97 protein-coding genes and 2 tRNA genes (1 of these 99 running past the window's edge) are annotated in these 114,647 nt (G+C 66.5%); 64 read left to right on the forward strand and 35 right to left on the reverse strand.

Annotated features, from left to right (window positions below):
* Positions 1–77, forward strand: a tRNA-Asp gene (locus KTJ87_RS04680).
* A 144-nt stretch (positions 78–221) separates the two neighbouring features.
* On the opposite strand, the gene KTJ87_RS04685 is transcribed toward KTJ87_RS04680, so the two are convergent.
* A complete protein-coding gene (locus tag KTJ87_RS04685) occupies positions 222–1,613 on the reverse strand; it encodes a M20/M25/M40 family metallo-hydrolase (RefSeq protein WP_267137940.1) in 1,392 nt (463 codons plus the stop codon).
* Between the two features lie 135 nt (positions 1,614–1,748).
* Between KTJ87_RS04685 and KTJ87_RS04690 the strand changes: the two genes are divergently transcribed.
* The 4 genes from KTJ87_RS04690 (at position 1,749) to ispG (ending at position 6,360) form a co-directional block, all read left to right on the forward strand.
* Positions 1,749–2,378: a hypothetical protein gene (locus KTJ87_RS04690; protein WP_267137941.1), complete on the forward strand. Its 630-nt coding sequence runs from the start codon at positions 1,749–1,751 to the stop codon at positions 2,376–2,378.
* A gap of 137 nt (positions 2,379–2,515) precedes the next feature.
* Positions 2,516–3,739: a 5-aminolevulinate synthase gene (hemA, locus tag KTJ87_RS04695; RefSeq protein WP_267137942.1), complete on the forward strand. Its 1,224-nt coding sequence runs from the start codon at positions 2,516–2,518 to the stop codon at positions 3,737–3,739.
* Positions 3,740–3,939: 200 nt separating this feature from the next.
* Positions 3,940–5,124 (forward strand): helix-turn-helix domain-containing protein, encoded by a 1,185-nt coding sequence (locus tag KTJ87_RS04700; protein ID WP_267137943.1) that lies wholly within the window; start codon positions 3,940–3,942, stop codon positions 5,122–5,124.
* A gap of 99 nt (positions 5,125–5,223) precedes the next feature.
* On the forward strand, positions 5,224–6,360 hold the full coding sequence (gene ispG, locus KTJ87_RS04705) for a flavodoxin-dependent (E)-4-hydroxy-3-methylbut-2-enyl-diphosphate synthase (RefSeq protein WP_267137944.1): 1,137 nt from the start codon (positions 5,224–5,226) through the stop codon (positions 6,358–6,360).
* A 64-nt stretch (positions 6,361–6,424) separates the two neighbouring features.
* On the opposite strand, the gene prfB is transcribed toward ispG, so the two are convergent.
* Together prfB and KTJ87_RS04715 are read right to left on the reverse strand one after the other, a co-directional pair.
* The gene (gene prfB / locus KTJ87_RS04710) at positions 6,425–7,549 is read right to left on the reverse strand and encodes a peptide chain release factor 2 (RefSeq protein ID WP_267137945.1); all 1,125 of its coding nucleotides are present in this window, start codon (positions 7,547–7,549) and stop codon (positions 6,425–6,427) included.
* Positions 7,550–7,648: 99 nt separating this feature from the next.
* Positions 7,649–10,207 (reverse strand): penicillin-binding protein 1A, encoded by a 2,559-nt coding sequence (locus KTJ87_RS04715; protein WP_267137946.1) that lies wholly within the window; start codon positions 10,205–10,207, stop codon positions 7,649–7,651.
* Between the two features lie 155 nt (positions 10,208–10,362).
* On the opposite strand from KTJ87_RS04715, the gene KTJ87_RS04720 reads away from it, so the two are divergent.
* Positions 10,363–10,965, forward strand: coding sequence for a class I SAM-dependent methyltransferase (locus tag KTJ87_RS04720; RefSeq protein ID WP_267137947.1), 603 nt, complete (start codon positions 10,363–10,365; stop codon positions 10,963–10,965).
* Here KTJ87_RS04720 and KTJ87_RS04725 read toward each other — a convergent pair.
* Entirely contained in the window at positions 10,955–12,172 is a 1,218-nt protein-coding gene (locus tag KTJ87_RS04725; RefSeq protein WP_267137948.1) for an N-acetylmuramoyl-L-alanine amidase, read from the reverse strand. The two genes, KTJ87_RS04720 and KTJ87_RS04725, sit on opposite strands and share 11 nt — an antisense overlap.
* An 82-nt stretch (positions 12,173–12,254) precedes the next feature.
* Entirely contained in the window at positions 12,255–13,397 is a 1,143-nt protein-coding gene (locus KTJ87_RS04730; RefSeq protein WP_267137949.1) for a pyridoxal phosphate-dependent aminotransferase, read from the reverse strand.
* Between the two features lie 57 nt (positions 13,398–13,454).
* On the opposite strand from KTJ87_RS04730, the gene KTJ87_RS04735 reads away from it, so the two are divergent.
* The 5 genes from KTJ87_RS04735 to KTJ87_RS04755 all read left to right on the forward strand — a co-directional run bounded on the left by KTJ87_RS04735 (position 13,455) and on the right by KTJ87_RS04755 (position 18,648).
* Positions 13,455–14,801, forward strand: coding sequence for a M48 family metalloprotease (locus KTJ87_RS04735; RefSeq protein WP_267137950.1), 1,347 nt, complete (start codon positions 13,455–13,457; stop codon positions 14,799–14,801).
* A 4-nt stretch (positions 14,802–14,805) separates the two neighbouring features.
* The gene (locus KTJ87_RS04740; RefSeq protein WP_267137951.1) at positions 14,806–15,555 is read left to right on the forward strand and encodes a DsbA family protein; all 750 of its coding nucleotides are present in this window, start codon (positions 14,806–14,808) and stop codon (positions 15,553–15,555) included.
* Between the two features lie 207 nt (positions 15,556–15,762).
* A complete protein-coding gene (locus KTJ87_RS04745) occupies positions 15,763–16,794 on the forward strand; it encodes a TRAP transporter substrate-binding protein (protein WP_267137952.1) in 1,032 nt (343 codons plus the stop codon).
* A gap of 62 nt (positions 16,795–16,856) precedes the next feature.
* On the forward strand, positions 16,857–17,333 hold the full coding sequence (locus KTJ87_RS04750) for a TRAP transporter small permease (protein WP_267137953.1): 477 nt from the start codon (positions 16,857–16,859) through the stop codon (positions 17,331–17,333).
* A 4-nt stretch (positions 17,334–17,337) separates the two neighbouring features.
* Positions 17,338–18,648, forward strand: coding sequence for a TRAP transporter large permease (locus tag KTJ87_RS04755; RefSeq protein ID WP_267137954.1), 1,311 nt, complete (start codon positions 17,338–17,340; stop codon positions 18,646–18,648).
* Here KTJ87_RS04755 and KTJ87_RS04760 read toward each other — a convergent pair.
* Complete coding sequence (locus tag KTJ87_RS04760) at positions 18,645–19,436, reverse strand: lytic murein transglycosylase (protein ID WP_267137955.1); 792 nt, start codon at positions 19,434–19,436, stop codon at positions 18,645–18,647. The genes KTJ87_RS04755 and KTJ87_RS04760 overlap by 4 nt on opposite strands.
* Positions 19,437–19,519: 83 nt before the next feature.
* On the opposite strand from KTJ87_RS04760, the gene KTJ87_RS04765 reads away from it, so the two are divergent.
* Positions 19,520–20,932, forward strand: a complete 1,413-nt coding sequence (locus tag KTJ87_RS04765; protein WP_267137956.1) for an amidase — start codon at positions 19,520–19,522, stop codon at positions 20,930–20,932.
* Positions 20,933–20,945: 13 nt separating this feature from the next.
* On the opposite strand, the gene KTJ87_RS04770 is transcribed toward KTJ87_RS04765, so the two are convergent.
* The 5 genes from KTJ87_RS04770 to bcp all read right to left on the reverse strand — a co-directional run bounded on the left by KTJ87_RS04770 (position 20,946) and on the right by bcp (position 25,878).
* Positions 20,946–22,424: an MFS transporter gene (locus KTJ87_RS04770; RefSeq protein ID WP_267137957.1), complete on the reverse strand. Its 1,479-nt coding sequence runs from the start codon at positions 22,422–22,424 to the stop codon at positions 20,946–20,948.
* Positions 22,425–22,469: 45 nt separating this feature from the next.
* Positions 22,470–23,078 (reverse strand): bactofilin family protein, encoded by a 609-nt coding sequence (locus KTJ87_RS04775; protein ID WP_267137958.1) that lies wholly within the window; start codon positions 23,076–23,078, stop codon positions 22,470–22,472.
* Entirely contained in the window at positions 23,068–24,387 is a 1,320-nt protein-coding gene (locus KTJ87_RS04780) for a M23 family metallopeptidase (protein WP_267137959.1), read from the reverse strand. Before KTJ87_RS04780 ends, KTJ87_RS04775 begins: the two co-directional genes overlap by 11 nt.
* Before the next feature lie 211 nt (positions 24,388–24,598).
* The gene (locus KTJ87_RS04785) at positions 24,599–25,417 is read right to left on the reverse strand and encodes a ferritin-like domain-containing protein (RefSeq protein WP_267137960.1); all 819 of its coding nucleotides are present in this window, start codon (positions 25,415–25,417) and stop codon (positions 24,599–24,601) included.
* Positions 25,417–25,878 carry a thioredoxin-dependent thiol peroxidase gene (gene bcp, locus KTJ87_RS04790; RefSeq protein WP_267137961.1) on the reverse strand — a complete coding sequence of 154 codons (462 nt, stop codon included), beginning with the start codon at positions 25,876–25,878 and terminating at the stop codon, positions 25,417–25,419. Before bcp ends, KTJ87_RS04785 begins: the two co-directional genes overlap by 1 nt.
* Positions 25,879–25,945: 67 nt before the next feature.
* On the opposite strand from bcp, the gene KTJ87_RS04795 reads away from it, so the two are divergent.
* The 8 genes from KTJ87_RS04795 to KTJ87_RS04830 all read left to right on the forward strand — a co-directional run bounded on the left by KTJ87_RS04795 (position 25,946) and on the right by KTJ87_RS04830 (position 36,695).
* Positions 25,946–29,263 carry a YhdP family protein gene (locus KTJ87_RS04795; RefSeq protein ID WP_267137962.1) on the forward strand — a complete coding sequence of 1,106 codons (3,318 nt, stop codon included), beginning with the start codon at positions 25,946–25,948 and terminating at the stop codon, positions 29,261–29,263.
* 28 nt (positions 29,264–29,291) lie between these two features.
* Complete coding sequence (gene queA, locus KTJ87_RS04800; protein WP_267137963.1) at positions 29,292–30,362, forward strand: tRNA preQ1(34) S-adenosylmethionine ribosyltransferase-isomerase QueA; 1,071 nt, start codon at positions 29,292–29,294, stop codon at positions 30,360–30,362.
* Positions 30,363–30,437: 75 nt separating this feature from the next.
* Positions 30,438–31,730, forward strand: coding sequence for an MFS transporter (locus KTJ87_RS04805; RefSeq protein ID WP_267137964.1), 1,293 nt, complete (start codon positions 30,438–30,440; stop codon positions 31,728–31,730).
* An 82-nt stretch (positions 31,731–31,812) separates the two neighbouring features.
* The gene (locus KTJ87_RS04810) at positions 31,813–32,382 is read left to right on the forward strand and encodes a DUF924 family protein (protein WP_267137965.1); all 570 of its coding nucleotides are present in this window, start codon (positions 31,813–31,815) and stop codon (positions 32,380–32,382) included.
* Positions 32,383–32,496: 114 nt separating this feature from the next.
* Entirely contained in the window at positions 32,497–33,891 is a 1,395-nt protein-coding gene (gene lpdA / locus KTJ87_RS04815) for a dihydrolipoyl dehydrogenase (protein WP_267137966.1), read from the forward strand.
* A gap of 139 nt (positions 33,892–34,030) precedes the next feature.
* The gene (locus KTJ87_RS04820; RefSeq protein ID WP_267137967.1) at positions 34,031–34,378 is read left to right on the forward strand and encodes a hypothetical protein; all 348 of its coding nucleotides are present in this window, start codon (positions 34,031–34,033) and stop codon (positions 34,376–34,378) included.
* Entirely contained in the window at positions 34,375–35,478 is a 1,104-nt protein-coding gene (locus KTJ87_RS04825) for a hypothetical protein (protein ID WP_267137968.1), read from the forward strand. Before KTJ87_RS04820 ends, KTJ87_RS04825 begins: the two co-directional genes overlap by 4 nt.
* A gap of 74 nt (positions 35,479–35,552) precedes the next feature.
* Complete coding sequence (locus tag KTJ87_RS04830; protein ID WP_267137969.1) at positions 35,553–36,695, forward strand: MFS transporter; 1,143 nt, start codon at positions 35,553–35,555, stop codon at positions 36,693–36,695.
* Positions 36,696–36,761: 66 nt separating this feature from the next.
* Here KTJ87_RS04830 and KTJ87_RS04835 read toward each other — a convergent pair whose 3' ends face one another.
* The gene (locus KTJ87_RS04835; protein ID WP_267137970.1) at positions 36,762–37,616 is read right to left on the reverse strand and encodes a DUF4394 domain-containing protein; all 855 of its coding nucleotides are present in this window, start codon (positions 37,614–37,616) and stop codon (positions 36,762–36,764) included.
* A 329-nt stretch (positions 37,617–37,945) separates the two neighbouring features.
* On the opposite strand from KTJ87_RS04835, the gene uvrA reads away from it, so the two are divergent.
* The gene (uvrA, locus tag KTJ87_RS04840; RefSeq protein ID WP_267137971.1) at positions 37,946–40,840 is read left to right on the forward strand and encodes an excinuclease ABC subunit UvrA; all 2,895 of its coding nucleotides are present in this window, start codon (positions 37,946–37,948) and stop codon (positions 40,838–40,840) included.
* Between the two features lie 7 nt (positions 40,841–40,847).
* Here uvrA and hisH read toward each other — a convergent pair whose 3' ends face one another.
* Positions 40,848–41,486, reverse strand: coding sequence for an imidazole glycerol phosphate synthase subunit HisH (hisH, locus tag KTJ87_RS04845; RefSeq protein ID WP_267138738.1), 639 nt, complete (start codon positions 41,484–41,486; stop codon positions 40,848–40,850).
* Positions 41,487–41,561: 75 nt separating this feature from the next.
* Positions 41,562–42,149, reverse strand: coding sequence for an imidazoleglycerol-phosphate dehydratase HisB (gene hisB / locus KTJ87_RS04850; protein ID WP_267137972.1), 588 nt, complete (start codon positions 42,147–42,149; stop codon positions 41,562–41,564).
* 141 nt (positions 42,150–42,290) lie between these two features.
* Between hisB and KTJ87_RS04855 the strand changes: the two genes are divergently transcribed.
* The 7 genes from KTJ87_RS04855 (at position 42,291) to KTJ87_RS04885 (ending at position 49,117) form a co-directional block, all read left to right on the forward strand.
* Positions 42,291–42,530 (forward strand): Lrp/AsnC ligand binding domain-containing protein, encoded by a 240-nt coding sequence (locus KTJ87_RS04855; protein WP_267137973.1) that lies wholly within the window; start codon positions 42,291–42,293, stop codon positions 42,528–42,530.
* A gap of 1 nt (position 42,531) precedes the next feature.
* Positions 42,532–43,905, forward strand: coding sequence for a phosphohexomutase domain-containing protein (locus KTJ87_RS04860; RefSeq protein WP_267137974.1), 1,374 nt, complete (start codon positions 42,532–42,534; stop codon positions 43,903–43,905).
* A gap of 96 nt (positions 43,906–44,001) precedes the next feature.
* On the forward strand, positions 44,002–45,630 hold the full coding sequence (locus tag KTJ87_RS04865; protein WP_267137975.1) for a long-chain fatty acid--CoA ligase: 1,629 nt from the start codon (positions 44,002–44,004) through the stop codon (positions 45,628–45,630).
* Positions 45,631–45,636: 6 nt separating this feature from the next.
* Positions 45,637–46,128: a MaoC family dehydratase gene (locus KTJ87_RS04870; RefSeq protein ID WP_267137976.1), complete on the forward strand. Its 492-nt coding sequence runs from the start codon at positions 45,637–45,639 to the stop codon at positions 46,126–46,128.
* A complete protein-coding gene (locus tag KTJ87_RS04875) occupies positions 46,125–47,096 on the forward strand; it encodes an NAD(P)H-dependent flavin oxidoreductase (RefSeq protein ID WP_267137977.1) in 972 nt (323 codons plus the stop codon). Before KTJ87_RS04870 ends, KTJ87_RS04875 begins: the two co-directional genes overlap by 4 nt.
* 30 nt (positions 47,097–47,126) lie before the next feature.
* Entirely contained in the window at positions 47,127–48,362 is a 1,236-nt protein-coding gene (locus KTJ87_RS04880; protein ID WP_267137978.1) for an acyl-CoA dehydrogenase family protein, read from the forward strand.
* Entirely contained in the window at positions 48,362–49,117 is a 756-nt protein-coding gene (locus tag KTJ87_RS04885; protein WP_267137979.1) for an SDR family NAD(P)-dependent oxidoreductase, read from the forward strand. Before KTJ87_RS04880 ends, KTJ87_RS04885 begins: the two co-directional genes overlap by 1 nt.
* An 89-nt stretch (positions 49,118–49,206) precedes the next feature.
* On the opposite strand, the gene kynU is transcribed toward KTJ87_RS04885, so the two are convergent.
* The 4 genes from kynU to KTJ87_RS04905 all read right to left on the reverse strand — a co-directional run bounded on the left by kynU (position 49,207) and on the right by KTJ87_RS04905 (position 54,079).
* Positions 49,207–50,400 carry a kynureninase gene (gene kynU, locus KTJ87_RS04890; protein ID WP_267137980.1) on the reverse strand — a complete coding sequence of 398 codons (1,194 nt, stop codon included), beginning with the start codon at positions 50,398–50,400 and terminating at the stop codon, positions 49,207–49,209.
* Positions 50,401–50,494: 94 nt separating this feature from the next.
* On the reverse strand, positions 50,495–51,928 hold the full coding sequence (locus KTJ87_RS04895; protein ID WP_267137981.1) for an NAD(P)(+) transhydrogenase (Re/Si-specific) subunit beta: 1,434 nt from the start codon (positions 51,926–51,928) through the stop codon (positions 50,495–50,497).
* Between the two features lie 16 nt (positions 51,929–51,944).
* On the reverse strand, positions 51,945–53,519 hold the full coding sequence (locus tag KTJ87_RS04900) for a Re/Si-specific NAD(P)(+) transhydrogenase subunit alpha (protein WP_267137982.1): 1,575 nt from the start codon (positions 53,517–53,519) through the stop codon (positions 51,945–51,947).
* Between the two features lie 122 nt (positions 53,520–53,641).
* Complete coding sequence (locus tag KTJ87_RS04905; protein ID WP_267137983.1) at positions 53,642–54,079, reverse strand: methyltransferase family protein; 438 nt, start codon at positions 54,077–54,079, stop codon at positions 53,642–53,644.
* Positions 54,080–54,191: 112 nt separating this feature from the next.
* On the opposite strand from KTJ87_RS04905, the gene KTJ87_RS04910 reads away from it, so the two are divergent.
* Complete coding sequence (locus KTJ87_RS04910) at positions 54,192–54,947, forward strand: SDR family NAD(P)-dependent oxidoreductase (protein WP_267137984.1); 756 nt, start codon at positions 54,192–54,194, stop codon at positions 54,945–54,947.
* An 80-nt stretch (positions 54,948–55,027) separates the two neighbouring features.
* Here the strand turns inward: KTJ87_RS04910 and KTJ87_RS04915 are convergent, their stop codons facing one another.
* Both KTJ87_RS04915 and KTJ87_RS04920 read right to left on the reverse strand, forming a co-directional pair.
* On the reverse strand, positions 55,028–58,219 hold the full coding sequence (locus KTJ87_RS04915; RefSeq protein WP_267137985.1) for a 2Fe-2S iron-sulfur cluster-binding protein: 3,192 nt from the start codon (positions 58,217–58,219) through the stop codon (positions 55,028–55,030).
* 21 nt (positions 58,220–58,240) lie between these two features.
* Positions 58,241–58,693, reverse strand: a complete 453-nt coding sequence (locus tag KTJ87_RS04920; protein WP_267137986.1) for a MarR family winged helix-turn-helix transcriptional regulator — start codon at positions 58,691–58,693, stop codon at positions 58,241–58,243.
* Between the two features lie 58 nt (positions 58,694–58,751).
* Here KTJ87_RS04920 and KTJ87_RS04925 point away from each other — a divergent pair, with 58 nt between their 5' ends.
* Positions 58,752–59,447, forward strand: coding sequence for an HAD family hydrolase (locus tag KTJ87_RS04925; protein WP_267137987.1), 696 nt, complete (start codon positions 58,752–58,754; stop codon positions 59,445–59,447).
* Between the two features lie 52 nt (positions 59,448–59,499).
* Here KTJ87_RS04925 and KTJ87_RS04930 read toward each other — a convergent pair whose 3' ends face one another.
* The 3 genes from KTJ87_RS04930 to gatB all read right to left on the reverse strand — a co-directional run bounded on the left by KTJ87_RS04930 (position 59,500) and on the right by gatB (position 63,333).
* Positions 59,500–61,368 (reverse strand): AAA family ATPase, encoded by a 1,869-nt coding sequence (locus tag KTJ87_RS04930; RefSeq protein WP_267137988.1) that lies wholly within the window; start codon positions 61,366–61,368, stop codon positions 59,500–59,502.
* Between the two features lie 94 nt (positions 61,369–61,462).
* Positions 61,463–61,594, reverse strand: a complete 132-nt coding sequence (locus tag KTJ87_RS04935; RefSeq protein WP_267137989.1) for a hypothetical protein — start codon at positions 61,592–61,594, stop codon at positions 61,463–61,465.
* A 227-nt stretch (positions 61,595–61,821) separates the two neighbouring features.
* On the reverse strand, positions 61,822–63,333 hold the full coding sequence (gatB, locus tag KTJ87_RS04940; RefSeq protein WP_267137990.1) for an Asp-tRNA(Asn)/Glu-tRNA(Gln) amidotransferase subunit GatB: 1,512 nt from the start codon (positions 63,331–63,333) through the stop codon (positions 61,822–61,824).
* Positions 63,334–63,572: 239 nt separating this feature from the next.
* Here gatB and KTJ87_RS04945 point away from each other — a divergent pair, with 239 nt between their 5' ends.
* Genes KTJ87_RS04945 through pdeM form a run of 3 tightly spaced genes read left to right on the forward strand, consistent with a single transcriptional unit; the run spans position 63,573 to position 67,405 of the window.
* A complete protein-coding gene (locus KTJ87_RS04945; RefSeq protein ID WP_267137991.1) occupies positions 63,573–64,151 on the forward strand; it encodes a transglycosylase SLT domain-containing protein in 579 nt (192 codons plus the stop codon).
* 43 nt (positions 64,152–64,194) lie between these two features.
* Positions 64,195–66,657, forward strand: coding sequence for a ligase-associated DNA damage response DEXH box helicase (locus KTJ87_RS04950; RefSeq protein ID WP_267137992.1), 2,463 nt, complete (start codon positions 64,195–64,197; stop codon positions 66,655–66,657).
* 40 nt (positions 66,658–66,697) lie between these two features.
* Positions 66,698–67,405 (forward strand): ligase-associated DNA damage response endonuclease PdeM, encoded by a 708-nt coding sequence (gene pdeM / locus KTJ87_RS04955; RefSeq protein WP_267137993.1) that lies wholly within the window; start codon positions 66,698–66,700, stop codon positions 67,403–67,405.
* Here pdeM and KTJ87_RS04960 read toward each other — a convergent pair.
* Positions 67,360–68,142 (reverse strand): LytTR family DNA-binding domain-containing protein, encoded by a 783-nt coding sequence (locus KTJ87_RS04960; protein ID WP_267137994.1) that lies wholly within the window; start codon positions 68,140–68,142, stop codon positions 67,360–67,362. The genes pdeM and KTJ87_RS04960 overlap by 46 nt on opposite strands.
* A 106-nt stretch (positions 68,143–68,248) precedes the next feature.
* On the opposite strand from KTJ87_RS04960, the gene KTJ87_RS04965 reads away from it, so the two are divergent.
* Positions 68,249–68,677 carry a PaaI family thioesterase gene (locus KTJ87_RS04965; protein ID WP_267137995.1) on the forward strand — a complete coding sequence of 143 codons (429 nt, stop codon included), beginning with the start codon at positions 68,249–68,251 and terminating at the stop codon, positions 68,675–68,677.
* A gap of 15 nt (positions 68,678–68,692) precedes the next feature.
* Here KTJ87_RS04965 and KTJ87_RS04970 read toward each other — a convergent pair whose 3' ends face one another.
* Entirely contained in the window at positions 68,693–70,066 is a 1,374-nt protein-coding gene (locus KTJ87_RS04970) for an L-serine ammonia-lyase (RefSeq protein ID WP_267137996.1), read from the reverse strand.
* A gap of 221 nt (positions 70,067–70,287) precedes the next feature.
* On the opposite strand from KTJ87_RS04970, the gene rpiA reads away from it, so the two are divergent.
* From rpiA to KTJ87_RS05000, 6 genes are all read left to right on the forward strand, one after another.
* Positions 70,288–71,076, forward strand: a complete 789-nt coding sequence (gene rpiA, locus KTJ87_RS04975) for a ribose-5-phosphate isomerase RpiA (RefSeq protein WP_267137997.1) — start codon at positions 70,288–70,290, stop codon at positions 71,074–71,076.
* A 17-nt stretch (positions 71,077–71,093) separates the two neighbouring features.
* Positions 71,094–72,458, forward strand: coding sequence for a glutathione-disulfide reductase (gene gor, locus KTJ87_RS04980; protein ID WP_267137998.1), 1,365 nt, complete (start codon positions 71,094–71,096; stop codon positions 72,456–72,458).
* A 73-nt stretch (positions 72,459–72,531) separates the two neighbouring features.
* A complete protein-coding gene (gene hflK / locus KTJ87_RS04985) occupies positions 72,532–73,701 on the forward strand; it encodes an FtsH protease activity modulator HflK (RefSeq protein ID WP_267137999.1) in 1,170 nt (389 codons plus the stop codon).
* 3 nt (positions 73,702–73,704) lie between these two features.
* On the forward strand, positions 73,705–74,685 hold the full coding sequence (gene hflC, locus KTJ87_RS04990) for a protease modulator HflC (protein WP_267138000.1): 981 nt from the start codon (positions 73,705–73,707) through the stop codon (positions 74,683–74,685).
* A gap of 10 nt (positions 74,686–74,695) precedes the next feature.
* Entirely contained in the window at positions 74,696–74,890 is a 195-nt protein-coding gene (locus KTJ87_RS04995) for a DUF2065 domain-containing protein (protein ID WP_267138001.1), read from the forward strand.
* A gap of 235 nt (positions 74,891–75,125) precedes the next feature.
* On the forward strand, positions 75,126–76,514 hold the full coding sequence (locus tag KTJ87_RS05000) for a Do family serine endopeptidase (protein WP_267138739.1): 1,389 nt from the start codon (positions 75,126–75,128) through the stop codon (positions 76,512–76,514).
* Between the two features lie 60 nt (positions 76,515–76,574).
* On the opposite strand, the gene KTJ87_RS18140 is transcribed toward KTJ87_RS05000, so the two are convergent.
* The 3 genes from KTJ87_RS18140 to KTJ87_RS05015 all read right to left on the reverse strand — a co-directional run bounded on the left by KTJ87_RS18140 (position 76,575) and on the right by KTJ87_RS05015 (position 77,965).
* Positions 76,575–77,285: a peptidoglycan-binding domain-containing protein gene (locus KTJ87_RS18140; protein ID WP_323371641.1), complete on the reverse strand. Its 711-nt coding sequence runs from the start codon at positions 77,283–77,285 to the stop codon at positions 76,575–76,577.
* A gap of 317 nt (positions 77,286–77,602) precedes the next feature.
* Positions 77,603–77,678: transfer RNA gene (locus KTJ87_RS05010), tRNA-Ile, on the reverse strand.
* Between the two features lie 44 nt (positions 77,679–77,722).
* Complete coding sequence (locus tag KTJ87_RS05015) at positions 77,723–77,965, reverse strand: hypothetical protein (protein ID WP_267138002.1); 243 nt, start codon at positions 77,963–77,965, stop codon at positions 77,723–77,725.
* A 122-nt stretch (positions 77,966–78,087) separates the two neighbouring features.
* Here KTJ87_RS05015 and purM point away from each other — a divergent pair, with 122 nt between their 5' ends.
* The 3 genes from purM (at position 78,088) to rnd (ending at position 80,959) form a co-directional block, all read left to right on the forward strand.
* Entirely contained in the window at positions 78,088–79,134 is a 1,047-nt protein-coding gene (gene purM / locus KTJ87_RS05020) for a phosphoribosylformylglycinamidine cyclo-ligase (protein WP_267138003.1), read from the forward strand.
* Positions 79,131–79,721 (forward strand): phosphoribosylglycinamide formyltransferase, encoded by a 591-nt coding sequence (gene purN / locus KTJ87_RS05025; protein ID WP_267138004.1) that lies wholly within the window; start codon positions 79,131–79,133, stop codon positions 79,719–79,721. Before purM ends, purN begins: the two co-directional genes overlap by 4 nt.
* A gap of 80 nt (positions 79,722–79,801) precedes the next feature.
* Entirely contained in the window at positions 79,802–80,959 is a 1,158-nt protein-coding gene (gene rnd, locus KTJ87_RS05030; RefSeq protein ID WP_267138005.1) for a ribonuclease D, read from the forward strand.
* Positions 80,960–80,965: 6 nt separating this feature from the next.
* Here rnd and KTJ87_RS05035 read toward each other — a convergent pair whose 3' ends face one another.
* A complete protein-coding gene (locus KTJ87_RS05035) occupies positions 80,966–81,430 on the reverse strand; it encodes a hypothetical protein (protein WP_267138006.1) in 465 nt (154 codons plus the stop codon).
* A gap of 125 nt (positions 81,431–81,555) precedes the next feature.
* Between KTJ87_RS05035 and KTJ87_RS05040 the strand changes: the two genes are divergently transcribed.
* Complete coding sequence (locus tag KTJ87_RS05040; RefSeq protein ID WP_267138007.1) at positions 81,556–81,984, forward strand: SufE family protein; 429 nt, start codon at positions 81,556–81,558, stop codon at positions 81,982–81,984.
* On the opposite strand, the gene KTJ87_RS05045 is transcribed toward KTJ87_RS05040, so the two are convergent.
* The 3 genes from KTJ87_RS05045 to KTJ87_RS05055 form a co-directional block, all read right to left on the reverse strand.
* The gene (locus KTJ87_RS05045; RefSeq protein WP_267138740.1) at positions 81,981–82,619 is read right to left on the reverse strand and encodes a DUF1638 domain-containing protein; all 639 of its coding nucleotides are present in this window, start codon (positions 82,617–82,619) and stop codon (positions 81,981–81,983) included. The genes KTJ87_RS05040 and KTJ87_RS05045 overlap by 4 nt on opposite strands.
* A gap of 5 nt (positions 82,620–82,624) precedes the next feature.
* On the reverse strand, positions 82,625–82,804 hold the full coding sequence (locus tag KTJ87_RS05050; RefSeq protein WP_267138008.1) for a hypothetical protein: 180 nt from the start codon (positions 82,802–82,804) through the stop codon (positions 82,625–82,627).
* A gap of 96 nt (positions 82,805–82,900) precedes the next feature.
* A complete protein-coding gene (locus tag KTJ87_RS05055; RefSeq protein WP_267138009.1) occupies positions 82,901–83,602 on the reverse strand; it encodes a corrinoid protein in 702 nt (233 codons plus the stop codon).
* Positions 83,603–83,783: 181 nt separating this feature from the next.
* Here KTJ87_RS05055 and KTJ87_RS05060 point away from each other — a divergent pair, with 181 nt between their 5' ends.
* A complete protein-coding gene (locus KTJ87_RS05060) occupies positions 83,784–84,872 on the forward strand; it encodes a PA0069 family radical SAM protein (protein ID WP_267138010.1) in 1,089 nt (362 codons plus the stop codon).
* A gap of 35 nt (positions 84,873–84,907) precedes the next feature.
* Here the strand turns inward: KTJ87_RS05060 and bmt are convergent, their stop codons facing one another.
* A complete protein-coding gene (gene bmt / locus KTJ87_RS05065) occupies positions 84,908–85,927 on the reverse strand; it encodes a betaine--homocysteine S-methyltransferase (protein ID WP_267138011.1) in 1,020 nt (339 codons plus the stop codon).
* 174 nt (positions 85,928–86,101) lie between these two features.
* The gene (locus tag KTJ87_RS05070; RefSeq protein ID WP_267138012.1) at positions 86,102–86,416 is read right to left on the reverse strand and encodes a DUF1476 domain-containing protein; all 315 of its coding nucleotides are present in this window, start codon (positions 86,414–86,416) and stop codon (positions 86,102–86,104) included.
* 180 nt (positions 86,417–86,596) lie between these two features.
* Between KTJ87_RS05070 and purC the strand changes: the two genes are divergently transcribed.
* From purC to KTJ87_RS05160, 18 genes are all read left to right on the forward strand, one after another.
* The gene (purC, locus tag KTJ87_RS05075) at positions 86,597–87,358 is read left to right on the forward strand and encodes a phosphoribosylaminoimidazolesuccinocarboxamide synthase (RefSeq protein WP_267138013.1); all 762 of its coding nucleotides are present in this window, start codon (positions 86,597–86,599) and stop codon (positions 87,356–87,358) included.
* A gap of 230 nt (positions 87,359–87,588) precedes the next feature.
* On the forward strand, positions 87,589–88,191 hold the full coding sequence (locus KTJ87_RS05080) for a hypothetical protein (RefSeq protein ID WP_267138014.1): 603 nt from the start codon (positions 87,589–87,591) through the stop codon (positions 88,189–88,191).
* Positions 88,188–88,418: a phosphoribosylformylglycinamidine synthase subunit PurS gene (purS, locus tag KTJ87_RS05085; RefSeq protein WP_267138015.1), complete on the forward strand. Its 231-nt coding sequence runs from the start codon at positions 88,188–88,190 to the stop codon at positions 88,416–88,418. Before KTJ87_RS05080 ends, purS begins: the two co-directional genes overlap by 4 nt.
* A 3-nt stretch (positions 88,419–88,421) precedes the next feature.
* Positions 88,422–89,459 (forward strand): zinc-dependent alcohol dehydrogenase family protein, encoded by a 1,038-nt coding sequence (locus KTJ87_RS05090; protein ID WP_267138016.1) that lies wholly within the window; start codon positions 88,422–88,424, stop codon positions 89,457–89,459.
* A 12-nt stretch (positions 89,460–89,471) separates the two neighbouring features.
* Complete coding sequence (purQ, locus tag KTJ87_RS05095; RefSeq protein WP_267138017.1) at positions 89,472–90,140, forward strand: phosphoribosylformylglycinamidine synthase subunit PurQ; 669 nt, start codon at positions 89,472–89,474, stop codon at positions 90,138–90,140.
* A 37-nt stretch (positions 90,141–90,177) separates the two neighbouring features.
* Positions 90,178–91,938, forward strand: coding sequence for a sensor histidine kinase (locus KTJ87_RS05100; protein ID WP_267138018.1), 1,761 nt, complete (start codon positions 90,178–90,180; stop codon positions 91,936–91,938).
* A 30-nt stretch (positions 91,939–91,968) separates the two neighbouring features.
* On the forward strand, positions 91,969–93,294 hold the full coding sequence (locus KTJ87_RS05105) for a sigma-54-dependent transcriptional regulator (RefSeq protein WP_267138019.1): 1,326 nt from the start codon (positions 91,969–91,971) through the stop codon (positions 93,292–93,294).
* Between the two features lie 545 nt (positions 93,295–93,839).
* On the forward strand, positions 93,840–96,533 hold the full coding sequence (locus tag KTJ87_RS05110) for an Rne/Rng family ribonuclease (protein WP_267138020.1): 2,694 nt from the start codon (positions 93,840–93,842) through the stop codon (positions 96,531–96,533).
* A 163-nt stretch (positions 96,534–96,696) separates the two neighbouring features.
* On the forward strand, positions 96,697–97,449 hold the full coding sequence (locus KTJ87_RS05115) for a cytochrome c biogenesis CcdA family protein (protein WP_267138021.1): 753 nt from the start codon (positions 96,697–96,699) through the stop codon (positions 97,447–97,449).
* A gap of 145 nt (positions 97,450–97,594) precedes the next feature.
* Positions 97,595–98,866, forward strand: coding sequence for a hypothetical protein (locus KTJ87_RS05120; RefSeq protein ID WP_267138022.1), 1,272 nt, complete (start codon positions 97,595–97,597; stop codon positions 98,864–98,866).
* The gene (locus KTJ87_RS05125; protein ID WP_267138023.1) at positions 98,863–100,218 is read left to right on the forward strand and encodes a cytochrome P450; all 1,356 of its coding nucleotides are present in this window, start codon (positions 98,863–98,865) and stop codon (positions 100,216–100,218) included. Before KTJ87_RS05120 ends, KTJ87_RS05125 begins: the two co-directional genes overlap by 4 nt.
* A gap of 139 nt (positions 100,219–100,357) precedes the next feature.
* On the forward strand, positions 100,358–102,751 hold the full coding sequence (locus tag KTJ87_RS05130; RefSeq protein WP_267138024.1) for a glycogen/starch/alpha-glucan phosphorylase: 2,394 nt from the start codon (positions 100,358–100,360) through the stop codon (positions 102,749–102,751).
* Between the two features lie 25 nt (positions 102,752–102,776).
* The gene (gene glgB / locus KTJ87_RS05135) at positions 102,777–104,987 is read left to right on the forward strand and encodes a 1,4-alpha-glucan branching protein GlgB (protein ID WP_267138025.1); all 2,211 of its coding nucleotides are present in this window, start codon (positions 102,777–102,779) and stop codon (positions 104,985–104,987) included.
* A 27-nt stretch (positions 104,988–105,014) separates the two neighbouring features.
* On the forward strand, positions 105,015–106,286 hold the full coding sequence (gene glgC / locus KTJ87_RS05140) for a glucose-1-phosphate adenylyltransferase (protein ID WP_267138026.1): 1,272 nt from the start codon (positions 105,015–105,017) through the stop codon (positions 106,284–106,286).
* Between the two features lie 9 nt (positions 106,287–106,295).
* The gene (glgA, locus tag KTJ87_RS05145) at positions 106,296–107,744 is read left to right on the forward strand and encodes a glycogen synthase GlgA (protein WP_267138027.1); all 1,449 of its coding nucleotides are present in this window, start codon (positions 106,296–106,298) and stop codon (positions 107,742–107,744) included.
* A gap of 5 nt (positions 107,745–107,749) precedes the next feature.
* The gene (gene glgX / locus KTJ87_RS05150) at positions 107,750–109,861 is read left to right on the forward strand and encodes a glycogen debranching protein GlgX (protein WP_267138741.1); all 2,112 of its coding nucleotides are present in this window, start codon (positions 107,750–107,752) and stop codon (positions 109,859–109,861) included.
* A 13-nt stretch (positions 109,862–109,874) separates the two neighbouring features.
* Positions 109,875–111,506 carry an alpha-D-glucose phosphate-specific phosphoglucomutase gene (locus KTJ87_RS05155; protein ID WP_267138028.1) on the forward strand — a complete coding sequence of 544 codons (1,632 nt, stop codon included), beginning with the start codon at positions 109,875–109,877 and terminating at the stop codon, positions 111,504–111,506.
* A gap of 61 nt (positions 111,507–111,567) precedes the next feature.
* Positions 111,568–113,472: an amylosucrase gene (locus tag KTJ87_RS05160; RefSeq protein ID WP_267138029.1), complete on the forward strand. Its 1,905-nt coding sequence runs from the start codon at positions 111,568–111,570 to the stop codon at positions 113,470–113,472.
* Positions 113,473–113,554: 82 nt separating this feature from the next.
* Here the strand turns inward: KTJ87_RS05160 and KTJ87_RS05165 are convergent, their stop codons facing one another.
* Positions 113,555–114,265: a type 1 glutamine amidotransferase gene (locus KTJ87_RS05165; protein ID WP_267138030.1), complete on the reverse strand. Its 711-nt coding sequence runs from the start codon at positions 114,263–114,265 to the stop codon at positions 113,555–113,557.
* An 82-nt stretch (positions 114,266–114,347) separates the two neighbouring features.
* Here KTJ87_RS05165 and KTJ87_RS05170 point away from each other — a divergent pair, with 82 nt between their 5' ends.
* On the forward strand, positions 114,348–114,647 hold the start of the coding sequence (locus KTJ87_RS05170; protein ID WP_267138031.1) for a cytochrome P450. It continues 957 nt past the right edge of the window; only the first 300 of its 1,257 coding nucleotides appear in the window; its start codon is at positions 114,348–114,350; its stop codon lies off the right edge, out of view.

Below are 114,647 nucleotides of genomic sequence, written 5' to 3' on the forward strand. Positions count from 1 at the left end.
GCGGTTGTAGCTCAGTTGGTTAGAGTACCGGCCTGTCACGCCGGGGGTCGCGGGTTCGAGCCCCGTCAACCGCGCCACTTTCACTTGGGATGCTTTCGGATAGTGCGGGCCTGTAGGGCGGGACTTGTCCCGCCGCGCGGTGTTCGGGCAGGAAAGGCGGGATAAATCCCGCCCTACGGGTGCTTGGATCGGCATGGCGGGACGTGTCCCGCCCCCGCCCATCAGCCCTTGGACACGGCGTCCAGCACCCGCGCCCAGGACCGAATGCCCCGGTGGAAGCTGTCCATCGCATACTTCTCGTTCGGGCTGTGGATCTGGTCATCGTCGCGGCCAAAGCCGATCAGCATGGAATCCATCCCCAGGATCGACTTGAAGTATCCCGCGATCGGGATCGACCCGCCCGACCCGATGAAGGCCGCCGGGTTCGGCCATTCCGCCGACAGCGCCTGACGTGCCTGTTCGAACGCCGGGTGGCCTGTCGCCATGACGCTGGCCGCTGATGCACCGTGGCCGTGGAACTCGACCGTGCAATCCTCGGGGATCATGGATTGCACCATCGCGCGGAAACTTTCGCGGATCGCGTGGGGGTCTTGTGTGCCGACCAGCCGGAAGCTGATCTTGGCCGAGGCTTTCGACGGCAGCACCGTCTTGAACCCGTCGCCCGCGTAGCCGCCCTTGATGCCGTTGATCTCGCAGGTGGGCCGCGACCAGATCATCTCGAGCCCTGTGCGGTCCTGTTCGCCCGCCGGTTTCGACAGGCCGACCTCGCCGAGGAACCCCGCCTCGTCGAAGCCAAGCGCGTCCCACTGCGCGCGCAGCTCCTCCGTTAGCTCGGGCACGCCGTCATAGAAGCCGGGCACGGTGACGCGGCCGGTGGCGTCGTGCAGGCTGGCGATGATCCTGGCCAGCACCCGGATCGGGTTCATCGCGATGCCGCCGTACATGCCCGAATGCAGATCCTTGGACGGGCCGGTGATGACGATTTCCTCGCCCAGAAGACCGCGCAGCATGGTGGTCACGGCGGGGGTGCTTTCATCGAACAGGCCGGTGTCACAGATCAGCGCGATGTCGGGGGCCGACAACTCGTCTGCGTTTTCCTTGAGGAACGGCACCAGCGACGGCGAGCCTGATTCCTCTTCTCCCTCGAAGAAGAAGGTGATCTTGCAGGGCAGCGACCCGTGTTCCGCTTTCCAGGCACGGCAAGCCTCGACGAAGGTCATCAGCTGGCCCTTGTCGTCTGACGCGCCGCGCGCGCGGATCACCTGGCCCTTTGGGGTATCCTGCACCTCGGGGTCGAACGGGTCGCGGTCCCACAATTCCAGCGGATCGACCGGCTGCACGTCGTAGTGACCGTAGAACAGCAGGTGCGGGCCAGTCGCGCCTTCGGGGCCGTCGATCTGGCCGACGACCATCGGATGCCCCTGCGTCGGCCGCTTGGACACCGCCGCGCCCAGCGATTCGAGGTCCGCGACCAGCCAGTCGGCGGCGCGGTCACAGTCGCCCTTGAAAGCTGGATCGGTCGAGATCGAGGGGATGCGCAACAGCGCCATCAGCCTGTCGACGGCGCCGCCGAGGTCCGTGTCGATGCGGGTCAGTACGAGGTCGAGCGCCATGGATTTTCCTGCCTGTCTGGATGCATGTTCCGGGCAAGCGTATCAGCCGCATCATCACTGTCCAGTGAACGGGTGGAACAGACCGTTTCCAGGCGCTAGGGTCCGCCTTACCAGAGTCAGGGAGGACCCCCTCAGATGCGTTTCGCTGCCCTTGCGCTTGCCGCCCTTTTGCCTGCCGCCGCCGCCGCCCAGCCGGTCGATGGCAACACCGCCCGGCAGTTGACGTTCAATCCCGACCGGACCTTCGTGGCGACGAATGCGCAATCGGGCCTGACTGCGAACCAGAATGCCTATATCGACGCGGTCGTGACCAATCCGCAGGTCCGCGCGTCGCTGCGCTATTACGGGTCGGTCGCCGTCTCGCCGACCTTGTTCGACCTGCGCGCGTCGTCCACCGGCGGCAGCGAGATGCTGAGCGGGCTGTTCCAGCTTGTCGGCGAATTCCACTCGGTCGAGGCCGCCGACCGCTTTGCCCTGACGCTGTGTGAAAGCGCGCGGAAATCCGGGCAGGCACCCTGCGTCATAGCGGCACGAATCCTGCCCAAGGGGTGGGAGCCGCGCGCGTTGTCCCTATCTTCCTCGGCATCGGATGCGTTGTCGGTGTATCGGCGCGGATCTGGACCGAAAGCGATGGCGGCCTCGCGCGCGACGGCCGAATTCGCGATCCAGACGGGCGAGGGCGCGGCAGAGCGTGCAATTGCCCTGTGCAACCGGTCGGCAGCGGCCAAGGGTGCGGCGGATTGCGAAGTTGTGGTCGCCGATTGATCCAGATCAGGTCGGGCGGGCAGCGCGACGTCTAGCGTCTGCCTGATACCTTAAAAGGTATCGAAAATTGAATATGTCGGTAGCATGCCCGGGTTTATCTGCTACAACACCCGGACCGACGGAATGAGGAGCCTGCGGTGAGCTATACCGAGAAACTCGACGCCGCGTTGCAGCGTCTGCACGACGAGGGCCGCTACAGGACCTTCATCGACATCGAACGCAGCCGCGGCAATTTCCCCCATGCCACATGGCGCCGTCCCGACGGGTCCGAGCGCCCGGTGACGGTGTGGTGCGGCAACGATTATCTCGGCATGGGGCAACACCCCGTCGTCATCAACGCGATGCACGAGGCCATCGACGCCACCGGGGCCGGTTCCGGCGGGACGCGCAACATCTCGGGCACGACCGTGTATCACAAGGCGCTCGAGGCAGAGCTTGCCGACCTGCACGGCAAAGAGGCTGCTCTGCTGTTCACCTCGGCCTACATCGCCAACGACGCGACGCTGTCCACGCTGCCCAAGCTTTTTCCCGGCCTCATCATTTATTCCGACGCGCTGAACCATGCCTCGATGATCGAAGGCGTGCGCCGCAACGGCGGGGCCAAGCGCATCTTCCGCCACAACGATGTCGCGCACCTGCGCGAGCTGCTGGCCGCCGACGATCCCGCCGCGCCCAAGCTGATCGCCTTCGAATCGGTCTATTCGATGGATGGCGATTTCGGGCCGATCGAGGCGATCTGCGATCTGGCCGACGAATTCGGCGCGCTGACCTACATCGACGAGGTGCACGCGGTCGGCATGTATGGCCCGCGCGGGGCAGGGGTCGCCGAACGCGACCGCCTGATGCACCGCATCGACATCATCAACGGCACGCTCGCCAAGGCCTACGGCGTGATGGGCGGCTACATCGCCGCGTCGTGGAAGATGTGCGATGCGATCCGATCCTATGCGCCAGGCTTCATCTTCACCACCTCGCTGCCGCCCGCGGTAGCCGCTGGCGCTGCCGCCAGCGTGCGGCACCTCAAGACGGACGGCGCGCTGCGCGCGCGGCACCAGACCCAGGCGAAGATCCTCAAGACCCGGCTCAAGGGCATGGGCCTGCCGATCATCGACCACGGCAGCCACATCGTCCCGGTCATCGTCGGTGACCCCGTCCATACGAAAAAACTGTCGGACATGCTGCTGGAAGACCACGGCATCTACGTCCAGCCAATCAACTTTCCCACAGTGCCACGCGGCACCGAACGGCTGCGCTTCACCCCGTCGCCGGTTCACGGACCGCTTGAAATGGATGCACTTGTGAAGGCTCTCGACACCCTCTGGGCCCATTGTGCGCTGAATCGCGCCGAACTGAGCGCCTGATTTATCCACAGGTGCATTGCCTATGGACGTATGCTAACGTCCTGTTAATACGGCACGGCGACGTCGAATCGCCGGTCTATTGAGGACTCGGGCGTGATGGGGCAGGTGGGATGCTAGGACGGTGGAGAGAACCACCCGTATCGGTCGAAAGTAACGAACCCAAAGGGTTCGACGACTTCGACATGCGTATCGGGGATGTCATGCGTGGCGAACGGGCCACGATGGGCAAGTCGTTGCTGGACGTCCAGCGCGAGTTGCGCATCAAGGCGTCCTATATCGCCGCCATCGAGAATGCCGACCCTTCCGCCTTTGAAACCCCTGGATTCATTGCAGGTTTCGTCCGCTCTTACGCGCGATACCTGAACCTTGATCCCGATTGGTGTTTCCAGCAATTCTGCAACGAGTCCGGCTTTCAGCCCGTGCACGGCATGTCGTCCGAAGCGTCGGGCACCGCGCGCAACAGCAAGGCGCAGGTCAGCCAGAAACTCAAGACCGCACGCGATCCGTTCGCCGACCCAGAGACGCCCTTCGCGCCGCGCAGCGAGGCGATCCTGTCGCGCATCGAGCCCGGCGCGCTTGGCTCGTCGCTGGTGCTGGTCGCGCTGATCAGCTTCATCGGCTGGGGCGGCTACACGGTGTTCAACCAGATTCAGCGCGTCGAGTTCGCGCCCGTCGATCAGGCGCCCGGCGTCGTGGCGGAGGTCGACACGCTGCAGCCCGAAGGTGACGCGCTGGCGTTCCTCGGTGAGGACCGGCAATCGTCGGGCGGCCCGACCCCGTCCATCGAAGTCGTCGAGCGGCTGTATCGCCCCGAGGCGCTGGACGTGCCGGTGATGACCGCGCGCGACGCGCCGATTGCCTCGCTCGACCCTTCGACGCTTGGCACGATGGCGGATCAGCCGGTGGATCGCCCGCTGGCCGTCGCCCGCGCCGACACCCCAGTGGTCGTGGACGACGAGGCGCGCGGTATCGAGACCGCGCTTGCGGCGGCCCTTGGCGGCGCCGACGCCTCCAGCCCGCAGGTCCTGGCCGAGACGAAGCCCGGCGTGACAATGGTTGCCGTGCGCCCCGCCTGGGTTCGGGTCAGCGGCGCCGATGGCACGATCCTGTTCGAATCGATCATGAACGCGGGCGACACCTATGCCGTGCCGCAGACCGCCGAGCCTGCGACCCTGCGGATTGGCGAATCCGGCGCTGTGTACTTCGCCATCAACGGCCAGACCTATGGCCCGGTGGGCGAGCGCGGCGCGGTGACGTCTGATCTGGCTCTTGTCGCGGACAAGCTGGCGCAAAGCTACGATGTCGCCACGCTGTCGTCGGACGAGGATCTGCAAAAGGTCGTCGCCGAGTTGAACCTTGCCGTCGAGACCCCGGCGCGCGACTGAACGTCCCCTCGCAATCGCAGCACTCGGCGCCTAGCTAAGGCGCAGGCGCGCCGTTATGCTGTCGGCAAGCCGCGACCCCGCGACGCGAAAGGGTAGTCCATGAGCCTCAATTCGATCCGCCCCTGGCGCAACATCTATCGCCGCAAGAGCCGTCAGATCATGGTCGGCTCGGTGCCGGTCGGGGGCGATGCCCCGATCAGCGTGCAGACGATGACCAACACCGACACCTCGGACGTCGCGGCGACCGTGGCGCAGATCCAGGCGGCGGCGGATGCCGGTGCGGATATCGTGCGCGTCTCGACGCCTGACGAATCCTCGACCCGCGCGCTGAAGCAGATCGTGGCCGAAAGCCCAGTGCCGATCGTCGCGGACATCCATTTCCACTACAAGCGCGCCATCGAGGCGGCCGAGGCGGGCGCGGCCTGCCTGCGGATCAACCCCGGCAACATCGGCTCCAAGGACCGCGTGCGCGAGGTGATCCGCGCTGCCAAGGATCACGGCTGCTCGATCCGCATCGGCGTGAACGCCGGATCGCTCGAAAAGCACCTCTTGGAAAAATACGGCGAGCCATGCCCCGAGGCGATGGTGGAATCCGGGCTCGAACACATCCGCATCCTGCAGGACAACGATTTCCACGAGTTCAAGATCAGCGTGAAGGCGTCGGACGTGTTCCTGGCCGCTGCCGCCTACCAGGGCATCGCGGATGCGACGGATGCCCCGATCCACCTTGGCATCACCGAAGCCGGGGGGCTGACATCGGGCACGATCAAGTCGGCCATCGGCCTTGGCAACCTTCTGTGGATGGGCATCGGCGACACGGTGCGCGTGTCGCTGTCGGCGGACCCAGTGGAAGAGGTCAAGGTCGGCTACGAGATCCTCAAATCGCTCGGCCTGCGGCACCGGGGCGTCAACATCATCTCCTGCCCGTCCTGCGCGCGGCAGGGCTTTGACGTCATCAAGACCGTCGAGGCGCTGGAACAGCGGCTGGAACACATCAAGACGCCGATGTCGCTGTCGATCATCGGTTGCGTGGTGAATGGACCGGGCGAGGCGCTGATGACCGATGTCGGCTTTACCGGCGGCGGCGCGGGCACCGGGATGGTCTATCTGGCGGGCAAGCAATCGCACCGGATGTCGAACGACCAGATGATCGACCACATCGTCGAGCAGGTCGAGAAAAAGGCCGCCGAGATCGATGCGGCAGAAGCCGCGCGCGAGGCGGAACCGGCGGAGTAGACAGGCTTTCAGGGAAAGCCTGTCCGCAAATCCTCGGTGAGGATTTGCCGCCGAACGGTCTGTCCTAGTCCTCGGCGTGGGCGTCGGCGCGGCTTTTGCCAGACACCTGCTGCGCCAGCGTCGCGGCCATGAACGCATCCAGATCGCCGTCAAGCACGCCTTGGGTGTCCGACGTCTCGTGCCCGGTGCGCAGGTCCTTCACCATCTGGTAGGGCTGCAGGACGTAAGACCGGATCTGGTTGCCCCAGCCCGCCGACCCCTTGGATTCGTGCGCCTCGTTGATCGCGGCGTTCCGCTTGTCGAGCTCCATCTGGTAAAGCCGCGATTTCAGCGCCTTCATCGCGATGTCGCGGTTCTGGTGCTGCGACTTTTCCGAGGACGTGACCACGATCCCGGTCGGCAGGTGGGTGATCCGCACCGCCGAGTCGGTCGTGTTGACGTGCTGCCCGCCCGCGCCGGACGAGCGGTAGGTATCAAGCCGGATGTCGGCGGGATTCACCGTGATCTCGATGTTGTCGTCGACCACCGGATAGACCCAGATGCTGGCGAACGATGTCTCCCGCGTGCCCTTGCCGAAGGGCGAGATGCGCACCAGCCGGTGCACGCCCGATTCCGACTTCAGCCAGCCATAGGCGTTGGGGCCGGAAATCTTGTAGGCGACCGACTTGATCCCGGCCTCGGCGCCCGCTTCTTCGGATTGCAGTTCCACCTCGTAGCCGCGCTTTTCGGCCCAGCGGACATACATGCGCTGCAGCATGTTCGCCCAGTCGCAAGCCTCGGTGCCGCCCGCGCCCGCGTTGATCTCGAGGAAGGTGTCGTTGCCGTCCGCCTCGCCGTCCAGCAGCGCCTCCAGCTCCTTGGCGGCGGCCTTGGTCTGCAGCGCCTTCAGCGCCGCCTCGGCCTCGGCCACGACATCGGCGTCGCCCTCGGCTTCGCCCATCTCGATCAGCTCGATGTTGTCGTTCAGATCGCGCTTGATGCCGGTGTAGGTTTCCATCGCGTCGACAAGCGACTGGCGGTCGCGCATCAGCTTTTGCGCGCGGGCCGGGTCGTCCCACAGCTTGGGATCCTCGGCCATCGCGTTGAATTCCTCAAGCCGGTGCGGGGCCGTCTGCCAGTCAAGCCGCTGACCCAGAAGGTCCACGGATTTGCGGATGGCATCGACAGTGTTCTGCGTCTCGGCGCGCATGGGTCATCCGTAACGGTTGCGAAGGTCAGGGGGTGATAGCAACAGGGCGCGCGGGCGGCAAGCGGGGCAGGGCGCCGTTGGACCCCGCCCGCGCCGCCGTCAGTAAAGCCCGCCCGAGGACAGGGTGCCGAAGTCGGCCTTGCGCGGCACCGTGACCGTGGTCGAGCCGTCCGAGTTGGTGACCGTCTCGCCGGTCTCGCTCGCGTCCTCGCCGCTGCCGAACAAGGGCAGGTTCGATCCCATTGCCCAGCCGCCGTCGAATGCGATACCGAACAGCGGGTCTTCACCGTCGCGAAAGTATTCGGCGACGACGCCGGGGCCGCTGGCCTCGGCCGGAAGGCGCGCGCCGGTGGTGCGGTCGATCTTGATGAAATGCCCGCCGGGCGGAACCTCGAACGGGCCGCCGCCGTATTCCTCGGTCGCCGCCTTCATGAATTCGTTGAACACCGGCGCACACATGCCGCCGCCCGACGCGCCACCACCGAGGCTGCGCGGCTGGTCAAAGCCCATGTAGCACCCCGCCACGATGTTCGAGGTAAAGCCGACGAACCACACGTCCTTGGCGTCGTTGGTGGTGCCTGTCTTGCCCGCGACCGGAACGCCAAGGTTCACCCGTCCCGCAGCCGTGCCGCGCTCGACCACGCCGCGCATCATCGAGGTCAGCTGGTAGGCGGTGATCGCGTCCATGACCCGCTCGCGGTTGGAGGCAATCTGCGGCAGAACGCCCGGCTCCAGCGAGGCATACTGGCAATCGAGGCATTCGCGCTGGTCGTGGCGGTAGATCGTGTTGCCATAGCGGTCCTGCACCCGGTCGACGAGCGTGGGTTCCACCCGCTCGCCGCCATTGGCGAACATCGCGTAGGCGGCGACCATCTTGAACAGCGTCGTCTCCTGCGAGCCGAGCGCGTTGGCAAGGAACGGCTTGAGGTCCTCGTAGACGCCGAAGCGTTCGGCGTAACGCGCGACCTGGTCCATGCCGATCTCGTTGGCCAGACGCACGGTCATCAGGTTCCGCGACCGCTCGATCCCGGTGCGCAGCGGTGTCGGGCCATAGAACTGGTTCGAGGCGTTCTGCGGCCGCCAGACGCCTTCCGCCGTCTCGATCTCGATCGGGGCGTCGATCACGATGGTCGCGGGCGAGAAGCCGGAATCGAGCGCCGTGGCATAGACGAACGGCTTGAACGACGAACCCGGCTGCCGCGTCGCCTGTGTCGCGCGGTTGAACACCGAATCCTGGTAGGAAAAGCCGCCCTGCATCGCCAGCACGCGGCCGGTGTGCACGTCCATCGCCATGAACCCGCCCTGGATCGTCGGAACCTGCCGGAGCGACCAGCGCACGAAGCTGCCGTCGCTGTCGTCGGTGATCTGGCGCACCAGCACCACGTCGCCGACCTCGACCAGATCGCCTGCGGTGCGGGCCTGGCGGTTGCGCTCGCCCTCGGGGGCCAGCTTGCGCGCCCAGGTCACGTCCTCGGGCGGGATCCAGTGGCCGTCGTCGTCGTCCTCGACCCCCTCGATGCCGATGCGGGCGTGGGTGTCGCCGACTTCCAGCACGACGGCCGGGTGCCACTTGTGTTCGACATGGATGTCGCGCGGCACCTCGGCTTCGGCCAGCGCGGTGCGCCAGTCGTCTTCGGAGCCAAGACGATCCTGCGGGATCGTCACCCCGGTACCGCGCCAGACACCAAGATTGCGGTCGTAGCTTTCCAGCCCGCGCCCCAGCGCCTCGGCTGCCTTGTCCTGCAGGTCGGCGTCCACCGTGGCGCGGACCTTGAGGCCGCCGGTGAAGAACTGTTCCTCGCCGAAGTCGAGGCTCAGTTGACGGCGGATTTCATCGGTGAAGTAATCGCGCGGCGGAAGGCTGTCGCGGAACGGCGCGTAATCGCCATTCTGCACCGTCATCAGCGGCGTTTCCTGCGCCTGCTGCATGTCGGTGCGGCTGATAAAGCCGTTCTCGGCCATTTCCTTGAGCACGAAGTCGCGGCGCTGGGTCACGCGCTCCTTGGCGCGCACCGGGTGATACGACGACGGCGCTTGCGGCAGCGCGGCAAGGAAGGCGGCCTCTGCGGGGGTCAATTCGCTGAGGATCTTGTTGAAATAGGTCTGTGCAGCGGCGGCCACGCCATAGCTGTTCTGGCCGAGGTAGATCTCGTTCAGGTACAGTTCCAGAATGCGGTCCTTGGACAGCGTCTGCTCCAGCCGCGAGGCAAGGATCAGTTCCTTGATCTTGCGCTCGGCCGAGCGGTCCGAGGACAGAAGAAAGTTCTTCATCACCTGCTGGGTGATCGTCGAGGCGCCGCGCAGCCGTCCGCCCTGCAGGGCATCGACGGCGGCGGCGACCATGCCGCGCGGGTCATAGCCTTTGTGTTGATAGAAATTCTTGTCCTCGGCCGAGATGAAGGCGTTCTTCACCAGGTCCGGAATCTCGTCGGACGGGGCGAACAGCCGCCGCTCCTTGGCGAATTCGTCGACAAGGCGGCCCTCGCCGGAATAGATCCGGCTGATCGTCGGCGGGGCGTATTGCGCAAGCTGCTGATAGTTGGGCAGATCGCGGCCATACATCCAGAAGATCGCGGAAATGGTGATCGCCGCAGCGACAAGGCCGATGGTCGCCATGCTGAACAGCGCGCCAAGGACGGAAAGAACGAAACGGATCATGCGGCTGGCCCCGGTCTGGATAGACCCCAGCTTATAGGCCAAGCGGGGCGCACGGTCAAAAGCGCGCACGCCCGATTGGGCCGGTTCGCGCCGATCGCGCCGTCACGTTGTCGTGCGGGTTGCGGAGGCGCGCGTGCAGCCGTAGCGCGGGGGGCATGACACCTGACGCCATCCTGCCCACCTACGACCGCCACGCCGACGACTACCGGCGCCTGCGCAACCGCTCCCTGTTCGAGCGGCGCTGGCTCGACCGCTGGCTGGCGCACATGCCGGGACGCCGCGCGCTCGATCTCGGCTGCGGGCCGGGCGTGCCGATCGCGGCCTATCTGGCCGACCGCCGCGTCGCGGTGACCGGGGTGGACGGGTCAGAGGCGATGATCGCGCTGTTTCGTGCGGCGCTGCCCCGGGCCGAGGCGATCCACGCCGACATGCGCGGGCTCGATCTTGGGCGCCAGTTCGACGGCATCCTGGCCTGGAACAGCTTTTTCCACCTGTCCGCCGACGATCAGCGCGGCATGTTCGACGTGTTCGCGCGCCACGCGGCGCCGGGTGCGGCGCTGATGTTCACCAGTGGCCCGTCCGAGGGCGAGGCGATCGGCGATGTCGCGGGCGCGCCGGTCTATCATGCCAGCCTCTCGCCGGCGGCCTACCGCGACGCGCTGGCTGGCGCCGGGTTCGACGTGGTCGATTTCGTGCCCGAAGATCCGGCCTGCAACGGCCACACCATCTGGCTGGCCCGCCGCGCCGCTATTGCCTGAGAAGCGCGGCCTCTGCCGCATCCGCCGCAGCCCAGGCGCGCAGGGCATTGCGGATGCCTTCGGCGGCCAGCCTGCGCCATTGCGGCGTCAGCAGGTTCTCCAGATCGCGCGGGTTCGACATGAAGCCCAGCTCGATCAGAGCGGCGGGCAGGTCGGGGGCCTTGAGCACGGAAAACGACGCCTCCAGGTGCGGGCGCTTGTGCAGCCGCCCGACGCTCTGGCGCAGACCGGCCACCAGCGCCTCGGCGAGCCGTTCCGAACGCGGGTGCGTCTCGGTGCGGGCAAGGTCCATCAGCACGCCCGCGATCACGTCGTCCTGATCCGTCAGGTCGATCCCGGCCAGCAGGTCGGCGCGGTCGTGGCGCTCGGCGAGGATTTCGGACGCAGCGTCGCTTGCGGTGTCTGACAGGGTATAGACCGTCGCGCCCGACGCGCGCCCCTCGGCCAGCGCATCGGCGTGCAGCGACAGGAACACGTCCGCCCCCGCCGCGCGGGCCAGCGACTGGCGCGCTTCCAGCGGCACGAAACTGTCGTCGCTGCGGGTCAGCACCACCTCCATCCCCGCGCGGACCAGGATTTCCTCAAGCTCGCGGGCGAATTGCAGCATCAGCACCGCCTCGGTCACGCCGTCCACCTCTGCGCCGGGGTCGATGCCGCCGTGCCCGGGGTCTAGCGCGATGACGAGCGGGCGGTCTCCGGTCTGCCGCTGCTTGGCGGGGGGCAGCCCGGCCACCGGCTCGGGCAGATCGAACACCGCGCTGTCCGGCACGCCCGAGCGGGCGGCGAAAGCCTCGGGCGTGGCTGCGGTCAGGCGCAGCCGCAGGTCGGCGCCGCCGGGCCCTGTGCGCATCTCGGCGGTGTCCACAATCATCGGGCCGTCCAGTGTCAGAACCATGCGCGACCAGCCGGGGCGGAAGCGACCCAGCACAACGTCGCGCACGCCGGGCACGCGGAAGGCTTCGGGCGCCACGCCGTCCCACGCGACCTCGCTGAAATCGACAACGGCGCGAAAGGGGGCATCCAGCGTGAACACGCGCCACGGCACCGGCTGACTAAGCGCAAGGTCGATGCCGAGGCCATCCGCAACCGCTTCGGCGCCGGACCGCGAGGGATCGACGCGCGCAAGGCCGGTCAGCCCCTGCGCCGCCGCAAGCGCGGGCATCAGCGACAGCATCAGCGCCGCGAGGATCGTCAGAATTCTGCTCATCGTGCCTCAAGGGGAGGGAGGTCTTTTGATTGCGCGCATCCTACCCCAGCGGGCGCCCGCCCGCCAACAGCGATGTCCGGTGTCAGCCCCGCGCGGCCATGAAATCGGCCAGCCGCCGCAGACCTTCGCGAATATCCTCGGTCGAGCGCGCATAGGAAAACCGCAGCGTGCCCGCGCCCCGGTCCGGGTCGAAATCCAGTCCCGGCGTCACCGCAACGCCTGCGCCGTCCAGGATCGCGGCGGCGAAGGCGCGGCTGTCGTCCGTCATGTGTGACACGTCCGCGTAGACGTAGAAGGCGCCGTCGGGCGGCGCGATGCGGTCGAAGCCCGCTTTGGGCAGACCGTCCAGCATCAGGCGGCGGTTCTCGGCATAGACGGCAAGGTTGGCCTTCAATTCGTCGTCGCAGTCCATCGCGGCCAGCGCGGCGACCTGGCTGGCATGGGGCGGGCAGATGAACATGTTCTGCGCGATCCGCTCGATCCGCCGCACATGATCCTCGGGCACGACCATCCAGCCGATCCGCCAGCCGGTCATCGAGAAATACTTGGAGAACGAGTTGATGACATAGACGTCGTCGCTGATCTGCAGCGCGGTCACGGCCTTATGCTCGTATTCGATGCCGTGATAAATCTCGTCCGAGATAAAGGCGGTGCCCTGCGCATGTGCGGCATGGATCAGCGCCGCAAGCGCGTCCCGGCCCAGCATCGTGCCGGACGGGTTGGCGGGCGAGGCGACCATGAGCCCCGCCAAACCCTCCGGCAGGTCGGACGGCACCGGCTGATAGCGGTTGTCCGGCGAGGTCTCGATCATCACCGGGGCAAGGTCCAGCGCCTTGAGGATCTGCCGGTAGGACGGATAGCCCGGCGCGCCGATGCCCACCCGGTCGCCGGTGTCAAAGAGCGCGGTGAAGGCCAGAAGGAACCCCGCAGACGATCCGCTCGTGACGATCACCCGCGCCGGATCGAGATCGACGCCGTACCAGTCGCCGTAAAGCCGCGCGATGCGGGCACGCAGTTCGGGCAGGCCGAGCGCGACCGTGTAGCCCAGGCTGCCGGTCTCCATCGCCGTCGCCAGAGCGGCACGGGCGCCCGCCGGGGCAGGGGTGCCGGGCTGGCCGACCTCCATGTGGATGATGTGGCGGCCCGCGTCTTCGGCGCGGCGCGCGGCCTCCATCACGTCCATCACGATGAAGGGATCGACCTCGCTCCGCCTTGAAACCCGCATGGAACCCTCTCTAAGCTTTCCGCGTCGTTCCCGTGCCTGCCAAGGAGGGCCAAGTCAATGTTGCGCGCCGCTCTCCGGGTTGCCCGCGTTGCTGTCGCCGCCTTGCTGGCGATCACCGTTCTGGCGCTTCCGGCGCGGGCGCAAACGCTGATCCGCGATGCCGACATCGAATACGCGCTGCGCCAGATCGCATCGCCCGTCCTGACGGCGGCGGGGTTGAACCCGGCGCAGGTCCGGGTGCTGGTGGTGGCGGATTCCACGCTGAACGCCTTTGTCGTCGACAGCCGCCACATCCTGATCCACTCCGGCCTGATCCTGCGGATGAACCGCGCCGAAGAGTTGCAGGCGGTGCTGGCGCATGAGGCCGCGCATATCGCCAACGGCCATATCGCGCGACGGGCCACCAACATGCGCAACGCGCGCAACACCGCGCTGTTCGGGCTGATCCTGTCTGGCGTCGCCGCAGCCGCTGGGAACACCAGCGCGGCGGGCGGCATCGCGCTTGGCAGCGCGTCGAGCGCATCGCGCGTGTTCCTGTCGCACACCCGCGCCGAAGAAGCCTCGGCCGATCAGGCGGCGATGCGCTACATGGCCAATCGCGGCATTGACGTCACCGCGATGAGCGATGTTCTGGACATCTTTCGCGGGCAAGAGGCGCTGTCGGTCGGACGGCAGGACCCCTATGTGCGCAGTCACCCTCTGACCCGCGACCGGATGCGCGCCGTCGATGGCTTTGCGGCGGCCTATGGCGGCACGGCGCGGGACGATCCCAACGCGCAATACTGGTTCGGGCGCACCAAGGCCAAGCTGGGCGCATTCCTGCAAAGCCCCGGCTACACGCTGCGCCGGATCGACCGAGGCGATGACAGCGATCTTGCGATCCTTGCGCGTGCGGTGGCCTATCACCGCACCCCCGACCCGCAGCGCGCCATCGCCGAGATCGGCAAGCTGATCGCGCGCCGTCCGAACGATCCGTTCCTGCGCGACCTGCAGGGGCAGATCCTGCTCGAATCGCGCCAGACCGGGGCGGCGGTGAATGCCTACCGTCAGGCCGTGGCGCTGGGCGGCAACGACCCGCAGATCCTTGCCGGGCTGGGGCGCGCCTATCTGGCCATCGGCAGCCGAGACGCAGATCGCGCCGCGCTTCAGGCGCTGGAATCCTCGTTCGCCCGCGATCCCTATGATCCGCGCATGTTGCGCGATCTGGCAGTCGCTTATGCCAAGGCAGGCAACAACGGCATGGCGTCGGTCGCCACGGCAGAGCGCTATGCCCTGACCGGGCGGCTGGATACTGCGGCGACCCATGCGCAGCGCGCCGAGGGTCTTTTGCCGCAGGGGTCTTCGGGATGGAACCGCGCGCTCGATGTGCTAAACGCTGCGAAACAGGCCGGTATCGGGAGATAGCATCATGATCCGCACACTGATCCTTTCGGGCGCGCTTGCCGCCCTTGTCGCGGCCCCGGTCGCCGCTTTCGACATCGACGCGATGACGGACACCGAGCGGGACGCCTTTGGCGCGGCCGTGCGCGATTACCTCATGGACAACCCCGAGGTGCTGATGGAGGCCATCGGCGTGCTGGAAGCCCGCCAGGCCGAGGCGCAGGCAGAGGGCGACGTGGCGCTGGTGCGCACCAACGCGGACGATCTGTTCGACGACGGTTTCAGCTGGGTCGGCGGCAACCCCGACGGCGACATCACCATCGTCGAGTTCATGGATTACCGCTGCGGCTACTGCAAACGCGCGCATCCCGAGGTCGCCGAGCTGATCGAAAGCGACGGCAACATCCGCTATATCGTCAAGGAATTCCCGATCCTTGGCGAACAGTCGGTGCTGGCGTCGCGCTTTGCGCTGTCGGTGCAGCAGATCGCGGGCGACGAGGCATATGGCCGTATCCACGACCGTCTGATGACCCTGCGCGCCGACATCTCCGAGGCGTCGCTGGTGGCGCTGGCCACCGACGAGGGCCTCGACGCGGACGCGATCATGGCCGGGATGGCCGCGCCGGAAGTCGAGCGCATCATTGCCGAGAACCGGGCTCTGGGGCAGCGGCTCCAGATCAACGGCACGCCCAGCTTCATCTTCGGCGACCAGATGCTGCGCGGCTACGTTCCACTCGACGCGATGCGCGACGTGGTCGAGGAACAGCGGCAGGGCTAGACACCCGCTGCGAGGAAAACGGCAGGCTTGCTTTGCAGGTCTGCCCACACCTTCGCCCCGTGAAGCCATCGGCGACAGCCTGCGCACGAACCCTTGCGAAAACTGTCGCCTCGGAAACTAATTTTCGCTCCTATCCCTGATTTCTCTGGATTCGAGACGTCATTCGCGCAAACTGGCGTGCACAATGTTCTTTGGGAGGAGACGGGAATGAAACGCAGGGATTTCCTGAAAACCGGCGCTGCGGGCGCTGCAACGGTCGGCATTGTCGGCATCTCGCCGGCCTTTGGCCAGAACGCGAGCCTTCGCATCTCGACCTGGGTGCCGCCGACCCATCACATGACCGCGAACACGCTGCCGACATGGATCGCGGCGGTGGACGAGGCTTCGGGCGGCGCGATCAAGCTCAGCATCGACCCAGCGCCGATCGCAGGCCCGCCCGCGCAGTATGATCTGGTGCGCGACGGCGCGGCGGACATTGCCTATCACGTCGCCGCCTACACGCCCGGCCCGTTCGAGGTCGCGCGCGGCGTCGAAAACCCGTTCCTGTCACCCAATGCCGAGATCGGCAGCCAGGCGGTCTATGACTGGTATGACCGCAACATCGGTCTGGACGCCGAGTTCAGCGACGTGAAGGTCCTGACCATGTTCGTGCATGGCCCCGGCAACATCCATTCGACCATGCCGATCAACACCGTCGAAGACATGGCGGGCGTCAAGCTGCGCGTCGGCGGCGGCGGCGTGCGGATGTGCGAAGCGCTGGGAGGCGCGCCCGTGGCGATGCCCGCGAACCAGGCCTACGAAGCGATCCAGAAGGGTGTCGCCGACGGTGCGATGTTCCCTTGGGAAGCGATCAAGGGTTTCCGTCTGGGCGAGTTGGTGAACCACCACCTTGAAGTGCCGGGCGGGCTGTATACCACCGTCTTCGCCGTCATCATGAACCGCGCCAAGTACGACGCGCTGTCCGATGAGAACAAGCAGGTCCTCGAAGACCTCGGCGGTGTCGCCGGGGCCAAGATCTTCGGCAAGGGCTGGGACGACGCCGACGCGGCGGGCAAGCAGGTCGCCATCGACAACGGCGCGACGATCTCGACCCTGTCGGACGAACAGCTTGCCATCTGGCGCGAGCGCGTGGCGTTCATGAACGACGACTGGATCGCGCTTGCGAACGAGCAGGGGCAGGACGGCGCCGCCTTGCTGGACGACCTGCGCGCGACCATCGCGAAATACGCAAGCGCCTGATCGCCTGCGCCTTGCCGGGCGGCCCCCGTGCCGCCCGGCGCATTTCCTGAACGAGGACCAAGATGGACCGTCTGATCCGCCGCCTGAGTTACTGGCTGGCGCTGGCCGCTGGTGCCGCGCTGATCGCCACGACCGCGCTGATGTTCTTCGATGCAATGGGGCGCTATTTCCTGTCCGCGCCGCTGCCTTTTGCCGTGGAACTGGTCGAGCTGTTCATCGGCCTCTCGATCACCTTCGGCATGGCCTACACCACGTATGAGCGGGGCCATATCAGCGTTGACCTGCTGCCTGCGGCCTTGCCGCCCGTGGGGCGCCGCGTGCTGTCGACGCTGGCGGACATTACGGCGGTGATTTTCATGGGCACGATCTGCTGGCAACTGTTCAAGAAGGCGGGAAGCATGATGCGCGACGGGATGCTGACCCAGATCCTTGGGCTGCCGGTGCATCCCTTCGTCTATGTCATGGCCGTTGCCGCGGCGCTTGCTGCCGCTGTCGCTGTCCTGTTGCTGCTGCATCCCGCCGACCGGACAGAGGGCTAGGATCATGGACCCGTTGTCGATCGGCATCGCCGCCTTCCTTGCGCTGTTCGCGCTTCTGATCCTGTCGGTCCCCATCGGCTTTGCCATGGCGATCTGCGGCGTGCTGGGCATCGGCGCGATCATCGGGCTGTCGCCCGCACTGGCGCTGTTCGGCACCACGGTGTTCGAGACGACCGTCACCTACAACCTGTCCATCGTGCCGCTGTTCGTGCTGATGGGCGCGATCGCCGCGCGGTCCGGCCTGTCGCGCGAACTGTATGACGCCTTCAACGCGTGGCTTGGCGCGTTCCGGGGCGGGCTGGCGCTGGCCACCGTGGGCGCCTGCGGCGCCTTTGCCGCGATCTGCGGATCGTCCGTCGCCACCGCCGCCACGATGAGCCGCGTCGCGCTGCCGGAGATGGAGCGTCTGGGCTATGCCCCGTCGCTGGCCACCGGATCGGTCGCGGCGGGGGGCATCATCGGCATCCTGATCCCGCCGTCGGTGATCCTGGTGCTGTATGGCATCCTGACCGAGACCTCGATCGGCGATCTGTTCATCGCTGGGATGCTGCCGGGCGTGCTCACCGTCGTGGGCTTCATGCTGGTGATCGCCCTGATGACGTGGCTGCGCCCGGGCATCGGCCCGGCGGGCGAGCGGTTCACCCTGCACCAGAAATTCGCCGCGCTTGGCCGCACCTGGGCGATCCTCATGCTGTTCGCGCTGGTGATCGGCGGCATCTATTTCGGCGTGTTCACCCCGACCGAGGCGGCGGGCATCGGCGCGGTCGGCGCCTTTGGCATCGCCGCGATGCGTGGCCGCCTGACCCGCGAGACGGTGCGAGAGGCGCTTCTGGAAACCGTCAAGACCAGCGCGATGATCTTCACCGTGCTGATCGGCGCGCTGACGCTGAACAACCTTGCCGTCTTTTCCGGCATGGCGTTCGCGCTGTCGAACTTCGTCGGCGGCATCGATGCGGCGCCTTGGGTCATCATGGCGGTGATCCTGCTGATCTACCTCGTGCTTGGGTGCTTTCTGGACACGCTGGCGATGATCCTGCTGACGGTGCCGATCTTCACCCCAATCGTGACCGGGCTTGGCTATGATCCGGTGTGGTTCGGGATCATCGTGGTGATGGTCGCGGAACTGGGCCTGATTACCCCGCCCATCGGGATGAATGTCTTTGTCATCAAGGGCATGGCCCCGCATGTGAAGCTGACGGCGATCTACGCCGGGGTGATCCCTTTCGTCATCGCGCAGATGCTGCTCATCGTCATGGTCTTCGCGCTGCCGGACATCGCGCTGTGGCTGCCGGAAACCGCGCGGGCGTTCCGCTAGCCATCGATCTGGCGTGCCGTCAGCGCTATGGCCTGCTGATAGACGGTGGCGGCGTTCCATTCGTTCAGCACGCGGAAATTATGCGTGCCCTCGTCATAGGGCTGGCCGCTGCGCCAGCCCTTCTGCCGCAGGAAATGCGCGGTCGAGGCCAGCGAGTCGGTGAGGTTGTAAAGATCGACCGTGCCATCGCCGTTGCCGTCGCGCCCGAATTCGATCACGTTGCCCGGCAGGAACTGGGTGTGCCCGATCTCGCCGTGCGCGGCGCCGATCGAGCCCGGCTCCAGCCAGCCGCGGTCGATCATCTTCAGCGCGGCGACCAGATGTGGGCGGAAGAACGCGGCGCGGCGGCAGTCATAGGCCACGGTTGCGATGGACGACACCACGTTGTAGCCGCCGAAGGTGTTGCCGAACCCCGTCTCCATCCCGTGGATCGCCAGAAGGACGCCCGAGGGCACGCCATAGATCCGCTCCAGCGCGGCGTAGAAATCGGGGCTTTGCGCCTTTCGCTGGCGACCGATGCGGGCGATGGCATCCGTTCCGCGGATGCGCTTGAACTCGGACAGGGAATAGCGCACGCCGGTCTGGTTGCGGTCTGCGGAGATGGTGCCTTGGGAGTAGCTGGCGCTTTTCAGCGCCGCGAGGCCCGACGCCCCGACCCCCGCGCGCTGCGCCTCTGGCGCGAATTCGGACTTCCACGCCTCGAACCCGGAAGCGGTGTTCCCGCAGCTTGCCGCAATTCCGGCGGCAGGCAACAGGCTGAGAAGGGCAGCGAAAAGCGTGATGCGCATCGGGGGACCTCGACGGTTGCGGGTTTATGGGCGAAGTCTAGGGCAGGGCGCCGGATGCGCCAACAGCCGAGGGGAGCGGGCAGATGGATCTGAGGGCAGAGACGGCGACGGGGCTGGTGGCGAAGCTGGCGACCGGCGCCCTGACGGCAGAGGCGCTGATGCAGGCGACGCTCGAGCGCATTGCGGCCGAGAACCCCAAGGTCAACGCCATCGTCGGCCTGCGTCCGGCGGATGCCCTGATGGACGAGGCGCGCCGCGCCGATGCCGTTGCACCCGCCGCGCGCGGGCCGCTGCACGGCCTGCCCATCGCGGTGAAGGACCTTGTGATGGTCAAGGGCATCCTGTCCACGATGGGCTCGCCCGCCTTTGCGGATCATGTGCCGGACCGCGACGACCTGCTTGCCGCGCGCCTGCGCGCAGCGGGCGCGATCCTGATCGGCAAGACCAACACGCCCGAATTCGGCCTTGGCAGCCACAGCTTCAACCCGGTGTATGGCGCCACGGTGAACCCCTATGATCCGGCGCGCGCGGCGGGCGGATCGTCGGGCGGGGCGGCGGCGGCGCTTGCGACCGGTATGCTGGCGCTGGCCGACGGGTCGGACATGATGGGCAGCCTGCGCAACCCGGCGGCCTGGTGCAATGTCTACGGGTTCCGCCCGACATGGGGGGTGGTCCCGTCCGAACCCGTGGGCGATCTGTTCCTGCATCCCCTGTCGACCGACGGCCCGATGGCCCGCTCGCCCGAGGATATCGCGCTGCTCCTCGGCGTGCTGGCGCGCCCGCATCCGCTGCAGCCTGCGCCGCGCGTCTTGCCTCCGTTTGACCTGCGCGCTTCGGTCGAAGGGCGCCGCATCGGCTGGCTGGGCGACTGGGGCGGCGCCTATGGGGTCGAGGACGGCATCCTTTCGCTGTGCGAGGACGCGCTTGCGACGTTCACCAGCCTCGGCGTCACTGTCGAGCCGGTCGCGCCCCCCTTCGAGGCCGCGAAGATCTGGCAAAGCTGGCTGACCTTGCGCCATTTCGCGGTCGCCGCACGGTTGGGCGTTCTCTACGACACCAACCCGGACGCCCTGAAGCCCGAGGCGATCTGGGAAGTCGAGGCGGGTCGCGCGCTGTCCGGCACCGATATTCAGGCGGCCAGTGCCATCCGGTCCGACTGGCACCGCGCGGCGGCGGCCCTGTTCGACCGCTACGACGCGCTTGTCCTGCCTTCGGCGCAGGTCTGGCCGTTCCCCGCAGTCTGGCGCTACCCCGAGATCGTCGCGGGGCGCGCGATGGACACCTATCACCGCTGGATGGAAGTCGTTGTGCCGGTCAGCCTGCTGGGCCTGCCCGCGCTTGCCATGCCTGCGGGGTTCGGGGCCGAAGGCGTAGGCAAGGGCCTTCCCATGGGGATGCAGATCTTCGGGCCGCGTGGCGCGGATACGGGAATCTTGCAACTGGGTCAGACGTATCACGGGGCCACAGATTGGCCCGGGCGCGTTCCTCCGGGGTGAGGACAGCGTACCTTTACCGGATGGTGCTGCTGGACGTGCCCTGATCCTTAGGAAGCACCGCGCCGCGCATGCCGACCAGGGCGATCAGCGCCGACAGCAACGACAGCCCCGCCACGAAATATGCCACGGCGGCAAAGCCGGTGTTCGTCGCGGCGACGTGGCCCGCCGCGTTCGCTGTCTCGCCAAAGTCGCGCGTGCCGCCCGCCAGCCGGTAGGCATAGGCGGCAAGCGACCCCATCGCCGCCACCGACACCAGCCCCGCCATTCGCGAGACCGCGTTGTTCACGCCCGAGGCAGACCCCGTCTCGTGCGGCTCGACCGATCCCATGACGGCAGACGACAGCGGCGCGACGACCAGCGACATGCCGAACCCCATGACCGCCATGGCGGGCAGAACCTGCGTCCAGAACGCCTCGGCGTGGATGACGTAGCCAAGGATGGCAAAGCCCGCCGCGACGATGGCCGCGCCCAAGGCGACAAGGCGCCCCGCGCCGATCCTGTCGCCAAGTCGCCCCATGCGCCGGGACAGCAGCGCGATGAACAGGGACAGCGGGGCAAAGGCCATGCTCGCCTCGATCTCGGAGACGCCCCAGCCCGCGATGACGGTCATCGGCAGGAAGAACAGCACGGCGGACAGCGCGAAGTAGAGGCAGAAGGTGGCGGCGTTGGCCGCGCTGAAAATGCGGCTGCGGAACAGGCGCAGGTCCAGCATGGGGCTGATGCTGCGCCGCTCGACGATCAGGAACAGCACCAGGAACACGACGCCCGCCGCCGCGAAGAGCCAGGGCGCTGGCGGCCAGCCTGACCGCACGGCGCCGGTCAGCGCCCAGCTGACGCAGCCAAGGCCAAGGATCGCCAGCAGGATGCCGGGAACGTCGATGCCCTTTTCGGGCTGCGAGCGATCCTCGTGGATGTAGAGATACAGAAGGATCAGCGAGACCGCGCCGAGCGGCAGGTTGATCGCAAAGATCCAGCGCCACATCTCTGGCCCGCCCGCGCTGAGCAGTCCCGCGCCGATAAGCGGACCCGCCGCCGTGGTGATGGCCGAGGAGGCCGCCCAGCTTCCGATGGCGGCGCTGCGCAGTTCGCGCGGATAGGCGCGGCTGACCACGGCCAGCGATCCGGGCACCATGAACCCCGCGCCCACGCCCTGCACCAGGCGCGCGGCGATCAGCACGCTGGCGGTCGGGGCCAGTGCGCAGACCAGCGACGCGGCCATGAACAGCGCGATCCCCAACCCGAACACCCGGGCAAGGCCGAACCGGTCGCCGAAGGCGCCGCCGACCAGAACCAGTGACGACAGCGTCAGCATGTAGGCGTTGTTGATCCACTGCACCTGCGTCAGCCCCGCCTCGAGCGAGACGCGCATGGCAGGGACGGCGATGGCCACGACGGTGCCGTCGATGAAGCCCATCGCTGCGGCAAGGATCGCCGCCCAAAGGATCAGGCGGCGATGTTCCGGCCGTACGAAACCTTCATGAAAAATGGGCACCGCAGAGGTCTGCGATGCCCCTTCTGGGCGTTGGGCCGTCAAGACTTAGCTTTGGGCCGAGGCTGGCTTGGACGGGGTGCTGCCGCCAGTCGAGCCGCCGGTCGATCCGCTGCCTTGGCTGCTGCCCGACGACTGCGGCGCAGCCGAAGAGGCGGGGGCGGCGGGCTTTGCGCCGCTGCCGGGAACACCGCGGTTCGATCCAGCGTTAAGCGGGTCTTCCTGGCGTTGCACGGAGCCTTCGAAGTGGGCGCCGGATTCGATGGCGATCGTCTTGTGGATGATGTCACCCTCGACCCGCGCGGTCGACGTCAGGCGCACCTTGAGACCGCGCACGCGGCCCACGATACGGCCGTTCACGACCACGTCGTCGGCCATCACTTCGCCGCGGATGGTCGCGCTTTCGCCGACGGTCAGCAGGTGGGCGCGAATGTCGCCTTCCACGGTGCCTTCGACCTGGATGTCGCCCGAGGTCTTGAGGTTGCCGACGACGGTCAGGTCCGAGGACAGGATCGACGCAGGCGGCTTTGCCTTGGGCGCGCTCGACGCATAATCCGGTGCCGACGCGCGGGGCGCCGACGCTTCGGGCATGCGGGGGGACTGGTCGTCGCCTTGGGTCTTGGGACCAGGCTCGTTGATCCTGCTTTTAGAAAACATTGCTTCCTGCCTTGATGTAGGTCATCGGATTGACGGGCTTTCCGTTGACGCGCACTTCGTAGTGCAAATGGGTGCCCGTCGATCTTCCGGTATTGCCCATATCACCGATCCGGTCGCCTTTCGATACTCTTTGACCTTCGGACACGCGGATTCGTGACATGTGAGCATAGCGCGTTTCTGTGCCGAACTCATGCTGAATCTCGACGAGGTTGCCGTAGCCTGATTGGCGCCCGGCAAAACTCACGACGCCATCTGCGGTTGCATAGATCGCGGTGCCGTGGGAACCGGCGAAATCGGTGCCGTTGTGCATCCGGCCCCAGCGCGGGCCGAAACCCGAAGTATAGCGGAACGAGTCGCGGATCGGGATGTCGAAGGGCAGAAGTTCGGCGGCCATCCGGTACATGTTCATCCGGTCGAGCCGTTCGAGAATCTGGTTGGCGCGGACCGAGTCGGCGTCCGGTGTCTCGCCCTTTGTCGAAAACGTGATCGGGGTCAGCGGGCCGCCCTGGCCGGAATAGCCCTGGCGCACGGTCTTGATGATGTCGTCGGTGTTCATCCCGGCGGCGCGGAACATCTTGTCGAGAGGTTCGACCGACACGGTCACCGCGTCCTCGAGTTGCTCGAAGATGCGGTCGTTGCGCTCTTCGATCAACTCGCGCTCAAAGCGCATGTCGTCGACGGTGCTGCGCGCTTCTTGCGCCATCATGGCCAGCTGGTCACGCTCGACCGCCGTGCCCGACAGGGCGGCGGTCAGGAAATCCACCGTGACCGTGGCATCGGCAAGCTGCGCCTCGGCGTGGCCCAGCGTGTCGCCCGAATTCTCGATCCGTGCCTCAAGCGTTTCGGCACGTCCGCGCGCATCGTCCCGCTCGCGCATCGCGCGACGCAGGGTGGTCTGGATCACCTCGATGCCTGTTTCCAGCTCGCGCAGCCGTTCCTCGGACGCCAGCAGCATCGACTGCATGTCGCTGACCTGCGCCAGCGCCTTGCTGAACCGGTCCTGCGCGGCGCGCGCTTCTTCGGCGCGGGCGTCACGCTCGGTCGAGAGGGAATTGAGGCGCTGTTCGTAAAGATCGCGTTCGCGTTCGGCCTGATCGCGCAGGCTGCCCGAGCCGATGGAATCCATCAGAAGGATTGCGGTGGCGACGATCGCCCAGCCGACGAAAAGCGTGGTGCCGATCCAGCCGATGGCCTGGGTGGCGGGGGAAAGGCGGATGAAGCGGGTTTCGGTGTCTGATCTGAGAAAGACGCGCTGTTCCGGAAAGCGGCGTTCCAACGCTGTCGAAAATCGTCTGATCGGTCCGAACATGCCGTTCTGTCCCCGTCTGCCCCAATTCCCCACACGGCTGGACCGGTCCCATCGGCCAGCCGTGCGTTGCAAGGTGCTTAGCGAGCGATCGTCGCTGTCGCAACGATTTTGCTCGAATGCATTACCTGTCGGCGCCAATTTCCCGATATTTGGGCATTTTCTTGCCGATACCGTGACGGCATTGCGGCCGGATTCTACACGTTCGGGTAGGTTACGCCCCTGTTGTTTCCTCGGTGAGCGGCCAGTAGAAATCCGGCGGAAGCCCTGCTTCTGCGCGTTTTTCCTCGTTGAAGGGCGGTTTCAGCTGGCCGTGGAAGTACCTGCGCACCAGTTCGTGGAACGCCTCCTTGGGGTCTTTCTCATGGCGCCCGCACAGGAAATGAAACCACTTCGAGCCATAGGCGACATGGGCGACTTCCTCGGCATAGATCGTCGTCAGGGCGGCAACGGCGCTGTCCGCGCCCGCCTTGCGAAAGATCTCGATCATGCCGGGTGTGACATCGAGGCCGCGCGCCTCGAGCACCATGGGAACGACGGCCAGCCGCCCCATCAGGTCCTCGGCCGTATCCTCGGCCGCGCGCCACATGCCCGCATGCGCGGGCATCGCGCCATAGAAACTGCCCATCTCTTCAAGGCAGTCGCAGACAAGGTTGAAGTGCTTGGCCTCTTCATCGCCGGACTTCACCCAGTCGTCGTAGAACCCCATCGGCATCGGCACGTCGGTGAACCGCGCAAGGATGTCCCAATGCAGGTCGACCGCGTTCAACTCGATATGCGCCACGGCGTGCAGCAGCGCCTCGCGCCCCTTCTCGCTGCCGGGGCGGCGGCGCGGCACGTCGCGGGGACTGAGCAGTTCAGGCCGGTCCGGGCGCGCGGGACGCAGCGGCGGCGCCGCGCGCCCCAGCGGCAAGGGCGCTCCAGCCTCGCGCGCGGCGAACCATTCAGCGGCATTCGCGCGCGCGATGCGGGTCTTTTCCCTGCCGTCCGAGGTCGTCAGCACCTCGACCGCCATCTGTGCCAGCGTGCGCATCACAGCGACTTCACCGCCTCCAGAACCTCATCGACATGGCCGGGCACCTTCACCTTGCGCCAGGTGTGGGCGATGTTGCCTTGACGATCGATCACGAAGGTCGACCGCTCGATGCCCATGAATTTCTTGCCGTACATGCTTTTCTCGGCCCAGACGCCATAGCTTTCGCACACGTCGCTGTCCTCGTCCGACGCGAGGATGACCCCCAGCCCGTACTTGTCGCGGAACTTGTCGTGCTTGGCCACGCTGTCCTTGGAGACGCCGATCACGACCGCGCCCGCCGCTTCGAAGGCGGCCAGATGCTCGGTAAAGCCCTGCGCCTGTTTCGTGCAGCCAGAGGTGTCATCTTTGGGGTAGAAATACAGCACCACGATCTGGCCCTTGTGGTCCGACAATGTGACCTCGCCGCCGCCGTCGCGGGGCAGGGTGAAATCCGGTGCGGTCTGTCCGATCTGTGTCATGCGAAGGTGATCCCGTTGGCGTTTCGATGCGCTTTCGTTCTAGGGCCAAACGCGCGAAGATAAACCCATGAGCAGGGATGATGCCGCACGCGACAACACGAAAGGCGGCGCCGAGCGCACGGCACCGCGCCGACGGCGCGCGCGCTGGCTGCTGATCCCCCTTGCCGCGCTGGTGCTGTGCGCCGCGCTTTTGTGGACGGGATACCTGGCGGTTTCCGGTCGTCCCCTGACCATGCCCGACTGGGTGACCGAGACCGCCGAGACACGGATCAACGCCGCCCTTGGCGGGCCGCGCATCACGCTGGCGGACATCGAGTTGACGATCCGCCGCAGCGGGCTGCCCCGGCTTCGGTTGCGAGATGTGGGCGTGTTCGATGCAGGCGGGCAGGAAATCGCGCGCCTGAACGAGCTTGGCGCGCGGCTGGACCGCTCGGCCCTGCTGGGCCGGGATCTTCGGCCCCGCTCGCTCACCCTGTCGGGGGCGCAGATCACCTTGCGCCGCCGGTCGGACGGCACCTTCGATCTGTCGCTGGGCGACGGGTTGCAGGCGTCGGGCACGCTGGCCGGTCTGCTTGACAGCATCGACACCGCGCTGTCCGCGCCGCCGCTCGACCTGATCCAGCGGATCGAGGCGGACGAGGTGACGATCCTGCTGGAGGACGCGCGCTCGCGCCGGGTGTGGCAGGTGACAGGCGGCCGCCTGACGCTGGACCAGAGCCCCGGCGCGCTGGACCTCAGCGTTGCCGCCGAGGTGTTCAACGGAACCGAGGATCTGGCGGAGGTGACGCTTGGCCTGCGCAGCGACAAGGCGACCTCTGCCGCCACCCTGAACGCCAGCTTCACCAATGCCGCTGCCGCCGACATCGCTGCGCAGGCACCGGTTCTGGCCTTCATGCAGGTGCTGGACGCGCCGATCTCGGGGGCGCTGCGCACGTCGCTGGACGACAGCGGAACGCTCGAGACGCTGGCGGGCACGCTGGAAATCGGGGCGGGCGCGCTGGATGCGGCCCCGGGGGCAAAGCCGGTGGGATTTGCGGGCGGGCAGGTGTATTTCGACTATGATCCCACGCGCCAGCGGCTCGATTTCCGCGATCTGGCGGTCGAGACGGATGTGCTGCGCGCCGCCGCGACCGGCCATGCCTACCTGAGCGAGTTCAACCAGGGCGTGCCCGGCGCGCTGGTCGGGCAGGTGGCGCTGTCGCGGATGGATGTGGAACCGGCGGGCCTGTTCGCCACGCCGCTGTTCTTCAACGACGGCGCGACGGATTTCCGCCTTCGCCTCGATCCGTTCACGCTGGACGTGGGGCAGGCGGTGCTGATCGACGAGGAGTTGCGCATCCGCGGCAAGGGCCGGGTCGCCGCCACGCGCGAAGGGTGGTCCGCCGACATCGACCTGCATGTGGACGAGGCGATGCCGCGCCGCGTGCTGGCATTCTGGCCCCTCGATTTCGCGCCGCGCACCCGCGACTGGCTGCTGGCCAACATTCGCGGCGGCACCATCGGTGCGCTCGATGCCGCGCTGCGTCTGCGCCCCGAGGACCCCTTGCGGATTTCCACGACCTTCGATTTCAGCGGCGCGGATGTGCGGTTCCTGGACGAGATGCCGATGATTACCGGCGCGTCGGGCTATTCCCACGTCGATCAAAAGACATTCTCGCTGTTTCTGGATGACGGGCAGATCACCCCGCCCGAAGGCGGCGCGGTCAACGTGACCGGCAGCACCCTTGTGGTCGACGACACCGATGCCTCGCCCTCGATCATGCAGGTGACGCTGAACACCGAAAGCCCGATCCCCGCCGCGCTGTCGCTGCTGGACCAGCCGCCGCTGCGGGTCATCACCCGCGCGGGACGGACGACCGACATGGCCGAGGGGCGGGCGGCGCTGCGCACGGCGCTGTCCTTTCCGCTGATCAACGAGTTGACCCTTGCCGATGTCGCGTTCGACACCCGCGGAACGCTGGAGGCCGTGCGTTCGGAAAGGCTGGTCCCCGGCCGCCGCGTCGAGGCCGACACGCTGGACATCGCCGCGGACAAGGACAGCGTGCGGATCTCTGGCGCGGCGCGGCTGGACGGCGTTCCGCTGTCGATCACATGGCGCCAGCCGGTGGATGACGTCGACGCGCCGGGGTCGGTGGACGGGACAATCGCGCTGTCGCAGGCCACGCTGGATGCCTTCGGGATCGCCTTGCCGGACGGTACCGTGTCGGGCGACGGCGCGGCGCAATTCTCACTCGATCTGCCAAAGGATGCCGCGCCGCGCTTTTCGCTGGTGTCCGACCTTGGCCGGGTCGGGGTGTCGATCCCGGCCTTGCGCTGGGCGCTGACCCCCGCCCAGACCGGCCGGCTGGAACTGTCGGGGACGCTCGGCGACACTCCGGTGGTCGAGGCGCTGAGCCTGACCGCGCCCGGCCTGTCCGCGACCGGAAATGTCACGCTTGGCGCGGACGGCGGCCTTGGCACCGCGCGCTTCGAGCGGTTGCGCGTCGGCGGCTGGCTGGACGCCGGGGCCGAGATCGTCGGGCGCGGCGCGGGGCTGCCGCCGCAGATCCGCGTCACCGGCGGCACTGTCGATCTGCGGGCGCTCGATACGGCCCCCACCAGCGCAGTCAGCGCATCGGCGCAGGCCCAAGGGGCCAGCGCCGCTGCCGCACCGGACGCTCCGGTTCAGGTCACGCTTGAACGTCTTATCGTGTCGGACGGCATCACGTTGACCGCGCTCAATGGCAATTTCACCACGTCGGGCGGGATCGACGGCACCTTCGGCGCGCTCGTCAACGGACAGGCGCCCATCGCGGGGCGCGTCGTGCCAGAGGCGGGGCGCAGCGCGATCCGTCTGACCAGCGAGGACGGCGGCGCGGTGATGGCGGCGGCGGGCGTGATCCCGAACTTTCGCGGCGGGCGCATGGCGCTCACGCTGCGGCCGGGTGCGGCGGAGGGTGTCTATAACGGCACCCTCGACGTGCGCGGCACGCGGATCGTCGAAGCGCCCGCGATGACGGAACTGCTATCGGCAGTGTCGGTGATCGGGCTGATCGACCAGCTGGGCGGCGCGGGCATCGGGATGGAGGTCGTCGACGCGGAGTTCGTGCTGACCCCCGACGAGGTGCGGCTGCTGCGCTCTTCGGCCACCGGCCCGTCGCTGGGGATCACGCTGGACGGTGTCTACCGGCTGGGCACCGGCGCGATGCAGATGCAGGGCGTGGTGTCGCCGGTGTATTTCCTCAACGGGCTCGGCCAGATCTTTACCCGGCAGGGCGAAGGGCTGTTCGGCTTCAGCTATACCCTGACGTCGAACGGGACCGACACCCAGGTGGGGGTCAATCCGCTCTCGATCCTGACGCCCGGAATGTTTAGGGACATCTTTCGCAGGCCGCCCCCGTCTTGAGGCGCGGCGCCATTTGCCGGGGCCCTTGATGAAGCTGTCCGATTTCGATTTCGAACTGCCTGACGATCTGATCGCCGTGCGCCCGGCGCGGCCCCGGTCATCGGCGCGGCTGCTGGTCGCACAGGGGGATGCGATCACGGATGCGCAGGTATTCGACCTGCCGCGCTGGCTGCGCCCCGGCGACCGGCTGATCCTGAATGACACCCGCGTGATCCCGGCGCGCCTGACCGGAACGCGCGCGCGTGCCAGCGGGCAGGGGCCGGTAAGCGCCCGGATCGAGGCGACCCTGCTGGAGCCGCAGGCGGATGGCACCTGGTCCGCGCTCATCAAGCCGCTGCGCAAGCTGAAGGTCGGCGAGACGGTGCGCTTTTCGGACGATCTGTCGGCCGAATGCACCGGGATCGCCGACGGGGCCGCGACGCTGCGCTTCAACCTTGCGGGCGAAGATTTCGACGCGGCCCTGAACGCGGCGGGCGCGATGCCGCTGCCGCCCTACATCGCCGCCAAGCGGGCCGCCGATGCGCAGGACCGCGAGGATTACCAGACCATATGGGCCGCCCGCAGCGGCGCGGTGGCCGCGCCCACCGCGTCCCTGCATTTCGACGCCGCGCTGATGGCGGCGCTGGCAGAGGCGGGCGTGGGGGCGACGCGCGTGACGCTGCACGTCGGCGCGGGGACCTTCCTGCCGGTCAAGGTCGACGATGTCAGCCAGCACCGGATGCACGCGGAATGGGGCGAGGTGACCGAAGCGGCGGCGGAAGAGATGAACGCCGCGCGGCGCGCGGGCGGGCGGATCATCCCCGTCGGCACCACGGCCCTGCGCCTGATCGAGACGGCAGCGGCCGAGGACGGCACCATGCGCCCCTGGCAGGGAGAGACCGACATCTTCATCCGCCCCGGCTACCGGTTCCGGATCGCAGATGCGCTTGTCACCAATTTCCACCTGCCGAAATCGACGCTGCTGATGCTGGTCTCGGCGCTGATGGGGCAGGATACAGTGCGCGGGATCTACGGTCATGCCGTGCAAAACCGTTACAGATTCTTCTCTTACGGCGATGCGTCGCTTCTGATACCGCCCAAGCCGAATACGACGGTTTGAGTCGCTTCCGGGCATGGTTTTCCCGGTCCTTCGGCCAAGACTGACCAGACTGACCCCCGACCGGTCGAGGTGAAGATGCTCAAAGTGGTTGCCAGTTCCTGGGCGCTCTTGCTCGGCATCGGGTTGTTGATGGTGGGCAACGGCCTGCAATCGACGCTGATGGGCGTGCGCGGCAACATCGAGGGCTTCACCACCTTCGAGCTGTCGCTGGTCGCATCGGCCTATTTCCTGGGCTTCCTCGGCGGCTCGCGGCTGGCGCCCGAGATGATCCGCAGGGTCGGCCACGTCCGCGTCTTCGCCGCGCTCGGCTCGTTCATCTCGGCGGTGCTGATCCTCTATCCGGCGGTGACGGACCCCTGGGCCTGGGTCCTGTTGCGGGTCATCATCGGGTTCTGCTTTTCCGGCGTCTACGTCACGGCGGAAAGCTGGCTGAACAACGCCACCCCGAACGAGACGCGGGGCCAGACGCTGTCGGCCTACATGATCGTGCAGATGATCGGCATCGTCACCGCGCAGGGCATTCTGGCGGTGGGAGAGCCCGGCGGCTTCGTGATCTTCATCATTCCTTCGGTGCTCGTCTCGATCTCCTTCGCGCCGATCCTGTTGTCGATTTCGCCGACGCCGCCCTTCGAGGCGACGAAATCGCTGTCGCTGCGCGATCTGTTCAACGCCTCGCCGCTGGCCTTTGTCGGCATGTTGCTGATGGGCGGGGTGTTTGCCGCGCAGTTCGGTATGGCAGCGGTCTATGCGACCGAAGCCGGGTTCACCGTGCAGCAGGTCTCGGCCTTCGTGTCGGCGATCTTCATCGGAGCGATGATCCTTCAGGTGCCCATCGGCTGGCTGTCGGACCGCATGGACCGCCGCCTTCTGATCGCCATCGTCGGTGTCATCGGCGGCGTGGCGGGCATCGCGGGCTGGATGTTCGGCACCACCTACCTGGTGGTGCTTGGCATCGGCTTTGTCGTCGGCGGTATGGCCAACCCGCTGTATTCGCTGCTGATCGCCTACATGAACGACTATCTGGAACCGGACCAGATGGCGGGCGCGTCGGGCGGGCTGATGTTCGTGAACGGGATCGGATCGGTGGCGGGGCCGGTCGTCACTGGCTGGCTGATGGCGCAGATCGGGGCGGGGGGCTACTGGCTGTTCATCGCCATCCTGATGTTCGCGGTCGCCGCCTATGCCGCTTACCGGATGACACAGCGCCCGGCGATCCCGGTGGATGCGACCGGCGCCTACGTCAATGTCCTGCCCACGGTGTCGCCCGTCGCCTTCGAGACGGCGCAGGAATGGGCGGTCGAACAGGCCGAGGATCAGGCCGAGGAACAAGGCAGCGAAACCGGGTCCGCGAATGCACCGCCGGGGTGACGCAAGTGATTGCCGCAACGTGAAGTTTCTGTAACAATCCACAGGCAGGGCAGTGCAGATCACAAGGCGAGGAGCAGGAGCCATGATCACACCGGATGACGTGCTGGGATACTGGCTGGACGAGGTCGGCGAAGAAGGCTGGTACAAGGGCGGCGCAGAGCTGGACCAGCAGGTCAGGGACAGGTTCCTGGCCGCGTGGGAAGCGGCGCAATCGGGCGCCTACGGACTGTGGCTGACGTATCCCACCGGCACGCTCGCCTACATCGTCCTCAACGACCAGTTTCCGCGCAACATGTTCCGCGACCAGGGGCGCGCCTTTGCGTCTGACGCCATCGCGCTTGCCGCCGCCAAGATGGCCATCGCGCGCGGCTGGGACATGCGGATCGACCCGCCCGCACGGCAGTTCTTCTATCTGCCGCTGATGCATTCCGAGAACCTGTGCGACCAGGACCGATGCGTTCGGCTGATGGCGACGCGCCTGCCGGAGAGCGAGAACAACCTTGTCCACGCCCGCGCGCACCGCGAGGTGATTCGGCGCTTTGGCCGCTTTCCCTATCGCAACGCCGCGCTGTCGCGCACCACGACGGCACCCGAGGCCGCCTTTGTCGAGCAAGGCGGCTACCGCGCCGCTCTCGAGGCGGTCAGCGGCTGATCCGGCGGCGCGCAGCCATGGGCCTGCCGCATGTCTGGCCTGAGCCTTGCGCGGATTGAAGGCGTGCCGGGGTTAGTTTAACGTTAAACCAGTTTCGGCATCCGGAGAGAACGCATGGCATCCCCCTACGACATGATCGTGATCGGCGCAGGCCCCGGCGGCTATGTCGCCGCGATCCGCGGCGCGCAGCTGGGCCTCAAGGTCGCCATCGTGGAACGTGAGCATCTGGGCGGCATCTGCCTCAACTGGGGCTGCATCCCGACCAAGGCGATGCTGCGCTCGTCCGAGGTGTTCCACCTGATGCACCGGGCCAAGGAATTCGGCCTCAAGGCCGAAGGCATAAGCTACGATCTGGACGCGGTGGTGAAACGCTCGCGCGGGGTGGCGAAACAGCTGTCCTCGGGCGTCGCGCACCTGATGAAGAAGAACAAGATCACCGTGGTGATGGGCGCGGCGTCGATCCCCGCCAAGGGCAAGGTCAGCGTCAAGACCGACAAGGGCACCGAGGAATTGACAGCCAAGGCGATCATCGTCGCCACCGGCGCACGGGCGCGCGAATTGCCGGGGCTGGAGGCGGACGGCGATCTCGTGTGGACCTACAAGCACGCGCTGGAACCCAAACGCATGCCGAAGAAGCTGCTGGTCATCGGATCGGGCGCCATCGGCATCGAATTCGCCAGCTTCTACAACACGCTGGGCGCCGACACGACGGTGGTCGAGGTGATGGACCGCATCCTGCCGGTGGAAGACGCCGACATCTCGGCCTTCGCGAGGAAGAGCTTCGAGAAGCAGGGCATGAAGATCATGCAGAAGGCCATCGTCAAGAAACTGGATCGCGGCAAGGGCACCGTGACGGCGCATATCGAGACCGGCGGCAAGACCGAGACCCATGACTTCGACACGGTGATTTCCGCCGTCGGCATCGTCGGCAACGTCGAGGGGCTGGGGCTGGAAGAGATCGGCGTCAAGATCGACCGCACCCATGTCGTGACCGACGAATATTGCCGCGCCGGGGTCGAGGGGCTCTATGCCATCGGCGATATCGCGGGCGCGCCCTGGCTTGCGCACAAGGCCAGCCATGAGGGCGTGATGGTCGCCGAGCTGATCGCGGGCAAGAACCACGTTCACCCCGTCGACCCCGACAGCATCGCGGGCTGCACCTATTGCCAGCCGCAGGTCGCCAGCGTCGGGCTGACCGAGGCACAGGCCAAGGACAAGGGGTATGAAGTGAAGGTCGGCAACTTCCCCTTCATCGGCAACGGCAAGGCCATCGCGCTGGGCGAGGCCGAGGGGTTCGTGAAGACCGTGTTCGACGCCAAGACGGGCGAGTTGCTGGGCGCGCACATGATCGGCGCGGAAGTGACGGAACTGATCCAGGGCTATGTCGTCGGGCGCCAGCTTGAGACCACGGAAGAAGACCTGATGAACACCGTCTTCCCGCACCCGACGCTGTCCGAGATGATGCACGAGAGCGTGCTCGACGCCTACGACCGCGCGATCCACTACTAGGCTTCGACATTTTGCGTGCAGGGCGACCCCGGTCATCTGGCCGGGGTTTCGCTTGCCTATGAAGCCTTGTTCCGAATCTCGTTCTGCCGCAAGCTGAGTTATTAATTTCAGCTACACGCGGGGCGCGATAGTTATGAAAATGACCATTACCAACATCACCTGCAACAACCCTTGCTCGGGTATTCAGGACGATGATGTGTTCCTTTTGATCCAGGCCGATGGCGGGCCACCGGCCCGCTATCCTGCCGTGGGCACCTATTCGATGGGTGCGGGAACCCAGTGGACACTCGAGGGCGGATACGAAGTCGACTACGACTACGGCGTGATCGTCACGGCGTGGGACCGGGACTCCTACATGCTCAAGAACCTCGATTCCCCCGATTACCTGTTCAATATCAACGTGAAGGGTAACACCACGTCGTCCACCAACACCAAGACCAACCACAACGGGGCCGACTATACCTTCACAAGGAACATCTCGTCATGAGCGCCGCACAGTCCGACCAGCGCATCGCTGCCGATATCGCCTATGTGGGCGAACAACGCGGCGTCGATCCCATGGCGACCCGCCCCGGCGGTCGTGCCCCTGCTGCGCCATCGCACAAGACCTTGCCGCCCGCGCTGCGCAAGGCAGCGGCAGAGGCGCTTGCGGCCTACAAGGCAAGCGCCGAGTACGCGGCGCTTCAGGCGAAACTGCCGACGATGAACCTGCTCGAGCTGCAATCGCACCTCGCGCATGCCCTGAACGGCCCGCACTTCGCGCCGCTTCTGGAAACCAGCCGGACGATGTCTCTGGATGTCGATCTTGAAGGCCTCATTCCCAAGGCCGTATCCTTGGGTGTCTCGGGGCAGGTGGTGTTCGGCATCGGCGTCAGCGGGTCCGTCGGATATATCGTGGACCTGAACGTGTCCGACTTCGCCTCGGCGATCTATGTCGGCGGCGCCGTCGATGTCGGCGCGGACGGCGGCATCCAGGGCGACGCCTGCGTCGGGTTCTGGACCAACACCATCGAGGACATGAGCGGCTGGTATGTCGGCGAGGAAATCGACATTGACGACGCGCTTGGCGTGATGGAGGCGACCTACCTCAAGGACGAGGAGCTTGCGCTGGCCTTTGTCGGCGTCACGCTGGGGTTCGACGACGGGTTCGAGAACAGCAATTACTATTTCAACAACATCGCGCTCGGCCATGCGCCGATCTACCAGAGCGGCGAGTTTTCCCACATGGTGCAGCTGAACTCTCTGAGCTGCGAGAACTCCAAGGACAACTGGGACACCTGCTATATCGAATTCTATTCCGACGGAGACAGCAGCACGCTCTACCGCTATCCGGCATGGGACGGCTACCAGTTGTCGGAATCGCAACGGGACGATGCCATTACCTCGTGGGGCGTGGGCGAGATCATCAAGTTCAACTCGAATTTCTCGATCAAGCTGCATGTCGGTGACCACACCATGCCCACGAAGACCGTGTCGCTCAGCAGTTTCAACGGGCAGTATTCGACGACTTCCGTGACCTTCGACGACAAGATCGATGTGGTGAACGAGATCAAGTATTCGCTGGGTATCGAACTGCTCAAGGCCTGAAGGGGCAGAACTGGACACGACCCCGGGCCCAATCCGGGATTGACCGCCGCAGCGCGGCGGTCAACACCCGCTCCATGACATCGCGCGCAAGCACCGACTGGATCCTCGTGATCCTGCTGTTCGTCGCCGGGCTGTTCGCGGCCGGACAGTTCGCCAAGATATCGCTGTCGCTGGGGGCCTTGGCCGAGGTGTACCCGGGGCGCGACGGCGTTCTGCCTTTGGCGGTGTCGATGGTCAGCCTGACGGGCATCATATTCGGCGCGACCGCCGGGGCCATCGTGGCGCGGGTCGGTGTGCGCAAGGTTCTGTTGGCGGCGCTGATCGCGGGGGCGTTGCTATCGCTGGCGCAGGCGACCCTGCCGCCGTTCCTGCCGTTCATGGCGTTGCGTTTGCTGGAAGGGGCGGCGCATCTGGCCATCGTCGTCTCGGCGCCGACGCTCATGGCGGCTGTCGCGGTGCCGCGCGACAAGCCGGTGGTGATGGGGCTGTGGGGCACGTTCTTTGGCATCGGCTTTGCGCTGACCGCCATTCTCGCCCCGGCCGTGATCGCGCGTTTCGGGGCCGGGGGCGTGTTCGCAGCGCACGGCGCGGGGCTCTTGGTTCTGGCGCTGGCGCTGGCACCGCGCCTGCCGCGCGGGGTGGCCAAGGCCGAGGCGGCAGGCGGCTGGATCGAGCGTCACCTCGCGATCTACCGCAACCCGCGCCGCATCGCGCCCGCGCTGGGTTTCGTGTTCCACACGCTCACGTTCATCTCGCTGCTGACCTACCTGCCGCGCTGGCTGGGGCCGTGGTCCGGCCCGGTGCTGCCGCTGATCGCGCTGGTCGGCACCTTCGGGGCTGGCTATCTGGCCCGCGCGCTGCCGCCCGCGAGGATCGTGCAGCTTGGCTTTGCGCTTGGCGCGGGTCTGATGCTGGTGCTGATCGCGGTGCCCGAGGGCTGGCGCGTTGCCGTGACGCTGCCACTGTTCGTCGCCATCGGGCTGGTTCCGGGCGCGAGCTTTGCGCTTGTCCCGGCGCTGAACGAGGACAGCGCCGATCAGGCGCTTGCGCAGGGCGCGGTCGCCCAGATGGGCAACATCGGCACCGCGACATCGACACCGATCTTCGCGCTGACCCTCGGGGCCGGGCTGGCCGGGACCGGGCTGTTGTTCATCGCTCTGTCGCTGGCGGGTCTGGTCGTGGTGACACTGGTGCACCGCCGCGTAAGGCGGTCCTGAACGGCATCACCCCCGCGCTGGCGGGCGCGGGGGTGACATCTTGCAGGGCGCAGGTGCGCCGAGGGCTTACATGCCCGCAGCGGCCGCCGCAAAGCCGGTGACGCCGGTCAGGCCGGTGTCGCCCATCATGGTCGCCGCACCGGTTTCGAGGTCGATCTCGTACAGACCGGCATTGTCCATGCCCGCCAGCGTAAGGATCGCCATCGCCGCGTTGTCGCCTTCCTCGGCCGACACGATGTCGAAGCCGCCCATCGGCATCACGTCGACTTCTGCACCGTCGACCATGATCTTGCCCACGGTGGTCAGCTCGCCCGCGTTGTTGGCCAGTGTCACCAGCGAATCCGTCTCGGCGTCGATGGCATACTGGAACGTCTCGCTCGCCTTGGCGCCCGGAATGGCGTTGGTGTAGGCGTTGGCAAAGACCGCCGGGGTGGTTCCGGCGTTCGCGTCACCGTCCACGTAGAACAGGTCGGTGAAGCGCTTGACGGTGTTGGCGCGCTCGTCGCCGAATTCCATCGGGAAGTAGACGAGGTTCGCGCCATCGGTCGATACGGCGCGCACGGCGTCGATCTGGTTGTTGAAGTCGAAACCGACCGCAGCATCGCCGCCGACCATCGCGCCGTCATCGAAAGCGGCTTCCATGTCGGTCAACTCGCCCGTTTCGGGGTTCACGCCGTAGACCGCGCCGTCGGCGGAAAAGCCGATCAGATCGCCGGTGACCGGACGGTAGGCGATCGCGGCCAGCGACGACGACAGATCGACCGTCGTTGCGCCGTCGAGCGCCGAGAGGTCGGACATCACGACAAGCTGGCTTCCGTCATTGGCGAGCGCATAGCCCATCTTGGCTGCCGAATGCGCGGCCGGAAAGGCGGGTGCGGCAAAGACGGTCAGGGCGGTGGTCAGGAATGCAATCTTCTTCATGGGGGACTCCATATTCAAAAAGTGTCCGGCCGCAGCCCGAAACGCTGTCGGCCTCGGGCTGCAATTTGTGCCTAATTGCCCGGAAAGAAAGGAGAAAAACTTTTTCGTTATCGCGCAACTTCTACCGGATCACAGCCGTGACTACCTGTCGCACCCCTGTTGCCGGGGCGCTTGTTGCGGCCCTTGCGCTGCCCCGGATCGCGGCAGCGGCGCCGGTTTGCGCGGCGCGGTCCGACACGGCACGCAAATGTTCCCCTTTTGATCCCCATTTGAGATTGGAGAATCCGCGCTGGATGGCTATGTGAGACGGGAACCAAGGGGCGTCCTCCATGCCAGAGATGAAACATATCGAAGTGCGCGGCGCGCGCGAGCACAACCTCAAGAACATCGACGTGGACATTCCGCGCGATCAGCTGGTGGTCATCACCGGCCTGTCGGGGTCCGGCAAGTCGTCGCTCGCCTTCGACACGATCTATGCCGAGGGGCAGCGCCGCTATGTGGAATCGCTGTCCGCCTATGCGCGGCAGTTCCTCGACATGATGGAAAAGCCCGACGTCGATCACATCAGCGGCCTGTCGCCCGCCATTTCCATCGAGCAGAAGACAACGTCCAAGAACCCGCGCTCCACCGTCGGCACCGTGACCGAGATCTACGACTACATGCGCCTTCTGTTCGCCCGCGTCGGCACGCCCTATTCGCCCGCCACCGGCCTGCCCATCGAGGCGCAGCAGGTGCAGGACATGGTCGATACCGTGATGCGGATGGACGAGGGCACGCGCGGCTACCTGCTGGCGCCCATCGTGCGCGACCGCAAGGGCGAGTATCGCAAGGAATTCCTGGAACTGCGCAAGCAGGGCTTCCAGCGCGTCAAGGTCGACGGCGCCTTTCACGAACTGGACGACCCGCCGACGCTGGACAAGAAATTCCGCCACGACATCGACGTGGTCGTCGACCGCATCGTCGTGCGCGAGGGGCTTGAAACCCGGCTGGCCGACAGCTTTCGCACCGCTCTCGATCTGGCGAACGGCATCGCCGTGCTGGAAACCGCGCCCCGCGACGACGACGCCGAGGCCGAGCGCATCACCTTCTCGGAAAACTTCGCCTGTCCGGTCAGCGGCTTCACCATCCCCGAGATCGAGCCGCGCCTGTTCTCGTTCAACGCGCCCTTCGGCGCATGCCCCGATTGCGACGGCCTTGGGGTCGAGTTGTTCTTCGATGACAAGCTGATGGTCCCCGACGAGGCGCTGACCCTCTACAACGGCGCCATCGCACCCTGGCGCAAGGGCAAGTCCCCGTATTTCCTGCAAACCATCGAGGCGCTGGCCAAGCATTACGAGTTCGACAAGAACACGCCCTGGCGTGATCTGCCGCCCCATGTCCGGCAGGTGTTCCTGCACGGCTCGGGCGGCGAGGAGATCCTGTTCCGCTATGACGAGGGCGGCCGCGTCTACCAGGTCACGCGCGCCTTCGAGGGTGTCGTGCCGAACATGGAACGCCGCTACCGCGAGACCGACAGCGCCTGGGTGCGCGAGGAATTCGAGAGGTTCCAGAACAACCGCTCCTGCGGCACCTGCGGCGGCTACCGCCTCCGGCAAGAGGCGCTGGCGGTCAAGATCGGCCCCTCGAAAGGTCCGGCAGACGACCGCCTTCATGTCGGACAGGTCGTGCAGATGTCGATCCGCGAGGCGTTCGACTGGTGCGAAACCGTGCCTGCCAACCTGACCCAGCAGAAGAACGAGATCGCCCGCGCCATCCTCAAGGAAATCCGCGAGCGGCTTGGGTTCCTGAACAACGTCGGCCTCGAATACCTGACGCTCAGCCGCAACGCGGGCACGCTGTCGGGCGGCGAGAGCCAGCGTATCCGCCTTGCCAGCCAGATCGGCAGCGGCCTGACCGGCGTGCTTTATGTGCTTGATGAGCCGTCCATCGGCCTGCACCAGCGCGACAACGACAGGCTGCTGACAACGCTGAAGAACCTGCGCGACCAGGGCAACACGGTGATCGTCGTGGAACACGACGAGGAAGCGATCCGCGAGGCCGACTATGTCTTCGACATCGGCCCCGGTGCAGGCATCCACGGCGGCCAGGTGGTCAGCCACGGCACGCCGGCCCAGATCATCGCCGACACCAATTCCGTGACCGGCCAGTATCTTGCAGGCACCCGCGAAATTCCCGTTCCGGCCGAGCGGCGCAAGGGCAAGAAAGGCAAGAAGAAGGTCACCGTGGTGAACGCCACGGGCAACAACCTGCAGAACGTCACCGTCGATTTCCCGCTGGGCAAGTTCATCTGCGTGACAGGCGTGTCGGGGGGCGGCAAGTCCACCCTCACCATCGAGACGCTGTTCAAGACGGCGTCCATGCGCCTGAACGGTGCCCGTCAGGTGCCCGCACCCTGCGAGACGATCAAGGGGCTGGAACATCTCGACAAGGTCATCGACATCGACCAGCGCCCCATCGGCCGCACGCCGCGGTCCAACCCCGCCACCTACACCGGCGCCTTCACCCCGATCCGCGACTGGTTCGCGGGCCTGCCCGAAGCCAAGGCGCGCGGCTACAAGCCGGGGCGGTTCAGCTTCAACGTCAAGGGCGGCCGCTGCGAGGCGTGCCAGGGCGACGGCGTCATCAAGATCGAGATGCACTTCCTGCCCGATGTCTACGTCACCTGCGAGACGTGCAAGGGCGCGCGCTACAACCGCGAGACGCTGGAGATCCGCTTCAAGGGCAAGTCCATCGCCGACGTGCTCGACATGACGGTCGAGGACGCGCAGGAGTTCTTCGCCGCCGTCCCATCGATCCGCGAGAAGATGGACGCGCTGGTCCGGGTCGGGCTTGGCTACATCAAGGTCGGCCAGCAGGCGACGACGCTCTCGGGCGGCGAGGCGCAGCGCGTGAAGCTGTCCAAGGAACTGGCGAAACGGTCCACCGGCCGGACGCTGTATATCCTTGATGAACCCACGACCGGCCTGCATTTCGAGGACGTGAAGAAGCTCCTCGAGGTGCTGCACGAACTGGTCGAGGCGGGCAATTCGATGATCGTGATCGAACACAACCTCGACGTCATCAAGACCGCCGACTGGCTGATCGACATCGGCCCCGAAGGCGGCGACGGCGGCGGGCAGGTCGTGGCCACCGGCACCCCCGAAGAGGTCGCCGAGATCGCCGAAAGCCACACCGGGCGCTACCTCGGCCCGATGTTGAAGCCGCGCAAGGTGGCGGCGGAATAGCCGCCGCCTACGGCGCCCACTTCAGGAAATTCGCGATCATCCGCAGCCCCGCCGCCTGGCTCTTCTCGGGGTGGAACTGGCAGCCGATCACGGTGTCGCGGCCGACGATGGCTGTGATCTCGCGGCCATAGTCGCACCACGCCAGCCGGTCCTCGGCATGCGCCACCTCGAAATGGTAGGAATGCACGAAATAGGCGTGATCGCCGGTCTTCACGCCGTCCAGCACCGGGTGCACGCCGTCCACGACCAGATCGTTCCAGCCCATGTGCGGTACCTTCAGCGTCACGTCACCGGGCTCGATCCGCACCACGTCGCCGTCGATCCAGCCCAGCCCCTCCACCGTCTCGTATTCATGCCCGCGCGCCGCCAGCATCTGCATCCCGACGCAAATGCCCATGAACGGCACGGCGCGTTCCTCGACCGCCTCGCGCATCGCCTCGAACACGCCGGTCGCCGAGAACAGAGCCGCGCGGCAGGCCGGAAACGCGCCGTCGCCCGGCAAGACGATCCGGTCGGCGCGCGCCACGTCCTCGGCCCGCGCGCTCACCAGCACCTCGCCGCCGCCGCCCTCGCGCGCCATGCGCTGAAAGGCCTTTTCTGCCGAATGCAGGTTGCCGCTCTCGTAGTCGATCAGAACCGTCAGCACGTCGCACCTGTCATCTTTGGTCTTCAAATACCTCCAGGGGGGTCTGGGGGGACAGCGTCCCCCCAGCGACCGGCCCTAGAGCATTCCCTTGGTCGAGGGCACCGCATCCGCCTTGCGCGGGTCCACCTCCAGCGCATCGCGCAGCGCCCGTGCCACCGCCTTGAACGCCGCCTCCGCGATATGGTGGGCGTTGATCCCGTGCAGCAAGTCGACATGCAGCGTGATCCCGCCATGCGTCGACAGCGCCTGGAAGAACTCGCGCACCAGTTCGGTGTCGAAGCTGCCGATCTTGGCGGCGGGCAGCGCGACGTTCCACACCAGGTAGGGCCGCCCCGACAGGTCGAGTGCGGCGCGCACCAGCGCGTCGTCCATCGGCAACAGGCAGGACCCGTAGCGCCTGATGCCGCGCTTGTCGCCCATCGCCTGCGCCAGCGCCTGACCGAGCGCGATGCCCACATCCTCGACCGTGTGGTGATCGTCGATGTGCAGGTCGCCCGAACAGCGCACCGTCATGTCGATCAGCGCGTGACGCGACAACTGGTCGAGCATGTGGTCGAAGAACCCCACGCTGGTCCGGTTGTCGTAAGTCCCGGTGCCGTCAAGGTCGATCTTGACCGAGATGTCGGTTTCCGCCGTCTTCCGCGTGATCGCCGCGCTGCGCATGGCTTGTCTCCCGTGCCCTTCGGCGCTGCTATAGACACAAGCTGCGGCGTTTTCCAAGGGCCACGCAGAGTGTCGTGCCTTGTTGCTTGCCGCCGCGCGCGCCGCCTCATAGGGTCGGGCGCGATCCCAAGGGAGGGCCACATGACCACCTGCGTCTTCGTCCAGATCCGCTGCCGCCCGGGCACCGCCTATGCCGTGGCCGAAGCCATCGCGCTGCGGGAAATCCATTCCGAGCTGTTCTCGACCAGCGGCGAATTCGACCTCATGCTCAAGCTGTATATCCCGGCGGGGGCCGATGTGGGCAAATACATCAACGACAACCTGCTCGACATCGACGGGATCGAGCGCACGCTGACGACGCTGACCTTCAAGGCGTTCTGACGTGCTCACCTGCTTCAAGAGCTACGACGTGCGCGGCACCGTGGGCGTCGATCTTGACGCCTCCATCGCCGCCCGGATCGGCCGCGCCTTTGCCCGCGTGACGGCTGCGCGCGAGGTCGTGCTGGGCCGTGACGCGCGCGATACCTCGCCGATGCTGCTGGACGCCGTGGCGCGCGGCCTGATGGACGAGGGCGTGCAGGTCATCGACATCGGCCTCTGCGGCACCGAAGAAGTGTATTTCGCCACCGAGCATTTCGGCGCGGACGGCGGGATGATGATAACCGCCTCGCACAATCCCGTCGGCGACAACGGCATCAAGATGGTGCGCGCCGGCGCGCGCCCGATCAGCCGCGCCAGCGGTCTGGCCGAGATGGCCGCGCTGGTCGAGGCGGACGCCTTTGGTCCAGCCCTCGGCGGCGGCTCCCGGCGCAGCGCCGATCCGCGTGCGGATTATGTTGCGCGCGTGATGTCCTTCGTCGACCCGGGCACGCTCGGGGCGGCAAAGGTGCTGGTGAACGCGGGCAACGGCGCGGCCGGTCCGACCTTTGATGCGCTGGCGGGTGCCTTGGCACAGGCAGGCGCCGCGCTGCAGTTCGAGCGGATGCACCACGATCCCGACCCGGCCTTTCCGAATGGCATCCCGAACCCGCTCTTGCAGGAAAACCGGCCGGTGACGGGCGATGCGGTGCGCGCGCACCGCGCCGACCTTGGCGTCGCCTGGGACGGCGATTTCGACCGCTGTTTCCTGTTCGATGAAACCGGCGCCTTCGTGGACGGCGAGTATGTCGTCGGTCTCTTGGCGGCAGCCGTGCTGTCCAAGGACCCCGGCGCGGCGATCGTTCACGACCCGCGGGTGCAATGGAACACGCAAAGCATTGTCGCGGCGCAAGGGGGCAGGGCGGTCGCCTCGCCCACCGGGCACGCGCTGATGAAGGAAAGGATGCGCGCCGAGGATGCGGCCTATGGCGGCGAGATGTCGGCGCACCACTATTTCCGCGACTTCATGTATTGCGACAGCGGCATGATCCCCTGGCTTCTGGTGCTGGCGCACATGGCGGACACCGGCAAGCCCTTGTCGGCGCTCGTCGCGGGAATGCGCGCGGCGCATCCGTCGTCGGGCGAGATCAACTTTCGCCTTGCCGATCCCGCCGCTGCCGTGGCGGCTGTCGAGGCGGACTACGGACCGAAGGCCAGGGACACCGACCGCCTAGACGGGCTGTCGCTGTCCTTTGGCGACTGGCGGCTGAACCTGCGCCAGTCCAACACCGAGGCGATGCTCCGGCTCAACATCGAGGCGCGGGGCGATGCCGCGCTGGTGGCCGAGAAGGTCGCCGAAGTGTCGGCCCTGATCCGCCGCGCTGGCTCCGCTGCGTAACGGCCCTATCGACCTTTCGCCCCGCCGCCCCATCTGCTTACATCGCGCCAAGCATGAGAGGCCGGCACGACCGGCCCGAGCAACTGGGAGGAAGCCATGAAGGGCATGATGATGCACCGTCCGCTGCTGATCGCGGACATCCTGACCTACGCCGCCGAAGTCTACCCCGATGCCGAGATCGTCTCGGTCCGCACCGAGGGTGACGTGCACCGCACCACCTATGCGCAGACGCTGAGGCGCGTCGGCAAGCTGGCCCATGCCCTGAAGGGTCTAGGCATCGGCACCGGCGACCGGGTGGCGACGCTGGCGTGGAACGGCTATCGCCATTTCGAACTGTATTACGCCATTTCCGGCATCGGTGCGGTCTGCCACACGATCAACCCGCGCCTCAGCCCCGAGCAGATGAGCTATATCGTCGGCCATGCAGGCGACCGGGTGCTGTTTCTCGACACCACCTTCGTGCCGCTGATCGAAAAGATCCGCGGCCTGCTGCCGGACGATCTGCAGCTGGTGGTGATGACCGACCGCGCACACATGCCCGAGTCCGGGTTACCGCTTCTGTGCTACGAGGATCTGCTGGGCGACCACCCCGAAAGCTACGACTGGCCGGACCTCGACGAAAACGACGCGGGCAGCCTGTGCTACACCTCTGGCACCACCGGCAACCCCAAGGGCGCGCTCTATTCCCACCGCTCGACGGTGTTGCATTCGATGATGGTGGCCCTGTCGCTGCCCGCCGCCTTGCAAGAGGGCAAGCGCATCCTGCCCGTGGTGCCGCTGTTTCACGTCAATGCCTGGGGCCTGCCCTATGCGGCGCCCCTGACCGGCGCATCGCTGGTGTTCCCCGGCCCGGCGCTAGACGGCGACAGCCTGTTCAAGCTGATGGAAGGCGAGCAGGTGTTCTCGGCCTGGGGCGTTCCGACCGTCTGGCAGGGGCTTCTGGGCACGATCCGCAAAGAGGGGCGCGCGCCGAACGGCTTTGGCGACGTGGTGATCGGCGGGTCTGCCGCGCCGTCCTCGATGATCCGCGCGTTCGAGGACATGGGCATCAACGTCTGCCACGCCTGGGGCATGACCGAGATGAGCCCCGTCGGCACCCAAGGCAACCTGCCCGCGCGCATGGCCGGGGCGGGCGCGGACGCAAAGCTGGCCGTGAAGTCCAAGCAGGGCCGCCGCATCTTTGGCTGCGAGTTGAAGATCGTCGACGACGCTGGCAACCGGCTTCCCCATGACGGCGAGGCGGCGGGCGAATTGTTCGTGCGCGGCAACACCATCATCTCGGGCTATTTCGGCAACGACGAGGCGACACAGAAGGCGATGGACGCCGAAGGCTGGTTCGGCACCGGCGATGTCGCCTCGATCGACCGCGACGGGTTTCTGGTGATCCGCGACCGCACCAAGGATCTCATCAAGTCGGGTGGCGAATGGATTTCGTCGCTCGACCTTGAAAACGTGGTGATGGCGCATCCCGATGTCGCGAGCTGCGCCGTGATCGCCCTGCCGCATCCCAAGTGGGACGAGCGCCCGCTGCTGGTGGTGGTGCCCGCCGAAGGCAAGACGCCGGACTTCGAGGACATCAAGACGAAGCTGTCCGAGCATTTCGCCAAGTGGCAGTTGCCCGACGACATGGTCGTGGTCGAGGACCTGCCGCTGACAGCCACCGGCAAGGTGTCCAAGCTGACGCTGCGCGAGCGCTTTGCCGACCATGTCCTGCCGGATGCGTGAGGGCTGATGTCACTGGCCGAAATCAGGACGGCGGGATACCTGGCCCTGCCGCAGATGCGCGCGCGAGTCGGCGAGTGCCTTGGCACGTCTCGCTGGTTCACGGTCGATCAGTCGATGATCGACCGCTTCGCCGATCTGACGGGTGACCGGCAATACATCCACATCGACCCGGTGCGCGCCGCCGCCTCGCCTTTTGGCGGCACCGTCGCGCACGGGTTCCTGACCATCTCGATGCTGGCGGCGATGTCCTATGACGCCATCCCGCTGCCCGAAGGCACCGAAACAAGCGTCAACTACGGCTTCGACCGGCTGCGCATGGTGTCCCCGGTGCGTGCGGGGTCGCGCGTGCGGGGGCATTTCACGCTGGCCGGGATCGACGACATCCGCCCGGGCGAGCTTGGGTTTTCCTGGGATGCGACAGTCGAGATCGAGGGACAGGACAAGCCTGCCCTCGTCGCTCGCTGGCTGCACCGTTTCTATCTGAAGGACGTAACATGAGCCTCCCCCCCATCCTGCAGGGCCTGCGCCTGCCCGTCGTCGCAAGCCCCATGTTCATCGTGTCGAACCCCGCGCTGGTCATCGCCCAGTGCAAGGCGGGGATCGTCGGGTCATTCCCGGCGCTCAACGCCCGCGAAAAGGACGGTGACCCGGTCCAGCTCGAGGCCTGGCTGAAAGAGATCACCGAAGCGCTGGACCGCCACAACCAGGACAACCCCGACAGCCCCGCAGCGCCCTATGCGGTCAACCAGATCGTCCACCGCTCGAACGCGCGGCTGGAGCGGGATCTCGAGATTTGCCATCGCTGGAAGGTGCCGATCTGGATCACGTCGCTTGGCGCGCGGGTCGAGGTGAACGAGGCGGCCCATGCCTGCGGCGGTATCGCGCTGCACGACATCATCAACAACACCTTCGCCCGCAAGGCGATCGACAAGGGTGCCGACGGTCTGATCGCCGTGGCTGCTGGCGCGGGCGGGCACGCGGGCACGCAGTCACCCTTTGCGCTGGTGCAGGAAATCCGCGAATGGTTCGACGGCCCGCTTCTGCTGTCGGGGTCCATCGCGTCTGGCCGTGCCATCCTTGCGGCGCAGGCAATGGGTGCGGATCTGGCCTATATCGGGTCGCCCTTCATCGCGACCGCCGAGGCGAACGCCCAAGCGGATTACAAGCAGATGATCGTGGACAGCGGCGCCGAGGACATCGTGAACTCGGACCTGTTCACCGGCGTGCACGGCAACTACCTTGCGCCGTCGATCCGAAACGCCGGGATGGACCCTGCCGCGCTGGCCAAGGGCGATGTGACCACGATGAATTTCGACGACAGCGCGTCCAAGGCCAAGGCCTGGAGCACGATCTGGGGCTCGGGGCAGGGCATCGGCGCCGTAAAGGCGATCGAGCCGACCGCCGATATGGTCGCGCGACTGGCACGGGACTACAAGGCCGCGAAGGCCGACATGCACGCGCTCTGACGCGCCGCGAAGGACAGGGGAGGAACCGAAATGGACCTTGGAATGACGGACCGGATCAAGGATCTGGTTGCCCGCGTGCGCGACATGGTCGAGACCGACATCGCGCCGCTCGACGCCGAATACCACGCCGAGGTCGGCAGGCACCCGTCGGGCGACCGGTTCCAACACACGGACCGCCAGCTTGAAATCCTCGACACCCTCAAGGCCGAGGCGAAGAAGCGCGGCCTGTGGAACTTCTGGCTGACCGGCAGCGACAAGGGCTTCGGGCTGTCGACGGTCGAATACGCCTACCTCGCCGAGGAGATGGGCAAGGTTCCGATCGCCGCCGAGGTGTTCAATTGCAATGCGCCCGACACCGGCAACATGGAGGTGCTGGAACGCTACGGCACGCAGGCGCAAAAGGATCGCTGGCTGCCTGACCTGCTGGAAGGCCGCACCCGCTCTGCCTACCTGATGACCGAGCCGGGCGTGGCCTCGTCCGACGCGACCAACATCTCGATGCGGGCGACGCGTGACGGCGACGGCTGGGTCCTGAACGGCGAAAAGCACTGGATCAGCGGCGCCGGCGATCCGCGCTGCGGCCTCTACATCACCATGACCGAAACCGCGCCCGAGGCCGCCAAGCACGCCCGCCACACGATGTTCCTGCTGGATGCCAAGACGCCCGGCGTCGAGGTGCTGCGCCCGATGACCGTCTTCGGCCACGACGACGCGCCGCACGGCCACATGCACATCCGCTTTACCGATGTGCGCATCCCCGCCGAGGCGGTCGTTCTGGGCGAGGGGCGCGGCTTCGAGGTGGCGCAGGGCCGTCTTGGCCCGGGCCGCATCCACCACTGCATGCGCGCCATCGGCCAGGCCGAACGCGCGCTTGAATTGATGATCCGCCGCGCCCGCTCGCGTGAGGCGTTCGGCAAGAAGCTGGTGGACCTTGGCGCCAACTACGACATCATCGCCGAATGCCGGATGGAGATCGAACAGGCGCGCCTGCTCTGCCTGAAGGCGGCGTGGATGATGGACACCGAAGGCACCCGCGCCGCCCAGCCCTGGATCAGCCAGATCAAGGTCGTCGCCCCGCGCATGGCGCTCAAGGTGGTGGACGAGGCGATGCAGATGCATGGCGGATCGGGCATCAGCCAGGACTTTCCGCTGGCGCATATGTGGACCCACCTGCGCACCCTGCGCTTCGCCGATGGCCCCGACGCGGTCCACCGCCGCCAGGTCGCCCGCGCCGAGCTGCGCAAGTACACCAACGAAGCCACCTGATGCGCCTCGCGGGCCTCACCGCTTTGATCACCGGGGCGGGCGGCGGGTTCGGGCAGGCCGCAGCCCGCCGCTTTGCCGCCGAGGGCGCGCGGCTTGCCCTGTCGGACATCGGCCCCATCGACACGGAGGGCCTGCCCGAGGGCACGCTGACGGCGCGGCTCGACGTGACGGATGACGCCGCCTGGGCCGCGCACATGGCCGAGATCGCGCGCCGCTTCGGCAGGCTCGACGTCGCGGTCAACAACGCCGGCATTGGCGGCACCATGGCGCCGATCCAGCATACCTCACCCGAGGATTTCGACCGCATCATGGCTGTCAACGCGCGTGGCACCTTCCTCGGCCTGCGCCACCAGATCCCCGCCATGGCGGACCGCGGCGGCGCCATCGTCAACATCGCCTCCGCCGCCGGGCTTGTCGGTGCAGGCCAGCTTGCCGCCTATGCCGCATCGAAACACGCGGTCATCGGCCTGACGAAATCCGCCGCAGACGAGACCGCGCGCAAGGGCATACGCGTCAACGCGCTGTGCCCCAGCTTTGCCGCCACGCCGCTGTTCGACGCGATGGCCGATGCCGTCGCCGCGCGCCACGACACGGACCGCGCCGCCGCCTATGACCGCATCGCCGCCCGCATCCCAATGCGCCGCGTCGCCGTGCCCAAAGACATCCTAGAGGCGCTGCTGCTGCTCGCAGACCCCGCGAACAGCTTCATGACCGGCCAAGCCCTCGCCGTCGACGGTGGCCTCACAGCCGTCTGACACCGGTCCGACCCGTCTCATCTTTGGTCTTCAAATACCTCCAGGGGGGTCTGGGGGGACAGCGTCCCCCCAGCCGCGCCGCCGGGGCTTCAGGTCACGGCAGCGCGCACCAGATACGCAGGATCGTCCCAAAGCCGCCCATCCAGCACATCGCCCAGCACCTCCGCCGCCCGCAGGATATCCGCCTCCGAGGTGTACAGCGGCGTGATGCCAAAGCGCATGATGTCGGGCGCGCGGAAATCGCCGATTACCCCGCGTGCGATCAGCGCCTGCATCGCGGCATAGCCCTGTTCGAAGCGGAACGACACCTGAGACCCGCGCTGCGCCGGATCGCGCGGCGAGGCGAGCGCAAGGTCCGGGCAGCGCGCGGCGACCTCGGCGATGAACAGCTCCGACAACTCCACCGACCGTGCCCGCAGCGCCGCCATGTCCACGCCGTCCCAGACGTCCAGCGCGGTCTCGAGCGCCGCCATCTGGATTACCGGCGGGGTGCCGACGCGCATCCGCTCGATCCCGCGTCCCGCGCGGTAATCGGAATCAAAGGCGAAGGGCGCCGCATGGCCCAGCCACCCCTGCAGGGCGGGGTCCGCCACATCGGCATGTTTCGGCGCGACGTAGATGAACGCGGGCGCGCCGGGGCCGCCGTTGAGGAACTTGTAGGTGCAGCCCACCGCGAAATCCGCCGCGCCGCCGGTCACGTCCACCGGCAAGGCCCCGGCGGAATGGGCCAGATCCCAGACTGCCAGCGCGCCCGCGTCATGGGCCTGCGCTGTCAGCGCGGGCAGGTCATGGCGACGTCCGGTTCGGTAATCCACCTCGGTCAGCATCAGGACGGCGACGGTGTCGTCGATGTGGTCCGCGACGTCTTCGGGCGGCGCGGTCTTGACGACGTGCCCCTGCGCCATTAGGCGCGCGAGGCCCTCGGCCATGTAAAGGTCTGTTGGGAAATTGCCTGTGTCCGACAGGATCACCCGGCGCTCGGGGCGTAGGGCCAGTGCGGCGGCAAGCGCCTGGTAGACCTTGATCGACAGGGTGTCGCCCAGAACCACCGTGCCTTCGGGCGCGCCGATCAGCGCGCCGATGCGGTCACCCAACCGCGCAGGTTGCGCCATCCATCCGGCCTTGTTCCAGCCGGTGATAAGCATCTCGCCCCATTCCTGCGTGACCGCCTGCGCGACGCGCGCGGCGGCGGCGCGGGGCAGGGGGCCGAGCGAATTGCCGTCGAGATAGACGATGCCGCCGGGCAGGTCGAACAGCGCGCGGGTGGCTGTGAAGTCGGTCATGGGAGACATCCTTGAACCCAAAGCCTCGACGAGGCTTTGTCGTCAGACTTTCGATGAAAGTCTGGCGCCGGGGCCGTGGCCCCGGCGCGCCGGATCAGTCGATCTTGGGCAGAAGCGCGTCGAGCGAGGCCTTGGCGTCGCCGTAGAACATCCGCGTGTTGTCCTTGAAGAACAGCGGGTTCTCGATGCCGGAATAGCCGGTGCCTTGGCCGCGCTTGGACACGAACACTTGCTTGGCCTTCCACACCTCCAGAACCGGCATCCCCGCGATGGGCGAGTTGGGATCGTCCTGTGCGGCGGGATTCACGATGTCGTTCGAGCCGATGACGATCACCACGTCGGTGTCGGGGAAATCGTCGTTGATCTCCTCCATCTCCATGACGATGTCATAGGGCACCTTGGCCTCTGCTAGAAGCACGTTCATGTGCCCCGGCAGACGCCCCGCGACCGGATGGATCGCAAAGCGCACGTTCTTCCCGGCGGCACGCAGCTTGCGCGTCAACTCGCTCACCGCCTGCTGGGCCTGCGCGACCGCCATGCCGTAGCCGGGCACGATGATGACGCTGTCGGCCTCGTTCAGCGCGGATGCCACGCCGTCGGCCTCGATGGCGACCTGTTCGCCCTCGACCGCTGCCTGCGCGCCCTGCGGGCCGCCGAAGCCGCCGAGGATCACGCTGACGAAGGACCGGTTCATCGCCTTGCACATGATGTAGGACAGGATCGCGCCCGACGAGCCGACCAGCGCGCCGACCACGATCAGAAGGTCGTTTCCGAGCGAAAAGCCGATCGCCGCTGCTGCCCAGCCGGAATAGCTGTTCAGCATCGACACCACGACGGGCATGTCCGCGCCGCCGATGCCCATGATCAGGTGATAGCCGATGAACAGCGCGGCCAGCGTCATCAGGAACAGCGGCAGCGCGCCGCCGGTGTTGAAGTACCAGATCAGGCACAGCACCGACACCAGCGCCGCGCCGGCGTTCAGCATATGGCCACCGGGCAGCTTCTGCGCCGCGGTGTTCACCTTGCCCGCCAGCTTGCCATAGGCGATCACCGAGCCGGTGAAGGTCACCGCGCCGATGAACACGCCGAGGAACAGCTCGACCCGCAGGATGTTGATCTCGACCGTGTCCTTCTTGGCAAGAAGCGCTGCGAAGCCTTCGGTCATTGCGCGCGCTGCGGGGTCCATCGCCAGCACGCGGGCCAGTTCGATATGGGCGTTGTAGCCCACGAATACCGCCGCCAGGCCGACAAGGCTGTGCATCGCCGCCACCAGTTCGGGCATCTGCGTCATCTGCACGCGCTGCGCCAGCTGCACACCGATCACGCCGCCCATGGCGATCAGGATGACCGACACCAGCCACAGGCCCGATCCCGGCCCGATGATCGTCGCAAAGACCGCAAGGCCCATGCCGACGATGCCGTACCAGACCGCGCGCTTGGCGCTTTCCTGTCCCGACAGCCCCCCGAGCGCAAGGATGAAGAGAACCGCCGCGACCACGTAGGCCGCCGTTGTGAAACCGAATTCCATGGGTTTCCCTCCTCGCTCAGGACTTCTGGAACATGGCGAGCATGCGCCGTGTCACCAGGAAGCCGCCGAAAATGTTGATCCCGGCCATGAACACCGACAGGCCCGCCAGCAGGATCACGAGGAACGACCCCGATCCGATCTGCATGAGCGCGCCGAGGATGATGATCGACGAGATCGCGTTTGTGATCGCCATCAGCGGCGTGTGCAGGCTGTGCGCCACGCCCCAGATCACCTGGAAGCCGACGAAGACCGCCAGAACGAACACGATGAAGTGCTGCATGAAGCTGGCGGGGGCGACCAGCCCGACCCCAAGCAGTAGCGCCGCGCCAACGGCCAGAAGCGTAACCTGTTGCTTGGTCTGCTTCTGGAAGGTGGCCGTTTCGGCGGCGCGCTTTTCCTCGGGCGTCAGCTCTTTCGCCTTTTCCCGCTTCGGCTGGGCCGCGATGGCCGCCACCTTGGGCGGCGGCGGCGGCCATGTCACGTCGCCCTCATGGGTGATCGTGGCCCCGCGGATCACGTCGTCTTCCATGTTGTGTGCGACCTTGCCGTCCTTTTCGGGCGTCAGGTCGGTCATCATGTGACGGATGTTGGTGGCGTAGAGCGTGGACGACTGGGTCGCCATGCGCGACGGGAAGTCGGTATAGCCGACGATGGTCACGCCGTTGTCGGTGACGATCTTCTCGTCCATCACGGTCAGCTTGCAGTTGCCCCCACGCTCGGCGGCGAGGTCGATGATGACCGATCCGGGCTTCATCGCCTTGACCATGTCCTCGGTCCACAGCTCGGGCGCCTCGCGGTTGGGGATCAGCGCCGTGGTGATGACGATGTCCATGTCGGGCGCAAGCTCGCGGAACTTGGCAAGCTGCGCCTCACGGAACTCAGGGGAAGACGGCTTGGCGTAGCCGCCCGATTCAGATCCGTCCGAAGGCGCGTCCTCGAAATCGAGGTAGACGAACTCGGCGCCCATCGATTCGACCTGTTCGGCCACTTCGGGGCGCACGTCGAAGGCGTAGGTCATCGCGCCCAGCGACGTCGCCGTGCCGATGGCGGCCAGACCGGCGACACCCGCGCCGACGACCAGAACTTTGGCCGGGGGCACCTTGCCCGCCGCCGTCACCTGCCCGGTGAAGAAGCGGCCAAAGTTGCTGCCCGCCTCGATCACCGCGCGGTAGCCCGCGATATTGGCCATCGATGACAGCGCGTCCATCTTCTGTGCGCGGCTGATGCGCGGGACCATGTCCATCGCGATCACGCTTGCCGATTTCGACCGGCACAGCTCCATCAGGTCCTCGTTCGAGGCCGGATAGAAGAACGATATCAACAGCTTGCCCTTGGTCAGGCGCTTGGCCTCGACGTCGGTGGGGGGGCGCACCTTGGCGACCACGTCCGACACCTTCCACAGGGCCGCCGGGGTCTTGATGATCTCGACACCGGCCGCTTCATAGGCCGCGTCGGTAAAGCCCGCGCGCTCGCCCGCGCCGGTCTCGATCGCGCAGTCGTAGCCGAGTTTCTGGAGTTGCAAGGCGCTGTCGGGCGTCATCGCCACCCGCGCTTCGCCGTCGAGGATTTCCTTCGGGGTTCCGATCTTCACTTGGTCGTCCCTCTATTTGCCGATTTGGCCGTAATGGTGGGGCGCAGTCGCCGAAAGTCTAATAAACAGGCCTTTGGGTCAGGAACAACCCGAGACTCGCACGGGACGCGCAATAATGTTGCTCAAAGCCATCGCCGGGTCTTTCGGGACCACGCGTCGAAGGCCGTGCCAAAGCCTGCGCGCAGGCGGTCTTCTTCGGGGAGGATGAACCGGCGGGTGAGGATTACGGCGAAGACAGGCACAAGGATCAGGCCCAGCGGCGCGGACAGGATCAGCGTCGACCCGACCAGAACCAGCACGTCGCCCAGATAGATCGGGTTGCGGCTGAACCGGAAGATCCCGCTTGTGACCAGCGCCTGCGGCTGGCGGTGCGGGATCACCGTGGTGCGGGCGCGGCCCATCTCGGCGACGGCAGCGGCCATCAGGAACAGGCCGAACAGGACAAGCGCCCAGCCGCCATAGGCATAGGCGCCCAGCGGCACCGGCCAGAGTTTCGCGATGATCCAGACCCCGGCAAGATGCAGGGCGAGCCAGACGGGAGGCAGGTCGATCCATTTCATGGCGCGACGCTACGCGAGGTCAGGTATCCACGCCACCGCAAAGCATGACGCAACCGCTTGCCCCTGCGGGCCGCGCCGGTAGTCTCGGGCGAAGCACAAGGGAGGACGACAGATGCTGGACGGCAAGCACGCGCTGATCACCGGGGGCGGCACGGGGATCGGACTGGCGATCGCAGAGGCGCTGGCGGCGCAGGGCGCCGAGGTGACGATCACCGGGCGGCGGATGGCGGTGCTGGAGGCGGCCGTGGACGGCAACGCGCGGCTGCATCCGCTGGTGATGGACGTGACCGACGAGGCCAATGTGGTGGGCGGCTTCGCGCAGGCGGTGGATGCGCGCGGGCCGGTGGCGATCCACGTCGCCAACGCGGGCGTCGCCGAAGGGCGTGCGATCCACAAGACCGACATGGAGTTCTGGCGCTGGATTCTCGGCACCAACCTGGATGGCTGTTTCCTGACGGTGCGCGAGGCGCTCAAGACCATGCGCGGCGAGGAATGGGGCCGGGTTATCGCGATCTCGTCCATCGCGGGCCTCAAGGGACTGAAGGGGGCCGCCGCCTACACCGCGTCCAAACACGGCATGGTTGGCCTGATGCGGGCGCTGGCGGCGGATTATCTTGGCAAGCCGATCACCTTCAACGCGATCTGCCCGGCCTATGTGCGCACCGAGATCATCGACCGCAATGTCGCCTCGATCAAGGACCGGGCGGGGGTGTCCGACGAGGAGGCGCTGAAGATGATGGTCGGCGCGAACCCGCATGGGCGGCTGCTGGAGCCGGAGGAAATCGCCGCCGCCGCGCTGTGGCTCTGTGGCCCGGGATCGCAAAGCGTCAACGGGCAGACGATCCAGATCTCGGGCGGCGAGATGTAGGCACCGGCGCGCGCCAAGGGGGTCAGACTTTCACGGAAAGTCTGACCCCAAAGTCTCGGCGAGACTTTGGGCGCGAGGTGTCAGAGGTCGATCTCGACCACGCCCCCCGGGTCCGCCGCGCGGCTTTGGCAGAGGATCATGTGGCTCTCGCGGTCGGCCCTGGACAGCACGAAGTCGCGGTGTTCGACCGCACCCGACACCACGCGGCACTTGCACACGCCGCACAGCCCGTCCGAGCATTTCACGTCCACCTTCACGCCCGCAGCCAAGAGCGCATCAGTCGGCGCCTGATCCGCCGCCACCGCGATCTCGCGGCCGTCTCTCAGGCGCAGGGTGAAGTCGTGGTTCTCATACTCCGGCGTCTCGGGGACCGAGAAGTATTCGAGATGCCGCGCCTCTTCGGGAAACCCGTTCGCCTCGGCCGCACCCATCACCGCGTCCATGTAGGCGTTCGGCCCGCAGGTGTAGACATGCGCGCCCTCGCGGTGCGCCAGCAGTTGCGTCAGGTCGGCGCGCTTGCCTTCGTCCGAGAAGTGATAGTGCACGCGGTCCGCCCAAGGCGCCTGCGCCAGATCGCCCAGGAACCCGGCGTTCTTGCGGAACGAGCAGGAGTAATGCAGCACGAAATCGGCCCCGATGGCATGCAGCCGGTGCGCCATCGCGATCATCGGCGTCACGCCGATTCCGCCGCCCATCAGGTAGGTGAACGTCGCATCCTCGTGCAGCGGGAAATGGTTCAGCGGCTGGCCGATGAAGACGTGGCGGCCTTGCTCGAAGATGCGGTGCATCAGTTTCGACCCGCCGCGCCCGGTGTCTTCGCGCAGAACGGCGATCTGGTAGACGGACGCATCGGCAGGGTCGCCCGACAGCGAATACTGCCGGAAGAACTCGGGCGCGACGACCACGTCCACATGCGCGCCCGCCGCGACCCTTGGCAGGTCCGCGCCATCGAGGCGGCGGAATTCGTATTTCGTGACCGCGTCGGTCATGCGCTCGGCCTTGGACACCACAACTTCGATCACCGGCGAGGGGCCACTGCCCGCAGTGTAGACGTGTTCGGGCGGATCGCCCGCCGCGCGGTGACGCTTGTGTTCCGCCGCCGGGATCATCGCCTTGTAGGCGGCAATCCCTGCCTCGCGGTCCATCGGGTAGGGGAAGGGCCACGGGTGCGGCGCAAGGGGGGCGGGATAGACCGCGAGCGTCTGGTCCTCGAACTTCAGGTCCAGATCCTTCGACAGCCCGCGCTCATTCACCGGCGCGGCGGGCGGGCCATAGGGGCCCTCGTCGGTCATCTCGAGGTCCCACCACCATTTCTTGACCGGGTTCACCTCGCCCCGGCCCATCCGGTCGTCCAGCGCCGCCAGCGCCTTTGCGGCCCCCGGCAGGTTCATCGCCGCCCAGCGGAACGGCGCCTCGGCGAAGAGCCCCTCAAGGTTCCACGGACAGGTCTTCATGCAGCGCCCGCACATCGCGCCGTTCTTCTGGCCGACGCGGTAGGTGGTGCACTTCTGGCTGTCGGATTTCCAGATCTCGTAGCCGTTGAACATCAGCTTCGGCCCGGCGGTGATCGCACCTGATGGGCATTCGCGGGCGCATTTGTTGCACGCCTCGCAGAATCGCTGCAGGCCAAAGTCGATTGGGTTGTCATGGGTGAGCGGCATCGTCGTCGTGATGACGCCCGATTTCAGACGCGGGCCGAGGAAGGGGTTGAGGATCACCTCGCCGATGCGGCTGACCTCGCCCAACCCCGCCAGAAGCAAAAGCGGCGGGTGCAGCACCTCGTCATCCATCACGGTGTGCGTCCGGGCGCCGTAACCGAGGTTGCGGATATGCTGGGCCATGACCCCGCCCAGCAAGGAGAAGCGCAGGTAGGCGCGCATCGACTGCGCGCAGGCGATCCAGTCGTCGCCGGATGCGCCCTCCATCGTCTCGTGGCCCTGATCGACGATCATCGAGATGGCGTTGTCGTGGTAGGGCGTGATCGGCGTGCCGCGCGCGTCGTGGCTGTAATAGGTCCAGTCGGGGCAGGCCGAGATGCCGCAGGCGTCGATCCCCAGCCAGTAGAGCGCGGCCTTGACGTTGTCGGCGTTCTTCGCCGGATCGAGGGTCGAGGGATGCACGTCGCGCGTCTCGCCGTCCTGCAACAGGATGAACGCGCCCAGCGACGGGCGGAAGGCAAAGGCCGAGGCCGATTTGCGCACGTAGTTGCCGTTCTTCGCCGCCTCTTGCGGGCCTTTTCCGAGGTCACCGAACAGCGAGCGTGCGAACATATTGGCGCGTTTGGGCACACGGGCGACATTGGCGCGGTCGATGTAGGTCGTGGGGTCGTCCACGCGTTTCAGCGTCTCGAAGGCATGCGGGCCGTCGCGGAAGTCGCGCTTGGCAAAGGGATCGCGGTTGAGCGCGTTCTTCGCGTGCCGCCCGATGCCCGACAGGTAGGTGAAGCCCGGCTTCTGCCCGCGCGCCAGCGGCTTGTCCGGCGTCATCGAAAGCGTCGTGGTGATCGCGGCAAGGCCGAAGCGGCGCCCGGTGAAGGGATTGACCGCCACGCCGTCCTCGACGGTCGCCAGCCCCGCCATGACCGCCAGCCGGTTCAGATCGACGTCCGAGGCCGCGCCTGAATGCGCCCGCGCATCGAGGCCAAGGATGCGGATGTAGTTCGCCAGCGTCACCGCCGTTTCGGACGCGCGCAGGCAGGCGCGCTGCGCCTGCGCATCCATGATCCAGTCGCTGCCCGGCTCCTGAGCCGAGGGATCGCGCGGCAGATCGTACAGGAACACCAGCGCGTGGGTGTGGTGGCGGCAATCCTGCGGCGGGCGGGCAAGGCTTTCGCGCAGGCCCGCCATGATGACATCGACCCCCGCCGCAAGCGTCTTGGTCTGCATCGTGCGCAGCTTGTCGGCCAGACGGTCGACGTCGGGGTTCTTGATAGGCGTATCCAGATGCACAGCATCGTCCAACCGGCAGATGCCCACCATCGAGGCGTCGCAGTAGTAGCCGAACGCCTTGAGATGCCGTGCGCGCTCATCCGCGTCGTCGGGGATCACCGCCCGTTCACGCTTGACCAGCCCTTCGCGGGTGGCATCGAGCATCGCCTGATAGTCCTGCATCGCGTTCACGATGGACAGGGGATCGTCCGGGCGGCGGAACGACAGCCCCTCCATCGGAGCGAGCGTGTCCAGCCCCTCGGCCGCCTCCATGCGGCCCAGCCGCTCCAGCGGAAACGGCCCAAGGTGCATGGGACGTTTCGCGTAGGACCTCAGTTTTCCCATGTTCCCTCCCCGGGGGCGCGCTCAAAGCTGCTTGAGTGCCTCTTCGCCTTCGACCAGCCGCGCCAGCAGCGCGGTCAGGTGTCCGGCGTCGTCCGGCCCAAGCTTGGCCTCCATCGCCGCGTTGTTGGCCAGCGCCAGCGGCGTTCCCTCTTTCAGCCGACGGGCGCCGAGCGTTGTCAGCGCCACCTCGGTCGTGCGCCTGTCGCCGGTGCCGGACCGCCGCGCGATCAGCCCCGCATCCTCCATCTGCCGCAGCGCACGGCTGGTGGCAGTGCGGTCGATGCCGACGAAGCCCGCGATATCGGACGGCTGCGTCAGGTCCTCGTTGCCAACCGCCAGCAGCACGCACCAGGTGATCCGCGTCAGCCCCAGCGCGCGCAAGCCCTCGTCGAGCCTGCGTTCCTGGATCCGGGCGGCCAGGGACAGGTGATACCCGAGCGAGTCGTGAAGGCGGTAGCGTGGTCCGGTCAACATGGTTTGCACTGTCAATTACTGCTAGGGGCAAGTCAACGCGGGGCGAAAGGATGACGTCATGGCACGAGGCATCGGGGGCATCCTCTTTGACAAGGACGGCACGCTGTTCGACTTCCGCGCGACGTGGGAGCCTTGGGCAAAGGCGCTTCTGGACGAGGTGTCGGGGGGAGATACGGCGCGGGCCGAGGCGCTGGGGGATGCTGTCGGCTTTGACCTGGCGGCGGGGCGGTTCAGGCCCGGCAGCATCGCCATCGCAGGCACGCCCGAGGATGTGGCGTCGCGGCTGGTGCCGCATCTGCCGGGGGCGACGCTGGCGGGGCTGGTCACCCGGATCAATGCGCTCGCCGCCGTGGCCCCGCAGGCGGAAGCGGTGCCGCTGGTGCCGTTCCTGACCGGGTTGCGGGCGCGCGGGCTGGCGCTGGGCGTGGCGACGAACGACGCCGAAGGGCCTGCGCGGGCACATCTGGCGGGCGCGGGCGTGGAGGACGCGTTCGACTTCATCGCAGGGTATGACAGCGGGCACGGCGCGAAACCGGGGCCGGGGATGGCGCTGGCCTTTGCAGGGGCGGTGGGCGTGGACCCGGGGCGGATTGCGATGATCGGGGATTCGACGCATGACCTGCACTGCGCGCGTGCGGCGGGGATGGTGGCGGTGGCGGTGCTGACCGGGCCAGCAGAACGCGCGGCGCTGGAGCCGTTGGCGGACGCGGTGCTGGACAGCATCGCGGGGCTGGAGGCGTGGCTGGACGCGTAGGGCGGGATTTATCCCGCCACGGTCGAGCATGGGCGGCGGGACAGGTCCCGCCCTACGCCTCCAACGCGGCGCGGATGGCGTCGCGCAGGTCGCTGGCCTTGTCGTGGTTGTAGGGCGTGTGGTCAGGGTCAAAGACCTCCAGCGCCGCCTCGACATGCGCCAGCGCGGCTTCCAGACGCGGGCGCGGGTCGGTCGTGCTGTCGTGTTCGGCGATGGCTTTCTCGGCGATCGCCATGTTCTCCCGCGTCATGGCCCAGTCCACCGGATGATCGGCGCGGGTGCGGACGGTCAGCGCGTCGCGATACGCCTCCACCGCCTCTTCCAGCAGCGCCGCGCCCTCCGGCCCGCCGGTGCGGGTGCCCTGGTTCTGGAGCGCGATGGCGAGGTTGTTCTGGGTCATGGCCCAGCGCACCGGATGGTCTGCGCGGGTGCGGACGGTCAGCGCGTCGCGATAGGCCGCGACCGCCTCTGCCAGCAGCGCCGCGCCCTCCGCCCCGCCGGTGCGGGTGCCTTGGTTCTGGAGCGCGATGCCGAGGTTGTTCTGGGTCATGGCCCATTGCACCGGATGGTCCGCGCGGGTGCGGACGGTGAGCGCTTCGCGATAGGCCGCGACCGCCTCTGCCAGCAGCGCCGCACCCTCCGCCCCGCCGGTGCGGGTGCCCTGGTTTTGGAGTGCGAGGGCGAGGTTGTTCTGGGTCGTGGCCCAGTCCACCGGATGGTCTGCGCGGGTGTGGACGGTCAGCGCGTCGCGATAGGCCGCGACCGCCTCTGCCAGCAGCGCCGCGCCCTCCGCCCCGCCGGTGCGGGTGCCTTGGTCTGAGAGCGCGTTGGCGAGGTTGTTCTGGAGCTTTCCCCAAAGTTTTCCGTCCAGACGGCATAGTTCGTCCGTCGCTGCGCTTCGTGCAATCTCGGCTGCTCGAGCCAATCCCGGTCCTCCATAGCGTATCCCATGCCGGTATAGCGGGTCATTGTATGCCAACCGCCGCCGCGCCGGTTCCAGCGGGTCCACGGCGGCGAAGCTGTCGGCGGCGGCGGCGTAGAGCAGATAGGCCTGTTCCACCCGCCCGCGCAGCAGGGCGTTCTCGGCGCGCAGTTCCGCTGTCTTCGCGGCCTCTTCCAGTTCCACCTCCTGCACGCGGGACAGGATTTCCTCGACCTCTTCCAGATCGACCCGCGCGATGGCGTCTTGGGCTGCGGCCTTGAGGTTCGACAGCCGCTTCAGCCCGTCGTCGATGGCATCGACCTCGCGCTTGAGCGCGCGGTATTCGGTCGCCTTGTCGGTCAGAAGCTGCCGAAGATCGGCGTCGGAGCGGTCATGGGCATCCGCGATCCCGAAGCGGGCGGCGAGGAGTTCGAGCACGTCGCGGCTGGCCCCGCCGACATTCTCGATGGCCTCTCTCAGTTCGGCGATATCGGCGCGGAGATCAGCAAAGCCGTCTTGCAGGCTGCGCTCCAGCTCGACGACGGATTCCTGCACGAAGACCTTGTGAAAATCCTCCTCCAGCCGAAGCTCTTCGTAGGCGGCAGAGAGGACGCCCCTGATGATCCCCGGCACGCCGTCGTCCTGAGGGACGGTGACCTTTGCGAAGACGATGTCGTAAAGCGCATCGGGAAAGTTGCCGCGGATTTCGGCATCCTTCAGGTGGCGGGGTTCGATGGCCACCCGTCCGCGGTTTTCCTTGAGGAGTTGAAGCGCGGCCCGGATCCCGCGTTCGGAGACGCCCTGCCGTTCGATTTCCTTGATGGCCCGGTCCACCGCAGCCCGCTTGCGTTTCGCTGGGCAGCGGTTCAGACGGTCCATCCCCCATGCCACGAGAACGGCGAGCGATGTGAGCGGCGCAGCGGCCGTCATGCCCAGAAGACCAAGCCCCGCGACGCAGAAGCCGACGCCGTGCTCGGCCAGTTGCTGACGATCACTCATGAGTGCACCCACCTCTGCATCAGGTGCAGGATACGGGATCGGCAGTCTCGATCAATCCAAAGCGGTGGGTCGGCGGGATAAATCCCGCGCCGCGTCACTCCGCCGGGTGGTGCCGCGTCTTGCCAAGCTGCCGGTCGATGCGCGCCTCGTTGCGCCGCAGCAGCAGGTATCCCGCGCCGATGACGGCGAAGGCGATGACCGGGACGAGGAATTCATACAGCGTCATGGCGAGGGCACCTTTCGCGACCTGCGCAAGATATGATGCGCGGCGACGTGAAATGCCAGTCCTGCCGCGCCCCACCACAGGGTCAGCCAGCCGAGCGAGAAGGGGTTCTCGGTCAACGGGCGCAGCACGGCAAAGCCGATCAGCCCCAGGCCGAGCGCGTTGGAAAAGCCCGACAGCAGCTTGACCCGTTTTCGTTGTGGACGGCGATCAGGTCGCGCTCCACGCCGTCACAGGCCCAGCTTGGCCGCCACCAGATCGTTGACCGCCTTGGGGTTGGCCTTGCCGCCCGTGGCCTTCATCACCTGGCCGACGAACCAGCCCGCAAGCTTGGGGTTGGCCTTGGCCTTCTCGACCTGGCCGGGGTTGGCGGCGATGACCTCGTCGACGGCGGCCTCGATGGCGCCGGTGTCGGTGACCTGCTTCATGCCGCGGTCTTCGACGATCTGCGCGGGGTCGCCGCCTTCCGTCCAGACGATCTCGAACAGGTCCTTGGCGATCTTGCCGCTGATCTCGTCACGGCCCAGAAGGTCCAGGATCGCGCCGAGTTGCGCGGCCGAGACGGGGCTTTCGCTGATGCCGAGGTCGTCCTTCTTGAGCCGCCCGAACAGCTCGTTGATGACCCAGTTCGCGGCGGTCTTGCCGTCGCGGCCGCGCGCGACGTTCTCGAAGAACATCGCGCTTTCGACGTCCGCCGTCAGGACCGACGCGTCGTATTCGGTCATGCCGTAATCCAGCACGAAACGCGCGCGCTTCTCGTCGGGCAGTTCGGGCAGGGACGCGGCGATGTCGTCGACCCAGGCCTGTTCGATTTCCAGCGGCAGAAGATCGGGGCAGGGGAAGTAGCGGTAATCATGCGCCTCTTCCTTGGACCGCATCGACCGCGTCTCGCCCTTGTCGGGATCGTAGAGGCGGGTTTCCTGCACCACCTCCTTGCCGTCCTCGATCAGGGCGATCTGGCGGCGGGCTTCGTACTCGATCGCGGCCTGGATGAAGCGCATCGAGTTCATGTTCTTGATCTCGCAGCGGGTGCCGAGATGGCTGAAATCCTGCGTCTCCTGATACCGCTCGTAATCGCCCGGACGGCAGACCGACACGTTCACGTCCGCGCGCAGGTTGCCGTTCTGCATGTTGCCGTCACAGGTGCCGAGATAGCGCATGATCTGGCGCAGCTTGACGACATAGGCCGCCGCCTCTTCGGGGCCGCGGATGTCGGGGCGGCTGACGATTTCCATCAGCGCGACACCGGTGCGGTTCAGGTCCACGAAGGACATGTTGGGGTCCATGTCGTGGATCGACTTGCCCGCGTCCTGTTCGATGTGGATGCGTTCGATCCGCACCAGGCGGGCGATGCCGGGAGCCATGTCCACCAGCACCTCGCCCTCGCCGACGATGGGGTGATACAGCTGGCTGATCTGGTAGCCTTGGGGCAGATCCGGGTAGAAGTAATTCTTGCGGTCGAAGGCCGAGCGCAGGTTGATCGACGCCTTGAGGCCGAGCCCGGTGCGCACCGCCTGTTCGACGCAGAATTCGTTGATGACCGGCAGCATCCCCGGCATCGCGGCGTCCACGAAGGCAACGTTGGAATTCGGCTCGGCGCCGAACTGCGTCGAGGCACCCGAGAACAGCTTGGCCTTGGATGCGACCTGCGCATGGACTTCAAGGCCGATGACAAGCTCCCAGTCGTGCTTGGCGCCCTGGATGACTTTCGGTTTCGGCGGCTCATAGGTGAGGTCGAGCATGGGTGCGGCCTTTCGCTGATCGACAGCGTTCTAGGTCAGCGCGGTGCCGGGGGCAAGGCTGGCCAGGACCCCGTTGAGGGGGGCGGCGCAGGTCCTTGGGGTGCCTGCGCGCTGCGTTTCAAGCGGCCGTTCCGGCAGACTCCCGCCGATGCGCAGCCAGCAGAGTCGCCCGGGGGCGCGTTTCGGGCTAAAGCCGACGTGCCGGGCGCAGAGGTCCGGTGCTTTCGCGATGACCCTTGATGAAACCCCTCCTGATCGTTCTGTCCCTTGTGTGCGGCTTGTCCGCCTGTGCGTCTCCTGGTCCAAAGACGACCGAACCGGCCAAGCCGCCGGTGATGCGCTGGGATTTTCGCCCCGATGCGGCGATCTGGACGACGGCGACGCTGGGCGCGCTTTCAACCCACGGCGAGGCGCTGCCGGGCATGATCCCCGCAGACATCACGGAATGGTGCCCCGATTATGCGAACCGCAGCGCAAGCGACCGCGCCGCGTTCTGGGCGGGCCTGATGTCGGCGCTGGCCAAGCATGAAAGCACCTGGCGGCCCGAGGCCGTTGGCGGTGGCGGGCGCTGGTTCGGGTTGGTGCAGATCGATCCGCGGACGGCACGCGCCTATGGCTGCGCTGCGCAGTCGGGCGAGGCGTTGAAGGACCCGCAGGCGAACCTGTCCTGCGGTGTGCGGATCGCGGCGGCCCAAGTCTCGCGACGCGGCACCGTGTCGACCGGGATGCGCGACTGGGGCCCGTTCCATTCCGCCGAAAAGCGCGCCGAGATGTCCGCCTGGACCCGCGCGCAGGACTATTGCTCGGTCAAGAGCTGACCGCACTGGCCTCGCGGTCCCTCGCGCCTTATCTGCGGGGACGATGAACGATCCTTCCGCCTCGCCCCTGTTGCCGCCCCGCTTTGCCGACTGGTTCGCGCAGCGCGGCTGGGCGGCGCATCCCCATCAGATCGAGATGCTGGAGCGTGCGGACGACCCGTCACTGTTGCTGATCGCGCCGACGGGCGGCGGCAAGACGCTGGCGGGGTTCCTTCCTACGTTGGTGGACCTGTCGCAAGGCGACCACGACGGGCTGCACACGCTCTATGTCTCACCGCTCAAGGCGCTGGCCGCCGACATCCGCCGCAACCTTGGCACGCCGATTGCCGAGATGGGGCTGAACATCCGCGTCGAGGACCGCACCGGCGACACCAGCGCCACGCAAAAGCGCCGCCAGCGGGTCGATTCGCCGCATATCCTGCTGACCACGCCCGAAAGCCTTGCGCTGCTGACCTCCTACGAGGACGCGCATCGCATCTTCGGGGGCGTGAAACGGATCATCGTCGATGAAATCCACGCGCTGGCGGAATCGAAGCGCGGCGACCAGTTGATGTTGGCGCTGTCGCGGGTGCAGGCGATGGCACCGGGTCTGCGGCGCGTCGGGCTGTCGGCCACAGTCGAGGACCCCGCCGCCATCGCGTCCTTCCTTGCGCGCCATCCCGATCCCTGTCCGATCCTGCACGCCGATCCGGGGCCGGAACCGGACATCGCCATGCTGGACACCGACGATCCGCCGCCCTGGGCCGGGGGCGGCGGGCGCTATGCGATCCCGGCGGTGCTGGAACAGGTCAAACGCCACAAGACGACGCTGATCTTCCACAACACCCGCGCGCAGGCCGAGATCTTCTTTCACGAGTTGTGGCTGCAGAACGAGGACGCGCTGCCCATCGGCATTCACCACGGATCGCTTGCCCGCGAACAGCGTGCGAAGGTCGAGGCGGCGATGGTCGCAGGAGAGTTGCGCGCCATCGTCTGCACCGGGTCGCTGGACCTTGGCATCGACTGGGGCGACGTGGACCTTGTGATCCAGGTCGGTGCGCCCAAGAACGTCAAGCGGCTGGTGCAGCGGATCGGGCGGGCAAATCACCGTTACAACGCGCCGTCCAAGGCGCTTCTGGTGCCCGCCAACCGTTTCGAGATTGTCGAATGCGTGGCTGCGCTGGGCGCGGTGCGCGACCACCAGCTTGACGGCGACCCGCGCGGGCCGGGGCCGCGCGACGTTCTGTGCCAGCACATCCTGATCCGCGCGGCGGCGGGGCCGTTCAAGGCAGAGGAACTGTTCCAAGAGGTCAAGACGGTCGGCGCCTATGCCCGGCTGAGCCGCGCCGCCTTTGACAACTGCCTCGATTTCGTCGCCACCGGTGGCTACGCGTTGCGCGCCTATGATCGCTGGCAGCGGCTGAAACAGCGGGATGATGGGCTTTGGGAGTTGCGCGATCCCCGCGCCACCCGCCAGATCCGCATGAACCTTGGCACCATCCAGGACACCGATCTTCTGAAGGTGCGGATGCGCGGGCGGGGCGGCGCGCCGCTCGGCGAGATCGAGGAAGGCTTTGCCGCCACGCTGACCCCCGGCGACACGTTCCTCATCGGGGGCCGCGTCGTGCGCTACGAGGGCCTGCGCGAGATGACCGTCGAGGTCAGCAACCGCCCCGACAAGACGCCCAAGATCGCGACCTTCATGGGCACGAAATTCGCCACCTCGACGCAGCTGTCCGACCGCATCCTGCACATGTTCCGGCAAGAGGCGTGGCCCGAATTGCCCGGCCACACCGCCGAGTGGCTCGCGCTGCAGCGGCGGGTGTCGAAACTGCCCGAACGCGACCGCATCCTTGTGGAAAGCTTCCCTGACATGGGCCGCGAATACACCTGTGTCTACGGCTTTGCCGGGCGCAACGCGATGCAGACGCTGGGGCTCTTGCTGACGCAGCGGATGGAGGCGGCGGGGCTGAACCCGATGGGGTTCGTCGCCACCGATTACGCGGTGCTGATCTGGGGGCTGGACCGCGTGACCGATCCCGCGCCGCTGTTCGATGCGGTCGGCCTGCGCGCGGCGTTCGAGACATGGCTGGGCGGCAACGCGGTGATGAAGCGCACCTTCAAGGCCAGCGCCGTGATCGCGGGGCTGATCGACCGGCAGACCGGCGGGCAGAAGAAATCCGGCAAGCAGGCGACATTCTCGTCCGACATCCTCTATGACACGCTGCGCCGCTATGACCCCGATCATCTGATGCTCGACATCACCCGCGAGGAGGCGCTGAAGGGGCTGGTGGATTTCGGCCGCATCGAGGAGATGCTGGCGCGCACGCAAGGCCGGGTCGATCACCTGACCCTGTCGCGGGTCACGCCGCTGGCCGCGCCGCTGTTCCTTGAGCCGGGCCGTGTGCCGGTGGACGGCGCGGCGACCGAGCGGCTGCTGGCGGAAGAGGCGGAGCGGCTGATGACGACGGCGGGGCTGGATACGGTCGAGCCAAAGCCGGGGCGGGCGTGGCGCGTGCCCTACTAGGGGCTTGCCCTGACGGTTCGGACAAGGCTAGGAACGAAGCATGAACGGGTGCGAGATCACGTTGGCGGGCGTCCCGCTGGTGGCGCGCGGGACCGGCGCGCTGTGGTGGCCGGGCCGCGCGCTGCTGGTCGTGTCGGACCTGCACCTGTGCAAATCCGAGCGGGTGGCGCGGCGGTCGGGCCAGATGCTGCCGCCCTACGAGACGCGCGATACGCTGGCGCGGCTCGACGCCGAGATCGAGGCGCTGGCCCCGAAAATCGTCGTCTGCCTTGGCGACAGTTTTGACGACCGCGCCGCGTCCGAGGCGTTGCCCGAAGCGGAACGCCTGTGGCTGATGCGGCTGATGGCGGGGCGGCGCTGGGTCTGGATCGAGGGCAACCACGACCCCGGCCCGCTGGCGCTGGGCGGCACGCATCTGGCCGAACTGCCCGAGGCGCCGCTGACCCTGCGCCACATCGCGCGGCCCAGCGCGTCAGGCGAGGTGTCGGGGCATTATCACCCAAAGGCGGTGCTGGCGGCGCGCGGGCGGCAGGTGTCGCGTCCCTGTTTCCTGCACGATGCCGACCGGATCGTGATGCCCGCGTTCGGCACCTATACGGGCGGCCTGCGCTGGGATGCGCCTGAGTTGCGCCGCCTCATGCGGCCCGAGGCGCATGCCGTGCTGACCGGTCCTACGCCGCACCGCGTGCCGATGCCGGGCGCTCAGGGGGCGGGGGGGAAGCCTGCTGCCTCGACCGAGTCTCGATAGGTCCGGCTGACCGGCAGGACCGTGCCGTCGGTCAGCCTCACGGTGGCCTTTTGCGGGCCCATGTCCGCGTGCCTGACGGCCGCGCGTGCCACCCAATGCGAGCGGTGGATGCGCAGGCCGTCCAGCCCCTCGAGTTCCTCCAGCGCGTCCGAGAACCGCAAGAGCACCGTCTCGGGCCCGTGGTTCGTGCGCACCGTGACGTAGTGGCTGCGCGCGCTCAGGGCCAGGATGTGCGCATCACCGCAGGCCAGACGGGCAAGCAGGCGCGGCGCGGCGACAGGCGGTGGCGGAACGGGCGCCGGGACCGATGCCTCCTCGGACAGGATCATCACTGTGGCGGGTATGGCGCCTGTGCGGTGCAGGAACAGGCGCAGGGCCCCCAGCGCGGCGGACACCAGGGCCACCGACATCACGATGCGGGGCACCTCGGGGCGGACCCCGAAGATCGACGCATCCAGCGCGATGACGATGGGGGTCATCAGAAGGAACATGCCGCCGGTCACGAACGCGACGCGCCGCGCCTCGGAGCGGCCTGGCACGATCTGCGCTGCAAGGACGCGCAGCATCGTCACGAACAGGATGGACAAGCCGATGACCAATCCCCAGAACAGCGCGGACTGAATCAGGATGGATTTGTCGTAGGTTCCGAAGGGTCCGGCGATCACGAGGATCGGGGTCAGTCCCGCCCAGATCAGCAGGACCTCCTTCCGCAGGAGCGACGCCTTTACAATGGCCAACCAATTAAACATTGAGTCTTATCAACTTACCCGCGAGCATTTTGGTGCCTAGAGCATTCATGCATAATCGACAATAGGTTGTATGACATCTCTGGGAGGAGTCACGATGCAGATTGTCTTCGATGGCTGGGAAAGCAAGTTGCGAACCAGCTTTGCGCGTCAAAGCATGATGGACACGCTTGGCGCGCAGATGGTCGATCTGGCACCGGGGCGGGTCACGCTTGCGGCGCCGATCCGCGAGAACGTGCGCCAGCAGCACGGCTATGCCCATGCCGCGATGGCCTTTGCGCTGGGCGACAGCGCGGCGGGCTATTCTGCGTTGTCGCTGATGGCCGAGGCGGACGAGGTGCTGACCGCCGAAATGAAGATCAACCTTCTGGCTCCCGCCGATGGCGACCGGATGGAAGCGGTGGGCGAAGTGGTCAAGATGGGGCGGCGGCTGGTCGTGGTGACGGCCACGGTGCGGGTCGCCAAGGGCGAGGTGTGGCGCGATATCGCCATCCTGCAGGGCACGATGGTGCCGATGTCGGGCTGACAGGAGCCAACCGCATCAGCAGTTGGGCACGTTCACCGCCAACCCGCCCAATGCGGTTTCCTTGTATTTCTCGCTCATGTCCGCGCCGGTCTGGCGCATCGTCTCGATGCAGGCATCCAGCGGCACAAGATGCTGGCCATCGCCGCGCAGGGCAAGCGAGGCGGCGCTGATGGCCTTGATCGCCCCAAGCGCGTTGCGCTCGATGCACGGCACCTGCACCAGCCCGCGCACCGGGTCGCAGGTCATGCCCAGATGATGCTCGAGCGCGATCTCGGCGGCGTTCTCGACCTGCTCGGGCGTGCCGCCCATGACAGCGGCCAATCCGGCGGCGGCCATGGCGGCGGCGCTGCCGACTTCGGCCTGGCAGCCGCATTCCGCTCCCGAGATCGAGGCGTTGTGCTTGACCAGCCCGCCGATCGCGGCAGCGGTCAGCAGGAAATCGGGCAGCCGGTCATGCGAGGCGCCCGGCACATGATCCAGCCAGTAACGGATCACCGCAGGCACGGTTCCGGCCGCGCCATTCGTGGGCGCGGTGACGACCTGCCCCCCGGCGGCGTTCTCCTCGTTCACCGCCATCGCATAGGTCGCGATCCAGTCGTTGATCTGGTGTGGCGCCGCAAGGTTCAGACCACGCTCTGATTGCAGGCGCTCGTGGATCGCGGCGGCGCGGCGGCGCACGTTCAGCCCGCCGGGCAATTGGCCCTCGGTCGACAGGCCCCGGTCCATGCAGTCGCGCATCACCTGCCACAGCTTGCGCACGCCGCCGTCGAGGTCCGAGGCAGAGCGACGGGACAGCTCGTTCGCGCGCTTGAGCTGGGCGATGGACTTGCCTTCGGAGGCGCACATCGCAAGCATCTCGGCGGCGGACTTGAACGGATAGGGGACGGGCGCGCCGCCGTCGGTGTCCTTGCCCTGCGCAAGCTCGTCTTCGGTGAGGACGAACCCGCCGCCGACCGAGAAATAGGTTTCCTGCAGGATCACGTCGCCCTGCGCGTCCGTCGCCATCAGGATCATCGCGTTGGCGTGGCCGGGAATGGGGCGGTCATAGTCAAAGACCAGATCGCCGCGCGGATCGAACACCAGCGGCGACAACCCGTCGGGCCTGACGGTGTTCTGCACCGAGATGCGCGCCAGTTCGGCGTCGGCGGCCTCGGCGTCGTACTCCTCGGGCGTGAACCCTGCCAGCCCAAGGATCACCGCGCGGTCGGTGGCGTGGCCCTTGCCGGTGAAGGCCAGCGAGCCGTGCAGCGACGCGCGCAGCCCGTGCGCGGTGAAGGGCGAGGCGCGCAAGCGGTCGAGGAATCGCGCGGCCGCCACCATCGGCCCCATGGTGTGGGACGAGGACGGGCCGATGCCGACCTTGAACATCTCGAACACGCTGAGGAACATCGCGACTCTCCGTTGGGGGCCTGTGTGGACGTGCGGCGCTTGCCAGAGGGTAGGGCGCCGGGCAACGCGTTGACACCCTCTGTCGCATGGTGCGCCCGCGCGGCGGGTTCCGAATGCGACCATCCGCGCACGGCAGGGGACATCGGGGCAGGGCAATTCGCCCCTCGCACCCCGCCGCCCCTTTGCCTATAAGCGGGCGAGACCTGAGGGGAGCCTGCGCCATGTCCGGAGATCTGTCGCCCATCGACACCGCAAAGTTCGTCGCGGCGAAGCGCGCGGTGGAGTATGTCGAGGACGGCATGCGGGTCGGCCTTGGCACCGGGTCCACGGCGGCGTGGATGGTGCGCTGCCTGGCCGAGCGGATGCGCGAGGAAGGCCTGCGGATTCGCGGCGTGCCGACCTCGACCCGCACGGCAGAGCTGGCGCGCAAGCTGGGCATCCAGGTGATCTCTCTCGACGAGGCCAAGTGGCTTGATTTGACCATCGACGGCGCGGACGAATTCGATCCCAACCTCAACCTCATCAAGGGTGGCGGTGGCGCGCTGTTGCAGGAAAAGATCGTGGCCACGGCCTCGGACCAGATGATCGTCATCACCGACGCGTCCAAGCGTGTCGAGGCGCTGGGCAACTTTCCCCTGCCGGTCGAGGTGATCCCCTTTGGCTGGCAGACCACCAAGGCGCTGGTCGAGGAAACGCTGGCAGGGCTTGATGTGCTGGGCGACAAGGCCGCGCTGCGTCTGAACGGCGATGCGCCCTATGTGACGGACGAGGGCAACCACATCCTCGATCTGCACCTGCACCGCATCGGCAACCCGCGCCAGACCGCGCTGGTGCTGAACCAGATCCCCGGCGTCGTCGAGAACGGGCTGTTCATCGACATCTGCGACGTGGTGGTGATCGGCTATGGCGACGGGCGCGTCGAGGTGACCGACATCAACGAAGGCACCCGCGAGCAAAGCCAGATCGAACTGGCCGAGAGCACGAACCTGTTCTCGGACCTCGGCGACTGAGAGCAGAAGGGCAGGGCATGGCGACTTTCGACTACGACCTCTTCGTGATCGGCGGCGGATCGGGCGGCGTGCGCGCGGCGCGCATTTCGGCCCAGCACGGCGCCAAGGTCGCGCTGGCCGAGGAATACCGCATGGGCGGCACCTGCGTCATTCGGGGCTGCGTTCCGAAAAAGCTGATGGTGTTCGCCTCGACCTACGCCGAACATGCCCGCGAGGCGCGCGACTACGGCTGGGATCTGAAAGAGGGCGCGTTCGACTGGCCGATGTTCATGGGCAAGCTGCGGGCGGAACTGAACCGGCTTGAAGGCATCTACCGCACCAACCTCGAAAAGCCGGGGGTCGAGATATTTGACGCCCGCGCGACGCTCGAGGATGCGCATACCGTCAAGCTGTCGTCGGGCAAGCTGTTCACGGCAAAGCACATCCTGATCGCCACCGGCGGCTATCCATTCCTTCCCGGGGAAACGCCCGGGATCGAGCATGCGATCTCGTCGAATGACGTCTTCCTTCTGGAAGAGCAGCCGAAATCCATCCTGATCGTCGGCGGCGGCTATATCGCTTGCGAATTTGCCTGCATCTTCAACGGCCTCGGCACCGAAACGCATCAGTTCTATCGCGGCGCGCAAATCCTGCGCGGCTTTGACGACGAGGCGCGGGGGCACATCGCGGAATTGATGCGCGAGCGCGGGATCGACCTGCACACCGGCTGCGACGTGGCCGAGATGAAAAAGCAGGACGACGGGCGCATCTGGGTCAAGGGCAGCGACGGGCGCACCGGGGTCTATGACCAGGTGCTTTATGCCACGGGGCGCAAGCCGAACAGCCACGGGCTTGGACTGGAAGAAATCGGCGTGAAGCTGGGCCGCTGGGGCCAGATCGAGGTGGATGCCTATTCGCAATCCTCCGTCCCCTCGATCTACGCTGTCGGAGACGTGACCGACCGTGTGAACCTTACCCCGGTGGCGATCCGCGAGGGTCATGCCTTTGCCGACACCGTCTTTGGCGGCGCCCCGACCAAGGCCGATCACGACTGCATTCCCTCTGCCGTCTTCACCCAGCCCGAATACGGCTCGGTCGGTCTGACCGAGGAACAGGCGCGCGAGCGCGAAGAGATCGAGGTCTACTGCGCGGCGTTCCGGCCCATGCAGAAAGCCTTTATCGGCCGTGAGGAACGGGTGCTGTTCAAGCTGGTCGTATCGGCCGCCAGCCGCAAGGTTCTGGGGTGCCATATCATCGCACCCGGCGCGGGCGAGATGATCCAGCTGGCGGGCGTCATCGTCAAGATGGGCGGCACCAAGGAAGATTTCGACCGCACCGTCGCGGTGCATCCGACCATGGCCGAAGAGATCGTGTTGATGAAGCAGCCCGTCAGGACCGCTTGATTTCCAAGGTTTCGTGCACAGGTGTGAGCGGACAGAAGGAACTAAGTTGATGGGGAAAATGAGAGGCATCTGGATGACGTCGAATAACGGCGGACCCTGGGGAGGCGGTGGAAACCGCGGCGGGGACGATGACGACCGTAACAACGGCGGTGGGCGCAAGCCCGGGCCACAGGGCTCTGGAAACATCCCGGAAATCGATCAGATCGTCCGGAAGGGGCAGGAACAGCTGCGCGTTCTCATGGGCGGTCGCGGCGGTGGCAACAACGGCCCGCGCGGTGGCGGCGGCGGTGGCGGCGGGTTCAAGTTCACCCGCAACACGGTGCTTCTGGGCGCGCTTGGCGCCTTTGCGCTATGGCTTTTCGCCTCGCTCTATTCGGTTCGGCCCGAAGAACAGTCGGTCGAATTGTTCCTCGGCCAGTTCTCCGAGATCGGCGAGCCCGGCCTGAACTTCGCGCCCTGGCCTGTTGCGACCTACACGGTCGTGCCGGTCACCCGCGAACAGACCGAGACGATCGGCGCCGCCGGTGCGCGCGGCAACGACAGCGGCCTGATGCTGACCACGGACGAGAATGTCGTCGACCTCGATTTCCAGGTTGTCTGGAACATCTCGGACCCGGCGCTGTTCCTGTTCAACCTGCGCGACCCTGATGCGACCGTGCGCGCGGTGTCTGAATCGGCCATGCGCGAGATCATCGCGGCGTCGGAACTGGCGCCGATCCTCAACCGTGACCGTGGCGCGATCGCCAACCGGGCCGAGGAGCTGATCCAGCAGACCCTGAACGAATACCAGTCGGGCATCCGGATCATCCGGGTCAACCTCGACAAGGCCGATCCGCCCGAAGAGGTGATCGACGCCTTCCGCGAGGTTCAGGCGGCGGAACAGGAACGCGACCGGCTGGAACGCCAGGCCGATGCCTATGCCAACCGGGTCCTTGCGGGCGCGCGCGGTGAAGCGGCACAGACGCTGGAGCAAGCCGAAGGCTACCGCGCCCGCGTCGTGAACGAGGCACAGGGTGAGGCAAGCCGTTTCGTGTCCATCCTGGGCGAGTACGAAGACGCGCCGGAAGTCACCCGCCGCCGTCTTTATATCGAGACGATGGAACAGGTGCTGGGCGACGTCGACAAGATTATCCTGGACGAAAGCGTGTCGTCAGGCGGTGCAGGCGGGCAGGGCGTCGTTCCCTATCTTCCGCTGAACGAGTTGCGCCGAACGACGGGCGCCCAGCAGTCGGAAGGGAACTGAGCCATGAACATGAAAACTCTGCTTTTGCCGCTCGTCGTGGCGCTTGCCTTCATCGGCCTGTCCTCGATCTTTGTCGTCGATGAGCGTGAGCGGGCGCTTGTCCTGCAATTCGGCCAGATCAAGGCCGTGAAGGAAGACCCGGGTGTCGGCTTCAAGATCCCGTTCATCCAGGAAGTCGTGAAATACGACGACCGCATCCTGTCGATCGACACGCCCGTGATCGAGGTGACGCCTTCGGATGACCGTCGTCTGGTCGTCGATGCCTTCGCCCGCTACCGGATCGCGGACGTGGTGCAGTTTCGCCAGGCGGTCGGTGTCGGCGGTCTTGCCGTCGCCGAGGACCGGCTTGCGTCGATCCTGAACTCGCAGATCAGGGAGGTTCTGGGTGCGGACCAGGTGACGTCGAACACGATCCTGTCGTCCGAACGGGCCGCGCTGATGCTGCGCATCCGCGAGAACGCGCGGGTCTCGGCGCAGAATCTTGGCATCGACGTCGTCGATGTGCGTCTCAAGCAGACGAACCTGCCCGACCAGAACCTTGACGCTACCTTCGCCCGGATGCGGGCCGAACGTCAGCGTGAGGCGACGGACGAAATCGCGCGCGGTGAAGAAGCCGCGCTCAGGATCCGGGCCCAGGCCGACCGTTCGGTGGTCGAACTGACATCGGATGCCAGCCGCGAAGCCGAGATCATCCGAGGCGAGGCTGATGCGGCGCGAAGCAACATCTACGCCGAAGCCTATGGTCAGGATGAGGAATTCTTTGAATTCTATCGCTCGCTGACGGCCTATTCGAACGCAATCACCGGCTCGAACTCTAGCCTCGTGATTACGCCCAACAGCGCCTTCTTCAACTACCTCGCCGACCCCTACGGCGGGATTGCACCGCCCGACCGGGCGGCGCGTGGGGCAGGCTCTGCGGCTTCGGCCGACAGCGCGGCGGGCGATGCGGTCAACGTGCCTGCAGTCGACGGCGCATCGAACTGAGGCAGTCAGCGTGACGCTGATCGTCTTCGCAATCGGCGCTGTCTGCGTCATCGAGGGGCTGGTGCTTGCACTGGCCCCTTCGCGTATCGAAAACCTGCTGCGCGCCTTCGCCGACCTGCCCGTCGAAACCCGTCGCCTGATCGGCGCCGCGGCGCTTGCGACCGGGGTTTTCCTGATCGCTCTCGCGCGGTGGCTTGGTCTTTGATAGACTGCGCGCAGCGTTACAGACCCGTCACATGTAGTTGAGTGAGCGCGACAGCCTTTGAGTTGAGCTTCATGGCACCTATCTGAGATGTTGCCAGCGCGACACAGCAAAGCCGTCCTTTCGAGGCGGTATTGACAAGGAGTTCAGAGTGACACCTCAGGCAAAGACCATAGACACACCCATCGCGCATCCGCTCCGCGCGATCTGGGTTCTGATTATCGGGGCTGCGCTGGTCATGGCGCAAACCCTCTCGGCCGGGGCGCAAGAGCGTCCGGCCACCTTCGCGGACCTGGCCGACCAGGTCAGCCCCGCCGTCGTCAACATTACCACATCGACCAACGTCGCCGCCCCGGCCGGTGACATGCCGACGCTTCCCGAAGGCTCGCCCTTCGAGGAATTCTTCCGCGACTTCATGGAGCGTAACGGACCCGGCGTGCCGAACGACCGGCCGCGCCGCTCGTCCGCGCTTGGCTCGGGCTTCGTGATCTCGGAAGACGGCTTTATCGTCACCAACAACCACGTCATCGAGACTGCAGACGAGATCACCATCGAGTTCTTCTCGGGCCGGACGCTGGACGCAACCGTGGTCGGCACCGATCCCACGACCGACATCGCCCTTCTCAAGGTCGAGTCGGACGAGCCGCTGCCCTTCGTCGAGTTCGGCGACAGCGAGGCGATGCGCGTGGGCGACTGGGTCATGGCGATGGGCAACCCGCTTGGGCAGGGCTTTTCCGTCTCTGCCGGGATCGTCTCGGCTCGAGGCCGCGCCCTGTCGGGCAGCTATGACGACTTTCTGCAGACCGACGCCGCGATCAACCGGGGCAACTCGGGCGGTCCGTTGTTCAACCTCAACGGCGAGGTGATCGGCGTGAACACCGCGATCCTGTCGCCGAATGGCGGGTCCATCGGCATCGGCTTTGCGATGGCATCGAACGTCGTCACCAACGTGGTCGACCAGCTTCAGGAATTCGGCGAGACGCGCCGGGGCTGGCTGGGTGTCCGCATCCAGGACGTCACCGACGAGCTGGCCGAAGCGCTGGAGCTTGAGGAGGCGCGCGGTGCGCTTATCACCGACGTGCCCGAAGGCCCCGCCATGGACGCCGGCATGGAAGCGCGCGACGTGATCCTGTCGTTCAACGGCACCGAAGTCGAAGACACGCGCGAATTGGTGCGCATCGTCGGCAGTGCCAACGTCGGCGCGACCGTTCCGGTCGTCGTCTGGCGCGACGGCGAGGAAGTGACGCTGGACGTCACGCTTGGACGCCGCGAAGAGGCCGAGGGCATTCCCGCCGCACAGCCCGGCGCCGAACCAGAAGAGCCGACGGAACTTAGCATGATGGGTCTGACCATCTCGTCCCTGACACCCGAACTGCGCGAGCAGCTTGGCCTCGACGAGGGGGCAGAGGGCCTGGTCGTGGTGGACGTCGACGCCGACTCGGAAGCCTATGAGAAAGGCCTTCGTGCAGGTGATCTGATAACCGAAGCGGGCCAGCAGCAGGTCGTTACGGTGGCGAACTTCGAGGACCGCATCGAAGAGGCGCGGGAGGCCGGGCGCAAGTCGCTTCTGCTTCTCATCCGCCGGGCGGGCGAGCCGCGTTTCGTGGCCCTGTCGATCGAAGAGTAAGAGCGGATTTCACTGTCCGAAGCTGGGCGCCCTTCGGGGCGCCCTTTTTCGCTGCGCCGATCAGAAGCGTCCGTAGGCGGGCAGCATCCGCGGGCGGGCCTCCTCGGCCACCTCGACGATGGGTGGCGCGGTGCTGCCGCTGGTGAACTCGATGGCGTCCAGCTTGAACGCCGGTCCCGTCTCGGGCGTCACCGGAACCTCGGTGATCGGGCCCAGCCCCTCGGGCACCGGGCCGACCGCGACAAGCCCTAGCTTGCGCGCCGCCGCCGAGGACACGATCCCGCTGTCGAGCCCTTGCGGCTTTTGATAGGCGCGCACGGCGGCGCGGGTGCGGGCATCCATCTCGCCCGAGAACGGGCCACGGTAATATCCACGTGCATCGAGCGCCCGTTGCAGCGAGGCGACGAAATCGGGCGTCAGATCGCGGGTGCATGGGGTCTCGAACCACAACTCTCGCCGCTCTTTCACGATGCGCTGCTGGGTCTCGGTCTTGTAGACGGCGGGATAGATCACCGTGCCGTCGCTGCGCACCTCGGCGGGTTGAAGCAACACCTGTTCTGTGATCGTCTCGACGGTCGCGGGGGACACGTCGCGTCCATAGCAAGCGTCGGGGTTGCTGCCGGGCGGCGCTTCGGTCTTGAAGCGGGTGACTTCGGGTTCGGTGAAACTGGCGACGGCGGGAACGGTGCCGCCCATGCCTCCGGGACCGCAAGCGGCCAGCGCAAGGCAGGCTGCCCCCGCAAGGGGCGCAAGGCTCCGGGTCCGGATCATCTGCTCGACAGCCTCTTTCTCGGGCGTTTCAACGTCACACTACCGTGAAAGAACGGTTTGGGGAAGGGGGCCGAGGAACCGGGTTGGCTGCGCGCTGCGAAGACGGATTGCAGAGCCAACGTCCGGTCTCGAAGCGCGCAACCATGAAGTGCCTGCGGCGAGTCCTGACAGCCGCCGCATACTGGAGCCCTTCGGGAACATTCCACCAGCGGTGGCCGAGGGAAATTTCTATGTGGCTCTGGAAGGATCAGAGATGCCTGCGTAGCCAAGACCAACCAGCCTCCGGCAAACCCGACGCGATTCAGTTCCGTCGAAAATGGTAGGCCCGGAGGGACTCGAACCCCCAACCAAGGCGTTATGAGCGCCCTGCTCTAACCATTGAGCTACAGGCCCGGCCTGCGCTCTTGGTTAGCAGAGCGGGGGGAGGGGTCAAGCGTTCAGGACTCCCCGGCCTCGGCGCTCAGCATCGCGATCAACTCGCGTTCCTCCTCTGGCGTCATCTCTGGCGCGGCATCGGGCAGCGGGCCGTCGCCGTGCGCCATCGCCTCGGGCAGCCAGCTGTAGGGCCCATCCTCATGGGTCGCACCCATCTCTCCGGGCAACTCGCCCCCGGCGGGCAGCGCAAGGGTGGTCAGGGTCAGGGCAGCGGCGGCGGTCATCTTGGCGAATGTCGTGAACATTGTGTGCCTCCTGCCGTGACAACACGCAACACCGTGGATCGTTCCGTCTTGGCGATTGCCGTCCGGGCGGGGATGGCGTATCGCGCGGGCGCGACCAGCCACCCAGGAAGGGATACCTGCCCATGACCCGCAAGAATGGCCTGACCTACGCCGAGGCGGGCGTCGACATCGACGCCGGGAACGCGCTGGTCGAGCGGATCAAGCCTGCGGCGAAATCCACCGACCGGCCCGGCGTGATGGCGGGGCTTGGCGGCTTCGGTGCCCTGTTCGACCTCAAGGCGGCGGGTTACGACGATCCGGTCCTCGTGGCGGCGACCGACGGCGTGGGCACCAAGTTGCGCATCGCCATCGACACCGGGGTCTACGGCGGCATCGGCGTGGATCTTGTGGCGATGTGCGCCAACGATCTGGTCTGTCAGGGCGCAGAGCCGCTGTTCTTTCTCGACTACTTCGCCACCGGCAAGCTTGAGGTCGAGGCGGCGGCGACGATCATCGAAGGCATCGCGCGGGGCTGCGCAGGGTCCGGCGCGGCGCTGATCGGCGGCGAGACGGCGGAAATGCCCGGAATGTATGCGCAGGGCGATTTCGACCTGGCGGGCTTTGCCGTCGGCGCGGTGAACCGGGGCGCTGAACTGCCTGCGGGCGTGTCAGAGGGCGACGTGCTTCTGGGCCTTGCCTCAAGCGGGGTGCATTCCAACGGCTATTCGCTGGTGCGCCGCATCGTCGAGCAGTCGGGGCTGGGCTGGGACGCGCCCGCGCCCTTCGCGGACGGCACGCTGGGCGAGGCGCTGCTGACGCCGACGCGGCTTTACGTGAAACCCGCTCTGGCGGCGATCCGGGCGGGCGGCGTGCATGCGCTGGCGCATATCACAGGCGGCGGGCTGACCGAGAACCTGCCGCGCGTGCTGCCGGACGGGCTTGGCGCGCATATCGACCTTGGCGCCTGGACGCTGCCGCCGGTGTTCGGCTGGCTGGCCAAAGAGGGCGGCCTTGAACAGGGCGAGATGCTCAAGACCTTCAACGCCGGCATCGGCATGGTTCTGGCGGTGGACGCGGGCCAGGCGGACGAGATTGCGGGCCTGCTGGTCGAGGCGGGTGAGACGGTGCACCGGATCGGCCATGTCGCGGGCGGGCAGGGCGTTCACTACGACGGTGCCCTGACCGCATGAAGCGTGTCGCCATCCTGATCTCGGGCGGCGGATCGAACATGCTGCGCCTTGTAGAAAGCATGACAGGCGATCACCCGGCGCGCCCCGTGCTGGTGGCCTCGAACGATCCCGCCGCGCGCGGGCTGGACCGGGCGCGGGCGCTTGGCATCTCGGCCGAGGCGGTGGATCACCGCCCGTTCAAGGGCGACCGCGCCGCCTTCGAAGACAGCCTTCGCGCCGTGCTCGACGCCCATGCCCCGGACATCCTGTGCCTTGCGGGCTTCATGCGCATCCTGACGCCTGGGTTCATCGCTGCCTACGAGGGGAGGATGCTGAACATTCACCCCTCGCTTCTGCCAAAGTACAAGGGCCTGCACACCCACGTCCGCGCGCTTGAGGCGGGGGATGCGGAACATGGCTGCACGGTGCATCTGGTGACGCCGGAACTCGACGACGGGCCGATCCTGGGGCAGGCGCGGGTCCCGGTGATGGACGGCGACACGCCCGAAAGCCTTGCTGCCCGCGTGCTTGTGCAAGAGCACAGGCTCTATCCGATGGTCCTGCGCCGCTTTGCCGAGGGCGGCAGAGAGTTGCCTCTCTACACGTAACACTTTCACAACAGTATTTTTTGACCTATCAGGAGCGGCGCGGTGGGAAAAGTTGCAGCAGACAGGAATATTTCCGCTTCATGATTACAATCACCACCACCGAGGGCCTGGCCGCCTTCTGCGAGACCGCCCGCAATCACCCCTACGTCACCGTCGATACCGAATTTCTTCGGGAACGGACGTATTATTCCAAGCTGTGCCTCGTGCAACTTGCCGTGCCCGGCGACGACGAGGACAGCGCCGTTCTGGTCGATCCGCTGGTCGAGGGCCTGTCGCTGGCGCCGCTTTACGATCTGTTCCGCGACGAGAGCGTGACCAAGGTGTTCCACGCCGCCCGTCAGGACCTCGAGATTTTCTATATCGAGGGCGGGATCATCCCCGCGCCGCTGTTCGACACGCAAGTTGCCGCGATGGTCTGCGGGTTCGGCGAACAGGTCGGATACGAGACGCTGGTGCGCAAGATCGCCAAGGCGAGCGTCGACAAGTCGTCGCGCTTTACCGACTGGTCGCGCCGTCCGCTGTCGGATGCGCAAAAGACCTATGCGCTGGCAGACGTGACGCATCTGCGCGACGTCTACGAATATCTCGCGGCCGAGCTTGAGCGCAGCGGGCGCACGGCTTGGGTCGAGGAAGAGCTTTCGATCCTCACCGATCCCGAGACCTACATCGCCCGCCCCGAAGAAGCGTGGGAGCGGATCAAGACCCGCACCAACTCGGGCAAGTTCCTGGCCGTGGTCAAGGAACTCGCGCGGTTCCGCGAGACCTATGCGCAGGACAAGAACGTGCCGCGCAACCGGGTGTTCAAGGACGACGCGCTGGTCGAGATCGCGGGCGCCAAGCCCCGCAACGCGGCCGATCTGTCCAAGCTGCGGCTTCTGCTGCGCGAGGCGCGGCGCGGTGATATCGCGGACGGCATCATCGCCGCCGTCGAGGCTGGCCTCGCGACGCCCGCAGACAAGCAGCCCAAGGTAGACGATGGCCGCGACAAGATGCAGGTGAACCCGGCACTGGCCGATCTCTTGCGTGTCCTGCTCAAGGCGCGGGCCGAGGATTCGGGCGTGGCGCAAAAGCTGATCGCGACATCGGCCGATCTTGATGCGATCGCCGCAGGGCGCCGCGATGCGATGGCGCTGCGGGGCTGGCGGTCCGAGGTGTTCGGGCAGGACGCCTTGCGCCTGTGCGATGGCAAGCTGGCGCTGCGGGCCAGGGGCAGCCGCGTCGAGGTCGTCGAGCTTTAGGCGCCTCTAGCGGCGCGTGCCAAGCGCGTTTTGCGCCGCGACCACCTGGATCTGGCTGACGCCCTCAAGCGTCTGGTCCGACACGAATCGCGCCACGATCACCTCGCGCGAGGGCTGCGGCCCTTGCGCCGTGGTCGTCACCGGCGGATTGATCCGGAACTGATAGGACAGGATGCCGTCGATGGGCCGCTCGTCGGCAACCGGGATCAGCTCGCCGTCGAAATAGCCCTGACGGACCGGCAGCCCGGTCGCGCGCAGGATCGCGCCGCCCGGCACCTGTTCGACCGCGAAGGCCGTGACCTGGTTGACCAGCGGGCGCGGGTCCTGCGCCGCGATGTCGGCACGGCGAAGGTCCGGGTTGGTGACGGCCTCGCTGCCGCCGAACCAGTTGCGCGGATTGAGCCGCGAGCCGGAGGAACAGCCAGCGACGATCATGACAAGAAGGCTGGCAAGAAGGATGGTGGTGCGCATCACTGCCCCCAGTGGATCATTTCCGGTGGACTACCGGAAACCTGCGGGCTTGAAAAGCCCGCCCCGCCGGGGTGGACCTTGCGCGCCGGGGCGCCTACCTGAAACCCGTGCGAAAAGGAGCGAAGATGGCCAGCGAAGCCTTTGAAGAGATCGTCGAGACCTTCGAGTTCCTCGAAGACTGGGAAGACCGCTATCGCCACGTCATCGACATGGGCAAGGCGATGGACCCGCTTGAAGAGGGATTTCGCGTGCCGTCCACCAAGGTCGAGGGCTGCGCAAGCCAGGTTTGGCTGGTGCCCGAGGTCGATGGCGACGGGCCAAGCGCCGTGCTGCGGTTTCGCGGCGACAGCGACGCGATGATCGTGCGCGGGCTGATCGCCATCCTGATCGCGCTCTATTCCGGTCAGACGGCGCGCGCGGCGCAAGGTATCGACGCGCAGGCGGAACTTGGCCGACTGGGCTTGCAGGACCACCTGTCGGCGCAGCGCTCGAACGGGCTGCGGGCGATGATCGAACGCGTGCGGATGATCGCCGCCGAGGCCGCGTCGCACTAGCGCGCGGCCCAGCCTTCCAGAGCGGTGGCAAGATCGCCGTAGCCGGTGAACCGCCGCTCATATGCCAGCCCAAGCCGCGCGGCACAGTCGCGCGCCCTTGCGTCCAGCGCCGCGTCGTCGGTCTGCGCCTGATACACCAGTTTCTCGTAATGACCGAAGTAGCTGTCCCGCAAATCGGGGTGCCGGTCGAGGCCGAGCGGGCGCCATACGAAGGCGTCGAATTGCCGGGCCAGAAAATCGGTGAGATAGAAGGCGCGGAATTCATCTTCGGCGCGGGCAGCAAAGACGGCGTTGCCCTCGAAGAAGGAATAGCAGTGCGGGCCTTCGATCATCTCGGCGCCAGCGGCGTCGCACACCGCCTGCAACCGCCCGCCCGTGCCGCAATCGGCATAGACGACCTTGACCGCGTCGTAGCTGCCACCGTGGCGGGCAATCGCCTCTGACACGGCGTCGGGGATCGCATCGGGCGTGTTGTGCAGGATCGCGGGCAGGCAGGTCACGTCCATGTGGGTCCAGCCATTCAGACGGATCAGCGCGAGGATCTCGCGCGCCAGCGCGCCGCAGGCGATCAGCAGGACCTTGCCGCGCCCGGTCGGGGCAAGACCGTCGGTGGTCAGCGTTGCGTCATCCGGCAGGCCCGTCACCGGCGCATCGCAAGCCGTAACGCCAGCGCCAGCGCAAGGGCCCCGACTGCGGCCCCCGATGCGGCCCACGCGGGCAACGCGCCGGTTCCGGCGATCACCGTGCCGATGGCAATCGTTGCGCCTGCGGCCAAGACGGCGGCAAGGACGATGAACAGCAGATAGCGATTGGGTGTCATTCAGGCAGCCTCCTGCCCTTGAATATGGGCATCCCGCGCGCGCGGCTCAAGCCGGGGCGAGGGGCGGGCGGGGCCAAGGCCCCGCCCTGCGACCCGTCAGCCTGCGGCGAGCTGGTTGTGCTTGCGCGCGATGAACTGCTTGGCGGTTTCCACCGCAACGGCGGCGTCGCGGCAATAAGCGTCGGCCCCGATGGCGCGGCCGAATTCCTCGTTCAGGGGGGCACCGCCCACCAGCACGATGTAATCGTCGCGGATGCCCTGTTCCTTCATCGTGTCGATCACGACCTTCATGTAGGGCATCGTCGTGGTCAGCAGCGCCGACATGCCAAGGATGTCCGCATCTTCCGCCTTGAGCGCGTCGAGGTACTTCTCGACCGCGTTGTTGATCCCGAGATCGACCACCTCGAACCCGGCGCCTTCCATCATCATCGACACAAGGTTCTTGCCGATGTCGTGGATGTCACCCTTGACGGTGCCGATCACCATCTTGCCCATCTTGGGCGCGCCGGTTTCGACCAGCAGCGGCTTGAGGATGGCCATGCCGCCCTTCATCGCGTTGGCGGCCAGCAAGACCTCGGGGACGAACAGGATGCCGTCGCGGAAATCGTCGCCGACCACCTTCATGCCGGACACCAGCGCTTCGGTCAGGATGCGGTAGGGCGTCCAGCCGCGTTCCAGAAGGATGTTGACGCTTTCCTCGATCTCTTCCTTGAGGCCGTCGTAGAGGTCATCGTGCATCTGCGACACAAGCTCGCCGTCGTCGAGGTCGCTCAGGATCAGGTCGTCTTCGTCAGCCATGTCAGCTCTCCGAAATGGCGCATCGCTGCGCCTTGGTTTGTTCGTTCATGTGGGCATTTGCGGGTCGGCACGCGAGCATTTGCGACATAGCCGCGATCATCCCCGACTCCCGGCCAATTCTGCAGGGCAGGCGGGCCGTGACCCCGTGACAAATGTTCTTCTTTCGTTCACGTTTGGCGGCATGAGTGAATCCGAGTCGCATACCCTCGATCCCAAACGCCGCAAGGGGCGCGGTGTTTCCACCAACCGCACCAACCGGTTCGAGAAAACGTCGCGCGTGGCCGTGCATGACGGCTGGGACATCGACGACGATCTGCCGCCTTTCCGCACCGAAGTTTCCGACGAGGTGCCGCGCAGCGTCATCACCCGCAACACCTCGCCCGATATCGGCTTTGACCGCTCGATCAATCCCTACCGGGGGTGCGAACACGGCTGCGTCTACTGTTTCGCGCGGCCCAGCCACGCGTTCCTCGGGCTGTCGCCGGGCTTGGATTTCGAGACGCGGCTGATCGCCCGGCCCGAGGCCCCGCGGGTGCTGGCCGACGAGCTGCGGGCGAAGAAATACCGCCCCGCGACCATCGCCATCGGCACCAATACCGACCCCTACCAGCCGATCGAGGGCGACAGGCGCGTGATGCGTGGCATCCTCGAGGTGCTTCAGGCGCACCGCCATCCTGTCGCCATCGTGACCAAGGGCACGCTGATTGAGCGCGACATCGACATCCTGTCGGACATGGCCGCGCAGGGCCTTGCGCGGGTCGGCATTTCCGTCACCACGCTCGACCGCGACCTGGCGCGCAAGATGGAACCGCGTGTGCCGGGGCCGGAACGCCGCCTTGCGACGATCCGCAAGCTGGCCGATGCGGGCATTCCGGTGCGCGTCATGGCCTCGCCGATGATCCCCGGCCTGACCGACCACGAGCTGGAGGCGATCCTGCAGCGCGGCGCGGTCTCCGGGGCCACGACGGCCAGCTACATCATGCTGCGCCTGCCGCGCGAGGTGGCCGAGTTGTTCCGCGATTGGCTGGCCGAGGCGGTGCCGGGGCAGGCGGACAAGGTCATGGCGCGGGTGCGCGCGGTCCATGGCGGGCGCGACTATGACCCCGAATGGGGCAAGCGGATGACGGGCGAGGGGGCCTTTGCCAATCTCTTGAAACGCCGGTTCGACGTGGCTGCCGCGCGGCTGGGACTGACCCGGGACGAGGCGCCGCTGCGCACCGACCTGTTCCGTGTGCCGCCCCGGGTGGGCGATCAGTTGTCGCTGTTCTGACAGGGTCATCGGGATCGCTCCCTTGTCTTGCGGGGTCACGCGCGGCGACGGCGGCGCCCCCGGTCGGGGCGCGGCTCGTTCGCGGCGTCGCCTGTGCCGTCGCTGGCCGACGAATAGCCGCCCAGCCGCTCGGCGATGATCTCGAGCGTCGGGCGCTCGCCGCGCGGGCGCGTTTCCAGCGCCTCGCGCATCTTCGCCAGATGCTCGGGCATGGTGCCGCAGCATCCGCCGATGATCGTCGCGCCGGAATCGCGGGCAAGGACGGCATAGTCGGCCATCAACTCGGGCGTGCCGTCGTAGTGGATGTGGCCGTCCACGTATTTCGGGATACCGGCGTTGCCCTTGGCGATCAGCGGCGTCTCTGGCCCCAGCGCCGAGAACCCCAGCACGGTGCGCAGCAAATCGGACGCGCCGACGCCGCAGTTGGCCCCGAAGGCCAGCGGCGGATGCTTCAGCTTGCCGACCATCTCGACCATCGCGGACGAGGTGACGCCCATCATCGTGCGGCCTGCTGTGTCAAAACTCATCGTGCCGCACCAGGGCATGCCCGCCAGCGCGGCGGCCTCGGCGGCGGCCTTGTATTCCTCGGGGGCGCTGATCGTCTCGCCCCACAGAACGTCCGCGCCGCCTTCTTTCAGGCCCTCGGCCTGTTCGTGGAACATCTCGACCGCGATCTCGTGGGTCAGCGTGCCCATCGGCGCGAATATCTCGCCGGTGGGGCCGACAGAGCCCGCCACGATCACCGTACGGCCCGAAGCATCCGCCACCTCGCGTCCGATCTCGGCGGACATGCGCGAGAGTTCCCGCGCCCGCTTCTCGGCGCCGTGCAGCTTGAGCCGCGAGGCGTTGCCGCCAAAGCTGTTGGTCAGGAACAGATCGCTCCCCGCGTCCACCGCGCCCTTGTAGAGCGCATGGATTTTCTCGGGGTGTTCCTCGTTCCACATCTCGGGCGCATCGCCCGAGGCAAGGCCCATGTTGAACAGGTTGGTGCCGGTGGCGCCATCGGCCAGAAGCCAGTCGCGGGTTTCAAGAAGCTTGCTGAGCGCGTTCGTCATGGGGGCAGGTCCAAATGCAATGGGCCGGGAAATCCCGGCCTGTTGCCGCCCGTGTCGCACGCGCCCATGCATGACGCAAATTCATAAACGTCATAATGATGCTGAGGCGCGACTCAACTATAGCGCCCCAGCCTGCAGGTGTGGCGCCCGGCGCAAGGCCGGGCGACGACCGCGTTACAGTTCTTCCATCAGCTGCGCCTTTGCGACGGCCATCAGCTCGACCATCTTGGCGCGGATCTCGGCCTCGGGCACCCGGTCGCCCAGATCGCCCGCAACCTTGCGATAGACGTCCTCGTCGCCGGCTTCCTCGAAATCGGCCTTGATGACCTCGCGGGCATAGGCTGCGGCATCGTCATCGGACTTGCCCAGTTTCTCGGCGGCCCAGAGGCCGAGCAGCTTGTTGCGCCGCGCCTCGGCCTTGAACTGCATCTCGGCGTCGTGGGCGTACTTGTTCTCGAAGGCGTTTTCGCGGTCCTTGAACGTCGACATCGGTCTTCCCTTCCTCAATCCCGTTGGGTCCACATATGCCCACGGGCCCCCGTCGCCGCAAGGAAAAGGTCAGGCGAAAAGTGCTGCGGCACTGGCGCTTCTTGCGACGGCGGGCGCCTTGGCCTATAGCGGCGGCAGAAGGGTCGCATGCAAAGCGCGTGCGCCCGAATTGGAGTTTCCATGGCCAGGCGCAAGAAAGTCTACGAGGGCAAGGCGAAGATCCTCTATGAAGGCCCCGAGCCCGGAACGCTCGTCCAGTACTTCAAGGACGACGCGACCGCCTTCAACGCCGAAAAGAAGGACATCATCGACGGAAAGGGCGTGCTGAACAACCGGCTGTCCGAGTACTTCATGACGGGCCTGAACAACATCGGCGTGCCGACGCATTTCATCCGCCGCATCAACATGCGCGAACAGCTGATCCGCTCGGTCGAGATCATCCCGCTGGAAGTCGTGGTGCGCAACACCGCCGCTGGCTCGATGTCCAAGCGGCTTGGCATCGCCGAGGGCACGCAGCTGCCCCGCCCGATCATCGAGTTCTACTACAAGGACGACAAGCTGGGCGACCCGCTGGTGACCGAAGAGCATATCATCGCCTTCGGCTGGGCCACGCAGCAGGATCTTGACGACATGGTCGCGCTTGCCCTGCGGGTGAACGATTTCATGTCCGGCGTGATGATGGCCGTCGGGATCAAGCTGGTCGATTTCAAGATCGAGATCGGCCGGATCTGGGACAACGACTATCAGCGTCTTGTCGTCGCCGACGAGATCAGCCCCGACAGCTGCCGCCTGTGGGACATGGAGACCGGCCAGAAGCTGGACAAGGACGTGTTCCGCCGCGATCTGGGCAACCTTGTCGACGCCTATACCGAAGTCGCGCGGCGTCTGGGCGTGCTGCCCTCGAACGTCACGCATCACACCAAACCGACCCTGATCAACTAGCGAAGTATTTTGTGGGTGAGAAGAGGCGGCGACTAGATCGCTTCAAGGATTCTAATCCATTCTGTTGTTTCTGTGGGGGTGCTCACCCCACAGAAACAATTGAGCACGCTCCACCAAAGGCAATGTTCTTAGAGGCCAGACGTGCGTCTGGATTAGAAGTACCAGCATGCCGCCACTGTAACCAACGTTTCTCGGGGTTCGACGCGTTCTTCGCGCTAATTGTTTTAACCATGGCGAGTGGTTCGCACGTCCAGTTTGAGAAAAGACTGCATGGATTGGTTGGCTCGGCATTAAGGCGGTTTCCGACCTCCGTTTACGAAATCGTAAACAATGCGCGCAAAGTCTGGATACGAGAGGGCAATCTTCTTGTCCCCAAGGTGCACATCAAATTCGAGAATAGGGAGATTCCCTTCTGTATATCGTTTGTGAGTGCGCGAATTGCAGTGGCAATCATGTACAAGTCTGCTGGCTTGGTCCTAAAAACTGGCACAAGGATGAGAGTTAGGTGGCAAACAAACATTCAGCCATTTGACGAGATTTTCTTTGAGAGATTTCTGCGAACGTTACCGGATTATGTCTCCCTTTCACAGGGTGCTTGGAAACAATCCGATCAATTTGAGAGCAGATTCTTAGTTGATGAGATCAAGCATGCTGGGGTTTTCGCCCTAAATTTTCACCGCACCGTTCAGGCAATTGTCATTGTTAACTTTGAAGAAGACGATTTTGAGGGGGATGAAGCTTGGCTGACGTTTCAAGTGGACGGTGAGGGCTTGACTCCAGTCGGCGGCTCGTTTCCACCGGACATATGGGTTTCACCGAGAGAGAAAAAATGAAGGCACGCGTCACCGTCATGCTGAAAAGCGGTGTTCTTGACCCCCAGGGCGAGGCCGTGCGCCACGCGCTTGGCGCCTTGGGGTTTTCCGGTGTTCAGGGCGTCCGGCAGGGCAAGGTGATCGAGCTTGATCTTGCGGACGGCACGACCGAAGCGCAGGTCGGCGAGATGTGCGAAAAGCTGCTCGCGAACACGGTCATCGAAAGCTACCGCGTCGAGGTTCTGTAGCCCATGCGCGCCGCCGTCCTGAGGGCCTATAACGAAGACCTGTCCATCGAGGACGTGGCGATGCCCGTCTGTCCCGAGGATGGCGTCGTCCTCAAGGTGCTGGCCTGCGGGATCTGCCGGTCGGACTGGCACGGCTGGGTGGGCGAGCATCCGCGCGTCAAGCCGGGGCAGATCGGCGGCCATGAATACTGCGGCGAGGTGATCGAGGCCGGACCATCCGCCACCTTCGCCGTCGGCGACCGGGTGATCGCGCCGTTCATCCTGGCCTGCGGGTCTTGCCCCGCCTGCCAGTCGGGCGCGCAGAACACCTGTTCCGACCAGCGCCTGCCGGGGTTCATCGAGCCGGGCGCCTTTGCCGAATACGTCGCCGTGCCGCGCGACCACAACCTTGCGCTTTTGCCCGAAGGCATGTCGCCCGCGCTGGCGGCGGGGCTTGGGTGCCGCGTCACGACGGCCTGGCACGCGCTGACGGGCCGCGCGGCGCTGCAGGCGGGTGAATGGCTTGCGGTGCACGGCACCGGCGGCATCGGGCTGTCCTGCCTGATCCTTGGCCGCGCGCTGGGCGCGCGGGTGATCGTCGTCGATATCGTGCCCGAAAAGCTGGATCATGCGCTGGCGCTGGGCGCCGAGGCGGCGGTCGATGCGCGGCAGGGCGGCACTGCCGAGGCGATCCGCGAGATCACTGGCGGCGGCGCGCATGTCTCGGTCGAGGCGCTGGGCATCCCCGTGACCACAAACGCGTCCATCGAGTGCCTGCGCCCGCTGGGGCGTCATGTGCAGGTCGGCATGCCCGTGGGACATACAGCGCACATGGAAATCAACATGAACGCCGTCTACATGAGCAACCTTGCCCTTTACGGCACGCGCGGGATGCCGTCGTGGCGCTATCCGTCGCTGCTGTCGCTGATCGCGTCGGGCCGGGTCGATGTCTCGCCGCTGATCGCGCGCGAGGTGGCGCTGTCGGACGTGTCGGCAGAACTGCGCGCGTTCAACGGACCGACTGCGCCCGGTGTGGCCGTCGTCACCGATTTCACCAGGTAGGAGGCCAGTCCGATGCGCGCTGCCGTTCTCGTGTTTCCCGGGTCCAACTGCGACCGCGATCTTGCCGTCGCCCTGCGCGGCGCGGGCGCCGAGGTCACGATGGTCTGGCACAAGGACACCGCCTTGCCGCAGGGCACGGACCTTGTGGCGATCCCCGGCGGGTTCTCGTTCGGCGACTATCTGCGCTGCGGCGCCATCGCGGCCCGCGCGCCGATCTTCGATGCGGTGCGCCGCTTTGCCGAAGGCGGCGGCCACGTCATCGGCATCTGCAACGGGTTTCAGGTGCTGCTCGAGGCTGGGCTTCTGCCGGGCGCGCTGATGCGCAACGCGGGCCTCAAGTTCATCTGCAAGCCGCTGGCGCTGACCGTCGAGACGGCAGAGAGCGTCTATACCGCCGCTTACGGGGCGGGCGCGCAGGTCGTGTTCCCGGTCGCCCATCACGACGGCAACTACCAGGCGGATGCCGAAACGCTGGCCCGGATCGAGGGCGAGGGGCGCGTCGCGTTCCGCTATGTCGACACCCCGAACGGGTCGGCGAACGGGATCGCGGGCATCCTGAGCGCAAATCGCAGGGTGCTGGGCCTGATGCCCCATCCCGAGCGGGCGGCGGACCCTGCACAGGGTATGACGGACGGATCGGCGCTTTTCCGCGCGCTTGCCGGTGCGTTCGAGACGGCCTGAGCTTGAGGCGCGGCCCCACCGCGCGTAAATTCAATCCATGTCGGATCAGGACACCCCTGCCGCAGGCCAGCCCGCACAACGGCTGAGCTGGCGCACCCGGATCGGCGTCGTCGCCTTCGTGGCGGTGGCGATCGCGGTCGTGTGGGTGACAAACGCCATCCTGACCGAACGCTATACCGCCTCGACCAAGACCCGCGCCGAGGTGCGCCAGGCGCTCTATGTCGGCAATCTCATCAGCGAGCTGCAGCGCAACTCGGTGGTGCCGCTCTTGCTGTCGCGCGACCCGGCGCTGATCAACGCGCTCAATTCGGGCGACTTCAGCCAGACCTCGCAGCGGCTGATCCAGTATCTCGAGGAAATCGGCGCGGCGTCCTTTTCGCTTCACGACGCATCGGGACGCATCGTGGCGGCGACCGACCGGTCGCAACTGGGCACGCTGAATCGCCAAAGGCCTTTCTTCGTGGACGCGTTGCGGTCTTCGGACACCGTGTTCACCACCTACCAGAACGACAGCGGCGGTTTCGAATTCGCCTATTCGCGGCGGGTGCAGGACGGCGGGCAGCTGCTGGGCGTGATCGTGGTCAAGGTCGATTTGCGCAAGTTCGAGCAAAGCTGGGCCGGGATTGCGGATGCCGTCCTGCTGACCAACAGCGAGGGGCGGATCATCCTTGCGACAGAGCCGCGCTGGCGCGGGCTGACCGTTGACGAGGCTCTCGAGGCGCGCTCGGCGCCGTCGGCGATCCTGCGCGCGATCCAGGCCACCGCCGACTGGACGGCGCTGCCGGCGGACGCGTTCTTTACCGGCGAGGCGCTCATGCGGCTGGAATCGCGGGTGCCGTTCCAGGGCTGGCGCATGGTGTCATTCACCACCTACGCCAGCGTGCGAGAGCGGGTGAACAGCGTCCTTGCGCTCGAAATCATGGGCTTCGCGATCCTTCTGGCGGGCTGGTTCTTCCTGACATCGCGCCGCGCGCTGTCGCGGCTGAGCTTTTTCCAGCGGGAATCCGCCGAACTGCGCAAGCTGAACGCGGCGCTCCAGCGCGAGATCGCCGAGCGTGAGCGGGTGGAAAAGAACCTCGAAGTGGCCGAGCAGACGCTGGCGCAATCGTCGAAACTGGCGGCGCTTGGTGAGATGTCGGCGGCGGTCAGTCACGAGTTGAACCAGCCGCTGGCGGCGATGAAGACCTATCTGGCGGGCGCCAAGCTGCTGCTGCAGCGCCGCCGCCCCGACGAGGCGCTGTCATCGTTCCAGCGTATCGACGATCTGATTGAGCGCATGGGCGCGATCACCCGGCAGCTGAAATCCTATGCCCGCAAGGGCGGGGACGCGCTGGAAGAGGTGGACGCGCGCGACTGCGTGTCCTCGGCGCTGTCGATGATGGAGCCACAGCTCAAGGCCCGAAAGGTTTCGATCAACCGCTCGCTCCCGCGCGAGCCGGTGATGGTCCTTGTCGACCGGCTGCGCTTTGAACAGGTGCTAATCAACCTGTTCCGCAATGCGTTGGACGCGATCCGCGATGTGGACGATCCGCAGATCGACATCCTGCTGACGGCCGGGGCCAACGCGGTCGTGACCGTGCGCGACAACGGCCACGGGATCGAAGACCTCGTATCCCTGTTCGAGCCGTTCTACACCACCAAGCAGCCCGGCGACGGCGTCGGGCTGGGGCTTGCGATCTCGTCGGGGATCGTCACCGACCTTGGCGGTCGTCTGACCGCGCGGAACGGACGCAAGGGCGGCGCCGTTTTCGAGGTGGAGCTTCCGCGACTGAACCGTGAGCTTGAAGCGGCCGAATAGGCGCAACCGTTGTGAATGAGGACAGGCCAGATGGCACAAGCCATGAAAATCGCGATCGTCGATGACGAAAAGGACATGCGGCAGTCGATCGGCCAATGGCTGAGCCTGTCGGGCTTCGAGACCGAGACCTTTCCGGGGGCCGAGGATGCGCTGAAGGCCGTGGGCGCCGATTATCCCGGCATCGTGATCTCGGACATCAAAATGCCCGGCATGGACGGCATGGCGTTCCTGAAAAAGCTGATGAGCCAGGATTCGTCGCTTCCGGTCATCATGATAACCGGTCACGGCGATGTGCCGATGGCGGTCGAGGCGATGCGCGTGGGCGCGTTCGACTTCCTCGAAAAGCCGTTCAATCCCGCCAAGATGACCGAGATGGTCAAGACCGCGACCCAGCGGCGGCGCATCGCTCTCGACAACCGGGCGCTGCGGCGCGAGTTGTCGGACGGGTCCACCCTGATGAAAAAGCTGATCGGCACCTCGCCGGTGATGGACCGCCTGCGCGAGGATATCCTCGATCTCGGCCAGTCCGACGCGCATGTCCTGATCGACGGCGAGACGGGCACCGGCAAGACGCTGGTGGCCCATGCGCTGCACGCGGTGGGCGCCAAGGCAGGGCGCAAGTTCGTGCTTCTGTCCTGCGCCGCCCACGGAGAGGACGAGCTGTCGCGCAAGCTGTTCGGCCCGCTCGAGGACGGTCTGCACGCGCTGGAGGACGCGCGCGGCGGCACCGTCGTGCTGGAGGACATCGAGGCGTTGCCAGAGGCGCTTCAGGCCAAGCTGCTGACCTGGATCAACGACCAGGGCACCCCGCCCGAGACGCGGATCATCGCGATTTCCAACCTGCAGGAGCAGGGCAAGACCTGCGAGGACCGGCTGCGCCCCGATCTCTATTACCGGCTTGCGACGATGAAGATCACGGTCCCGCCGCTGCGTTCGCGCGGCGAGGATACGCTGACGCTGTTCACCCATTTCGGTGACATCTTTGCCGACGAATACGGCTGCGACGCCCCCAAGGTCGCCGCGCAAGAGGCCGCACAACTGCTGCAGGCACCCTGGCCGGGGAACATCCGCCAGCTCATCAACGTGGCCGAACGCGCCGTGCTGCAAAGCCGCCGGGGTTCGGGCACCATCGCGTCGCTGTTGATGGAAGGCGGCGACGACGTGCAGCCGGTGATGACGACCGAAGGCAAGCCGCTCAAGGAATACGTCGAGGCGTTCGAGCGGATGCTGATCGACAACACGATGCGCCGCCACAAGGGGTCCATCGTGGCGGTAATGGATGAATTGTGCCTGCCGCGCCGGACCCTGAACGAGAAGATGGCCAAGTATAACCTGCAGCGCTCTGATTATCTGTAGGGGGCGGCACCCGACCATACGCAATGACGCCTCGCCGCGATTGGTGCCGAATCGGCGTCTTTCGTGGCGCAACGGAAGAACTGGGCCGGTTGGGGAAACAAAAAACAGCCGGTTCCGCGCGGTGGCCGCCTGTCGACTTGGGGGCATTTTCAGCATTGTCATTGGACGCTCATGGCGCGTATGGTCTGACTTACGGGTCCACGACATGACGGTCGAGGCCCACGGATTTCCCTGAACGTGGGGCATCGCGGCGCGGCCCAAGGGTCGCCCTGCGCCCATGATCAGACCGGAAAGCGGCCCCAAGGGGCCGACGCTTTGCCCGAACCGCACCCAATCGCGGACCGGGCTCCCCGAACGGGCGGTGCCTCGATGCATCGCCGGAGAAGAAACGCGATGAGGCTGCGAGGCGACATCAGGACCGACAGGCAGGCCGTATCCCGGCCCGCGACGGCCCGCGCCCCCCGTGCCCACGCCCAAGCAAAACACCTCACAGACTGGCTCGCGCCCCCGGGTGACGGGTCTGATCTGGTGTGGTCAAGGATACAATGGCCAAGAAAATGCTCATCGATGCCACCCACGCGGAAGAGACCCGCGTCGTGGTGGTGGACGGAAACAAGGTCGAGGATTTCGATTTTGAATCCGAGAACAAACGCCAGCTTGCCGGCAACATCTATCTAGCCAAGGTCACGCGAGTCGAGCCGTCGCTTCAGGCGGCTTTCGTGGATTACGGCGGCAACCGGCACGGGTTCCTGGCGTTCTCGGAAATCCACCCCGATTACTATCAGATTCCGGTCGCCGACCGCGAAGCCCTGATGGCCGAGGAACGCGCCTACGCCGAAGCCATGCAGCGCGACGAGGACGAGGCCGAGAAATCGCCTCGCCGCCGCCGCACCCGCGGCAAGCCCAAGGCCGCACAGGCCACGAGCGACGATGCCGTGCAGACCCGCGACGCGGGCAGCACCGACATTCCCGGCATGGATGTCGTCGATCTGGGCGAGGATGCGGACGACAACGATGCGCCTGCCGACTTCATCGCGTCCGATGCCCTCGCGCCGGTCGATACCGACACCGATGCGCAGGACGACGCGGGCGACGACCGCAAGGAAGACGCCGGAAGCGGCGATGACGACGGGTTCCGCGACGCCTCGCGCCACGACGAAGAGATCGAATCGGTCGCCGACGAGGACCTGACAGAGGAAATCCGTCAGCCGCGCAAGCCGCGTCCGCGCAAGTACAAGATCCAGGAAGTCATCAAGGTCCGGCAGATCCTGCTGGTGCAGGTCGTCAAGGAAGAACGCGGCAACAAGGGCGCGGCGCTGACCACGTACCTGTCGCTGGCGGGCCGTTACTGCGTGTTGATGCCCAACACCGCGCGCGGCGGCGGCATCAGCCGCAAGATCACCAACGCCGTGGACCGCAAGAAGCTCAAGGAAATCGCGAACGAACTGGCGGTGCCGGAAGGCGCTGGCCTCATCATCCGCACCGCAGGGTCGGAACGCACCAAATCCGAGATCAAGCGCGACTACGAATACCTGCAGCGCATGTGGGAACAGATCCGCGAGTTGACGCTGAAATCCATCGCGCCCGCGAAGATCTACGAGGAAGGCGATCTGATCAAACGGTCGATCCGCGACCTCTACAACCGCGACATCGACGAGGTCTGGGTGGAAGGCGAGGGCGGATACCGCACCGCCAAGGACTTCATGAAGATGATCATGCCGTCCCACGCCAAGAACGTGAAGCACTACACCGACCCGATGCCGCTGTTCGCGCGCTTTCAGGTCGAGACGTATCTGGGTGGAATGTTCAACCCGACCGTGCAGCTCAAATCCGGCGGTTACATCGTGATCGGCGTGACCGAGGCGCTGGTGGCGATCGACGTGAACTCGGGCCGCTCCACCAAGGAAGGCTCGATCGAGGATACCGCCCTCAAGACCAACCTCGAAGCGGCGGAAGAAGTCGCGCGGCAACTGCGTCTGCGTGACCTTGCGGGCCTGATCGTCATCGACTTCATCGACATGGAAGAGCGCAAGAACAACGCTGCCGTCGAGAAGAAGTTCAAGGACAAGCTCAAGGTCGACCGCGCGCGCATCCAGGTCGGCCGCATCTCTGGCTTCGGCCTGATGGAGATGTCGCGCCAGCGCCTGCGCCCCGGCATGCTCGAGGCGACGACGCAGCCCTGCACCCATTGCCACGGCACCGGTCTGATCCGGTCGGACGACAGCCTTGCGCTGACAATCCTGCGCCAGCTTGAAGAAGAAGGCGTGCGCCGCCGGTCGCGCGAGGTGCTGCTCAAGGCACCCGTCGGGATCGTCAACTACATCGTCAACATGAAGCGCGAGCATCTGGCGCAGATCGAGACCCGCTATGGCATGGCCGTGCGGATCGAAGCCGATCCGTCGCTGGTCGCGCCCGATTTCTCGATCGAGAAGTTCAAGACCGCCACGCGCCCGGTGCCCGAGGTCACGCATGTGATTTCGGCTGATGCCGCGCTGATGTCCGACCCCGAGGACGACGACGAGGATATCGTCGAGACCGAGGACGAGGCAGAGGCCGAGGTTCAGCAGGCACGGCCCGCGCCCGCAGCGGAAGACGACACCGGCGCGCCAAAGAAAAAGCGTCGTCGTCGCAGGCGTCGCCGGGGCGGCAGCCGTGACGGACAGGACGCGCAGGGCGACGACCAGTCCAATGGCGATGACGCTGACAGCGACCAGGACGACGAGGGCGGACAGGACGATCGGCCCGCGCAGCCTGCCGAAGCCGCAGATGCCGAGGCGGACGAGAAGCCCAAGCGCCGCCGCCGGTCGCGCCGCAAGCCGTCCGAAGCTGATGAGGCGGTTGCAGAGGCACCCTCTGGCGACGCCGCGCCTGCGCAGGACACTGTTGCCGAGGCGCCGGAAGCGGCAGTCGAGGCTGCGCCCGAGGAGAAGCCCAAGCGCCGCAGCCGGAGCCGCAAGAAGCCCGTCGAGGACACCGCAGAGCCAGCGGCTGACACGCCCGCCGAACCTGCCCCGGTTGCCGAAGACGCCAAGGCCGCTGCCGAAGCGGAAGCCGAGCCTGCTGCGCCAGAGCCAGCACCAGAGCCGGAGGCCGAAGCGCCAGCACCAGAGCCGGAGCCGGAGCATGTGCCCGAAGCCAAGCCGGAATCGAAGCCAGAGCCTGCGATGGCCGAGGCCGAGGATACGGCCGAGGATGACGGCAAGCCCAAGAAACGCGGCTGGTGGTCGCTTGGCCGCTAAGCGGACCTGAGACTGAACAAGGCGCCCCCGGCCACCCGGCTTTGGGGGCGCCTTGCATTCCGGGGCCTGCGATGTTTCGGCGCGATCACCAAACCCTCATCCGCCATGTGGTGACGCAGGCCGGAACTTGCGTTATCGGCAAAGGGCACAGACAAGAGGCCACATGTTCGGCATCGAGATCCTTGACGCGAGCCTTCTGCCCGCGATGACCGTCGCCCTGCTCGGGGGGCTCCTGTCGTTCCTCAGCCCTTGCGTCCTGCCCATCGTGCCGCCGTATCTGGCCTACATGGGTGGCATCAGCATGAGCGAGATGTCCGAGGACGAGGCGCCGCGCGGCAAGGTCATGGGCGCCGCTCTGTTCTTCGTGCTGGGCCTGTCGACGGTGTTCCTGTTCCTGGGCTTCACCGCCTCGGCTATCGGGTCGTTCTTTCTGCAGAATCAGGACTGGTTCGTCACCATCGCGGGGATCATCGTGATGGTGTTCGGCGCGCATTTCGTCGGTGTATACCGCATCGGCATCCTTGACCGCGAGGTGCGGATGGATGCGGGCGACCGCGGCGGATCGGCGTTCGGCGCCTATGTGCTTGGCCTTGCCTTCGCCTTTGGTTGGACGCCGTGCATCGGCCCGCAGCTTGGTGCGATCCTGTCGCTGGCCGCGTCCGAGGCGAACCTGGCCAAGGGCACGATGCTGCTGGGGGTCTATGCGCTGGGTCTTGGCATCCCGTTCCTGCTGGTCGCCGCGTTCTTCCCGCGCCTCAGGGGTCTGATGGGGTGGATGAAGCGGCACATGGAGCGGATCGAGCGCATCATGGGCCTTCTGCTGTGGACGGTCGGGCTGATGATGCTGACGGGGCAGTTCACGGCGTTTTCGTGGTGGCTGCTGGAGCAGTTCCCGGCGCTGTCGGCTCTGGGCTGAGGGCGCTTCCGCCCTTTGGGGCGGCCTGGCGTCACGTTGGGTATTTGGACCAGGAAGAAGCAGGAGCGGGCTCAATCGCTGCGACGATCGGCTTAATTTCGCCGGATTGTTTCGATAGCCTGCCAGCATGGATGGACGCGGTCAGATGCCGGAACGGGACCACCGCCCAGTGGCGCGGCGCCGGGTGTTCTACATTCCCGGCTATGATCCGATTCATCCCCGCCGCTACCGCGAGCTGTATCGCAAGGAAAGTGCCGCTCAGGCCGCGATTTCCGGCTACGAGATCGCATTGAAGCCCAAGACGACGGGCGGGCGTTATGGCTGGCACGTCGAGGCGAAGATGGACGGCACCGCCAGCGCGGCAGATGTCGAGGTGCTGGTCTGGTCCGACATCGTGCGCGAGTCGATGGAGGCCGGGATCGCCGCGACCTATGGCCAGCTTGCCCGCACGGCCTGGACCTATATCGCGACCGGAACGCTGTTCCGGCTGATGCGGCTGCGCAAGGGGCCGGTGATCGCCGCGCTTTACCCGGTGGGCATGCTGATCCTGCAACTGCTGCTGGCCGTGCTGGCGGGATGGGCCGCCTTCGCGCTTGTCTCGACCGCAGGTCATGCGCTGGCGGACTGGACGGGCGCTGATGCGGGGGGGCTGGCGCTGGTGGCGGCGCGGCTGGGGCTGGGGGCGGCTTGCGCCTTGCTTGCGGGATGGGGCGCGCTGCGCTGGTTCAAGGCGCATGACAACCGGTTCTTCGCCTATTACCTGATGCACGACTACGCCTTCTCGGCCCGTTGGGGTGGCGCGAACCCGCCCGCGCTGGAGCAGCGGATGACCGCGTTCGGCGATGCCATCGCGGCGGCGATGACGTCCGAAGTCGACGAGGTGCTTGTCGTCGGCCATTCCTCGGGCGCGCATCTTGCGGTGTCGATCCTGGCCGACCTGATCCGGGGCGGGCGGGTGCCGCGCGAGGGTCCGGCGCTGGCCTTCCTGTCGCTGGGGCAGGTGGTGCCGATGCTGTCCTTCCTGCCGCGCGCTGACCGGCTGCGCGGCGATCTGCACTATCTGTCCGCCAGCGAGGCGCTGACCTGGATCGACATCACCGCGCCCGGCGACGGCTGCGCCTTTGCCCTGTGCGATCCGGTGGCGGTCACGGGCGTCGCGCCTCAGGATCAGCGCTGGCCGCTGGTCATTTCGGCGGCGTTCACCCAGACGCTGGCGCCCGAGACATGGGCGCGGCTGCGCTGGCGGTTCTTTCGGCTGCATTTCCAGTATCTCTGCGCCTTCGACCGGCCCGGTGACTACGACTATTTCCGCATCACCGCGGGTGCGCAGACGCTGGCCGAGCGCTACGACGGGCGGATGACCTCGCCCAGCCGGATCACGGCGGCGGCGTCGCGCTATACCTCGATCCCCACATGACGCCGCCCAAGCCGCCCTCGCGCGCGGGGCGCGTGTCGCTCTGGCGCTACCTGCGCCTGTTTAGGCAGGACATCCTGTCGGCGCAGCCCGCGCGGCTGTATCGCGCCTGGATGGCCGAATTCCGCACGCCGTTCTTCCGGTCCTATCTGGTGAACGAGCCTGCGCTGGTGGACGAAGTGCTCAAGGCCCGCCCGATGGAGTTTCCCAAGTCCGACCGCATCGGCGAGGGGCTGCGCCCGCTCCTCGGCAACTCGGTGTTCCTGACCAACGGCGAGACATGGCTGCGCCAGCGCCGGATCATCGACCCGGCCTTCGAGGGCGGGCGCCTGCGCGACACCTATCCGGCGATGCTGGCGGCGGGCGAGGCTGCGGTGGCGCGGCTGCACGGGCAGGGCGGCACTGTCGAGATCGAGGAGGAGATGAGCCATGCGGCGGCGGACGTGATCTTTCGCACGCTGTTCTCGATCCCGATCGAGCATCGGCTGGCCTCCGAGGTGTTCCACCGCTTCCGCGACTACCAGCGCACGCAGCCGATCCTGAACCTTGCCGCCTTCCTGCCGTTGCCGCGCTGGGTGCCGCGCCTGCACCGGCGGCGCACGCGGGCGGCCGCGGCAGCCATCCGCGCGCTGATAACCCGGCTGACGACAGAGCGGATGGCCGAGATCGCGGCAGGCCGCGCGCCGGATGATCTGGCGACCAAGATCATGACGACCGCCGATCCGCAGACCGGCGAGCGGTTCACCACCGCCGAGATGGTCGACCAGGTGGCGATCTTTTTTCTGGCCGGGCACGAGACCAGCGCCTCGGCTCTGGGCTGGGCGCTTTATCTTCTGGCGCTTCATCCAGAGGTGCAGGAGCGTGTCGCGGACGAGGTCGCGGCCTTGCCGGACCGCCCCGCGTTCAGTGACCTGTCGAAGCTGCGCATGACCCGCGACGTGTTCCGTGAGACGCTGCGGCTGTATCCGCCCGTCCCGATGATGGTGCGCGAGACGACCCGGCGCGAGCGGTTTCGCGGCCGCGACGTGCCGACTGGCGCGCAGATCGTTCTCAGCCCGTGGCACCTGCACCGGCATGAACGGCTGTGGGACCGGCCCGACGATTTCGACCCTGACCGCTATGGCACCGAGAACGGCAAGTCCTGCCTGCGCGACGCCTACATGCCGTTCTCGGCCGGGGCGCGGGTTTGCACCGGCGCCGGGTTCGCGATGGTCGAGGGGCCGCTTCTGCTGGCGCTTCTGGTGCGGGCGTTCCGGTTCGACAGGGTTCCGGGCGACGATCCGGTGCCGGTCGCCTACCTGACCGTGCGCGCCCGCGACGGCATCCGCCTGAACGTGACGCCCCGCACGGGCTGACCTGCCACCGCATTCGATTGCACGTTCCTTGGGCGGTTCACGGGGCAGTTTGTGTTAACGCTAACTGTTTTGTCCGCAGGGGGCTTTCAAAGCGTTTTGGAACGCGCTACGCCTTTGCGACAGTAATGAGGACCGACGCTTGAGCGCCACAGCACCGACCGCCGATGACCTGCAAGCCGCGATCCTGCGGCACCTGACCTTCACCCTTGGCAAGGACGCCGCGCATGCCAGCCGCTATGACTGGCGCATGGCGCTCAGCTATGCCCTGCGCGACCTGATCGTCGAGCCGTGGTTTTCGGCCACGCGCGTCACTTATGGTGAGGACCGCAAGCGCGTCTATTACCTGTCGCTGGAATTCCTGATCGGGCGGCTGCTTGAAGATGTGTCGATCAACCTTGGCCTGCGTGACGTGTCCGCAAAGGCGCTGGCGGCACTGGGGCAGGATCTGGGCGCGGTGATCGAGGATGAACCGGACGCGGCGCTGGGCAACGGCGGGCTGGGGCGGCTGGCGGCCTGTTTCATGGAATCGATGGCGACGATGGGCGTGCCCGCGATGGGCTATGGCATCCGCTATGAACACGGGCTGTTCCGCCAGCGCTTCGAGGCCGGCCAGCAGGTCGAGACGCCCGAGGACTGGCTCAAGCAAAAACATCCGTGGGAATTCGAGCGCCCGGAAGTGGTCTACGAGATCGGGTTCAAGGGGCATGTCTCGGACGAGGGCGGGCGCCGTGTCTGGCATCCGTCCGAGAGCGTCGTCGCCTCGGCCCATGACACGCCCATTGTCGGATGGCAGGGACGCTGGGCGAATACATTGCGGCTTTGGGCGGCCACGCCGACGACAATGTTCGACCTCGACCGGTTCAACGCGGGCGATTACGCCGCTGCCGCCGAGCCCGAGGCTCTGGCGCGCACGATCAGCCGGGTGCTCTATCCCGACGACACCACCGAGGCGGGCAAGGAACTGCGGCTGAAGCAGGAGTATTTCCTGGTGTCCTCCGCCGTGCAGGACATCCTGCGCCGCTACCGGTCCGGCCACGGCGACATCCGCAAGCTGGCCGATCACGTCGCGATCCAGATGAACGACACGCACCCTGCGCTGGCGGGGCCGGAACTGATCCGCATCCTTGTCGACCATGACGGTCTGGCCTTTGACGAGGCGGCACGGATCGCCGAGGCGGTACTGGGCTACACCAACCACACGCTGTTGCCCGAGGCGCTGGAACGCTGGACGACATGGATGATCGGCAACGTGCTGCCGCGCCATATGGAGATCATCGGAGCGCTGGACGCCCGGCACGCCGCCGCGCACCCCTGCCGCCCGCCGGGAACGGCAATCATCGAGAACGACCAGGTCAAGATGGGCGAATTGGCGTTCATCACCTCGCACAAGGTCAACGGCGTCTCGGCGCTGCACACCGAACTGGTCAAGGACACCGTGTTTGCGGACCTGCATGCGCTGCATCCGGGGCGGATCGTGAACCAGACCAACGGCATCACGCCGCGCCGCTGGCTGAAGCTGGCCAACCCCGCGTTGTCGGCGCTGGTGACGGACACCATCGGCGACGGGTGGGAGGCTGATCTGGACCGGCTGGAGGCGCTTGAGCCGCATCTGGACGACGCCGGTTTCCTTGACGCCTACGGCGCGGCGAAGCGGTCGAACAAGGTCGCGCTGGCCGCGTGGGTCAAGGACGAGATGGGCGAGACGCTGGACCCCGAAGCGATCTTTGACGTGCAGATCAAGCGGGTCCACGAATACAAGCGCCAGCTTCTGAACATCCTTGAAACCATCGGGCTCTGGCACCGGATGCGCGCCGCGCCGCAGGACGACTGGGTGCCGCGCGTCAAGATCTTCGGCGGCAAGGCTGCGCCGGGATACGCCGTGGCCAAGCAGATCATCCGCCTGATTAACGACGTGGGGCGCGTCGTGAACGCCGATCCCGCGATCAAGGGGCGGCTGAAGGTGCTGTATCCGGCGAACTACAACGTGTCGATGGCCGAGCGGCTGATCCCGGCATCGGACCTGTCCGAACAAATCTCGACCGCCGGCAAGGAAGCGTCGGGCACCGGAAACATGAAATTCGCCCTGAACGGAGCGCCGACCATCGGCACGCTGGACGGCGCGAACGTCGAAATCCGCGACCGGGTCGGGGCGGACAATTTCTTCCTGTTCGGAATGACCGCGCCCGAAGTCGTTGCGCGCCGCAATGTGCCGGATCATGCGCGCCAGGCCATCGAGGCGAGCGAGGACCTGCAAGTGGTGCTGCAACTTCTGGCCGAGGGCCGGTTCTCGCCGGAAGAGCCCGAGCGCTATCACGGATTGCTCGACCAGCTGTGGAACCACGACCATTTCCTCGTGGCGTCGGATTACGCATCTTACGCGGCGGCACAACGCGAGGTGGACAGCGCATGGCGTGACCGTGCAGGCTGGCTGCGAATGGCGGCGGCGAATACGGCTCGGGTGGGGTTCTTTTCCTCGGACCGGACGATCCGGGGCTACATGAAAGACATCTGGTCTGTGAAGGCTGCGCTGTAACGGAACGACGACACCGGAGGACGCGATGGCGGCCAAGGCGACAACGAACAAGACGGAAGGCGCTGTGCCCGTGAACCCGGAGGCAGCGCGCGCGATCGCCGCCGGGGCGCATGGTGATCCGTTCTCGGTTCTGGGGCCACACAGGGTGGGGCGCAGCAAGATCGTGCGCGCCTTCGTGCCGGACGCAACGGCGATGACGTTGATCGCGGGCGGCAAGGACATCGCAATGGACCCGCTTGAGGGGCTGCCGGGGTTCTTCACCGGCAAGCCGGGCCGCGCGAGCGCCTACCGCCTGCGCATCACAACGCCGGATGCGACCTGGGAGGCCGACGATCCCTACCGCTTTGGCCCGATCATGGGCGAGATGGACGAATACCTTTTGGGCGAGGGCACGCACCGCCACGTCTGGCAGGTGCTGGGCGCACACCCCATGACGCATGAGGGGGCCGAGGGCGTCGGCTTCGCCGTCTGGGCGCCCAACGCGGAACGGGTGTCGGTGGTCGGCAACTTCAACACCTGGGACGGGCGGCGTCATCCGATGCGGCGGCGCGGCTCGACCGGCGTGTGGGAGCTGTTCATTCCCGGCCTGACCGAGGGCGAGCATTACAAGTTCGAAATCCGCGGTGCGGGCGGCCAGATGGTGCCTCTCAAGGCCGATCCGGTGGGGTTCGGCGCCGAACACCCGCCCGCCACCGCCAGCGTCGTGCGCCGTATCGGCACCCATGACTGGCAGGACAAGGGCTGGCTCGACATCCGGCACGAGGCGCACCGCGTCGATGCGCCGATCTCGGTGTACGAGGTTCACCTCGGCAGTTGGCGCAAGGCCGATGGCGGTGCCCGGCCGCTCAGCTATGTGGAACTGGCCGACCAGCTTGTCGGCTATGCCGCCGACATGGGGTTCACCCATATCGAGCTGATGCCGGTGGGAGAGCATCCCTTTGACGGCAGCTGGGGGTATCAGCCGGTGGGCCTGTTCGCGCCGACGATCCGCCACGGGACACCCGCCGAATATGCCGCCTTCGTCGATGCGGCGCACGCGCGCGGGCTGGGGATCATCATGGACTGGGTGCCGGGGCACTTCCCATCGGATGCGCATGGGCTGGCGCGGTTCGACGGCACGGCGCTTTATGAACACGCCGACCCGCGCGAGGGGTTTCACCAGGACTGGAACACGCTGATCTACAACTTTGGCCGCACCGAGGTGGCCAACTACCTGATGTCCAACGCCTTGTATTGGCTCGAGGAATTTCACGTCGACGGGCTGCGCGTCGATGCGGTCGCCTCGATGCTGTACCGCGACTACAGCCGCAAGGCCGGGGAATGGGTGCCGAACAAGGACGGCGGGCGCGAGAATTACGAGGCGATTGATCTTCTCAAGACGATGAACACCGTCGTCTATGGCGAAATTCCCGGCATCCTGACCGTGGCCGAGGAATCCACCGCCTTTCCCGGCGTGTCACGGCCCGTCGATCACGGCGGGCTTGGCTTTGGGTTCAAGTGGAACATGGGGTGGATGAACGACACCCTGCGGTACATGGAGAAGGACCCGATCCACCGCCGTCACCACCACCATGACCTGACCTTCGGACTGACCTACGCGTTCTCGGAAAACTACATCCTGCCGATCAGCCATGACGAGGTGGTGCACGGCAAAGGCAGCATGATCGCCAAGATGCCCGGCTCCGACTGGGAGAAATTCGCCAACTTGCGCGCCTACTACGGTTTCATGTGGACGCACCCGGGCAAGAAGCTTCTGTTCATGGGGCAGGAGTTTGCCCAGTGGGACGAATGGAACCACGGCCGGTCACTGGACTGGCATCTTCTGGACGGCGCGCCGCACCGGGGCATCCAGAGCCTCGTGCGCGACCTCAACCACCTATATCGCGGCACGCCCGCGCTGCATGTGAACGACACGCGGCCCGAAGGCTTTGGCTGGCTTGAACTCAACGATGCCGACCGGTCGGTCTATGCCTGGATGCGAAAGGGCGGGCCGGGCGACAAGCCTGCGGTGATCGCTCTCAACATGACGCCCGTGCCGCGTGACGGCTATCGCATCGGCTTTCCGGGCGGCGGGCACTGGCGCGAGGCGCTGAACACGGACGCCGAGGTCTACGGCGGCGGCAACCGGGGCAACGGGGGCGGCATTGCCACCGAGAACGTGCCGTGGATGGGGCAGGAGCAGTCGGCGGAGATCGTCATTCCGCCGCTCTCGGCCGTGATTTTCGTGCAGGACTGACCTGCAGGGACAAAAAGGGGGGACGACATGCAACCGACGCCGAACACGAGGCTTTCCAGCCGGGCCATGGCCTTTGTCCTTGCGGGCGGCCGGGGGAGCCGTCTCAAGGAACTGACGGACCGCCGGGCCAAACCTGCCGTCTACTTTGGCGGCAAGACCCGGATCATCGACTTTGCGCTGTCGAACGCGGTCAATTCGGGTATCCGCAAGATGGCCATCGCGACGCAATACAAGGCGCATTCGCTGATCCGGCATTGCCAGCGCGGCTGGAACTTCTTTCGCGCCGAGCGGAACGAATACCTCGACATCCTGCCCGCGTCGCAGCGCGTGGACGAGAACAAGTGGTACATGGGCACCGCCGATGCCGTGACCCAGAACATCGACATCGTCGATGACTACGGCGTCGACTACGTCATCATCCTGGCGGGCGACCACATCTACAAGATGGACTACGAGGTGATGCTGCGTCAGCACGTCGAGACCGGCGCCGATGTGACCGTCGGCTGCCTGACCGTGCCCCGCGCCGAGGCGTCGGCCTTTGGCGTGATGGCGGTCGACAAGACCCGGCGGATCACAAGCTTTCTGGAAAAGCCCAAGGACCCGCCCGCGATGCCGGGCGATCCCGACAATGCGCTGGCGTCGATGGGTATCTATGTCTTCAACTGGCCGTTCCTGCGCGATCTTCTGATCCGCGACGCCGAGGACCCCAATTCCAGCCACGATTTCGGCCATGACCTGATCCCCGACATCGTCAAGAACGGCAAGGCGATGGCGCATCTGTTCTCGGAAAGCTGTGTGACCAGCGGGATCGAGGATGAACCCTACTGGCGCGACGTGGGCACCATCGACGCGTTCTGGCAGGCCAACATCGACCTGACCGATTTCACGCCCAAGCTGGACCTCTACGACAACAGTTGGCCGATCTGGACCTACGCCGAGATCAACCCGCCCGCCAAGTTCATCCACGACGAGGACGGCAGGCGCGGCTCGGCGATCTCGTCGCTGGTGTCGGGCAACTGTATCATTTCGGGCTCGGAAATCCGCAACTCGCTGCTGTTCACCGGCTGCCGGACGCACAGTTTCTCGGAACTGTCGTCGGTGGTGGCGCTGCCTTACGTTACGGTGAACCGGCAGGCGCGGCTGAAGAACTGCGTGATCGACAGGGGCGTGGACATCCCGCAGGGGCTGATCGTCGGGGAAGACCCCGAGGAAGACGCCAAGTGGTTCCGCCGCACCGACAGCGGCATCGTCCTCGTCACGCAGGACATGATCGCCGCGCGTGCGGCTGCGAAAGGATAACACGCGCAGATGACCCGCAACGTCCTGTCCGTCGCCTCGGAATGCGCGCCGCTTCTCAAGACCGGGGGGCTGGCCGATGTCGTCGGCGCGCTTCCCGGCGCGCTGGCCCGGCACGGCTGGTCGATGCGGGTGCTGATGCCGGCTTACCGGGGGCTGCTGCCGCGTCTTGGCGGCGGCACCGCGCTGTGGTCGGGCGATCTGCAGGGCGGCAAGGCGCGCATCGTCGCGGCGGAGGCGTCCGGCACCCGGATGCTGCTGCTCGACGCGCCGCATCTCTATGACCGCGAGGGCGGCCCCTATGCCGGGGCCAAGGGCGATCACCCCGACAACCCGCAGCGCTTTGCCGCGCTGTGCAAGGCGGCACGGCTTGTCGCCGAGGGCGGCCTGTCGGATGGCTGGCAGCCCGAGATCCTGCACGCCCATGACTGGCAGGCGGGGCTTGCGCCCGCCTACCTGCGTTATGCCGGGGCGTCCCCGGTCAAGACCGTGATGACCGTGCACAACATCGCGTTCCAGGGCATCGCGGGCGCCGACCTTCTGGGGGGGCTGGGCCTGCCGGTGGCGGAATTCCACGCTGACGCGCTGGAATACTACGGCAACGTGTCGGCGCTGAAGGCCGGGCTGGTGACGGCGGATGCGATCACCACCGTGTCGCCGACCTATGCGTCCGAGTTGATGCGCCCGGAGTTCGGCATGGGGCTGGAAGGCATCATCTCGAAGCGCGCGGATTGCCTGCACGGCATCCTCAACGGCATCGACACCAGTGTCTGGTCGCCCGCCGCCGATCCCGAGATCGTCGCTTATGACGCCAGGACGCTGAAGAAAAAGGCGCAGAACCGCGCGCGTCTTCTGGACGAGTTCGGCCTTGGCGATGTGCCGGGGCCGCTGGTCGTGGTGGTCAGCCGCCTGACTACGCAGAAGGGCATCGACCTGATCCCCGAGGTTCTGCCCGAATTCATCCTGGCGGGCGGCGGTCTGGTCGTCCTCGGCTCCGGCGATGCCGGGCTGGAAGAGGCGATGCGCCGGGCGGCGGGCCGCTTCCCGGGCCGTGTCGGCGTCAAGATCGGCTATGACGAGGCCCTGTCGCACCGCATCTTCGCGGGCGGCGATGCGGTGCTGGTGCCCTCGCGGTTCGAACCTTGCGGGCTGACGCAGATGATGGGGCTCAGCTATGGCACCGTGCCCGTCGTGGCCGCGACGGGCGGGCTGGCCGATACGGTGATCCACGCCAACCCGATGGCGCTTGCCGCGAAAGCGGCGACGGGGATCACCTTTCACCCGACAGACGCGACCGCCCTGGGCGATGCGCTGCGGCGGCTGGTGCAGCTTCATGGCGATACGGCGCAATGGCAGATGGTGCAGAAGAACGGCATGAAGCAGCCCGTCGACTGGAACGCCTCGTCCGCCGCCTATGCCCGTCTGTATGAAAGCCTGCTGTCCGAAAGTCCCGCCGCGTGAACGCAGTGCCGTCCGACATCAAATCCAGCCTCAAGCAGCATCCGCTGGCGTCCGGTCGCCCCGATCCGCTGGGCGCGACCTTTGATGGCGAGGGCGTGAACTTTGCCGTCTTCTCGGCCCATGCGCAGTTGGTGGAATTGTGCCTGTTCACCGAGGATGGCCGCAAGGAGCGCGCGCGCATCCCGCTGACCGAGCGCGACGGCGATGTCTGGCACGTCTACGTGCGCGGCCTGACGCCCGGCACCCGTTATGGCTACCGCGTGCACGGCCCCTACGAGCCCGAGGCGGGGCACCGGTTCAACCCCAACAAGCTGCTGCTGGACCCCTATGCCAAGAAGCTGGACGGACGCCTGAAATGGTCGGACGCGCTGATGGGCTACAAGGTCGGCTCGAACCGGGCCGATCTGTCCTTCGACACCCGCGACAGCGCCTTTGCCATGCCGAAATCGGTCGTGGTGGACCCGTCCTTCAACTGGGGCAACGACACGCCCCCGCGCGTGCCGCGGTCGGAAACCGTGATCTACGAAGCGCACGCCAAGGGCCTGACCGAGACGCACCCGCGCGTCGATCCGGCGGTTCAGGGCACCTACATGGGCGTCTGTTCGGAGCCGATGCTGGACCACCTGACGCGGCTGGGCGTCACCGCGGTCGAATTGCTGCCGGTGCATGCCTTTCTCGACGACCGGTTCCTGATCCAGAAGGGCTTGCGCAACTATTGGGGCTACCAGTCCATCGGCTTTTTCGCGCCCGAACCGCGTTACATGGCGCAGGGCGAGATCTGGGAGTTCCAGACGATGGTGCGCCGCCTTCATTCGGCGGGCATCGAGGTGATCCTCGACGTGGTCTACAACCACTCGGGCGAGGGCAACGAGATGGGGCCGACGCTGGCCTTTCGCGGGCTGGACAACGCCAGTTATTACCGGCTGCTCGATGGGCGCCATTACATCAACGACACCGGCACCGGGAACACGCTGAACGTCAAGCATCCCGCCGTGCTGCGAATGGTGATGGACAGTTTGCGCTACTGGGTCGAGGTGATGCACGTCGACGGCTTCCGGTTTGATCTTGCCACCACGCTGGCGCGCGAGGCGGACGGGTTCGATCCGCATGGCGGGTTTCTCGACACGATCCGGCAGGACCCTGTCCTGTCCCGCGTCAAGCTGATCGCCGAGCCGTGGGACATCGGGCCGGGCGGCTACCAGGTCGGAAGCTGGCCGCATCCGTTTCTTGAGTGGAACGACAAGTACCGAGACGGGGTTCGGCGGTTCTGGCGGGGCGGGGATCTTTTGACCTCGGACCTGTCCAAGCGCATCCTCGGCAGCGCCGACGAGTTCGACCATTCGGGCCGCGCCGCCACCGCGTCGGTGAATTTCCTGACCGCGCATGACGGCTTCACGTTGCAGGATGTGGTCAGCTATTCCAAGAAGCACAACGCCGCCAACGGCGAGGACAACCGCGACGGCCATTCCGAGAATTTCTCGGACAATTTCGGCGTCGAGGGTCCGGCAGACGATCCCGGCATCACCGCGCGCCGCCTGCAGCGCAAGCGCAACATGCTGGCGACGCTGTTCCTGAGCCAGGGCACGCCGATGCTGCTGGCTGGCGACGAATTCGGCAACAGCCAGGGCGGCAACAACAACGCCTATGCCCAGGACAACGAGACCGGCTGGCTGGACTGGTCGGACCCCGACGATGCGCTGACCGATTTCGTGGCCAAGCTGACGCGGATACGGCGCGAGCATCCAGTGCTAAGGCAACGGCTGTTCCTGCACTCGCGCCCGCGCCGCAAGGACGGCATCCCCGACGTGGTCTGGCGCCTGCCGGACGGCACCGCGCCCGAGCCGCGCGACTGGCACAATCCCGGCTGGAAAGCGCTGTGCGTCGAAATCCGCACCTCTTACGGGACGCCAGACTATGCCGCCTCGGATGACGTGATCTTCGCGGTGTTCAACGCAGGCGGTGAGGTCGAGGTGACCTTGCCGGTCCTTCCCGACGGCCTTGTGTGGGAAAACATCCTTGATACGGCGGAACCCGAAGCCGGGCCGAATTGCGTTACATCGGACATTGTGCGCGTGCCGTCCGAGGCCGTGCTGGCCTATGCGCGCACCCAAATCTGACTAGGAGCGGACCATGACCGTGCACACCGTCAAGACATCGCCCATCGACGGGCAAAAGCCCGGCACCAGCGGCCTGCGCAAGAAGACGCCGGTGTTCATGGGCGCGCATTATCTCGAGAATTTCGTTCAGGCGATCTTTGACGCGATCGGCGGCGCGGCGGGCAAGAGCTTTGTGGTCGGCGGTGACGGGCGCTATTTCAACGATCGCGCGGCGCAGGTGATCCTGCGGATGGCCGCCGCGAACGGCGCGGCAAAGGTGATCGTCGGGCAGGGCGCGATCCTGTCGACGCCCGCCGCGTCGCACCTGATCCGGCTGCGCGGCACCGATGGCGGGATCATCCTGTCGGCCAGCCACAACCCCGGCGGCCCGGACGAGGATTTCGGCGTGAAGTTCAACACCCCGAACGGTGGCCCCGCGCCGGAAAGCGTGACGGCGGCGATCCACGAGGCGACGACGCGGATCACCGGATACAGGATCATGGATGCCCCCGACATCGACCTGTCGGTCCTTGGCACGGTGGCGCTGGGCGACATGGCGGTCGAGGTGGTCGACCCGGTCGCGGACTATGCCGACCTGATGGAGACGCTGTTCGATTTCGGCGCCATCCGCGCGCTGATCGCCGACGGCTTCACCATGCGCTTTGACGCGATGTGCGCGGTGACAGGGCCCTATGCCTGCGAGATCCTCGAGAACCGGCTTGGCTTTCCCGTCGGCACCGTCACCCACCGCGACCCGCTCCCCGATTTCGGCGGCATGCACCCCGACCCCAATCCGACCTGGGCGCACGAGTTGATGGCCGAGATGATGGGCGAGGGCGCCCCCGATCTCGGTGCCGCCAGCGACGGCGACGGCGACCGCAACATGATCGTCGGACGCGGCACCTATGTCTCTCCGTCGGACAGCCTTGCGGTGATCGCCGCCAACGCGCATCTCGCCAAGGGCTACATGGGCGGGCTGTCAGGCGTCGCGCGGTCGATGCCGACTTCGGCTGCTGTCGACCGCGTGGCCGCGAAGCTGGGCATCGACTGCTTCGAGACGCCGACGGGATGGAAATTCTTCGGCAACCTGATGGACGCGGGGCGCGCGCAGCTGTGCGGCGAGGAGAGTTTCGGCACCGGATCGGACCATGTGCGCGAAAAGGATGGCCTCTGGGCGGTGCTGATGTGGCTGAACATCCTCGCGGTGGGCGGGGGCAGCGTCGCGGACCTGCTGGCCGCGCACTGGAAGGAATTCGGGCGCAACTACTATTCCCGCCACGATTTCGAGGGGCTGGAGACGGCGGCGGCCGAGGACATGCTGTCCGCCCTGCGCGGCCGGATGGGCGATCTGCTGGGGCAGGACGTGCAGGGCATGACCGTGATCGCGGCGGATGATTTCAACTACACCGATCCGGTGGACGGCTCGGTGTCGACGGGGCAGGGGCTGCGCCTTGTCTTCGGCGATGGCGCGCGGATCGTGATGCGGCTGTCGGGCACGGGCACCAGCGGCGCGACGCTGCGGCTGTATCTCGAACGCTATGTGCCGGGGCCGGAGGGCTTGGCCGAGGACCCGCAAGAGGCGCTGGCGCCGGTGATCCGCGCCGCGCACGCGTTGGCCGGGATCGCTGCGGCGGTCGGCCGCGAGACGCCGGACGTGATCACCTAGAGGCGGGCGTCGGTGGGGGGCTCTGCCCCCCACACCCCCCGGAGGTATTTGTGGACCAAAGATGACAGGTGCGGGCTTGGCAGAGACGGCTGTTGCGAGCGATCAGAGGCTTTTCGAGATGCGGCTGGCGCGCAGCCGGGACGATCTGTTCGGGATGCTGGAGCGGCTTTATGGCCAGCGCGGTGATTATGAGGCGTTTCGCGGCAAGCTGATGACGGCGCTGCGCAAGGCCTGGGAAGCGCGGCCGGAGGATCTGAAGTGGCTGGACCTTGCGCGCGATCTGGAGCCGGACTGGTTCCAGCGCGAGGGGCAGGTCGGCTATGTGTTCTACATCGACCGTTTCGCAGGGACGCTGAAGGGCGTGCTCGACCGGCTGGATTACCTTGAAGACCTCGGCGTCACCTACGTGCATTTCATGCCTTGCCTCAAGCCGCGCAAGGGCGACAGCGACGGTGGCTATTCGGTCGCCGACTATCGCAGCATCAATCCCGCCTACGGCACGATGCAGGAGTTCGAGGAGGTGGCGGCGGCGCTGCGGGCGCGCGGCATCTCGGTCTGCATCGACATGGTCCTGAACCACACCGCGCGCGAACATGCCTGGGCCCGCAAGGCGCGCAAGGGCGATGCGCGCTACCGCGACTATTACCTGACCTTTGAGACCGACAAGCTGCCGCGTGCCTATGAGGAATACCTCGTCGAGGTGTTTCCCGACACCGCGCCCGGCAGCTTTAGCTATGACGCTGATATGGGGCGCTGGGTCTGGACCACGTTCAACACCCATCAGTGGGATCTCAACTGGGCGAACCCTGCCGTGTTCCTCGAAATGGTCGAGGTGATGCTGTATCTCGCCAATCGCGGCGCCGAGGTGCTGCGGCTGGATGCGGTCGCGTTCATGTGGAAGCGCCTTGGCACACGCTGCCAGTCCGAACCCGAGGTGCACATGATCCTGCAGGCGCTGCGCGCCGCCTGCCGGATCGCCGCGCCCGCCGTGATCCACCTGGAAGAAGCGATCGTGTCGCCGGGCGAGATGATCCCATACCTTGGCGCGGGCGAGCATACCGGCAAGGAGGGCAACCTTGCCTATCACAACAGCCTGATGGTGCAGTTCTGGTCGGCGCTGGCGGCGCGCGACACCGCCCTGATGACCCATGTGATGCGCACGCATTTCCCGCCCGTGGTGCAGAACGCGACCTATGCCACCTATATCCGCTGCCATGACGACATCGGCTGGGCGGTCACCGACGAGGACGCGGCGGCGGTGGGGCTGTCGGGGCCTGCGCACCGGGCCTTCCTGTCGGAATTCTACGAGGGCGGGTTTCCGGGCAGTTTCGCGAAGGGCGCCCTGTTTCAGGTCAACGAGGAGACCGGCGACAAGCGGATCTCGGGGTCTTTCGCGTCGCTGGCGGGGCTGGAGGCGGCGCTCGAGGCGGGCGATGTGCGCGGCGTCGATCTGGCGATCGACCGCATCCTGACGGGCCATGCGCTGATCGCGTCCTATGGCGGTATTCCGTTGATCTACATGGGGGACGAGCTGGGCCTTCTGAATGACTACGGCTATGCGGACGTGCCTGCCCATGCCCATGACAGCCGCTGGGTGCACCGCCCCGCGATGGACTGGGAGGCAGCGGCGGGCGCAGCGGCGGAAGGGACCGGCGTTGCGGCGCGCATCCACCGGGGCGTGCGGCAGATCATGGCGGCGCGGGCGCGTCTGGCGCCGCTGCATGGCGGGAACGCGACGCTGGTTCAGGACACCGGCAGCCGGGCGCTGTTCGCCTTCACCCGCGAGGCACCGGCGGGGGCGGTGCTGTGCCTGTTCAACTTCACCGAAGGGTGGCATTCGGTCTCGGCCGACTGGTGCCGCGACAATGGCGTGCGGCTGTTCCGGGACGGGTTGTCGGGCAGCGGTGTCGAGACCGGGAACGGGCGCGTCGCGCTGCCGCCCTATGCGCGGCTTTGGTTGATGTGAGGGGCGGCAGCGGGGCGTGTCCCGCCCTACAGGGCGGCGGATCCTTGATGCCTTTACCTGGGGAGGCGGGACAAGTCCCGCCCTACGGGCGCTTGTGTTCGAAGAATGCGGCGATCCAGCGGGCCAGCGTGTCGGTGTCGGCGGGGTCGGCCAGCGAGGCGCGGGCGGCTGCGGTCACGTCCTCGGGCAGCTTGTCCTTCAGATGGTCGGTCAGCGCGGCGATGAAGCCGGGCGTCATCTCGGGGTGATACTCGGTGGTGAAGACGCTGTCCCCCAGCCGGAAGCCGCCGATGGCGCAGCCGGGCGCGGTAAGCACCACCTCGGCGCCGGGGGGCGCGCGCAGCACCTGCTCGCCGTGCGCCGCGTATTGCCGCACCGACGGGGGCGCACCGTCCATCCAGGGGGCGGGCGCGGTCACTTGCGTCTCGACCGTGCCCAGCACGAAGGGGCCCGGGTTGTCGCCGACCGCGCCGCCGAGCGCCTGCGCGATGGCCTGATGGCCAAAGCAGGCCCCGAACAGCGGCACGCCTGCATTGTGTCCCTTGCGCAGCAGATCCATCAGCCGCAGCGTCCAGTCCTCGCCCGAGCGCACAGAGGCGGGGCTGCCGGTGACGATGACGCCGTCGAAGGACGAAAGATCGCCCGGAAACACGCCGTCCTTCACCGCGAAGACCTCGAACGTCCAGTCCGGGCGCAGGGGGGCGAGCAGGGCGCGCCACTTGTCGCCGTCGCGGGGATGGCGGCGCGCGAAATCGGACTCGTCGGTGTTCGCCATCAGGATCGCGATCTTCATCGGGGCCTCCGGGTGAAAACGGGTTGCCAGCCCCCTGAATAGGGTGGTTAGACTGATCGTTGCAAGTGAAACGAGTTTGCCGATGACGCTCTGGACGCCCAACGACGACGGCCACGCCGACCTGACCAGCCACGACGCCTTTGCGTCCGGCCCGCCGCACGCGACCTTTGCGCGGATGCGGGCCGAGGCGCCGGTTTGCTGGACCGGGTATGCAGGCGGGCAGGGGTTCTGGTCGGTCACGCGTCATGCCGACATCACCGCGATGCTGCGCGACTACGCGACGTTCTCCAGCGCGCGGGGCATCCGGATGGAGGACCAGACCTACGAGGAATACCTCGCGCGGCGCACGTTTCAGGAAACCGACCCGCCCGAGCATACCCAT

Origin of the sequence: Anianabacter salinae (assembly GCF_019061145.1) — a bacterium.
In the GTDB taxonomy this organism is placed as follows: Bacteria; Pseudomonadota; Alphaproteobacteria; order Rhodobacterales; family Rhodobacteraceae; genus Anianibacter; species Anianibacter salinarum.

Bases quoted from the DNA above. Each gene is read 5' to 3' on its own strand.
- KTJ87_RS04735 (WP_267137950.1), top strand. From the start codon at position 13,455: ATGTTGCGCGCCGCTCTCCGGGTTGCCCGCGTTGCTGTCGCCGCCTTG.
- hisB (WP_267137972.1), bottom strand. From the start codon at position 42,149: ATGCGCAGCGCGGCGATCACGCGGAAGACGGCGGAAACCGACATCTCG.
- KTJ87_RS04720 (WP_267137947.1), top strand. From the start codon at position 10,363: ATGACACCTGACGCCATCCTGCCCACCTACGACCGCCACGCCGACGAC.
- KTJ87_RS04965 (WP_267137995.1), top strand. From the start codon at position 68,249: ATGCAGATTGTCTTCGATGGCTGGGAAAGCAAGTTGCGAACCAGCTTT.
- rpiA (WP_267137997.1), top strand. From the start codon at position 70,288: ATGTCCGGAGATCTGTCGCCCATCGACACCGCAAAGTTCGTCGCGGCG.
- KTJ87_RS05165 (WP_267138030.1), bottom strand. From the start codon at position 114,265: ATGAAGATCGCGATCCTGATGGCGAACACCGACGAGTCCGATTTCGCG.
- glgC (WP_267138026.1), top strand. From the start codon at position 105,015: ATGCAACCGACGCCGAACACGAGGCTTTCCAGCCGGGCCATGGCCTTT.
- KTJ87_RS04935 (WP_267137989.1), bottom strand. From the start codon at position 61,594: ATGACGCTGTATGAATTCCTCGTCCCGGTCATCGCCTTCGCCGTCATC.
- KTJ87_RS04945 (WP_267137991.1), top strand. From the start codon at position 63,573: ATGAAACCCCTCCTGATCGTTCTGTCCCTTGTGTGCGGCTTGTCCGCC.
- prfB (WP_267137945.1), bottom strand. From the start codon at position 7,549: ATGCGCGCCGAGACGCAGAACACTGTCGATGCCATCCGCAAATCCGTG.
- KTJ87_RS04765 (WP_267137956.1), top strand. From the start codon at position 19,520: ATGGATCTGAGGGCAGAGACGGCGACGGGGCTGGTGGCGAAGCTGGCG.
- KTJ87_RS04785 (WP_267137960.1), bottom strand. From the start codon at position 25,417: ATGCGCACGCTGGCACAGATGGCGGTCGAGGTGCTGACGACCTCGGAC.
- glgA (WP_267138027.1), top strand. From the start codon at position 106,296: ATGACCCGCAACGTCCTGTCCGTCGCCTCGGAATGCGCGCCGCTTCTC.
- KTJ87_RS05115 (WP_267138021.1), top strand. From the start codon at position 96,697: ATGTTCGGCATCGAGATCCTTGACGCGAGCCTTCTGCCCGCGATGACC.
- hflK (WP_267137999.1), top strand. From the start codon at position 72,532: ATGACGTCGAATAACGGCGGACCCTGGGGAGGCGGTGGAAACCGCGGC.
- KTJ87_RS05155 (WP_267138028.1), top strand. From the start codon at position 109,875: ATGACCGTGCACACCGTCAAGACATCGCCCATCGACGGGCAAAAGCCC.
- gatB (WP_267137990.1), bottom strand. From the start codon at position 63,333: ATGCTCGACCTCACCTATGAGCCGCCGAAACCGAAAGTCATCCAGGGC.
- KTJ87_RS18140 (WP_323371641.1), bottom strand. From the start codon at position 77,285: ATGATCCGGACCCGGAGCCTTGCGCCCCTTGCGGGGGCAGCCTGCCTT.
- hflC (WP_267138000.1), top strand. From the start codon at position 73,705: ATGAACATGAAAACTCTGCTTTTGCCGCTCGTCGTGGCGCTTGCCTTC.
- KTJ87_RS04930 (WP_267137988.1), bottom strand. From the start codon at position 61,368: ATGAGTGATCGTCAGCAACTGGCCGAGCACGGCGTCGGCTTCTGCGTC.
- KTJ87_RS04755 (WP_267137954.1), top strand. From the start codon at position 17,338: ATGGACCCGTTGTCGATCGGCATCGCCGCCTTCCTTGCGCTGTTCGCG.
- KTJ87_RS05040 (WP_267138007.1), top strand. From the start codon at position 81,556: ATGGCCAGCGAAGCCTTTGAAGAGATCGTCGAGACCTTCGAGTTCCTC.
- KTJ87_RS05050 (WP_267138008.1), bottom strand. From the start codon at position 82,804: ATGACACCCAATCGCTATCTGCTGTTCATCGTCCTTGCCGCCGTCTTG.
- KTJ87_RS04915 (WP_267137985.1), bottom strand. From the start codon at position 58,219: ATGGGAAAACTGAGGTCCTACGCGAAACGTCCCATGCACCTTGGGCCG.
- gor (WP_267137998.1), top strand. From the start codon at position 71,094: ATGGCGACTTTCGACTACGACCTCTTCGTGATCGGCGGCGGATCGGGC.
- KTJ87_RS04885 (WP_267137979.1), top strand. From the start codon at position 48,362: ATGCGCCTCGCGGGCCTCACCGCTTTGATCACCGGGGCGGGCGGCGGG.
- purC (WP_267138013.1), top strand. From the start codon at position 86,597: ATGGCCAGGCGCAAGAAAGTCTACGAGGGCAAGGCGAAGATCCTCTAT.
- queA (WP_267137963.1), top strand. From the start codon at position 29,292: ATGAAGCTGTCCGATTTCGATTTCGAACTGCCTGACGATCTGATCGCC.
- KTJ87_RS04685 (WP_267137940.1), bottom strand. From the start codon at position 1,613: ATGGCGCTCGACCTCGTACTGACCCGCATCGACACGGACCTCGGCGGC.
- KTJ87_RS04920 (WP_267137986.1), bottom strand. From the start codon at position 58,693: ATGTTGACCGGACCACGCTACCGCCTTCACGACTCGCTCGGGTATCAC.
- kynU (WP_267137980.1), bottom strand. From the start codon at position 50,400: ATGACCGACTTCACAGCCACCCGCGCGCTGTTCGACCTGCCCGGCGGC.
- KTJ87_RS04875 (WP_267137977.1), top strand. From the start codon at position 46,125: ATGAGCCTCCCCCCCATCCTGCAGGGCCTGCGCCTGCCCGTCGTCGCA.
- KTJ87_RS05110 (WP_267138020.1), top strand. From the start codon at position 93,840: ATGGCCAAGAAAATGCTCATCGATGCCACCCACGCGGAAGAGACCCGC.
- KTJ87_RS04825 (WP_267137968.1), top strand. From the start codon at position 34,375: ATGAGCGCCGCACAGTCCGACCAGCGCATCGCTGCCGATATCGCCTAT.
- KTJ87_RS04925 (WP_267137987.1), top strand. From the start codon at position 58,752: ATGGCACGAGGCATCGGGGGCATCCTCTTTGACAAGGACGGCACGCTG.
- KTJ87_RS04805 (WP_267137964.1), top strand. From the start codon at position 30,438: ATGCTCAAAGTGGTTGCCAGTTCCTGGGCGCTCTTGCTCGGCATCGGG.
- KTJ87_RS05090 (WP_267138016.1), top strand. From the start codon at position 88,422: ATGCGCGCCGCCGTCCTGAGGGCCTATAACGAAGACCTGTCCATCGAG.
- KTJ87_RS04865 (WP_267137975.1), top strand. From the start codon at position 44,002: ATGAAGGGCATGATGATGCACCGTCCGCTGCTGATCGCGGACATCCTG.
- KTJ87_RS04740 (WP_267137951.1), top strand. From the start codon at position 14,806: ATGATCCGCACACTGATCCTTTCGGGCGCGCTTGCCGCCCTTGTCGCG.
- purN (WP_267138004.1), top strand. From the start codon at position 79,131: ATGAAGCGTGTCGCCATCCTGATCTCGGGCGGCGGATCGAACATGCTG.
- KTJ87_RS04700 (WP_267137943.1), top strand. From the start codon at position 3,940: ATGCGTGGCGAACGGGCCACGATGGGCAAGTCGTTGCTGGACGTCCAG.
- KTJ87_RS04690 (WP_267137941.1), top strand. From the start codon at position 1,749: ATGCGTTTCGCTGCCCTTGCGCTTGCCGCCCTTTTGCCTGCCGCCGCC.
- KTJ87_RS05035 (WP_267138006.1), bottom strand. From the start codon at position 81,430: ATGCGCACCACCATCCTTCTTGCCAGCCTTCTTGTCATGATCGTCGCT.
- purS (WP_267138015.1), top strand. From the start codon at position 88,188: ATGAAGGCACGCGTCACCGTCATGCTGAAAAGCGGTGTTCTTGACCCC.
- purQ (WP_267138017.1), top strand. From the start codon at position 89,472: ATGCGCGCTGCCGTTCTCGTGTTTCCCGGGTCCAACTGCGACCGCGAT.
- KTJ87_RS04760 (WP_267137955.1), bottom strand. From the start codon at position 19,436: ATGCGCATCACGCTTTTCGCTGCCCTTCTCAGCCTGTTGCCTGCCGCC.
- KTJ87_RS05080 (WP_267138014.1), top strand. From the start codon at position 87,589: ATGGCGAGTGGTTCGCACGTCCAGTTTGAGAAAAGACTGCATGGATTG.
- KTJ87_RS05070 (WP_267138012.1), bottom strand. From the start codon at position 86,416: ATGTCGACGTTCAAGGACCGCGAAAACGCCTTCGAGAACAAGTACGCC.
- KTJ87_RS04950 (WP_267137992.1), top strand. From the start codon at position 64,195: ATGAACGATCCTTCCGCCTCGCCCCTGTTGCCGCCCCGCTTTGCCGAC.
- uvrA (WP_267137971.1), top strand. From the start codon at position 37,946: ATGCCAGAGATGAAACATATCGAAGTGCGCGGCGCGCGCGAGCACAAC.
- KTJ87_RS04775 (WP_267137958.1), bottom strand. From the start codon at position 23,078: ATGTTTTCTAAAAGCAGGATCAACGAGCCTGGTCCCAAGACCCAAGGC.
- KTJ87_RS04910 (WP_267137984.1), top strand. From the start codon at position 54,192: ATGCTGGACGGCAAGCACGCGCTGATCACCGGGGGCGGCACGGGGATC.
- KTJ87_RS04820 (WP_267137967.1), top strand. From the start codon at position 34,031: ATGACCATTACCAACATCACCTGCAACAACCCTTGCTCGGGTATTCAG.
- glgB (WP_267138025.1), top strand. From the start codon at position 102,777: ATGGCGGCCAAGGCGACAACGAACAAGACGGAAGGCGCTGTGCCCGTG.
- KTJ87_RS05160 (WP_267138029.1), top strand. From the start codon at position 111,568: ATGACAGGTGCGGGCTTGGCAGAGACGGCTGTTGCGAGCGATCAGAGG.
- KTJ87_RS05120 (WP_267138022.1), top strand. From the start codon at position 97,595: ATGCCGGAACGGGACCACCGCCCAGTGGCGCGGCGCCGGGTGTTCTAC.
- KTJ87_RS04905 (WP_267137983.1), bottom strand. From the start codon at position 54,079: ATGAAATGGATCGACCTGCCTCCCGTCTGGCTCGCCCTGCATCTTGCC.
- KTJ87_RS05060 (WP_267138010.1), top strand. From the start codon at position 83,784: ATGAGTGAATCCGAGTCGCATACCCTCGATCCCAAACGCCGCAAGGGG.
- KTJ87_RS04750 (WP_267137953.1), top strand. From the start codon at position 16,857: ATGGACCGTCTGATCCGCCGCCTGAGTTACTGGCTGGCGCTGGCCGCT.
- KTJ87_RS04970 (WP_267137996.1), bottom strand. From the start codon at position 70,066: ATGTTCCTCAGCGTGTTCGAGATGTTCAAGGTCGGCATCGGCCCGTCC.
- bcp (WP_267137961.1), bottom strand. From the start codon at position 25,878: ATGACACAGATCGGACAGACCGCACCGGATTTCACCCTGCCCCGCGAC.
- KTJ87_RS04715 (WP_267137946.1), bottom strand. From the start codon at position 10,207: ATGATCCGTTTCGTTCTTTCCGTCCTTGGCGCGCTGTTCAGCATGGCG.
- KTJ87_RS04855 (WP_267137973.1), top strand. From the start codon at position 42,291: ATGACCACCTGCGTCTTCGTCCAGATCCGCTGCCGCCCGGGCACCGCC.
- ispG (WP_267137944.1), top strand. From the start codon at position 5,224: ATGAGCCTCAATTCGATCCGCCCCTGGCGCAACATCTATCGCCGCAAG.
- KTJ87_RS04795 (WP_267137962.1), top strand. From the start codon at position 25,946: ATGAGCAGGGATGATGCCGCACGCGACAACACGAAAGGCGGCGCCGAG.
- KTJ87_RS05125 (WP_267138023.1), top strand. From the start codon at position 98,863: ATGACGCCGCCCAAGCCGCCCTCGCGCGCGGGGCGCGTGTCGCTCTGG.
- KTJ87_RS04810 (WP_267137965.1), top strand. From the start codon at position 31,813: ATGATCACACCGGATGACGTGCTGGGATACTGGCTGGACGAGGTCGGC.
- KTJ87_RS04830 (WP_267137969.1), top strand. From the start codon at position 35,553: ATGACATCGCGCGCAAGCACCGACTGGATCCTCGTGATCCTGCTGTTC.
- KTJ87_RS05000 (WP_267138739.1), top strand. From the start codon at position 75,126: ATGGCGCAAACCCTCTCGGCCGGGGCGCAAGAGCGTCCGGCCACCTTC.
- rnd (WP_267138005.1), top strand. From the start codon at position 79,802: ATGATTACAATCACCACCACCGAGGGCCTGGCCGCCTTCTGCGAGACC.
- KTJ87_RS04895 (WP_267137981.1), bottom strand. From the start codon at position 51,928: ATGGAATTCGGTTTCACAACGGCGGCCTACGTGGTCGCGGCGGTTCTC.
- KTJ87_RS04745 (WP_267137952.1), top strand. From the start codon at position 15,763: ATGAAACGCAGGGATTTCCTGAAAACCGGCGCTGCGGGCGCTGCAACG.
- KTJ87_RS04730 (WP_267137949.1), bottom strand. From the start codon at position 13,397: ATGCGGGTTTCAAGGCGGAGCGAGGTCGATCCCTTCATCGTGATGGAC.
- KTJ87_RS05100 (WP_267138018.1), top strand. From the start codon at position 90,178: ATGTCGGATCAGGACACCCCTGCCGCAGGCCAGCCCGCACAACGGCTG.
- KTJ87_RS04835 (WP_267137970.1), bottom strand. From the start codon at position 37,616: ATGAAGAAGATTGCATTCCTGACCACCGCCCTGACCGTCTTTGCCGCA.
- KTJ87_RS04725 (WP_267137948.1), bottom strand. From the start codon at position 12,172: ATGAGCAGAATTCTGACGATCCTCGCGGCGCTGATGCTGTCGCTGATG.
- bmt (WP_267138011.1), bottom strand. From the start codon at position 85,927: ATGACGAACGCGCTCAGCAAGCTTCTTGAAACCCGCGACTGGCTTCTG.
- purM (WP_267138003.1), top strand. From the start codon at position 78,088: ATGACCCGCAAGAATGGCCTGACCTACGCCGAGGCGGGCGTCGACATC.
- lpdA (WP_267137966.1), top strand. From the start codon at position 32,497: ATGGCATCCCCCTACGACATGATCGTGATCGGCGCAGGCCCCGGCGGC.
- KTJ87_RS05015 (WP_267138002.1), bottom strand. From the start codon at position 77,965: ATGTTCACGACATTCGCCAAGATGACCGCCGCCGCTGCCCTGACCCTG.
- KTJ87_RS04870 (WP_267137976.1), top strand. From the start codon at position 45,637: ATGTCACTGGCCGAAATCAGGACGGCGGGATACCTGGCCCTGCCGCAG.
- KTJ87_RS04780 (WP_267137959.1), bottom strand. From the start codon at position 24,387: ATGTTCGGACCGATCAGACGATTTTCGACAGCGTTGGAACGCCGCTTT.
- pdeM (WP_267137993.1), top strand. From the start codon at position 66,698: ATGAACGGGTGCGAGATCACGTTGGCGGGCGTCCCGCTGGTGGCGCGC.
- KTJ87_RS04880 (WP_267137978.1), top strand. From the start codon at position 47,127: ATGGACCTTGGAATGACGGACCGGATCAAGGATCTGGTTGCCCGCGTG.
- KTJ87_RS05055 (WP_267138009.1), bottom strand. From the start codon at position 83,602: ATGGCTGACGAAGACGACCTGATCCTGAGCGACCTCGACGACGGCGAG.
- KTJ87_RS05105 (WP_267138019.1), top strand. From the start codon at position 91,969: ATGGCACAAGCCATGAAAATCGCGATCGTCGATGACGAAAAGGACATG.